The organism is Ruegeria sp. F11, assembly GCF_056533855.1.
Window position 1 is genome coordinate 111331 of sequence record NZ_JBQFOW010000006.1, and the last position, 110685, is coordinate 222015.

Below are 110685 nucleotides of genomic sequence, written 5' to 3' on the forward strand. Positions count from 1 at the left end.
GCACAGGCCCGAACGGCGAAACCGGCAGGATCACCTTCTCGCCCGAAGAACTGGAGACCACGATCGGAGACGTCGTGCTGTCCCGCCGGGGCATGGGCACCTCCTACCACCTGTCCGTGGTGATCGACGACGCCGCGCAAGGCATCACCCACGTTGTGCGCGGGCAAGATCTGTTTGAGGCCACGCGCATTCACGTGCTGCTGCAGGCCCTACTCGGCCTTCAGACGCCCGAGTATGTCCACCATCGACTGATCCGAGATGATGCTGGCAAACGCCTGGCAAAGCGGGACGATGCCCGCGCCATTTCGAAATACCGCGCCGGAGGGGCAACGCCGCAGGACATCCGTGCGATGGTCGGCCTCTGACCCGCTTTCATCTTTTTTAGAATACTCTCGCCGAAGGCATGGCGCTTGGGCCATTCAGCCCATCGGTTTCATCAACTCTACCTCAACCCCGTCCCGCACCGCCGTGTAAAAACAGGTCCGGCGGTTCGTATGACAGGCCGGGCCGGTCTGGCGCACCAGAACCAGCAGGCAATCCCGGTCGCAATCGACGCGGAAATCGACCAATTCCTGTACATGGCCCGAGGTCTCGCCCTTGATCCAGAACGCCTGCCGCGAACGCGACCAATAGGTCACGCGCCCGGTCTCCAGCGTTCGCTCGACCGCTTGCGCGTTCATCCAGGCCATCATCAGCACCTCGCCGGTCGCCTCGTCCTGCGCGATGGCGGGGATCAACCCGGCCTCATTGTATTTCAGCGTCGCTGGGTCAAACGTGACGGTGTCAGACATGACAAAAACCTTTTGCATCCCGTGGGCTGGTCACTATGTATGGGGAACACGCAACGAGGGAAAGCCATGAGCGGCGAGAACGACCTGATCAAGCTGTATTCCGGACGGATTCTGGCGCTGGCCGCGGATATTCCGCATCTGGATCGGCTGGAAAACCCTGACGCGACGGTCAAGAAACGCTCCCCCCTGTGCGGATCGACCGTGACGGTTGACGTGAAGGTGCAGGACGGACGTGTCAGCGCCTTCGGGCAGGATGTAAAGGCCTGCGCGCTGGGTCAGGCCTCGGCCTCGGTTGTGGGCGACGCCGTGATTGGCGCGACGCGGGCGCAGGTTGAAACCGCGCGTGACCAGTTGGCCGCGATGTTGAAACAGGACGGCCCTGCCCCGGATGCGCCGTTCGATGGGCTGGAAGTGCTGAAGCCCGCGCGCGAGTACAAGAACCGGCACGCCTCGATCATGCTGGCGCTGGACGCGACGGCCGAGGCGATGGAGCAGGCCGAACAGGCCAACTGCGCCTGAGCGTGGCGTTTTAGGGCAAACCCGTCTAACCTCCGTCAGATATTGGGGGAAGTTCGGGTTTGAACGACTTACTTGAACATTTTGTAACGCTCTGGGTCGTGATCGACCCCATCGGCACCATCCCCGTTTTCATTGCCGTCACCGCCGGGATTGAGGCCACAGCCCGCCGCCGCACCGCTTTGTTGGCTGCCCTTGTCAGTGCCGGCATTTTGCTGTTCTTCCTGATCTTCGGCCAATTGCTGATCGAGGCGCTGGATATCGGCCTGAACTCCTTTCAGGTTGCCGGTGGGATCATCCTGTTCCTATTCGCGCTGACGATGATTTTTGGCGAAAGCAAACAGGTGGTCGAGCAGCGTCAGGCCGAAGAAGACGCGGATGACAAGATGCACAAGCAGAACCCGGCGATTTTTCCGTTGGCGGTTCCGTCATTGGCCTCGCCCGGCGCGATGCTGGCGGTTGTGATTCTGACGGACAACAACCGGTATAGCGTTGTGGATCAGGGTGTTACCGCCCTGGTGATGCTCTCAGTTCTGGCCGTTGCATTTGTTCTGATGCTACTGGCCGAGCCGATCATTCGTCTGATCGGCCACTCCGGCGCGGCCATCATCAGCCGCGTGATGGGCATGATTTTGGCCTCGGTCGCGGCGAATTCGGTTCTGTCGGCGATGCTTGAGATTATCAAAACCGGACAGCTTTAAGAAAAAACCGCCGCACCTTCCGGGCGGAAAGGGCGGCGGCAGGTAATGCGTTTCTCGTGTGGGGTCCGGAAGACCGCGCGGGGCCGAGGCAAGGCCCCTCAAGGGGTTTGGGACAGGCAGGTCACCCTTGACTGAAATGGGAAGACACGCGCGGTTTGATCGGCACGAGAGCGCAGGCAGAAAGGATTAGAACCCGACAGGCATGTGAAGCGCGACCATCAGGATCACGACCAGCGACATCACACCGGCTGCATCCTGCAGGATCGTGGATTGCGAGCGGTTGAACGCGGTCTTGATCTGGGTCAGCATGTGTCACCTCCGGTCAGGCAATTAATCCTTTGTTGACCTTTTGTTCTCATATTTTGCCGAGTCGGTAAAGAACTTTTTAAGAACATTTGTGAACTAAATGGTGATTTCGAGTCTAACCCACTGAAATCAAACGGATCGCCTGATCCTGCTTCATCAGCCAAAGCAGAACACGAGCCGCCCGCCCCCGTTGAGTTTCAAGCTTGGGATCGGCATTCAACAATGCGCGCGCATCTGTCTGGGCGACAGCCATCAGGCCGGCTTGCCGTTCAAGATCGGCGATGCGGAATTTCGGTAGCCCCGATTGCGCGGTTCCGATCAGGTCGCCCGCACCCCGCATCTGCAGGTCGGTCTCGGAAATGCGGAACCCGTCTTCGGTTTCGCGCAGCACTTCCAGCCGTTTGCGCCCGCCCTCGCTGAGCGGGGGCTGATACATCAGCAAACAGGTGGATTCCGCGTCGCCCCGCCCCACGCGGCCGCGCAATTGGTGCAACTGGGCAAGACCGAAGATTTCAGCCCGCTCAATCACCATGATCGAGGCATTGGGCACGTTGACCCCAACCTCGATCACCGTGGTGGCCACCAGAACCTTGGTGTGCCCGTTCTGAAAAGCCTCCATCGCCGCGTCTTTATCGGCGGGCGGCATCTGGCCGTGCACCAGCCCAACATTGCCGTCGCCCAGAATGGCGCGCAGCCGCTTGAACCGCTCCTCGGCAGCAGTCAGGTCGGATACCTCTGATTCGTCGACCAGAGGGCACACCCAATAGCATTGCCGCCCCTCATCAATCGCGCGCTGCAGATTGGTCACGACCTCATCCATACGCTGTGTGCTGATGATGGCCGTTTTGATGGGCTTCCGACCGGGCGGCTTTTCATCCAGAACCGAGACGTCCATGTCGCCATATTGCGCCAGCGCCAGACTGCGGGGGATCGGCGTGGCGGTCATCACCAGCACATCCGCACCCTGCCCTTTGTCCGACAGCTCCATCCGCTGGCGCACGCCAAAGCGGTGTTGTTCGTCAACGATGGCCAGCCGTAGCGCGTGGAATTCTACATCACTTTGGAACACCGCATGGGTGCCGACCAAAATCTGGATGTCGCCGCTTCGCAATGCGGCCAGTTTCGCTTTTCGCTCCGCGCCTTTATCGCGCCCGGTCAGGATTTCCAGAACCACACCGGCCTCTTCGGCAAGGGGCCGCAACCCTTCCAGATGCTGCCGGGCCAATATTTCGGTCGGGGCCATCATGACGCCCTGTCCCCCGGCCTCGACCGCCACCAGCAAAGCCATGAACGCCACAAGCGTTTTGCCCGCACCCACATCGCCCTGAAGCAAGCGGTTCATACGCGCGTCCGAGGCCATATCTGTTGAGATTTCCTCGATCGCAAGGCTTTGCGCGCCCGTTGGTCGGTATGGCAGGCTGGCCAGAACTTTGGACTGCAGCGCGCCGGTTCCAACGCTGACAACCCCGCGCGCCTTTCGTTCCCTTTGGCGCGCCAGGGCCAGCGTCAGTTGATGCGCCAGCAGTTCATCATAGGCCAGACGCTCCCGAGCTGGTGCAAAAGGTGCAACATCATCCGCGCCCTGCGGGTTGTGCGCGGCCCTAATTGCTCCGGCCCAATCCGGCCAGTTCTTTTGCGAAAGCTGAGCCGGGTCGATCCATTCCGCCAATTCCGGTGCGCGGGCCAGCGCACTGCGCGCCGCTTTGAAGGCGGTCTTTTGGGTCAGGCCCTGCGTCAGATGATAAACCGGCTCGAACTCTGGAATTTCCGTCGCCTGTTCCACCGGCAGCATATGGTCGGGATGCACCATCTGCGCCATGCCGTCAAAAAGCTCTAACTTGCCCGAGATCACCCGGCGCGCTCCTTGCGGCAGCACCTTTTTCAGGTAATCCCCCCGCGCGTGGAAAAAGACCAGTTGGAAATCGGCCTGAGTATCTTCGACATGAACCCGATAGGCACCGCCCTTGTTGCGCGGCGGTCGGTGCGCGCCAACAGTCACTTCGACTGTAAGCGTGGTCGGCAGATCGGCCCCCTGGATCGTCTCGCGCCTGCGCCGGTCGACAACCGCATAAGGCAGGCCGAAAAGCACATCGCGGGGGCTTTCGGTCCCCGCTTGCGCCATCACCTGAGCCGTTTTCGGGCCGACGCCCTCTAACGTTTCAAGCCCCGCGAACAGCGGGAAAAGCTGTTCCGGTCGTCCGCTCATGCGCCGTCGATCAGCTGCAGCCAGCTATCCTCATCCAGCGTTTCAATGCCAAGCTCGGCGGCTTTCTTGGCTTTGGAGCCCGCACCCGGACCGGCAACCAACAGGTCGGTTTTTTTGCTGACCGAGCCTGAAACCTTTGCGCCCAACGCTTCGGCCCGCGCTTTGGCTTCGGCGCGGGTCATCTTTTCCAGCGTGCCGGTGAAGACAACAGTCTTGCCTGCCACCGGACTGCCGGAGGTATCCGGCCGTTTCGCCTCCTGCACCTGCAGTTGCGCGACCAGGGCGTTGATGCTGGTGCGTTCCGCAGGCTGTGCAAAGGCCGAGACCAGCGAACGGGCCATGATTTCCCCGATCCCGTCGATGCCGATCAGGTCGTCCCATTCCGGCCCCTCAAACCCCGAGGCGGCGGTGACGGCGCGCTCAAACTCCGACCAGCTTCCGTAATGGTTCGCGATCAGGTTTGATGCGGCTTCACCCATGTGCCGAATACCCAGCGCAAACAGCAAGCGCCCAAAGGGAATGTTGCGCTTTTCGTCGATCGCAGCCCACAGGTTGCCCGCGCTTTGCGCGCCCCAACCTTTGCGGTTGGCCAGCTTGTTCAGATTGCCCCCATCCCTGTTGTGCAACGTGAAAATATCGACCGGTGTTCGGATCGGCAGATCGGGATCATCATAGAACATCTCAATCTGTTTCGCGCCCAGCCCTTCGATATCGAACGCCTTGCGCGAGACGAAATGTTTCAATTTTTCAACGGCCTGCGCGGGGCAAATGACGCCACCTGTGCAGCGTCTGACCGCATCGCCCTCTTCTCGAATGGCGTCGCTTTGGCATTGCGGGCAGGTTGTCGGGAATTTGTATGGCTCGGCCCCTTCGGGCCGTTTTGACAGATCGACATCGGCGATTTTCGGGATCACGTCGCCCGCGCGATAGACCTGCACCCAGTCGCCTTCGCGAATGTCCTTGCCATCGCGGATCGTTCCGCCTTTGGCGTCCTGCCCGGCGACATAATCCTCGTTATGCAACGTGGCGTTCGAGACCACGACGCCGCCAACAGTCACCGGATGCAGCCGCGCGACCGGGCTGAGCGCACCGGTGCGGCCGACCTGAATGTCGATCGCCTCGAGTCGGGTCCAAGCCAATTCAGCGGGAAACTTGTGCGCAATTGCCCATCTGGGGGTCGTCGAGCGGAACCCGAGCCTGGCCTGCAGCGCCAAATTGTTCACCTTGTATACAACGCCGTCGATGTCATAGCCGAGGGTCGCGCGCTGTTCTTCGATGCTGCGGTAATGGTTCAACATGTCTGCGGTCGTTGGGCAAACTTTTGTGAGTGTGTTCGTGGAAAACCCGAAGCTCTTGAGCCGTTGAATCGCCGCCATCTGCGTGTCAGCCAAAGGTTCGGACAGTTCCCCCCAAGCATATGCAAAGAAACGCAAAGGGCGCGATTGGGTGATCGAGGCATCCAACTGGCGCAGAGAACCCGCCGCTGCATTCCTCGGGTTGGCAAAGAGTTTGCCTCCGGTCTCGGACTGGCGCGCGTTCAGGTTTTCGAAATCCTGATGGGACATGTAAACCTCGCCCCGGACCTCCATGATATCCGGTGCGCCGTCGATCTTCTGGGGAATGTCCGCGACCGTGCGTGCATTGGCCGTTACGTTTTCGCCAACTTCCCCATCACCGCGCGTTGCGGCCTGCACCAGTTCCCCTTTTTCGTAGCGCAGCGAAAGCGACAGCCCGTCAATCTTGGGCTCCGCCGTGAACGCCAGTGGGGCCTCGGTATCCAGCCCAAGGTATTTTCGGATGGAGCGGTCGAAATCCGCTACATCCTCATCATCGAAGGCATTGCCCAGCGACATCATGCGAACCGCATGCGTGACCTTCGAGAACCCGTCGGCCGCCCGCGCACCCACCTGGTCCGAGGGGCTGTCCTCACGTTTGAGATGCGGAAAACGCGCTTCAATCTCGGCATTGCGGCGCTTGAGCGCGTCGTATTCCGCATCCGAAATCTCGGGCGCGTCCTCGGCGTGATACAGCGTGTTTGCCCGCGAAAGCTGTTCGGCCAGACGCGCAAGCTCTTCTCGCGCTTGCTGCTCTGTCAAATCCTGCGCTGAAACTGAATCGCTCATGCCCTCGCCCCGTCACTTAATCTTGGACCTCAGTGATAGGGCGAGGCCATGGCCAGGTCCAGACGTGCTGAGACGTGAGTGGAGGTGCCGCCCTGGACCGACGGCGGCACAGGTTTGGTCAATTCAGGCGCTGACGGCCATCCGGGTCTCGTCCATGCTGTTGGACTGAGGATCACGCAGCACATATCCCCTGCCCCAAACGGTTTCGATATAATTCTCACCGCCTGTCGCATTGCTGAGTTTCTTGCGCAGCTTGCAGATGAAAACGTCGATGATTTTCAACTCGGGTTCATCCATGCCGCCATACAAGTGATTCAGGAACATTTCTTTGGTCAGCGTCGTGCCTTTACGCAAACTCAGCAGTTCCAGCATCTGGTATTCCTTGCCTGTCAGATGAACCGTCTTGCCGTCCACTTCGACTGTTTTAGCGTCGAGGTTAACGGCAACCCGGCCTGTATGAATAACGGATTGCGAATGCCCCTTGGAGCGGCGGATGATCGCGTGAATGCGGGCAACCAGTTCTTCGCGATGGAAAGGCTTGGTTAGGTAGTCATCGGCCCCAAAGCCGAAGCCTTTGATCTTGCTTTCGGTGTCGTCGGCACCCGACAGGATCAGAATCGGCGTTTCAACCCGCGCGATCCGCAACTGGCGCAACACTTCATGGCCGTTCATGTCCGGCAGGTTGAGATCCAGCAAAATCAGGTCGTAGTCATAGAGCTTTGCCAGATCGATGCCCTCTTCCCCCAAATCCGTTGCATACACATTCAGGTTCGCATGCGTCAGCATCAACTCGATGCTTTTGGATGTTGTCGGGTCATCCTCGACAAGAAGTATTCTCATTTACTGCTCCAATTCGGGTCAACTATTCCTATTGAAATTAACCCTGACTAATATTGGTTAATCTGACGTTACCGTTGAATCATTTATTCGGTATCACCTTTAGGTTGTCTATATTTTTTTAAGGCCGTCACCTTCAAAGCGTCCACACCGTGTTCTGCGACCGCCGAAACCCATGTGTTGAATTCTTCATCGCTGATGCCATAGCGTTTTTTGGCATCTGACAAGGTGATCAGCCCGTACAGAACGCCGCGCACGACAATCGCCTTGCGCGAGGCGACCCAGCGGCGCGTGTCTTCGGGCGGCAGATCGGCGCGTGTCAAAACCGTTCCATCCGGCAGGGTTACGGACCTTGGCCCTTCAACTTTGTGCAAATACATCTCTCTGCCCTTTCCTGGTGCGACAAAGCTGCATCCAGGCTACTTAATGGCGCGTGAAACCGCCCCTTGAGAGTGTCTAGAATTTTCCTATATTCTGCCGGTCTTTCTTAACCCGGACTGGAATCGCCATGGCCCTCGCTGCCGAAACCCAACTCAATTCGCTTGGCTTCGCCAAACCGCCCTCGGAAACGCGGGTGGTGGTTGCAATGTCCGGTGGTGTGGACAGTTCCGTGGTGGCCGCGCATCTGGCGGATCAGGGGTATGACGTGGTTGGCGTAACGCTGCAGCTTTATGACCACGGCGCGGCGCTGGCCAAAAAGGGAGCCTGTTGTGCTGGGATCGACATCCACGATGCGCGGCGCGTGGCCGAAGAACGTGGCTTTCCGCATTACGTCTTGGACTATGAGAACATCTTCAAGGACGCGGTAATTGACGAGTTCGCCGACAGCTATCTGGCAGGCGCGACGCCAGTGCCGTGTATTCGCTGCAATGAGCGGGTGAAGTTCAAAGACTTGCTGGAAACTGCCAAGGACCTTGAGGCCGACTGCATGGCCACGGGTCATTATATCCAACGCAAGATGGGCCCGAAAGGCCCGGAATTGCACAGCGCTGAGGATGCGAACCGCGATCAGTCCTATTTCCTGTTCTCAACCACGCCCGAGCAGCTAGACTTCCTGCGCTTCCCGCTGGGTCACCTGCCCTCGAAAGACGCCACGCGCGAGATGGCGGCGCAATACGGGCTGGCCGTGGCCGACAAGCCCGACAGTCAGGACATCTGCTTTGTGCCCAACGGCAACTATGCCAGCGTGATCGAAAAGCTGCGCCCCGGTGCGGCGGAACCGGGCGAGATCGTGCATGCCGATGGCCGCGTTCTGGCGCAGCATAACGGGGTCATTCACTACACCATCGGTCAGCGGCGCGGCCTGGGCATCGGCGGGCTCAGCGAGCCGCTTTACGTGGTCAAGCTGGACGTGGACAAGAAACAGGTCGTCGTCGGCCCGAAAGAGATGCTGGCGACCCGCACCGTTCCCGTGCGCGAGATCAACTGGCTGGGGGATGAGCCTTTCACGTCGCGCGACGAATGGCACCTGTCGGTCAAAGTTCGTTCGACCCGCCCGCCGCGTGAGGCGATTGTGCGCCCCTTGTCCGACACGACGGCCGAGGTGGAACTATTGACGCCCGAGGAAGGCATCTCTCCGGGTCAGGCCTGTGTATTCTATGAAAGCACCGGCAGCCGTATCTTCGGCGGTGGGTGGATCTGGCGCGGTTACTAGATCGCGTCGGTCCACGAGTTGCTGAGGATGTAAAGCCCGGCGAAGATCATGACGAAGGGCACCAGTTTCTCCAACCGGTGCGCGAGATTCCCGGTCATGAACGGCGCTTTGGATCCCAGCAATGCGACCGAGGCCAGACCCAGCGCCGCGCTGCCCGCGCCGATGAGTCCTGCAATTCGGAAGCCGGGCGCGGAGTCGGCCAAAAGCGGTGCCAGCACGGCGAACGTATCCATCGACAGGCTGACAAACAGCATCGAAATCACGATGGTCGAGGCTCCGGTTTCGATCTTGGGGTCCTGCGTTGGCAACGCGCCGCGAACCTGACGCAGAACGCCCAGCACCCCTAAGGTCAGAGGGATAAGGCCCAGATAACCGGCCCAATGGGGGATGACGTCATCGACGCCGACCGCCACCAGATAAGCAGCGGCAATCACCAGTATCTGCGCGGCAAGAAATCCCAGAACGGAGCGCTTCGGCCCCGACACCATCATCAATGCCAGCAAGGCCGCGACATTGTCGAGGTTCGTCAAAACCTGCGCCGTAAAGGCCGACAGCGCAAAGACCGCATAATCCAGCATCAGGCGTTCATCCGGTCCAAAACGGCTTGCGCGGCGCGCAGGCCCGGGGCCTCGCCGCCGCGACCAAGCCGGTCCATCGTCAGGTCCATCGCCTGACGCTGCGTATCGGGGGCGTTTGTGACCTGTCTTAGCGCCTGGGAAATCTTGTCGGGCTGGCAATCGTCCAGCAGGCATTCAGGAACGGCGCGGGTCTCAGACACCAGATTGACCAGCGTCACCGTATCCAGACTGACCATTCGTTTGGCGATCAGAGTGGTGAGCCAGTTAAGGTTATAGGCAATCACCATCGGCGTCGCCTGCGCGGCCAGTTCCAATGAGACCGTGCCCGACGCCGCCAGAGCAAGATCGGCTGCGGCAAATGCGGCCCTTTTCTGCGCCTGCGCTTGATCCGATGGTAAATCTCTCGGGTCGACGACCAGAGGCTTTCCTGGCCAATCCTGCACGTGATCAGAGACCGCTTCTACCATATGCGCGACCGCCGGAACCACAACACGTGACTGGGAGCGATCTTGCAGAAACTGCTGCAAAGCGTCGCCGAAGATGGGGGCCAGCCGTTCGACCTCTCCCTTGCGAGAGCCGGGCAGCGCGAGGACAATGGGTGCATCTCCTAGACCATGATCCGCGCGAAACTGTGCAATATTCTGTTCCGAGGCGACGGGTTCGTTCACTACCGGATGGCCGACGAAATCACATTCCATCCCGGCGCGCTCCATATAGGGCGGCTCAAAGGGCAACAGCGCCAGAACATGGTCAATGACCTTCGCCATCTTGTCCGCCCGTCCCGGTCTCCACGCCCAGACACTTGGGGCCACATAATGGACGGTGCGAGTATCACCGGCCGCTTTGACGATCTTCGCCACGCGCAAGCTGAAATCCGGACTGTCGATGGTGATCAGCACATCCGGTTTCGTGTCCAGAACGGCCTGCGCCGTCTCGCCAATCCGGCGTTTCAGGTGGAAGAACTTGGGCAGAACCTCGATCAGCCCCATCACGCTGAGCTCGGACATGGGAAAGCGGCTGTTCAGCCCCTGTGCCTGCATCAGCGGCCCCCCAACGCCGTCAAATTCAACATCGGGGATCAGCGTCTTCAACCCCTGCATCAGCGCGCCGCCCAGCCGGTCGCCCGAGGGTTCACCGGCGACCAGAAACACGCGCATCAGACGAGCCGCTCGCGAACGTAAAGAAACAGGCCCAGACGGTTGCACTCGGCGATCACGCGATCCCGCTGCAGGACGATCACACCGCCTTTTTCGATGACAACGCCGGACAGCCCTGCGGCCACGGCACCAGTCACGGTGTCCGGCCCAATCGCCGGCAGATCGGCGCGGCGGTCCTGATCTGGTTTGGGACCCTTGAACAAGATACCACCGCCTGCATCCGGGCGTTGGGTCAGCGATTGCAGCATCCAGGCTGTGCCGTAAACACCCTCAACCGCCAATGCCTGCCCTTTGGCCACGGCGCAGGCTTGCCCGATATCCGCCGCTCCCATGGCACGCAAAATCCCGGCGGCCCGGTCGGCATCCGCCAGATCAGTCTCGGACGGTTGCGTTTCGGTCAGGCACCCCAGAGATGGCAGAAGGCCCGGCGCGATCTCATGCGCCGCGCGCACGTGCAGGCCCGCGTCCTCAAAAATCCCGATCGCGGCGCGCAACGCGCCGTCATCCCCCGACATGATCGCCTGCTGCAAGATCGGGACCAGAGGCATCGTGGCCGCGTCAATACGCGAGGGATCAATGGTCGGGCGCTGGACGGCACCGGCCATGCAAATCTCAGTCACGCCTCTGGTGCGAAGGTCCGCGATGAAACTGCCCAGATGCTCTAGCGGGAACACGACTTCTGCGGTCAGGCTGTCGGGCAGAAACCCCTCCATCGCGCAGATCACGGGGCGCTCGGCCAGTTCGGCAACCACTTCGTTCGGCAAAGCGCCGGTTCCCGCAATCAGCGCAAGCATCGCATTATTTCCCCGGTGTCAGGAAAGACCGGTCGCTATGCCCGGTCACGAAGTCGACGATCCGCCGTACATATTCGCTTTCGGTCTGATCCCCGACCCTGTGGGCGCGGTCCATGAAAGTGCCCTCGCCCTTGGACAACTCGCGGAACGCGGCGCGCAGGGCCGAGATATCCTCGCGCGAGACGCCTTTACGCTTGAGCCCAACCAGATTGAGCCCGTCCAGCTCACCGCGCGGAGCCTGCACAAGGCCGTAGGGAATAACATCGTTAGGCACCATGGTCAGCGCACCGATGATGGCGCCGCGCCCGACGCGTACCCATTGATGCAGGCCGGATATACCACCGATGATCACGTCATCCTCGATAATGCAATGCCCTGCGGCCCCGGCATGATTCACCATGATCACCCGGTTCCCGATCTGCACGTCATGCGCCACATGAACCCCGGCCATCAGCAGGCAGTCATCGCCGATCCGGGTCACGCCGCCGCCGCCATCGGTACCGGTGTTGACCGTTACGTGTTCCCGTATCCGGTTGCGCTTGCCGATCTCAAGCCTTGTATCTTCGCCGCCGAACTTCAGGTCCTGCGGGATTTCTCCGATCACCGAAAAGTTGAAAATGACCGTCTCATCGCCGACCGAGGTTTCACCGGTCACGACAACATGCGATTTCAGCTCAACCCGGTCGCCCAATGTGACCTGAGCGCCCACGTAGCAGAAAGGGCCAATCACGCAGTCTTGGCCGATCTGCGCCCCGTCTTCGATGATTGCGCTTGGGTGAATGCCGCTCATGCCGTCTTTTCCATCTCCCAGTCGACATAGGCCGAGAATTCGGCTTCGGCGGCGACATCCCCGTCGACGGTGGCACGACCGCTAAACTTGAACAGCTTGCCGCCCTTCTTGCCGCGCAGGGTCTCCACGTGCATCTCCAGCACGTCACCGGGCACGACTTTGCGGCGGAACTTACACTTGTCGATGCTCATGAAATAGATCAGCAACTCGGTATCGATCACATCCATGCCAACGCCCAACATCACGCCAGCGGTCTGGGCCATCGCCTCGACAATCGTGACGCCCGGCATGATCGGCGTTCCGGGGAAGTGGCCCTGAAAGTGCGGCTCGTTCATTGTGACGTTTTTGATGCCCCGGGCCGAGTGGTAATCGGTGATGTCCACAACCTTATCGACCAGCAGAAACGGATAGCGATGCGGCAATATCCGCTGGATCAGCTGAATGTCGGCGCTTTTGGGTTCCGTGGTCATAATAAAGTTGTCCCGTTTTGGATGTCTCAGTTCCCGCGTGGTTAGCAATACCGGAACGTAAGGGCAAGCAAACCTATTCGCTGTTGCCGTCCGGCAATTCGCTTCCGTCACCGATGGTGGCGTTGATCCGGGCAATCGCCGCGTCGGTCATGTCAGAGGTGTCCGAGCTGAGGAAGACATTGGATCGTTCCAGAATCATCGACGCACCAGTTTCCCGCAACAGGTCGATCAGAATCGGGCGCGCAAGGGCGAAAAAGGTCTGGCGATCCTCTTCGCTGCGCCGGGTCAGCGCGTCCAGTTTCGCGCGCTGACTTTCTCTATGGGTCTGGACCTTCTGGTCAAAGGCCTCGGCCAAGGGCCGGAATTCTTCGGGCTGCAGTTCGGCGCGCTTTTCGGTCAGGTCTTTTTCTTCCCGGCTGAGTTCGGCGACGATGCGTTCATTCTCTTCCGCGAGCAGCGCGCCTTCCAGTTCAAAGTCCCGAAGCACCCGCTGCCCAAAGGCAGAGTCGGTAAACAGCCGGTCGCTGGAAATCGTCAGAACACCGTGCGAGGCCGCGCCCAGTTGTTGCGCGACGACCGGGGCCGCAAACCACAGGGCCAGAAATGCGCACAGGGCCCAAAGCGGGCCCTGTTTTTGTGTCAAAAACTTCGTCAGCATCGCGGATCAGAACCGGGCCTGAACAGTCAGGTCAAAGTTCTGTTCCTTGTCAAAGCTCTCTTTCTTCAACGGCTGCGAGAAGTTGAACCGCAGCGGGCCAAAAGGCGTTTCCCACAAGACCGAAATTCCGATCACGTGGCGAATAGAGCCATCGGCACCGACGATTGTGGCCCCCGTCGTATCAACATCGTCAATGTTGTAAAGGTTGCCAACGTCATAGAACAGACCGCCGCGCAGGCCCAGTTCTTCCGGCAGCCCCAACGGGAAATCCGTTTCAAACCGGGCGACCCAGTAGTAGTTGCCACCGATGGCATCGTCCTGCCCGTTTGACAGGTCGCGCGGGCCAATACCGGCCGGTTCGAAACCGCGGAAAGTGTTTGGACCCAGAACAAATCGATCAAGGGTACGGCTGAAGTCGTTTCCACGCCAATGCAGGGCACCCAGTTCCAGCGTTGCCCGAAGCACAACCTCTTCGTTCCATACACGTGTCTGTGCTATACCCCGCGCGGTGGATTTGATGAACTCGTTGTCGCCGCCCAGACCTGCAGCGTCGACGCCGATTTCGAACAAAACGCCCGCATTCGGGTTCAGGCCGCCGAGACGGCTGTCATAAACATAAGAAACACCCAGCGAACTGCTGACCCGTTCGCCCTGCGCAATTTCTGACGCAATAACGGCACCGTTGATCTCGTCGTCCTGCTGAGTCATCTCGCTGCGCTCCCACCCGTAGCGCAGGCGGAGTGTCGACAATTCGCCGATGGCATAGCTCAGTTGAGGACGGAAAAACAGGCTCTCGGTGTCGTAGCTTGCAAAGCTCGAGTTGGTGGTGGCCAGACCCAGGCCAAGATCAAACTGCAGCCTGCGCCCCAGCAAGAAGGGTTCTGTGAAATTCAGCGTGTATTGCTCGGAATCCTGCGCTGTCGACAGGTTTACGCCGATGGTCTGCCCACGGCCCAGGAAGTTCCGTTCCTGTAGGCCAATGGCGATACCGAAACCATCCGTGGCCGAAAAGCTACCGCCAAGGCTCAGCGATCCGGTCGGTTGCTCTTCTACGTCCACGTCCACGATTACCTGGCTTGGCGATGATCCTTCGCGGGGTTCGACATCCGCGGTCGCAAAAAAGCCAAGGGCATTGATACGCTCGGCCGCGTTGCGGATTTCACGTGGGTTGAACGGGTCACCTTCAACCGTATCAAACTGTCGACGGATAACCCGGTCGAGCGTCGTCGTATTCCCTTCAATATCGATGCGCTCGACGAAAATGCGCGGACCGCGCGACAGGACAAACTGCACATCCAGGGTCAGGTCGCGCGCGTTGCGGGTAACACGTGGCTCGACACGCAGGAAGTCAACGCCTTCTTTCAGGCCCAGACGTTCCATCCGCGCGATGGAGTTTTCCACCAAGGAAGGCGTATAAGTCACGCCCGGTTTGATCTTCAGTGCCGCTTGATAAGGGGCCGGATCGACACCGGGGATTTCACTGACGGTGGTGATCTGGCCGAACGAGAATTTCTGGCCCTCGGTAATGTTCATCACCAGGAAGAACGCATCGCGTTCGCGGGTGAATTCGACATTGGCGCTGTTCACGCGGAAATCGACATAGCCACGCGACAGGTAGAAATCGCGGATCACCTGTTTGTCGAACTCAATGCGATCGCCGATGAACGTGTCGCTTCTGAAAAACGTCCGCAGGAAGGTCGCCTGCTTCGTCTCCAAAACGCGGCGCAGACGACGATCGGAAAAGGCGCGGTTGCCGACGAAGCTGACCCGTTCGACCTCGATGGTCGTGCCCTCGGCAACCTCGAACACCAGATCGACCCGGTTATCGCTGCGGCGAATGATGCGAGGGATGACCGTGGCGGATACGCGGCCCTGTGCCGAATAAACTTGGGCGATCAGGTCAGCGTCGGCTTCTGCGATTCGCGGCGTGAACACGCGGCGCGGTTCGGATGAGATCACATCCAGAAGCACATCATCCTTGATACGCGCGTTCCCTTCGATGCTGATCTGGTTGATTGTCGGGTATTCCTGCACCTCGATGACCAGCGTAGTGCCACGCGGAGTCAACTCGACTGTTTCAAAAACACCACTGTCAAGCAAACGCTGATAAGCGTCGTTCAATTGACCGGAAGTGACAGTCTGACCCGGTTCGATTCCCGTACGTGCGATGATCGTGCCGGTTTCGATGCGCCGGTTACCATCGACATCAAAGGAATTGATCGTGAAGCTCTGCGCCTGCGCCGCATGAGGCAAAGCCAGTAAACTCACTGCTACAAAAAGGAAAAGGAAGGTTAGTGGCTGCCACAAAATCTTGTTTGCCGGCTTTTGCCCCCCGCAGGATGTGCCTGCGCCTTGCCTGTAAGTCATTTTATGCTCTACCCAGAATTTTAGGACTTTAAAGCTGAGTAGCGGGAATAAATCCACTTGTCAAAAGGCCAAAAAACGCACCCTTATACAGGGTGCGCCGTCTGCTTTCACCGGAAGAGTGTTAGAATCACAGACCCGCGAGGTAAGCGCCGCCAGCCAAGGCCAGAGCAGTCGCGCCGAAATACAAAAGCGAGTCCCAGTTCAGGATGAACAGGAAGCTGACACTCTGATAAGATTTCCGCAGTGCTTTTGACATGACCGCCTCATTGGTAGCAAAAAAGACCGTACCCCAAGATTGCGGCGACATTGCGGCGTCAATAAGTGATGGGCGTCACAATCAGCAGAACAAATCGTTACTGACCGAGAACAGCATCAGCGCCAGGATTAGGCTCAGACCGACGCCCATAAAGACCCGCAGCGCCTTTTCGCTGGGCGGTCTGCCGGTGATCGCCTCATAGGCGTAAAACACCAGATGCCCGCCGTCCAACACCGGGATCGGGAACAAATTCAGCAATCCCACTGCGGTCGACAGAACGGCGATGAAAAAGATGAAGTTCTGCGCCCCTTGGCTGGCCATCGCGCCCGAGGTCTCGGCGATGCCAATCGGACCCGAGATGTTGCAGGTGCTGATCGCGCCGGTCACCATATGCCACATGCCAGAAAGAGACCCATCGATGATGCGCATGGTCTGACGCACGCCGCCGGATAGAGAATCCAGCAGACCTGCCGGGACGGTCGCGGGTTCAAGCATCATGCCTCCGACGATACCGATCCGCCAATGAGTGACAAAGCCACCATCCGGTTGCGGCTCATCCGTGCGACGCGGGGCCAGCGCAAACTCAAGATCGGCCCCGTCCCGCCAGACGTTCAGCAACAGAACTCGGCCGTCAGAGCTTTCGACAAACTCCTTGAGTTGTTCGAAGGCAAAGATGGGTTCGCCATTAACGGCGGTAATAACATCCCCCTGCTCAAGCTGAATGTCCATCGCGGCACTGCGCGGCGCGACCTGCCGGATCAACGGCGGGAACAGCCAAGGGGCCTGCACATCCATTGTCTCTCCGTCGCGGATGACCGTGTAGTCCAGAACCGGTTCTACAGGCAGCGCCTCGGTGAACTCGCTCCAGGTGCTTTCTTCATCAAACTCCGGCGTCGGGATGCCCGCAATCGCGATGATCTCATCCCCCACCTGCAGGCCCTGAACCGTGCCGGGCAAAGGCTGCAGCGCCCCGATTGTCAGCGGTTCCCGAGACACGCCCTGCGACCAGAAAATCAGGCCGAAGACTATAATCGACATGATAAAATTGAATATTGGCCCGGCGGCAACGGTTGCCGTGCGCGCCCACAACGGCGCGCCGTGCATTGTGCGGCGCAGCTCTTCCGGGCTTTGTTCGGCAATGTCTTCCATCGCCTCGGAATCCTTGCCCGACGCTGCGTTCGCATCGCCAAGAAACTTCACATATCCGCCAAAGGGCAACAACGCCACTTGCCATCTGGTGCCACGTTTGTCGATTCGGCTCCACAACACAGGGCCGAACCCGATCGAAAACACCTCGGCATGGATGCCGGACCAGCGTCCGACGATGTAATGGCCATATTCATGCACCGCCACGATGGCGGACAGCGCGACCACAAAGGCCACAATCGTGTACAGCAAATTGCCGAACTGGGGGATCAGTGAGAGTGCGTCCAAAATTCTATCCTGCTCTTACGATCACGGCTTCATCGGCCCATTGACGTGCCAGATGGTCCGTTTGCTGCACGTTATCAAGTGTCAAAGGGGCATCAATAAGGCCATCTTTGGCATCAAACCGGTCCAGCACCTCGGCCACCGTGTCGGCCATGCTCAGAAAACCGATCCGGCGCGCGATGAAATGATCAAGTGCCCGCTCCTTGGCGGCGTTGAACACCGCCCCGGCCAACCCGCCGCGTGCCATGACCTCGCGCGCCAGTTTCAATGCGGGATACCGCGCCTCGTCCGGAGTGTGAAAGCGCAGCTGCCCCAGCTTCGCCAGATCCAGCCGTTCCACCGGAAGATCACGCCGTTCGGGCCAGTGCAGCGCATAGCCGATGGCATGGCGCATATCAGGCGCGCCCATATGAGACATCACCGCACCATCGCGGAACCCGACCATCGCATGCACGATGGATTCCGGGTGAACCAGAACCTCGATCTGATCGGGTTCGATTCCGAAATACTCTCGGGTCTCAATCACTTCCAGCGCTTTGTTAAACATCGAGGCGCTGTCAATGGTGATGCGCTGCCCCATGTTCCAGTTGGGGTGGCTTGAGGCTTGCTCGACCGTTGCCTTGGCCAAGTCGGCCAGAGGCCAATCGCGGAACGCGCCGCCGCTGGCGGTGATGATCACGCGTTCGACCGCCTGCATATCCTCGCCAACCAGCGCCTGAAACACGGCGGAATGCTCGCTGTCGACCGGCAGCAGACGCGCGCCATGCTCTCGTGCAGTTTCCAGAACCAGCGCCCCGGCACAGACCAGCGTTTCCTTGTTCGCCAGCGCCAGCGTTGCACCCTGTTTCAGCGCCTCAATCCCCGGCGCAAGGCCCGCCGCGCCAACAATAGCCGACATGACCCAATCCGCAGGCCGCGCCGCAGCCTCGACAATAGCGTTCTGTCCGACGGCCACTTCGATTCCACTGCCTTGCAGGGCATCCTGCAGGTCCTGCAGGCGATGTTCGTGCGCCGTCACGGCCAAATCCGCCCCCAAACGCCGGGCATCGGCTGCGAGTTGTTCGATATTCGCCCCGCCGGTAAGGGCCACAACATCATAAGCCGCGGGGTCGCGGGCAATCAGATCGATTGTGTTCTGACCAATCGACCCGGTCGCCCCAAAAATCGAAACTTTGCGCATTACATAGCCTCGGGCGTGTAGATCAGACCTGCAATCAGAACGAACAGCGCTGCCCCCATCATTCCGTCGAACCGATCCAGGAACCCGCCATGTCCGGGAATCAGGTTCGAACTGTCCTTGACCCCAAATTTCCGTTTCACGGCGCTTTCGACGATGTCTCCGGCCTGACTGGCCATGGATGCAAGCACCGACACAAGCACGAAGGCAACGCCAAACCCGCTGTAAACAGCAAACCCTGCCCCAACAACTGCAGCCGCAGCCCAACCGCCGGCAGTTCCGGACCAGGTCTTTTTCGGGCTCACTTTGGGCCAGAATTTAGGGCCACCGAAGGTTTTGCCCACAAAATACCCGGCCACATCCGTTGCCACCACAACGGCAATCAGCCAGATCATAAGGTCAAATCCCATAGTCTCGCGGATCGAGATGAACCCAAGCCCCGCCGCCGCGATCCACAACGCAAACAATGCGTAAAGCACCCGAGATCGACCAACTTGCCCTGCCCCACCCAAAGCCGGAACCAGAAGAATGAGCAGATTAAAAACGGGCGGCAAATGATAGCTCAGGATCACCGCAATGGCCGTGAGAACGCCCAATTGTAACGCAACGCCCGACCGCTGCGGGTCGATCATCCGGACCAGTTCCCACGTCATCAGACCGCAGGCTGCCGCAATGAAGGTTTCGAACCAGAGACCTCCTAGCCAGACCTCGACCGCGCCAATGACCACCAGAACCGCTGCAGAAAGAACCCGCGCTGTCAGATCAGACCATCGGCCGTCACTCATGCCAGGACCGCTCCGAACCGCCTCTCGCGCGAGCCGAAATTGCGGCAAAGTTTCTCTAACTCGGAGGCCGTGAAGTCTGGCCACAGCGTGTCGATGAATTCGTATTCCGAATAGGCCGACTGCCAAAGAAGGAAATTCGAAATACGCGCCTCACCACTGGTGCGAATGACCAGATCGGGATCAGGTAAAACACGTGTATCGAGATACTTAGGCAGAGTTTCCTCATCCACCTCATCAGGCCGCAAGCGCCCCTCGGCCACATCGCGGGCCAGCCGCTTGGTCGCACGGGCGACCTCGTCCCTGCCACCATAGTTCAGAGCCACCGTCAGATGAACAAGGTCGTTATCCTTGGTTTCCTCTTCCAGCGTGTCCATCAACTCGGTCAGCTTCGAATCCAACCGGACGCGATCCCCGATAAACCGAACGCGAATGCCGTTGTCGGCCAGCGTCCGGGTTTCCTTGATGATGTAGCGGCGGAACAGGTTCATCAGCCCGGCAACTTCGACTTGCGTGCGTTTCCAGTTCTCGGTCGAGAAAGCAAAGATCGTCAGGTATTTGATCCCCAGTCCCGGACAGGCCTCGACAACTTCGCGCACGCGGCGGGCACCTGCGTGGTGACCGAACAGCCGAGGGCGACCCCGGGCCTGGGCCCAGCGGCCATTGCCGTCCATGATGATGGCCACGTGGCGCGGGCCAACGGGTAACTCAATGTGGGGATCTTTGGGCATTCTACCTGCTCAGACCTGCATAATCTCGGCCTGCTTGGTCTCAAGCGCGGCGTCGACGGCCTTGATCAACTCGTCGGTCAAATCCTGAACTTCGCTTTCCCAGAACTTCTGATCGTCCTCGGACATGCCATCGGCCTTGGCCTTCTTGATCTGATCCATCCCGTCCCGACGGACATTGCGGATCGAAACCCGGGCGCTTTCGGCATATTGCCCGGCAACCTTGCCAAGCTCGCGGCGGCGTTCTTCGTTCAACTCGGGGATCGGCAGCATAATGATGGTGCCGTTGAGCTGAGGGTTAATCCCCAGCCCGCTTTCGCGGATCGCCTTTTCCACCTTACCGACCAATGACTTATCCCAGACATTCACCGTAACCATCCGCGGTTCGGGAACGTTGACCGTCCCAACCTGATTGATAGGGGTCATCGACCCGTACGCATCAACCATCACCGGCTCAAGCATCGAAGCCGAGGCGCGCCCTGTGCGCAGCGAAGCAAATTCGGTCCTGAGGTTTGCCATTGCGCCTTCCATGCGGCGTTTAAGGTCATCGGTATCCAATTCGAAGTCATCAGACATGCTGCTCACTCCCCGTATTCAAATCTGTTTGGATGGGTCTTAAGCCATCGTAAAAGGGATGTATAGCAATCATGCTGAGGAATTGTGGCAATGACCAGAGTTGTTTCGGGCATTTTTTGCGCCACGTGTTAAAAGAGAAAGCCGACCGGTTTGCGAACCCGGCCGGCTTTTTGAATTTTTAGGCGTCAGGCGTTGACGTCAACGACCACGCGGCCCTTAACCTGACCTTTCAGAATGTCCGCGCCCAACTGCGGTAGATCAGACAGGTTCGCGGGGTGAACCATCGCCTCAAGCTTGTCCATCGGCAGATCGGTCGCCACACGCTGCCAGGCACGAACCCGATATTCATATGGCTGCATCACACTGTCGATGCCCAAAAGGTTCACGCCGCGCAACAGGAACGGAATAACTGTCGCCGGCAATCCGGCACCCCCAGCAAGACCGACGGCAGAAACCGAACCGCCATACTTCATCTGACCCAAAACCCGCGCCAGCATCGCACCGCCAACGGCATCTACGCACCCGGCCCAGGTTTCGCTTTCCAGAGGACGCTTGGTGGTCTCGTTCAACTCATCCCGTGGGACAATCGTCGTCGCGCCCAGTGATTTCAGGTAGTCTTCGGTTTCCGGTCGGCCCGTGACTGCAGCCACCTCATAGCCAAGATGGCCCAGAATAGCGGTAGCGACAGAGCCAACGCCGCCAGCGGCCCCTGTAACAAGAACTGGCCCGCGATCCGGCGTCAGCCCGTGATCTTCCAACGCCATGACGGCCAGCATCGCAGTAAATCCGGCGGTCCCGACGGCCATTGCCTGACGCGCATCCAGCCCTTCGGGCAAGGGCACCAGCCAATCCGCCTTCGCGTTTGCCTTCTGCGAATAGCCGCCCCAATGCGCTTCACCCACGCGCCAGCCCGTCAAAACAACCTTGTCGCCGGGCTTATAGCGATCGTCCGAGGATGCCTCGACCGTTCCCGCATAGTCGATGCCTGGAACATGAGGATAAGACCGAACCAGCCCGCCGCCCTTGGGCGACATGCACAGCCCGTCCTTGTAGTTCACGGTTGAATATTCGACCGCCACAGTGACATCACCTTGCGGAAGATCATCTGTTGAAAGCTGTTTAACCGATGGGCTCGCCAATCCGCTTTCTTCGTCTTTATCCATTACCAAAGCATTGAACATAAAAAAACTTCCTTTCCTCGCTTTGCGACCAGATCCGTACTTCATCTGGCCAAAAATATCCCAGGGGAGTTGCGCAGCAACGGGAGCAGAGCTCCCATCCGCCCTCACACCCAGAAACTCGCTTGCACTTTTGCCCAGCGCATCCCGTCGGGCGTTTCAACCTCGATACTCGTACCCGGGTCCCAATGGCTAAGCCGCAGCATTCCAATCGAGACGTTGGTTTCGAAATCCGGCGACCAGGCAGCTGACGTCACCTGCCCTACACGCTTTCCATCGGCGTAAACCTGCCAGGGCCTGTCGCAGGGCGGCACGGCATCGCCATCAATCGCAATCGGTCGAATCTGCTGAACCGGGCCTTCTTTCGCGACCCGCAGCAACGCATCTCTGCCGATGCAGCCAATCGCGGTATGGGTGTTGCAGAACTTGCCCAGACCACATTCATGCGGTGTGTTGTCATCGGTCATGTCGTTGCCATAGGACAGCAAGCCACCTTCGATCCGTTCGATCAGGTTTGGACATCCCGCCCGCACTTCAAGGTCTTCACCCGCCGCAAACAGGGCGTTCCAAAGGGGCATTCCGATATCGCCACCTTCAACGTAGATCTCAAACCCGCCCTGCTTCGAATAGCCCGAGCGTGCCACTGCCAGGTCCCGGCCTTCGAACTGGAACATGTCAAATTTGAAGAAACGGATATCGCGCACGAGGTCGCCGAAAACGCGCGACATCAATTCGTCGGCCTTGGGACCCTGTACTGCCAAGGGCGATACGTCAGGTTCATCAACCAGAACATCCAGGCGATACCCGTTGGCCAAGCCTTTGACCCAAAGTAACAAATCGCTGTCGGCAATTGAAACCCACCAACGATCTTCGGATAGCTTAACCGCCACGGGATCATTCAGCATTCCGCCGGTTTCATCAACAATCGGCACATAGAAACACTGTCCCGGCAGCATCCCGCGCAGATCGCGCGGCGTCAGCATTTGCATCAGACGTGTCGCATCGGGTCCGCGCAATTCAACCTGCCGTTCGCAGGCGACGTCCCAAACCTGAACGTGGCTCTTGAGGTGGCGGTAGTCCGCCTCGGCGCTTTCAAATAACGTGGGCAGCAACATCCGGTTATAAACCGTGAAAGCTTTGACGCCTGCGGCCTCAACCCCATCTGTGAACGGAGTACGGCGCAGTCGGCGGGACAGGGAAATCTGCGGCATTCAATCCTCCTGCGGCATGAAGACCAGATCGCTGACGGGCGCGGCTGAGCCGGTTTCGGTCAGCATCTTGTGCAATTGGCCCCGGTGGTGCGTCTGGTGGTTGAACACATGGATCACGCATTGCGCGTAAGGCAAGGTCACATCTGCCTCTTTCGCTGCCGAGTACCATGTGAACGGACCCGACAGGATATCGTCACCCAGACCGTTTGCCCAATCCTCGATACGGGCGTCTTCGGTTTCCCGAAGCGGCAGCCACTCATCAAGATCGGCACACAGAGAGACACTTTCGTGAATACCTCCTCCGGCCTTGTGTATGTCGACGACCGGACCGGGGCCTTTGTCAAACCGGGACATCCAGATCCAGTCACCCCACAGCAAGTGGTTTGCCGTTCCCAGGATCGATCTGAAAAACGCACCGCGGTCGCGGGTCAGTTCCTCAGAAGTCAGTTCCTTCAGGAAATCGGCCAACTGAGCATTCTGCCAGCGGTTATAGCGCGCCATTTCGCGTGCATAGGCTCCGGTAATCATTACTTTGGCCCGTGCCACTCGATTGGACAAATCTCGGCCGACTTGCCGCCAAAGTCCCAAACACGACCGTAGTCACGCACTTTCGATTTGGTGCCTCGTGCAACGATAATGTCTGGCCCCATCCAGTATTTCGAGTTTGAGACCATCACGGGATGCTCGGTGTCTTTTCCCGCCACCATCTCGATCTCACCCTGAATCTTGCGGCCAATCGAGATGCGGCGTTTGTTGCCGTCGCGCTCGATCATGACAGGTGCGCGTTCGGCGCCGATGATCTCACTGACAAGCATGGTAAACAGCCCGGTGGTGCCGCCTGCCTGCCCGCTGAAAATCTGGAGCAATCCGTTATAGGCCTTACCGCTGGCGCGTTCGTCCACATAGGCGGCAACCTTCCATTGTCCCTCGCCCATACGGCCAGGAATATCGACCAGCAGGCCCACGTTCAGCCCCGACAGGTCTTCGCCTTCGAAATGACCTTCGTCGATGATGACGCCCATCCAGGCGTGGCAGTGGCCCTCGGTCGGGGGGTGTGCGCCCAGAGAAACAACGCAGGGGCAGAACACGTCGCACGAGCAATTCAGGATCAACTCGCCCTTGATGGACCATTCGGTCGGGCTCATCTCGCGCCGCTTGGGATTGGGCATACGGCTGTCGATACGTTGACTGATCGGCAACCTGTCGGCTTCCGGTTTTCTATTCTTAGCCATAGACTTATCCTCCGTATGCAAAGTGATAGACGAACAGCGCCAGTCCGCCTGCAATCAACAGAAACCCCATTGGCCGGGTTATGACATGGCCAATCTGGGGAAGCTTTTCCAAAACCATGAACAGGGTCGCCAGACCCATCCACAACAGGCTCATGACACCGCCGACAAAACCAAGCGCCATGAATCCCCAACAGCAGCCAACGCAAAACGCGCCGAGACCAAGGCCCATGCGCAATCCACCGGTGAAGCCGGTTTTCCAGCGACCCAGGAAATAGGTCATCGGGGCGTGACACACGCCATGGCAGACTTCTTTCGCGCGGGTGAATTGGAACGCGCCCACCGCAATCAGCAGCGCGCCTGCAAACAGAGGGGACTTGGCGATCCCCAACATGTCCACCACGCCACCAAACAAAAGCACGAGCTGGGTACCTGTGATCAAAGCAGCGAAGCCGACCCAAACCATAAAGTACCCTGCCAGAACGCCCAGCCATCCTGCCCGGGTTCCGTTGGCGCTGCGGATGAGATCGTCGTAACTGCGCAAAGTGGGCACCAGCGTCGGCAGCATCATCGCCGCCATCATGATCGCCCACATCCAGAAAAGCGGCCCGAATTCTGCCATGGGCATATACATGTCCATGCGCGGGTCCATGACCCGCATCGCCTCGCCCATGGGCCCGGGCCGACCGATCCAGTCAAGGTCCATGTCCCGGCTCATCGAGAACATGACCCACCAGGCCCACAGGATCAGGGCATAGAAACCCAGCCATAAACCGCTGCGTAGCATTGCGCGACTCATGTGATCCTCCCGACTCACCCCTTGCTTTTTCAAATGTCAGACTTTTAAATGTCAGACAAATAAAATCGTACTGGTGGTTCCAATAAGATGAAAATCGACCCGCAGAAGCCGTCTGACTTATCCGCCCAGATTGCGCAGGCCATCAGAAGCGCCATCGTGTCCGGTGAGTTGATCGTTGACGAGCGTCTGCCGTCCGAGGCCGAACTATCTGATCAGTTCCAGGTGTCGCGCCCCACGGTCCGAGAAGCCCTGAAACGGCTCGCGGCACAGTCGCTGATCCGCACCCAGCGCGGGGCCACGGGCGGCGCTTTTGTGAACCGCCTCAGTTTCGAGGACGCTTATTCCCAGCAGATTACAACCTCGACCCTGTTGGTGTCCATGAACGCGGTCAGCTTCGACACCGCGTGCGAGGCGCGATACGCGCTTGAACGTGCCTGCGCGCCATTGTCGGCGCAGCGACGGACCGCGGACCAACTGGCCACCATGCGGGCCGAGATTTTCCGGCAAGCGCAACCCGGCCTGACGGATGAAGCCTTTTGCGCGTCAGACGTCACATTTCACCGTGCCTTGGTCAACGGCGCGGGCAATCCGGTTCTGTCCTACCAGTTGGCGGGCGCTGTCGAGGCGATGCAGCCCCTGATGAACATGATCACATTCACCGCCCGCTCACGCGAGGAAATCATCGCATTTCACACAAGGATTGCCGATGCCCTTGAAGCGCAAGACGCCGAGGCGGTCGATTCAGCCCTGATCGAATTGGAAGTTTACACACGAAAACTGGCGCTGGACGTGGCGGAACAAAAACGCAGACCAGCCTGATCCCAGATCAAGATTCCACTGATGAAAGGACAACAGAACCGAGGAAGTACGAGCGGACAGAATGACATCCGGCGTTAAGACCGGAACTCTCAAAACAGATTGAATTTCAATTACTAACGGGAGGATGTTATGAACCAAAGACCGGACCCAACCTTTTACCCATCAGCCAAGCTGGCGATGGAGGGCCCGACTGAGACGCTGGCTTTCACGCTGATGCTCAGCCCTGACTTCTCGCAGCCCGACGGGCTGGCAGTGGTGAATGTCGATCCAACTTCGGATGACTTCGGCAAGATCGTGCATCAGGTTATCATGCCCAACAAAGGAGACGAGTTTCACCATTTCGGCTGGAATGCCTGTTCGTCGGCTCTTTCTCCGTTAACCGGCCACGCATTTCTTGAGCGTCGGTATCTGATCATTCCGGGCATCCGGTCCAGCCGCATTTACGTCATCGATGTGAAAAACCCCCTGGAAGCGAAGATTCACAAGATCATAGAACCCGAGGAAGTCTTTGCGAAAACAGGATATTCCCGCCCTCACACCATCCATTGCGGGCCTGAAGGAATCTATGTCAGCACCCTTGGTGGTGGCGGAAAGGACGGAACCGACGGTCCTCCGGGCATCTTCATCATGGATTGCGAAACATTCGACATCATTGGTCGCTACGAAATCGAACGCGGTGTGCAGGACAAGCATTACGATTTCTGGTGGAACCTGCCGCGCGATTACATGGTCAGTTCCGAATGGGGGCTACCGCCTCAGTTCGAAAACGGGATCGTGGCCGAGGATCTGCTGTCGAACAAATACGGCCATTCGATCCATTTCTGGAACCTGCGCAACCGGACCAACATCCAGACCATCGATCTGGGCGAGAACCACCAGATGGCGCTTGAAATCCGCCCAGCCCATGATCCGGTCAAGCAGTACGGGTTCTGTGGCGTTGTCGTGGATACAACGAATCTGCAAGGTGCGATCTTTACGTGGTGGCGCAATGATGACGGCACATTTGAGGCCAAGAAAACCATCACCATTGATCCGCAACCGGCTGACCCGGACGACCTGCCCGATCTGTTGAAGGGTTTCTCTGCCGTTCCGCCTCTGGTCACGGATATCGACCTGAGCCTCGACGACAAATACCTGTATGTCGCGTGCTGGGGTACTGGCGAGATGCATCAATACGATGTGTCCGATCCGATGAACCCAACGCTGGCCGGTAAGGTCGAGATCGGCGGGATTGTCAAAAAGACCAAACATCCCAACGGGAAGGACTTTGGCTATGGGCCGCAGATGGTGGAGATCAGCCGGGACGGCAAGCGCGTGTACTGGACTAACTCGCTCTACTCCACATGGGACGATCAATTCTATCCCGGCGAAGGCGGTGCCGCCATGGTCAAGGCGGATGTCGGAGAGAATGGTGGCCTGACGCTGGATCCTAAATTCTGGGTCGATTTCCCTGACGGTTACCGCAGCCACCAGATCCGGCTAGAGGGCGGCGACTGTTCCACCGACAGTTTCTGCTACCCGTCGGTCTGATTTGGAATTCTTGATGACATCGACGGCCGGCCTTTGGCTGGCCGTTATTCTCAGCGGTGCCTATCACGGGCTAAACCCCGGTATGGGCTGGCCGCTGGCGGTGTCTTCCGCACTTATGGAACAGCGCCCATCGGCGCTCTGGCGTGCCTTGGCCGCACTGGCCGGTGGGCATTTCGTCGCCATGCTCGGCGTTCTGCTGCCCTTCGCGCTGATGGCCGTTCTGGTCGACTACCAAAATGAAATCCGCATCGGAGCCGCGATAATTGTCATCGCGATGGGCCTTTACATCGCCGTAACGCGCCGCCACCCGCGTATTTTGTCCCGCATTCCCCCAAGCAAACTGGCCCTCTGGTCGTTTCTGGTTGCACTGGCGCACGGTGCAGCACTGATGCTGGTTCCGATCTATCTGGGCCTGTGTAGCCTTGATGAACTCGACACCGGGCACCGCGCCGTTTCCCAGATCATGACAACTAATGCCCTGCTTGTACTTGCTGTCGCCGCGATACACACAGCCGCGATGATCCTGGGCGGAGGTATCCTCGCCTACGCCGTCTATCATTGGCTCGGATTGCAGTTTTTGTCGCGCAGTTGGTTCAACCTGGAACTTGTTTGGGCGATCAGCTTGATTTTCGTCGGTGTTTTGGGTTTGTGGTCAGCGATTTAAGCACTTTTCTTCCCCTGCCATTGCATTAGGTTCAACCAAACCGCCCGAGATCTGAGGACAGGATGACAACGACCCTGAATGTGATTGCCGCAGTGCTGACCATAGGTTTTGGCCTGTTCGGCTTCCTCGCCCCGGCCTGGACTGCGGCATCGCTGGACCTTGCGCCTACCAACAGCAATATGGGCTTAAGTGAAATGCGCGCCTCGGTCGGTGGTTTGTTCGTCGTAACAGGAATCGCGGTGTTGTGGCTGAACAACCCGATGGCCTACACAATGCTGGGTGTCATTTATGCAGGTGCAGCGCTGGGCCGCTTTGTATCGGTGGTTTTGGATAACCCGCCGATGCTCAAGGCCCTGACATTCGGTGGAATCGAGTTGGCTCTGGCCGTCTGGCTGATCGCGGCGAACTTAAATAAATCATCATAACGCGTTGTTATTGCTGATGCAGGATCGGATTATTCCGAGTTTGCATCCACTCTTATCCTCACCTATATAGGATGTGTCCTTCGGGACTATGGACATAAACGCGCTCGTAATAAGCGGATCGGACCCGGGGGCGGTACCCGGCGGCTCCACCAACATCCTTCGTTTGAGGATCATGGGGCCGAAATAGGATCGACGAACGTCTAAAGGGGTTAGCTTTGTCTCGGCTGTCTGCCACCGTTACCGGCGAAAACAGTACAATTGCAAACGACAATCGTGCTCCGGTTGCAGTTGCTGCGTAAGCAGTAACAAGACCGAAATCTAAGCCCTTGCGCCTAGCCGCGTAAGGCGGGGTTCGCAGGTACCTGGCAACAGAAACCTGCATTTTCCACATTATGTCTGACGAATTACCGCAAAACTCAGTTCGCGTTCAGAGTTTATTCACCTGTTTCACTCATCGTCACTCGGGACAGACAGGAGGCCGGGATGACGAATTCAGAGATACTCAGAGAGTGGTATTCCGAGATTTGGGAAAAAGGAAACACCGACGCGATCGAGGATTACTTTGCACCGGAAACCATGGCCGAGGGGTTGATCCCCGAGATGCAGGTCGGGGCTGATGATTTTCGCGATCTAGTCACGGCGTTTCGGCACGTTCTGGGCGACATTACCGTGGACATGCCCAAGATTATCGAAAATGGGGATTGGGTGTCGGCGATTCTGAATGTCAAAACCTTCCGGGCCGATAATGGTGCCCCGATTGAGGTGACGGGACAGGTCATGGCCCGCTTCAAGAACAACAAGATGGTCGAGGCGTATAACCACTTCGACTTCATCTCTTTTTTCGAAGAATTGGGCCAGTTTCCGTCTGACACTCTGCCAGTCTGCATGACCGGGCAAAGGCTGGATTGGGTTTGACGCCATGAAATCTTGACCCTTGGGGCCTTCGCGCGCTAGCTAGGATCATGGGGTAAAATTGCGAACGCCCCGTGAGGCGACAGCCCAAGTTTCGCGTGTATCCGTTTTGACAGGAGACATGCCATGGCATCGCCTAACTCTATTTCCCCAAAGCAGTTGATGCGTTTGATCGGAACGCCCCAGTCGCCAACGCTTGTGGATGTGTGTTTGGACCCGGACCTTGACGCCGACCCGTTCCTGATCCCCGGATCGGTTCGGCATCCTGCTGCAGACATTCCGGGGCTTGTCCAACGTGTGGCCGGTGGCCCCTCGGTGATTGTTTGCCAGAAGGGCAAGAAGCTGAGTCAGGGTTTGGTGTCCTGGTTACGCAGCGAAGGGCATAAGGCGGAATATCTTGAGGGCGGCATGTTCGCATGGCGGGACCATCCCGGCGCTTTGCGTGTCCCGGCCTCTGCCCTGCCCGACCCTGTTGATGGCCAAACACTCTGGGTTACGCGCCAACGGCCCAAGATCGACCGAATCGCCTGCCCCTGGCTGATCCGGCGCTTTGTTGACCCCAGCGCCCGGTTCCTCTTCGTCGCCCCCGCCGAGGTCGAAAACGTCGCGGACAAATTCGGCGCGACGCCTTTTGACGTCGAAAACGCCTTCTGGAGCCACCGGGGAGAGGCCTGCACCTTTGACACCATGCTGGATGAGTTCCATCTACGGTCCGAGCCTTTGGACCGATTGGCCAAGGTGATCCGAGCGGCGGATACGAACCGCCATGACCTTGCGCCCGAAGCGGCGGGGCTACTGGCCGTTTCCGTCGGGCTGTCGCGCCAGTATCGTGACGATCACGAAAACCTCGAGGCCGGGATGCACCTTTACGATGCCCTGTATCGCTGGGCGCGTGACGGGTTCGACGAAAGCCACGACTGGCCGACGGGCCACCGGTCATGACACCAACATTTTCCGAGATGCTCCGCGTTTTTGGCCGCATTGGGCTGCTGTCCTTTGGCGGGCCCGCCGCTCAAATCTCGCTAATGCATCAGGAACTGGTCGACCGCCGCCCCTGGCTGGACGAGCAGACATACCTGCGCGCCCTATCGTTGTGCATGTTGCTGCCGGGACCCGAGGCGATGCAACTGGCCACCTATGCCGGGTGGCGTCTGCGTGGGGTGCCCGGTGGTTTGATCGCAGGCAGCCTGTTTGTCCTGCCCGGCGCCGTTATCATCGCCGCGCTCGTCGCCCTGTATGCCTCGTTCGGAGAACTGCCGCTGGTGCAGGCGGCCTTTCTGGGGGTCAAGGCAACGGTGATTGTCATCGTGCTGCAAGCCTTGCGAAATCTGTCACGCAAGGCGCTGACCGGCCCCGAACATCGCATAGTCGCCGGGCTGGCTTTTCTTGCAATTTTCCTGCTGAACCTGCCCTTCCCCCTGATCATTCTGGCCGCCGCCCTCTGGGGGTACGCAACCTTCAGGGGCTCTGTTCCGCCGGTCGAGATCCCGCCTACCCCAAGCCTGAACCGCCCGCAGCGAACCATTGCGATCTGGCTGCCACTTTGGTTAGGGCCGCTGTTTGTCCTCAACATGACCGGGCAGCAACTGCTCTCTGATCTGGGTTGGTTCTTCGCCCGTCTCGCCGTCGTCACCTTTGGCGGGGCCTATGCGGTGCTGGCCTATATGACGCAGACGGTTGTGGACCAGTACAACTGGATTAGCACCGATCAGATGATCGACGCGCTTGGACTGGCGGAAACAACGCCCGGCCCACTTATTCTGGTCACGCAATTTGTTGCCATGCTGACTGGGCAGCTGAGCGGAGGGCCCCTGCTGGCGCTGGCTGCCGGAGCAGTCGCACTTTGGGCGACATTCGTGCCCTGTTTCCTCTGGATTTTTCTCGCGGCTCCGTTTCTGGACCATTTGGCAGCCCGCCCGCGCCTGTCAGCAGCTTTGCAAGGGATCACCGCCGCGGTTGTCGGCGTGATTCTCAACCTGTCCGTGTGGTTCGCGCTGAATGTTCTTTTCGACTCGGTGTCCCAAAAAGCATGGGGGCCGATCGCTGTGCCCGTGCCGGATTTCGGGTCGCTCGACTACATCGCCATGATCCTGACAATTGTCGCCGGGGTCTTGATATTTCGACTAAAATTCGGAATGGCAGTCACGTTGTTGCTGATGGCCTGCGCGGGAATGGGCGTGCACTTTTTCTGATCAATCCGATCACAGGTGCTCTTTCGTTTCCCAACAAAAGCCCTATGCTAAACCCACCACTTTTGAGGATGACACATGTCGCAGGACATCGATTATGGAAATCTGATGCACACCGCGATGCGCGGTTTGATCAAGACTGTTCTGAGGGGCGTTTCCGAAACCGGCCTGCCCGGCGCACATCATTTTTTCATCACCTTTGATACACGCGAACATGGGGTCGAAATCGCCGATTGGTTGCGCGAACGTTATCCGGAAGAGATGACGATCGTCATGCAGCACTGGTTCGAAAACCTCGAGGTCGGAGAGAACGGGTTCGCAATCACGCTGAATTTCGGCGACGCGCCCGAGCCGCTTTATATCCCCTACGTGGCCATAAAGACGTTCGTTGACCCGTCGGTCGAGTTTGGTTTGCGCTTCGAAAGTCCAGAAGACGAGATGGACGAAGAACCCATCGTCGAAGAACCGATTGAGGTCGTGGAAGAAGAAGAACACCACGATGCGGACGTGGTGTCGCTGGACAGTTTCCGAAAGTAGGACCCGGAAAACCCGCACTTTGCGTGTTTATTCCTTTTTGAGGAAAGTTTTAACGGATCGGGACTTTTCTCCGTCTATGAACCTTGAGAAGGACAGATTCAGCCCTCCTTCCGCAATGGTCCGGTCGAATTGCTGCAATTCGTAACCGCCGTATTCGTCAATGAACAGGGAAAACACTGTCAGGGTTTGGCCGTCGATGCGCCCCCAGACAAAGGGTTCGCCTTTCATGGGGTCTAAAGGAACCTCATGCCCGAAGACATTCCGCTTCATGGCCGCTGAAAACACATCCGGACGATCCGAAGGCAGAAAATCGACCGAGAACGCCTGTTCTTTAACCCGTCCGTCCAGTTTATAGGTCGTCGTTTTCCAACTGACATTGAAACCGCGGTTGGTCTCGTGGATCGAAACGCTCATGTCCCTTGGGGTCGCGGTTCCGTCGGCATCAACAACCTCGGCTGAGCCGACATAGTCGCCAACAAATGGCGTGATTTCTGCGGCCCGAACCGCCGCGCTCTGCATCGTTAGCCAGAGCACGACTCCGGCGGAAATTACGAAAACTTTCCAAAGGGCTATCCGTTCAGATACTGGCATTTCGTCCTCCGCGCCGGCTGCAGTTCCATTGTAGCCAAGCGCGTTCAGGGCACAATGGCGCAATCCCGCTCGGTAACAACAAAATTGACACGCCCGTGCGCCTATACCTTTGCCAACAGTGAGTTTAAGGTGCGCGCAACTGGCCGATTGCGCCACAGCCTTGCTGCGGGTAAACGGCATACAACTGCATACCAGACGGAGTACTCGATGTCTCAGACCCGCACCGAAACCGACAGCTTTGGCCCGCTGGACGTTCCCGCCGACAAGTATTGGGGCGCGCAAACGCAGCGTTCGATCATGAATTTCCCCATCGGCTGGGAAAAACAGCCTGTCGCCATCGTGCGTGCGCTGGGCGTGATCAAAAAGGCTTGCGCGATGGAAAACAAGTCCATCGGCAAGCTAGACGCACGGATCGCGGACGCCATCATTCAGGCCGCTGGTGAGGTGATCGAAGGCAAATTCGACGACAATTTCCCTCTGGTCGTCTGGCAAACCGGATCGGGTACGCAGTCGAACATGAACTCGAACGAGGTCATCGCCAACCGCGCGATCGAGATTCTGGGCGGCGTGATCGGCTCAAAAGACCCGGTGCATCCGAACGATCACTGCAATATGGGGCAGTCGTCGAATGACACCTTCCCCACCGCGATGCATATCGCCACGGCGACAAGTGTGCGGGACGTTCTGCTGCCCGGCCTGATCAAACTGGCCGAGGGACTGGAGCAGAAGGCGGCTGAGTTTGCCGGGATCATCAAGATCGGGCGGACTCATACGCAGGACGCGACGCCCCTGACGCTGGAGCAGGAATTTGGCGCCTATGCGCATCAGATCCGCCAGGGGATTGCCCGCGTCGAAGCTGCGATGCCGGGAATTTACGAACTGGCGCAGGGTGGTACCGCTGTTGGTACGGGGCTGAACACGCATCACGGTTGGGACGAGGCGGTTGCGGCGAACATGGCCGAAATCACCGGCCTGCCCTTCGTCACCGCCCCCAATAAGTTCGAAGCTCTGGCCGCTCATGACGCGATGGTCTTCCTGTCGGGCGCTTTGGCGACCATCGCTGGCTCCTGCTACAAGATCGCCAACGATATTCGCCTGCTAGGCTCGGGCCCGCGTTCGGGTCTGGGTGAACTGATCCTGCCCGAGAATGAACCCGGCTCGTCGATCATGCCCGGCAAGGTTAACCCGACCCAGGCCGAGGCGCTGACGCAGGTTGCCGCCCATGTCATGGGCAACGACGCGGCGATCAAGTTTGCGGGCTCGCAGGGGCACTTCCAGTTGAACGTCTACAACCCGATGATGTCCTATAACCTGTTGCAATCCATCCAACTTCTGGGCGATGCAACCGACAGCTTCACCGAGCGGATGCTGCTAGGCATTCAGGCCAACGAGCCGCGCATCGACAAGCTGATGAAGGAGTCGCTGATGCTGGTCACGGCGCTGGCCCCGACCATCGGTTACGACAACGCGACCACCGTTGCCAAAACCGCGCATAAGAACGGCACGACCCTCAAGGAAGAAGCCATCGCTCTGGGTTTTGTCGACGAAGAGACCTTTGACGCCGTTGTGCGCCCCGAGCAGATGATCGGGCCGAAGGACAAATGAGCAAGCCGGTCAATCTGAACCGGTATAGAAAAGAAAGAGCGCGGGCCGAGAAAAAGGCCCGTGCGGACCAGAATGCGGTCAAGTTCGGGCAAAGCAAGGCTGAAAAGCAGGTCGTAAAGCTTCGGCAGGACAAACAGCGCCACGATCTGGACGGGCATGAGATTGACGAATGAGCGGTCGCCCCATCAAACGTTCTCTGACTCTCAAAGGTCATCGCACCTCGGTCTCGCTTGAGGATGAGTTCTGGCACGCTTTTCGCGAGATTGCGCGGGAAAAAGAAATTCCAATCAATGTCCTTGCCGCCGAAATTGATGTTGAACGTGATCCAGAAACCGGTCTTGCCTCAGCCATTCGCGTGTTTATTCTGGACTGGTATCGCGAAAGGCGCGACGCCTGACAGAGGTCTGATCCATGCACATCATCCTGCTTCGCTTTTCGACTAACAAAGACAAGGTCTCGGACCATGTCGAGGCACATCGAAAATGGCTACAGGCGGGGTTTGACAAAGGTTTCTTCCTGCTTGCAGGCACCTTGAAAGACGGTGTGGGCGGCGGAATTCTGGCCTCGTCTGACGACCCCGAGGCGTTGATTGAATTCGTCAATCAGGATCCGTTTGTTGTGGCCGACGTAGTGACGGCAGAAATCCTGGAAATGGAACCTGCCCGCGCCGATGATCGTCTGAATTTCCTTTTGCAATGAGGTTTAAGTGAGCAAGACCATTCCCGGCCCCGATGGCAAACCTCGCTGCGCCTGGTGCCAGTCGGCGCCGGAGTTCTTTGAATATCACGACACCGAATGGGGCTATCCGGTGGCCGACGACCAGCGGCTGTTCGAAAAACTATGCCTCGAAAGTTTTCAGTCCGGTTTGAGCTGGCGCACGATTCTTGCCAAGCGCGAGAACTTTCGTAAGGCGTTTTCTGGGTTTGATTTTAATGTGATGGCTGGTTTTTCTGAGGCGGATGTTGAACGTCTGCTGCAGGACAAAGGCATCATCCGTCATCGCGGCAAGATCGAAGCTGTGACCAACAACGCCCGCCGCGCGCAGGAACTGGTCGCGCAAGAAGGCTCTTTGGCGGCCTTTGTCTGGCGGTATGAGGCCGACAGTCCGCCCGAGCCGCAAACCGCATCAACCTCGCCCGAGTCGATTGCGATGTCCAAGGATCTGAAAAAGCGGGGCTGGAAGTTCGTTGGTCCCACCACGGTTTTTGCGTTCATGCAGGCGATGGGTCTGGTCAATGACCATGCAGAGGGTTGTGTGATGCGCGAAAAAGCGGCGCAACTGCGCCGCGATTTCGTAAAGCCACAGTAAATCGGTGCCCCGAAGGGCACCCAGAATTAAACCGACGCGCGGAAAATCTTGTCGATATTGCCGCCGAGGGCTGCGTTGAATTCCGCCTCGGACTGCTGCTTGGCCAGCCCTTCAGTCAAAGCGCGCGAGAAAGAGGCGATCATTTTGCCGTTCTGCCCCAGCAGATCACAGGCCTCATCAGTCGAATAGCCGCCCGACAGCGCAACAACACGCACCACGCGCGGGTGGTCGGCGACCTCATCATACAGGTTCGCTTGCGTGGGCAAGGTCAGTTTCAGCATGACATCTTGCCCCTCACCCATCTGATCGAGGTTTTTTAGCAGCTCGGCCTTCAGAATGTTCTCGGCCTCGACCTTGGTGTCCGAATGAATGTTCACTTCCGGTTCGACAATCGGGATCATGCCCGCCGCCACAACCTCGCGCGCGACATCGAACTGCTGGGCGACCACAGCGGCGATGCCTTCGGCGTTGGCCTCATGAATCACCGAGCGTTCCTTGGTGCCGAACACGCCATCCGCCTTGGCCAAGGTCTCGGCCAGCCCTGGGATCGGCTTCATCATCTGAACGCCATTGGTCTGCTCTTCCAGGCCTTTGTCGATTTTCAGGAACGGCACGATACCTTTGACTGACCACAGGTAGTCGGCGACCTTGCGGCCTTCGATCTCTTCACCCAGCGTGCGATCGAACAGGATTGCGCCGATAACTTTGTCCTTGGTGAAATCGTCTGCCAGAATGATCCGCGCGCGCATCTTCTGGATTTCGTCGAACATCTCGGCGTCCGAGCCGTAATCCGAGGCTTCAACACCATAAAGCGCCAGCGCCTTGGGGGTCGATCCGCCGCTTTGATCCAGTGCTGCAATGAACCCTGCACCATCGGACATCTGCGCGCGCTGTTCTGCTTTGGACATAATTTATTCCCATTCAATAATGATTCCGGTTTCCTTCCCCGCATACCGCACGTCGTTCGGCGATGGTAGTTTGTTAGCGCTCAACCAGCCGTAACCATATGCCATCTTTTGAACGCACCGTCAGATGTGCGACCGGAACCGGGGTTTTGCCCTCGATTGTTTCGAACCTGTAGTGGCGTAGTAGCATCGACAGGATCAGGGGCCCTTCGACCATGGCGAAGCCTGCGCCCGTGCAGACTCGGGGACCTGTTGAGAAAGGAACGTATGCGTCCCGCTGGCAGGTCTTGCCGTTTTCCGTCGACCACCTGGATGGGTCGAACGCGTCGGGGTTGTTCCAAAGCCGTTCGTGCCGGTGCAGATGCCATGGGCTGATCACGATCTGAGACCCCATTGGCACGTCGCGGTTGCGGAAGTGCTCCGGGCACGACGCCTCGCGCACCATCATCGGCACGGGGGGGTACAGCCGCAGTGCCTCGCGGAATACATCGCGGCTGATGCGGAGTTTTGACATCACCGCGAAGGACGGATCGTTCAGCGCCTGCGCCTCTTCCGCGACCCGTTCCTGCCAATCGGGGTACAGCGCCATCAGATACAGGGTCCAGGCCAGAGCCGACGCGCTGGTCTCATGACCGGCGAGGAAGAAGATCGCGACCTGATCGACCATCTCGGGCGTATCAAAACACTGGCCCGAGGCCGGATCGGGCGTGGTCATGATTTTGGTTGCCAGATCGTCCGGGGCTGTACCTGTGTTGATGGCGGCCGCGCGGTCTTTGGTCAGGTGTCCAATCAGGTCCCGAATATCGCGGGCATTGCGGCGCGTGGCGCGAGAATGAAACCGGGGTAGCCAACGCGGCAAAGGGACAAAAGCCGCGAGGTTCAACAGGGGTTGTTCTCGTTGATAGGCGCGGAATTTCTGAAACACCTGCGCGGCAATTTCGTGTTCAATGGGCACGGAAAACAGCGTCCGAAAAATGACATCGGCGGCGGCGTGAGAGGTCACTTCCTCACACTCAATCTCACTTCCTGCCTGCGGCCTCAACCGGTCCACGCAGGCCTGCGAGGCCGCCAGCATCGCCGGGAAGGTATCTTTCAGCCGCCCACCCTCGAACGCCGGGTCGATAATGCGCCGCTGGCGCTTCCACGTCTCGCCATTGGTCAGAAACACCGACTCGCCCAGCAGGGGGCGCAGGCCTTCGCTGATCCGGGCCGATTTCGGGAATTCATCCGGGCGTTTTTTTAACACCGAGTCGACTAGATCGGGTTGATTGATCAAAAAAGAGCGGAAGAACGGAGTCCGAAACTCGGCCATCCACGCGCGGTACAGGCGTTGGGGCTGCGCAGAGAGCAAATCTTGCCGGAACAGTTTCAGGTAACGCCAGAGCGAGACCTTATCGGGGCGCGGTTCGGGTTTGGGCGGCCTCATGCGCGGACCGAGGTGTATTTGGAGACGGATTTTTCGATGCGTGACCGGGATGGAGTGCTGTCCGCAAAGCGTTCGCGCAAGGTTCGGGGTCCGGCGGTGATGCGGAAATAGTCATATTGGCCCGGCTGGTCGAAGGCGCACAGGTATTGAAAATGCAGCCGAAAAAACCGCCATCGCAAGGCCTGCCACCGTGAGGGCGACAAGGTTTGGGTAAAGGCCGCCGACAGGACCAACGGCCACTGCTTCTCCGGCCCCGCCATGCCGCTGACGGCCACCGGATCGCACAGCGCAAAAGCACAGCCATCCCCCGGTGCAGATACGTCGACCCATGTCAAATCCGATTGCGTGGACAGAAAGCGCAGATCTTCGCGCAGGCGGTCGGCTTTGGGCAGAAATGACACCATGGGCACTACTTGCCCCAGAGTCAAAAACGACAGTGACGGGCCACTGCTCCTGAGCCCGCCAGCCCGCATGACATCGGCCAGCACCGAAACCCCAAGATGCGCGCCAGAGCTGTGGCCGACGATCAGAATCTCATCTGCATCTTCACTCATCGACTCTACGATCAGGTCCCGGAAACTGTTCAGACGGGCCTGCAGTTCACCGGAAATATCGCCCTGAAATCGCGCGGAATAGGCGTAGTCGTGCATTAGGTAATAGGCGAACAACCGGTTGTCGATCTTCCGAAACCAATGCAGCAACCCATAGGCCGCCGCCAGCGCCGGAACCAGGCCTACCCATTCCGCAAACGGCCACAGAACAGCGACCATTCCGATCGTGACCGCAAAAGCGACCAGAAGCTGCAGCACAAGCATCCCAACCGGGTACAGCGCTGCGATCACCGGGCCCTTGCGCAATTGCATCAACCGCCACAGCGTACCGGTTGATAGGTAAATCCAAGCGGTGCGCGCCAGTTGTAGATACGTCGCAGGGATCGACCCGGACATGCTGTCGCGCACGATGTCCGACCAGACAAGGACCTCGACATCCGTCTGCACTTCAACCCCGTCCTGGCAAGACACCACATGCCAGCCATAGGGTCCTTCGCCCTGCTTGGCAGAGACGGTTATTTGGTAGCCGGAAATTGCGGCCTGAGCCTGCGATTCAGTGCGGTACAACTCACGATATCGGCGGGGATGAATCGGATCGTACCCAGGTATGTAAAACACCCGGCGTCTGCGCACCTGAGGCTGATTTGTCTGACTGCTCATTGCCTTACCTTCTGCTGCGCAGGTTAACGCAGCATTGAGGTCAAGGTAAGATGGATCAGCCCAGAACGGCCAGCGCGGGGAATGTTTCCAGCAGCCACCAGCTGAATTCGGTGAACAGACCGGTTATCAGCATGATGCCGACAAACAGCAGCAGACCGCCCATCACTTTCTCGATGGTACCCATGTACGGCTTGATCTTGTTCATCACAGCCATCGAGCGGTTCAGGAACATCGCGGCCAGAAGGAACGGAATCCCCAGACCAGCGGCATAAATCCCCAGCAGGAAAGTTCCGCGCGCCACCGACGCCTCGGACGCGGCCAGAGACAGGATCGCACCCAGCTGAGGACCGATGCAAGGCGTCCAGCCAAAGGCGAAGGCAAGGCCAAGGATATAGGCACCAAAAACCGAGCCACCGGAGTCACCGGTTTCAACCCGCGCTTCGCGGTCCAGCAGCGAAATGCGGAAGACGCCCAGAAAATGCAGGCCGAAAACGATAACCACCGCACCTGAAATCTTGGCAAAAAGCACCTGATTTTTCAGCACAAATGCCCCAAAGGCCGAGGCCGTGAAGCCTAACAGCAGGAACACGGTCGACAGACCCAGAACGAAGAACAGCGCCGAAAGGGTGGCCTTGCGCCGCGCTTGCGCCTCGTCCTGCATCTCATTGATCGTCACGCCACTCATGTAAGCCAGATACGGCGGTACGATTGGCAGGACGCAGGGCGACAGGAAGCTGATCAACCCGCCGATCATGGCGATGAACATGGCGGGCAAGAGGCCCGCGTCGATGATATCAATTCCGAACATAAATCAGCACATATGGTATCACAGGCCCGGCGTCACGGGGCCATTCGGTCACATCCTCGTGGTTGCACGCTGGACACCACGACAAAGTGGAAATATCTGAGCCCTATGTCAAATCCCACTGAAACACTTGATGCACTGGGGCTGCTATGCCCTCTGCCCGTTCTGAAAGCGCGAAAACGCCTGAAATCCATGCCCACAGGCGCAGTGCTGCGGGTGCTGGCCGATGATCCCGCCGCGATCATCGACGTTCCGCATTTCTGTACTGAGAGTGGCCATCGCCTTCTGTCGCAGGAAGAAACGGACGGCCATCAAATCTATCTGATCCAGAAATCAGGCTGACCCGGACAGCAAAGAAAAAGGCGAGCACCTGGCTCGCCTCTCTTTTTCTTACTTACCAAGTGACCACCACCCGCGCCGCTTCGGCTTGGGCGGTTCGCTGGGTTGTTCAGGTTCCGGCGCTACGGTCTCCAGAACCGGTTCCGCAGGTTCTTCCTGAGCGGTCTCTTCGGGTGCAACCTCTACTTCGTCCTTGGCGACAATCGTTTCCGCCAGAACTTCAGGTTCCGGGGCGTCCTCTGCCTGCGCATCCAACGCCACTGTTTCTTCTGCGGCTTCGGAGTCTTCGGTCGCGGGCGCTGCTTCCACCGCTTCGGTGGACTGTTCACCTTCAGGGGCGTCTTCGCCTTCGCCCGTTGCCTCAGCCTGTTCAGGTTGGGCTTCTTGGGCAACAGGCTCTGCGTCTTTCTTCCTGCGGCGAGGCGCGCGCTTCTTCTTCGGTTTAGCGGGCTTTTCTTCCGCCGTCTCAGCCTCGTCAGTCGTATCGGTCGAAGCGTCTGGCGCAGTTTCAGCCGCCGCAGCTTTTTCCTCATCCGCAGAGGCCTCGGCCTCGTCGGTTGTCGCTTCGTTGGCTTCACCAGACCCGCCACCTTTCTTCCGGCGACGGCGGCGACGCTTGCGCTTGGGTTTGACCTCTTCTTCGGCCTGAACGGCTTCTTCTTCGACCTCTTCCCCGTCCGAGGCATCGACCAGATCCATCAAGGACGCATCCACGGATACAACCGGAGCCGTCGCTTCGGGCACGATCCGGCTTGCCGTCTTGAACTTCTCCATCGAGAAATCGGGGCTCACCAGATGAATATCGCCTTCGACACGCACCGACAGGCCATATCGCGCTTCGATCTGAGCGATATGTTCGCGCTTCTGGTTCATCAGGAAGTTCGCGATGCTCACAGGGCAACGTACCAGCACCTCGCGCGAGCGACGGCGGGTGCCTTCTTCTTCGATCTGACGCAGGATCGACAGCGCCATGTTGTCATCCGAGCGGATCAGCCCGGTGCCATGGCACGCCGGACACGGTTGTGTCGTCGCCTCCAGCATACCGGGGCGCAGACGCTGACGGCTCATCTCGAGCAGACCAAAACCGGAAATCCGGCCGACCTGAATGCGCGCACGGTCGGTTTTCAGCTTTTCTTTCAGACGCTTCTCGACAGCCGCGTTGTTCTTGCGCTCGTCCATATCGATGAAGTCGATGACAATCAGACCGGCCAGGTCACGCAGGCGCAACTGGCGCGCAACCTCCTCGGCCGCCTCAAGGTTCGTTTTGAGCGCGGTTTCTTCGATCGAGCCTTCCTTGGTCGCCCGGCCCGAGTTCACGTCAATCGCCACCAGTGCCTCGGTCACGCCGATCACGATGTAACCGCCGGATTTCAATTGAACGGTCGGGTTGAACATGCCGCCCAGATAGCTTTCCACCTGATAGCGCGCGAACAGGGGCAGCGCGTCCTCATACCGTTTCACGTTCTTGGCGTGAGACGGCATGATCATCTTCATGAAGTCCTTGGCGATGCGATAGCCGCCCTCGCCTTCGACCAGAACCTCGTCGATATCGCGGTTATACAGATCGCGGATCGAGCGTTTGATCAGATCGCCTTCTTCATAGATTTTCGCAGGCGCAATGGATTGCAGCGTCAGTTCGCGGATCTGCTCCCACAGGCGCTGCAGATATTCATAGTCGCGCTTGATTTCGGACTTCGTGCGCTTGGCCCCCGCCGTGCGGATGATCAGGCCAGCGCCGGTTGGCACGTCAATCTCCGAGGCGATCTCTTTCAGCTTCTTGCGGTCGGGCGCGTTGGTGATCTTGCGGCTGATCCCGCCGCCGCGTGCGGTGTTTGGCATCAACACGCAGTACCGGCCTGCCAGCGACAGGTATGTCGTCAGTGCCGCGCCCTTGTTGCCGCGTTCTTCCTTGACCACCTGTACCAGAAGGACCTGACGGACCTTGATCACTTCCTGAATCTTGTACCGACGCGCGCGTGGTTTGCGCGGCGGGCGAATGTCCTCGCTGTCATCCTCATCCGCAACCGATTCAATCGTGTCATCCTTCGCGGTGGCGTCCGAACGCGCTTCACCTTCGTCCGCGTCCTCTGCCTCCGCTTTTTCAGCTTCAACCTCGGTTTCTGCCGCATCTGCGTCAGTTGCTTCTGCCTGCGCATCATCCGCAGCCGCTTCCGCCTCGGTAGCTTCCTGCGCTACGGTTTCATCCACGTCCTGAGGTTCCGCGATGCCCAGATCCTCAGCGTCAGCAGCATCCGCCGGATCTTGCGCCGCGACCTCATCCGTCGGGTCTGCGTCGGCTACCTCATCAGGCTCCACGACGGCGGTCTCTTCGGTCGCTTCTTCCGCTGGCTCTTCGACCGGCGTATCTGCAACCAACTCTACCGGAGAGGTCCCTTCGGGCACGTCCAGATCGCTGGTTTCTTCGCCATCCTCCAGGTCGATGGTCTCCATCCCCGACGGTTCCGAGGATACCTCAATCGACTCGACGGCATCATCCGATTTCACGTCCGCCGCTTTGGACCGTGACCGCGACCGACGCTTCTTGGGCTTGGATTCCTCGGCCTCATCCCGCGCCTTCATGGCTTCGGCATAGGCACGTTCTTCTTCCATCAGCGCTTCGCGGTCGGCGACGGGGATCTGGTAGTAATCAGGATGAATCTCGGAAAACGCCAGGAAACCATGCCGGTTCCCGCCGTAATCGACAAAGGCCGCCTGCAGCGACGGCTCGACCCGGGTTACTTTTGCAAGATAGATGTTGCCGGCAAGCTGGCGTTTGTTTTCGGATTCAAAATCGAACTCCTCGACCTTGTTTCCGTCGACCACCACGACGCGGGTTTCCTCCGCGTGGGTGGCATCGATAAGCATTTTCTTAGCCATGTGTCCTTGGTGCACCGCGCCAAACGCGTTGTCCTGACCCGTCCGGGCGGACAGGCACATTTGGGGAGGTGTCTTGTACGGGCGATTTCAGACGGCGCGCGGCAGGGTCTGGCGCTGAGGCCCCCTGCCCGTATGTTCAATCGTTGCGCGCGCGTCATCGCGGTTCTTCTCCGACAGGCGCGGTGTGCCGCTGCCTGCCCATTTATTCCTTTCGCCCGATTTACGGGCTCAGGCATTCAATTGCCTCTTTCGAGGCACAATCGGCCTGTTTTGCCGCGTGGGATGTGTCACCATCATCAGCAAAACAGCGAAACTCAAAATCGGGACTTGTGGGCGCAAAAAGCCCGGCCCGTTCGCATACAATAAAAGCAGTCCTGTGGAAAAGACAATGGGCAAACTGCACAGCGGTTCATTCAAACCCGCTGCCGCGCCTTCTTCTGTTCAAAAATACCTCGGGGGAGTCGCTCGGCACGGGCGGCGGGGGCAGAGCCCCCTGACCCGCTACAGATAATCCGACCGCTGCAGACCGTATTTGGCCATCTTCTCGTTCAGCGTCCGGCGCGGCAGGCACAACTCATCCATCACCGACGCAATCGAGCCCTTGTGGCGGCGCATCGTGTTGTCGATCAGCATCCTCTCAAACGCCTCGACATATTCTTTCAGCGGCTTGCCCTCGGTCGTCATCACCGGCTGCATTTCTTCGTGATCCGACATTAACAGCGACGCAATCGTGCCCGACCCGCGCCGCGACTGCAGCACCGCACGCTCGGCAATGTTGATCAGTTGACGCACATTGCCCGGCCATGGGGCCTGCAGCAGTTGCGCCGCTTCCTGCGCGCTGACCTGGGGTGCGTCACAGCCGTATTCCTCGGCGAATTGCTCGCTCAGGCGGGTGAACAGGCTAAGTATGTCTTCGCCGCGCTGACGCAGCGGCGGCATAGTGATGCGCAAAGCGGCCAGACGGTAGAACAGGTCGGGGCGCAGAACGTCCTCGCTCGTCTTGCCAGCCTCTTGCAGATTGGAAATCGCGACGATCCGGGTTTCAGCGGGCGTACCCTGTTCGTTCATCACGCTCAGCAGACGGGCCTGCAGCGTATCGCTCAACGCCTCGACATCTTCCAGAACCAAGGTGCCGCCGCGCGCCTCCTCGACGGCGGGCAGTTGCGTGTCCTCGGGCATCATCGGGCCGAACAGGCGTTTCGACAGAGCCTCTTCTTCCAGCGCCGCGCAGGAGACCAGAACAAATTTCTTGCCCGCCCGGCTGCCAACAGCGTGCAGCGCGTGGGCAACCAATGTCTTGCCGGTACCCGTCTCGCCGTCGATCAGCACATGGCCATCGGCTTGCCCGAGGTCCAGGATATCTTCGCGCAGGCGTTCCATCACCGGGCTGGCCCCGATCAGCTTGTTCATGATCTGCGTGCCGCCCGACAACTCACGCCGCAGCGCCCGGTTGTCCAGGGTCAGCCGCCGCGCGTTGCTGGCACGTTTAGCCAGTTCCGACATTCGATCCGGATTGAAAGGCTTTTCAAGGAAATCGAACGCGCCGACCCGCATCGCCTCAACCGCCATGGGCACGTCACCATGGCCGGTGATCATGATAACCGGCAGAGTGCTGTCCGCCCCCATCAGCTTTTTCAGCAGTTGGATACCATCCATCCCCGGCATCTTGATGTCCGAGATCACGATGCCCGGATAGTCCGGCCCCAAAACTTTCAGCGCATCCTCGGCGCTGGAAAAGGTTTCGGTGTCGTACCCGGACAATGCCAGCCATTGGCTGATCGACTGGCGCATGTCCTGTTCGTCATCCACAATGGCGATCTTCATGGCCTGTGCCATAATCATTCCTCGTTATTCCGCAGCCTGAAGGCCGTCGCTTCCCAGTATCGGCAGTTGCATCTCGAACACCGCGCCGCCGTGTTGGCCGTTGCGCGCGGTCAGCCGTCCGCCATGGTCGTTCACGATCCCGGACGAGATGGCAAGCCCCAGTCCAACGCCATCGCCGGGCTGTTTGGTGGTGTAGAACGGCTCGAACAGGTTTTCGATGTCTTCAATACCATACCCGTTGTCACGCACGGTCAGCACCGCCATGTCGCCTGCGGCCAGAATAATCTCAACATCTGGCTCTGCCACTGATTTGGTGGCATCCAGCGCATTTCGCAAGAGGTTGACCATCACCTGCTCGATCCGCATCCGGTCGCCCATCACCATCACTGGTTCCTCGGGCAGGATCTGAGTGATCTTCACATGCCGTTGCCGCAATTGCGGTTCCATCATCGACAGGGATGAGGCCAGCGCTTCCCCAAGGTTTACAGGTGAAAACGCATCCGCACCCTTGCGCGCGTAGGACTTTAGCTGCCGCGTGATCGCCCCCATTCGCTCGATCAACCCGTCGATGCGGCCAAAGCTGGCCAACGCCTCTTCAGGGCGGTTTCGGCGCAGCAATAGCCGGGCCCCAGCCAGATAGGTTTTCATTGCAGCCAGCGGTTGATTCAGCTCGTGACTGACGGCGGCAGACATCTCGCCCAAAGCGGCCAGTTTCGAGCTTTGGGCAAGGGTCTGTTCGGCCAAATCCAGCGTCTTTTCAACCCGTTCCCGCTCAGCGATTTCCCGCTGCAGCCTTGTGTTCAATGCGCGAAGCTCTGCCGATTCGCGCTGGAACAGGGCCATCCGCAGCGTCGCCCGGCGGCTGAGCGCATAGAAGGCCAACGCCAGAAGAATCGCAAAGCCCATAATCTCGAGCGCGATAACGCTGTTCACCTTCTCACGGATCGAAGCGTAGGTGGTGAACGAGGTCATCTGCCAGCCCCGGAACGGGATGCGCGTTTCCATCCGCATCACGGCTTCGCCCTGCAGGTAGGCGTCGGGGGGCAGCGCCGTCCAGTCCGTCGTGGCCCGGATTGCTCGTTGAATAGCTCCTTCCGGCGGTTGACGCAGCAACGCGGCCGTTTCCTCAAGCCCGCGCCACTGCGGTTCGGTCGACAGGATGATGGTGCCGGTGCTGTCGGTTACAAAGACCGCGTCCGAAATCCCCGCCCAGGTGCGTTCGAATTTCTGCAGATCGACCTCGACAACAATGACGCCCAAGGTATCTGGCCCGGATTCGATCCGACGGGAATACGCAAAGCTGTACCCGCCTGCTTCCCTCGGAATAACGGAAAAAATCGTGGCGTTCGACCGAATTGCATCCACGAAATAGGGCGTGTTGCGGTGCGTTTCCTGAATTCTGTTTCGGTCTGTGGCGGCCCGCGTTGTCCCATCAATGTCCAACAACATCAGCGAGGCCGCGCCAATTTCTTCCACAAAGGAAATCAACCGCTGGGACGACAGCGTGTAATCGCTGGATTGCAAGGCGGAAATCAGCGTAGGGTCACGCGCCAGCAATTGCGGGACGATCGCGTTTCGGCGCAGTTCGCTCAGCAGGTTACCGGAATACAGGGCAAGCCGGACCTCGGCCCGGTTTCGGGTGGATTCGGTGAACCGATCTGTCAGCAGGCTATTTGTGACCCAGACCGTCGCAACCGCCGCAAGCAAAAGCACAAGAACGGCCACGCGCAAGCGCCACCCAAGGGGCGCACCGCGAAAAGGTCTGAGCAATTTGGACCTGCCTGAACGAACTTCGGAATTCATCCCCGGAAGTTACGCGGGCGCGGAGATGACCTCAAGTCACGCCGGCGCCAGTACGCCTGACAATGCGCGGAACAATGCCGCCCCGTCGGTGCCGCCATGACCCTGATCCGCCGCCCGCTCGGGGTGCGGCATCATCCCAAGAACACGCCGGTTTTCGGACAGAATGCCAGCGATATCACCCACCGAGCCATTGGGATTCTCGCTATAGGTGAACGCGATCCGGTCCTGATCTTTCAGCGCGGACAATGTTGCGTCATCGGCGAAATAGTTTCCGTCGTGATGCGCAATCGGAATGCCGATCACATCTCCGGCATTGTAGCCCTCGGTGAAGGCACTGTCGCTTGTTTCGACCTTCAGCCCCACGGTCTTGCAGATATATTTCAGCCCCGCATTGCGCAGCAGCGCGCCGGGCAGAATTCCGGTTTCGGTCAGAATCTGAAAGCCGTTGCAGATGCCGACCGCATAGCCGCCGCGCTCGGTATGGTCGACAACCGCCTTGCAGATCGGCGACTGCGCCGCAATAGCGCCGCAGCGCAGATAATCCCCATACGAGAAGCCCCCAGGTACGCCGACAATATCGACCCCCTCGGGCAGCGCGGCAACCTTGTGCCACACCATATCAACCTGAAAACCTGCTTGTTCGAACGCAACCGCAAGATCGCGGTCGCAGTTGGAGCCGGGGAATACGATGACGGCAGCGCGCATTGCGGACCCTCCTTGGTGGGTGAAACTCAGATCAGTTCGATCTCAAAGCGCTCGATAACCGTGTTGGCCAGCAGCTTTTCGCACATTTCGGTCACGTCCGCCTCGGTCGCGCCATCGGCCAGTTCCAGGTCGATGACCTTGCCCTGCCGCACGCCCTCGACCTGATCGAAGCCCATCGCGCCCAGTGCGTGCCGAACTGCCTCACCCTGCGGGTCAAGCACCCCGTTCTTGAGCATCACATGCACCCGTGCCTTCATATTCGCAACTCCACCTGCGGGCCGCGCCCCGGACCCATTTCGTTGCGCGGGGGATAGCGCGGTTGCGGGGATTGGACAACCCTGTTTACGAACCGGCGAACCGGGTAGAGAGTGCGCGGCAAAGAAAAAGCGCCACCTGCTGCGGGCGGCGCTTTTCCTTTTATCTCGACGTGAAGCGGATCAGTTGATCAGTGTCGGCTTGGTCACGTTGCTTTTCGGCAGAACGCCCAGACGACGCGCAACTTCGGAATAAGCGTCAGTCAGGTTTCCCAGATCGCGGCGGAACACGTCCTTGTCCAGCTTCTGCCCGGTCTCGATGTCCCACAGACGGCAACTGTCGGGGCTGATCTCATCCGCCACAAGCAGGCGCTGGAAATCGCCTTCAAACACGCGGCCGATTTCGATTTTGAAGTCGATCAGGCGGATGCCCACGGCCAGCATCACGCCGCTCATGAAATCATTCACACGCAGGGCGAGGCTCAGGATATCGTCCATGTCTTGTTGGCTGGCCCAGCCAAAGGCGGCGATGTGTTCTTCCGACACCAGCGGATCACCCAATGCATCGTCCTTGTAGCAATATTCGATGATCGGACGCGGCAGTTGGGTTCCCTCAGCAATGCCCAGACGCTTGCACAAAGACCCGGCGGCATAGTTGCGCACGATTACTTCTAGCGGCACGATTTCGCAGTTGCGGACCAGTTGTTCGCGCATGTTCAGTCGGCGGATGAAATGGGTCGGAACACCGATCTGGTTCAGGCCGTCCATGAAGAACTCGCTCAGGCGGTTGTTCAGAACACCCTTGCCGTCGATCACGTCTTTTTTCTCGGCGTTGAAGGCGGTGGCATCGTCCTTGAAATACTGAACGATGGTACCCGGTTCGGGGCCTTCGTACAGGATCTTGGCCTTGCCTTCGTAGATTTTCTTGCGACGCGCCATAAGCGACCCTTCCGATCTGGTGCGAGGGAATGAGTCCCTCGGCGTTGGCGCCCTCATAGTCCAAGCCCCCCTTTCCCGCAAGTTCAGCAGGCAGAGAAGCTTTGACGCAGCGCAAATACCTTGCGCACGCGACCGGCTATAGTCATATCATCAGATAATAAGATGTAACCCAAGGGGTCCCCAACCAATGACCACATTTGACGAACGTGAAGCGGCGTTTGAAAACAAGTTTGCCCATGATGAAAAGATGCAGTTCATTGCTCGGATGCGCCGGAACCGGTTCCTGGCTGTCTGGGCCTCGACCCTGAAAGGCGAACCCGTTGAAAAAGCGCGCGCCTATGGTCGGAAACTGGTCAAAACCGATCTGCAAAGCGTCAGCGAGGACGACGTGGTCGAGGCCGTAATGGGCTATCTCGGGGATCTGGCTGATGAAGCCAAGATCCGCGAAAAGATGGCGGAGTTGCTGGTCGAAGCCAAAGAACAGGTGATGGCCGAAGACGAAATCTGACACCCGGAATGTAAAACTCATGATCTTCATGAGTTTTATGAATTTGATTTGATGCCCCGGTCATGAGACACGGGGCGTCTCTTTTTCTAATGGCGTATTGCGCCTATTTTTTGGACTGCTCCAATGACAAACGCACTGAGCAAACTGCTGGAAACCAAAGACGCCATTCTGGCCGACGGGGCAACCGGAACCAATCTGTTCAACATGGGTCTACAGTCAGGAGACGCGCCCGAACTGTGGAACGTGGATGCGCCGGATAAGATCCGCGCGCTGTACAAAGGATCTGTCGATGCGGGCAGTGATTTGTTCCTGACCAACACCTTTGGCGGCACGGCAGCACGGCTGAAACTGCACGATGCGCAGAATCGGGTTGGTGAATTGAACCGTATTGGTGCCGAGCTTGGCCGCGAGATTGCCGATGCCGCCGGACGCCCCGTGATCGTGGCTGGGTCGGTCGGCCCAACTGGCGAGATCATGGAGCCCATCGGAAGCCTGTCTCACACGGAAGCGGTCGAGATGTTCCATGAACAGGCCGAGGCGCTGAAAGACGGCGGTGCCGATGTCCTGTGGCTCGAAACCATCAGCGCCCCAGAAGAGTTCCGCGCCGCGGCCGAGGCCTTTGCCCTGGCCGACATGCCCTGGTGCGGCACGATGAGCTTCGACACCGCCGGACGCACGATGATGGGTGTAACCTCGGCTGATCTGGCGCTGCTGGTTGAAACCCTGCCCAATCCGCCGGTTGCATTCGGGGCGAACTGCGGTACCGGCGCGTCGGACATTCTGCGCACGGTTCTTGGCTTTGTGGCGCAAGGGACCGAGCGGCCTTTGATCTCGAAAGGCAATGCGGGCATTCCGAAATATGTGGAAGGGCACATTCACTATGACGGAACACCTGACCTGATGGCGGACTACGCGGTTATGGCGCGGGATTCCGGTGCCACGATCATCGGCGGCTGCTGCGGCACCATGCCCGCCCATATCCGGAAAATGCGCGATGCGCTGGATGCCACGCCACGTTCGGATCGCCCCACGTTGGATCAGATCACAAATGCGCTTGGCCCGTTCTCATCCGCCTCGGACGGCACCGAGGAAGACGCGATGCCGGAACGGCGCACACGCCGCCGCCGCCGCGCCTGAGCGATTTAGCGCCCCTCGAACTTCGGGGGGCGTTTTTCCATAAAGGCCACGACGCCCTCGGCAAAGTCGCGCGAACGCCCGCATTCGCCCTGCAAATGCGCCTCGGTCGCCAGTTGCTGGTGCAAGGTGCTTTCATACGTCCCACGCAACGCCTGCTTGATCGCGCCGAATGCTGCGGTCGGGCCGTTTGCCAGATACTCGGCCCGCTTGCGCCAATGGGTTGCAAAATCCTCATCCGCAACCGCTTCCCAGATCAGGCCCCATTCATCTGCTTGTTTTGCGGTGATCTTGTCAGCGAAAAGCGCGGCACCCATCGCCTTGGCCAACCCCATCTGACGCGGCATAAACCATGTACCGCCCGCATCCGGCAGCAGGCCAATCCGGACAAAGGCCTGCAAAAAATAGGCGCTTTCGGTTGCGATCACCACATCCGCGCACAGCGCAAGATTGGCCCCTGCCCCCGCCGCCGGTCCGTTGACGGCGGCGATGGTCGGCACCGCGCTGTCATGGATGGTTTCCAGCATCGGCTCATATTCGTCGCGCAAAGACCGCTCAAGGTCTATCTTCCCGGTCGAGGACGCATCACCCAGATCCTGACCCGAACAAAACGCAGTTCCCGCCCCGGTCAGTACGATGCACCGCGCATGGCGTGCGGCGTGTTTCATGCCGTGCGTAATCTCGGCCCGCATCTGCGTGGTAAGCGCGTTCATCTTGTCGGGGCGATTGAGCGTCAGAACGGCCAACCCGTCCGTGATCTCCAGCAGGATCGTCTCATAGTCCATTCCGGGCGTCCCTTGCGGTCAGTTTTGACAAATCCTGACCGATAAACCCTCAAAGGGAAAGGCGAACCCGGCGTCAGTCTTCGAGAATTTGGCGAAGGCGCTCTTTCTCTTCGTCGTTCAGCTTGTCCGCGTCACCGGCTTCATGAACCTTCGCGCGCCCGCGCAGAAAGTTCCAGCCCAGCCCCGCCGCGATCAGCAACATGATCGGACCGGCCAGCCAGAGAAGCAGGTTCGATCCAGTGGTCTTGGGCTTCAGCAGCACATACTCGCCGTAGCGGTCGACGATGAAGGCAATCGCCTCTTGATCCGTATCGCCCGCCACCAAACGTTCCCGCAGCAACAGGCGAAGATCGCGCGCCAAACCGGCGTTGCTTTCGTCAATACTTTCGTTCCTGCAGACGAGACAACGTAACCCAGTGGACAGGTCCCGCGCCCGTTGTTCAAGGACCGGATCGTCCAGCACTTCGTCAGGCTGCACCGCCAAAACAGGTGTGGCGAGCAGCATCAGCAACAGGATCAAGCGCTTCATTCCGCAGGCACTCCGCCAGACGGGGCCTTGCGCGCGCCAGCCGCAACGCGGAAACGTCGGTCGCACAAGCTTAGAATACCGCCAAGTGCCATCATCAGACAGCCTGCCCAGATCCAGTTCGCAAAGGGTTTGATATACGTTCGCATCACCCAGCCGCCATCAGCCTGCTGATCTCCAATGACCACGTAGAGATCGCGCATGAACCGATAGTCGATTGCGGCTTCGGTCGTGGGCATGCGCGCTACAGGGTAATCCCGTTTCTCAGGATGCAGAGTACCGATAGGACGCCCCGATTTCTCGAAAAGAACATCAGCGGTTGTCGAGAAATAGTTCGGCCCCTGAACCCGTCGCACATCCTGCAGGGTCAGCGTGAACTGCCCAACCTCAAAAGGCTGGCCGGGTTGCGCGACGCGGATATCCTCGACCTCCCAAGCCGTTAGGCCAGCGATGGCGAAGATAGTCACGCCGAGCCCCGTATGAGCAACCGCCTTGCCCCAATCCGCACCGGGCAGCCGGAACAGTCGTTTCAGACTGCCTTTGCGGCCCGTACGGCTCCACAGATCGATAAGCGCGCCAAACGTGATCCACGCGCCAAGAAACAGGCCCACCGGCCCCAAGGCACTTCGCCCGGACTGCATGGCCCAGACCAGCAACGCCAGTGCCAGTGCCAACCCAAAAGCATACCGCAGCGACCACGCGGTTTTTCCCAGCCTGCCCCGTTTCCACGGCAGCATGGCACCGATCGGCAAGACGATGCCCAACAAAACCATGAAAGGCGTAAAGGCTGCGTTAAAGAACGGAGCCCCAACCGAAAGTTTCCGGTCGAACATCATCTCGGCCACCATCGGCCACATCGTTCCGACAAATACGACAAAGCAACTGACGGCCAGCAAAACGTTGTTCACCACCAGCGCGCTTTCCCGGCTAACCATGCCAAAGACGCCCTTTGCCTCCATCGCCTGCGCTCGGGCTGCAAACAGACTCAGTGCGCCACCAATGAAGAAAACAAGGATAAACAGGATAAACACCCCACGCTCAGGATCATTCGCGAAGGCGTGGACCGAGGTCAGAAGGCCCGAGCGCACAATGAATGTACCAATCAAGGAGAACCCGAATGCGATAATGGCCAGCAGAATGGTCCAGCTTTTCAGCGCCTCGCGCTTTTCGACCACAATGGCCGAATGCAACAGCGCCGCCGCCAGCAGCCACGGCATGAACGAGGCGTTCTCGACCGGGTCCCAGAACCAGAAGCCACCCCAGCCCAGCTCGTAATAGGCCCACCAGGACCCAAGTGCGATGCCGATGGTCAGAAACACCCAGGCAGCCAAAGTCCAAGGCCTGACCCACCGGCCCCAGGCCGCATCAATGCGCCCTTCGATCAACGCAGCCACGGCAAAGCTGAACGCCATGCTCAGACCGACATAGCCCAGATACAGGAACGGCGGATGGAACGCCAAACCCGGGTCCTGCAGCAACGGGTTCAGGTCGCGCCCGTCAAACGGCGCAACAGCCAGCCGGTCAAACGGGTTCGAGGTGAACAAAATGAATGCAAAGAACGCCACAGCAACCGCCGATTGCACCGCCAGAACCCGCGCCTTTAGCGTGGGCGGCAATCCACCACCGAAAAACGCAGCCATGCCGCCAAACAGGGTCACAATCAGTACCCAAAGCAGCATCGACCCTTCATGGTTCCCCCATGTGCCGCTGATCTTGTACAGCATCGGCTTGGCGGAGTGGCTGTTCTCGACCACGATCCGCAGCGAGAAATCCGAGGACATGAACGCCCAGACCAGCGCCCCAAAGGAAAAGGCCGTCAGCAGAAACTGCAAAATCGCCGCCGGCTCGGCAAAGGCCATCCATCCCGCCCAGCGTTTCGCCGCCCCGATCAGAGGCACCACGCTTTGCGCAATCGCTACAAAAAACGCGAGGATAAGGGCGAAGTGACCGAGCTCTGTAATCATGCCCAAGGATATACTCCGGGGGCGGCAGAAACGCCATTAACTTTCACCCGATTCAGAGACACATAGTGTCGCGGATTATGCCCTGTGCAGGCGACGCCAGTCTTCCAATGCCGGGTTCGCGTCAGGCCCCGTTACATCCATCGCAAGCTGCGCATCAGTGCCTGCGGACGCCGCACCGAGGCTATCGCTGCGCATCCGTTCCAATGCTTCCAGATTAGCGACAACCTGCGGCGTCCTCTGCAGCGTCGTCGTGATTTCCTTTTGAAAATCCTGCGATTTTGCCTGATGTCGTGCGCCGAAATAGAACGAGACAATCACGCCCAACAACCACCAAAGCGGTTCGGGCACCAGCGCAATGCCCTGCATTCTGGCGGAAAACCAGATGGGGTCGATCATTGCTGCGGCGAACAATCCCAGCGTTCCCAGCGCCAGCGCGGGCCGGGGCAGCCGGTTGACCCCGTCCATGAAACGATCAAAACCACCTTTGTTGGCAATCCGAAACTCTGCTCCGAATTGGTTCATTGCACGGCTTTGCAAAACCGCGCCCCGTTCTGCATCCGCCTCGGAATTTTCACGAAAGATTTCAGCGGTTTCCCGCACGACATTGCGCCCGCCACCGAACAACAACGCCAACACGCCCGAGATCAGTCCCATCCCGCAACCCTTCTTTGAAACTGTGTGTCATCAAGATGGTAACGAGGCGACAGAAACTCCTCGGCCCGCTTGATCCAGCCCCCTTTGCCACCCGCACGAGATCGCGCAAATTTGCGCGCAGCGGGCCGGTTGTCGGCCAGCCGGAAGTAATAATTCCGTCGCGCCACGCCATAAGCGTCCCGCAAGGCTACAGCGTCCGGGTGTGCAGCCCTGTCGCATGCCGCAGCGGTCTGCGGCCCGATGACGCCATCGACTGACACATCGAACCGCATGTCGCGCAACAACCGCTGCAGAATCTTAACGGCCTGCCCTCCTGCATTCACATACATGTCGAAAACCGAAGGCTGCAGCGCGTCGGGCAACGAGGCAATACGCGGCCGTTCGAAATAATGCCGGACAAATATGTCGACTGCCTGCCGCTGGCTCAGCGCCCGAACGTCGGCATGGTCCACAACTCCGTCCTTGGTCACATCCAGCCCAAGCCTGCGCATCGTATGAATGGTGACGCCAAACTTCGTCGCCCCGCCCGGATCGTCGGGATCATCCACAAACCCGCCTTCACGGGCCACAATCTCTCTCGCAATCTGCCGAACCGTCTGCATGTCACCCCCGATGTTGGTGCTGCAAAATGTTCCGCAAAATCCTTAACGACCGGAAACGAAACAGGGCGCTGCCTGCACACCGCACGCAACGCCCCTCTTCTTCTGTTTAAAATACCTCCGCCGGAGGCACGCAGCGCAGCTGCGTTCAGCCCTCGCCGGGTTCCTGATAGATGCCCTGTTCCTTCAGCGCGTCCACGACCTCTTTCGGCATGTATGTTTCATCATGTTTCGCAAGAATTTCAGTGGCTTCAAACACGCCGTTCACGTAGCTGCCAGTGCCAACCATACCCTGATTTTCAGAAAACAGATCAGGCAACACACCGGTGAAGGCCACGGGTACGCTTTCTCCGCCATCCGTCACCACAAAATGCACGGTTTCACCCTGACCGCGCACAATCGAGCCCTCTTCGACCAGCCCGCCAATGCGGAACACCTCGGTCGGTTTGGGCGGCTCGGCGATGACCTCGCTGGGTGAGCGGAAGAAGTTGATTCCGTCCTGCAAAGCCCAGCCAATCAACGCCGTCGAGGCCACCAGGGCAACGACAGCCACCAGAATGACCTGCACACGACGACGTTTCTTGAGCGTTTTCATCTCATCCTCACGGGAACAGCGGGGCCATCATCAGGCCCAGAGTTTCATCTTCACCTAACATCAGGTTGGCGTTCTGCAAGGCTTGCCCGCTGCTACCTTTTGTCAGGTTATCCAATGCCGCAATTACGATAGCGCGGCGTTCAATCCGGTCCGCCACCACTCCGATATTACAGAAATTCGATCCGCGCACGTGGTGGGTCGAGGGCGCTTCGCCCATCGGCAGCATCTCAATGAACGGCTCGGCCTCATAGGCCCGGCACAGTGTTTCATAGATGCTTTGCGGATCACCCTTCACATAAGTCGTTGCCAGAATCCCCCGGTTCGCGGGGATCAGATGCGGTGTGAACTGAACGTGAACAGTCCGCCCCGCCAGGGCCGAAAACTCCTGATCGAACTCGCCCAGATGACGGTGGGTGCCGCCAATCGCGTAGGCGTTGGAACCCTCGCTCAGTTCGGCATGCAGCAGGTTTTCCTTGAGCGACCGCCCCGCCCCGGACACGGCGCATTTCAGGTCCAGCACGATATCGTCCAGATCAATGACGCCTGCGGTGATCAACGGGCGCAACACATATTGGCCGGTCGCGGCATTACAGCCGGTTCCTGCCACCAGCCGGGCGTTGCGGATGTCTTCCCGGTAGAACTCGGTCAGGCCGTACACAGCCTCGTCCTGCTGGTCCAAAGCGGTGTGCGGGTTGCCGTACCACTTTTCGTATTCTTCGGCGTCGCGCAGCCGGAAATCCGCTGACAGGTCAATGATCTTCAGGTCCTTCGGCAGGTCCCGGATCACTTCCTGGCTGGTCTTGTGCGGCAGGGCGCAGAAACACAGGTCGATTGTCGAGAAGTCGATCTCAGAGATTTTGCACAGATCGGGCAAGTTCATGTGCCGCAGATGCGGGAAGACCTGCGCCATCGACTGGCCCGCTTTCCGCTCGGCAGCCAACGCCACGATGTCCATGTTCGGGTGCTCGGCGATCAGCCGCACCAATTCGGCGCCGGTATAACCGGAAGCGCCCAGAATTGCGATTTTATGGGTCATGTCAGACCTCTTTATTCCATGTGTCACATATCACGACCGCCGATGCGACGGTCTACGAAGTAAGGAAAGAGTATTGGGCCGTCCTTGATCGAAGTCAGGCAGCCGCGAACGTGATTTGTCGTCGGAGGAACTGAGTCGCCCGGTCGCTGACAAAGCCCGGCTTACCGGTTGTCAGGAAACCGCCCTGGCCCTCACCCATCATGTCCGGGTGCCGCCCTAGGTAATCGGCCAGGCTTTCCGCCACCAGATCGCCCTGACTGAACACCTGAACGTCCGGTCCCAATGCGGCCTGAAACGTTTCCGCCATCAATGGGTAGTGCGTGCAGCCCAGTATCGCAGCCTGGGGTTCGGGCATTTTCCGCTTCAACGCATCCACATGGCTGCGTACCATCGCCTCGGCCAGGATCATATCGCCGTCCTCGATAGCATCCACCACGCCGCCGCAGGATTGCGCCTCGACATCGACGCCAATGGCCCGGAACGCCAGTTCCCGCTGAAAGGCCCGGCTGGACACCGTCGCAGGCGTCGCAAACAGTGCAACGTGCTTCACTGCCACTTCCCGCGGCGGAGAGTTATCGCCCCATTCCCGTTCGGTCAGCGCCTCAATCAGGGGAACAAACACACCCAGCACTCGCTTGCCCTTGGGCACGCCCTCTTCCTGCATACGGCGCAGGGCGGCGGCGCTTGCGGTGTTGCAGGCCAGAATCACCAGATTGCAGCCCCGGTTCCAAAGTTCCTGTACGGCTTTGCGGGTCAGTTGATAGATATCCTCGGCATCGCGCACGCCGTACGGCGCATGCGCGCTGTCTGCGAAATACAGAAAATCAACGTCCGGCAGACGGTTCTGCGCGGCGTTCAAGACGGTCAACCCGCCCAAACCGGAATCAAAAATACCTACTGCCATTTGCCCCTTCAGGCGCGATGCCGTTCCTCAAATTCATAGCCATAGTCATAGGACTTCAAAGTCTTCGGAGACAGCTCATACGTGGCTTTGCGCAGGAAATCCATCATCTTGCGCGTATCCTTGCTTAGTGGGTCCAGAACGTCACGCCCGATGGGTTCGCCGATGACCACTTTCACCGGCGTATCGACCCGCTTTTTGAACTCTTTGATCAGCAGGCCCATGCGCAGCGTGTTGTGCAGATGGCTGGCAATCTGAAACAGGCGCGAGGTGTGGCCGTCGAAGAATACCGGCACCACGGTCGCGTTGGATTTCGCAACCATCCGCGCGGTAAAGCCGCGCCAGCCCGGGTCCATCGGATGCGCAAACGGTTTGACCGCCGTACTGACGGTGCCGCCGGGGAAGATACCGATTGCGCCGCCCTCACCCAGATAGTTCAGCGCGGTTTTTCTTGTTTCCAAATTCAACTTCATCGCCTCGCGCGTCTCATCGAACGAGATCGGCAGGATGATCTTGTTGATGTCCTCGGCCTTGCGGAACACGTGATTTGCGAGAATGCGGAAATCGCCGCGGGTCTGGGACAGCATGTGCCCCATCATCAACCCGTCCAGAATGCCGTAAGGATGGTTCGCGATCAGGATCAGAGGGCCATCCTTCGGGATAATCGACAGCGCACCCCCCGCCACATCCAGCGTCAGGCCATAGCGTTCCACCATGACTGACCAGAAGTCGCGCCCGTTGGCTACGTCCTTCTCGTACCCGTCCGCGCGTTTGATCAAGCGCATGCGGCCCGTCGTGTTCTCCATCAGCTTGATTATCATCCGCCCGCCCTTGGTTTCGGCGGAATAGGCATAGGAAATGTCACGGACGGCATGACGGCGCGAGGGCATTTTGGTCTCCGGTTGGCTGCCTGCAATATAGTTTTAGGTGACAATTTTGCCTAGATACCGTGACAGACTTGTGACGATTTTACTCTGCCGCCGCGCGTAATTCGGGCCCTCCGCTGTGGATGATCGCCAGCAATTCCTCGCGCCGTTTAGCAGCTTTTGCCTCGTTTTCCCGCAGAACCGGGCCGAAGCCGCGAATGTCCAGCGGCAAGCGGGCCAAAGCCGCAATCGCGTCGCGTGTGGTGTCGGACAACAAAGGCAGAACCTGCTGCATGTCCTTTTCATATTGCCGGATCAATGCGCGTTCCATCTTGCGTTCCGCCGAATAGCTGAAGATGTCCAGCGGAGTGCCGCGCAAGGTTTTCAGTTTTGCCAGCACTTTCAACGGGCTGAGCATCCATTCGCCAAACGCCCGTTTGCGCGGCCTGCCGTTACCGCCGGTTCCGCCCAGAAACGGCGGTGCCAGATGGAAGGTCATTTTGAAGTCGCCGTCAAACTCGGCTGCTGCCTTCTCGCGGCTGCTCAGCAACAGGCGCGCGACCTCGTATTCGTCCTTGTAGGACAGCAACTTGTGATAGCCCTTGGCCAAGGCCTCACGCACCTCGGTATCCTGAACCGACTCCACCAGCTTGCGATAGCGTTTGGCCAGCCGGGCGCTTTGATACCCGGTCAGGTGCTGCGCGCGGAAGTCGATCACTTTCTCCAGTGTCTTCGGTATTTCCGTCACTGACGGTGCCAGAATGGCCTGCGCCTGATCCGGGTGCAGCACGGCCCAGCGACCGATGTCAAAGGCGCGTTTGTTGCGCTCGACCGCCGTGCCGTTCAGTTCAAGCGCCTGCATGATGGCGTCATGTCTGACCGGCAGAAAGCCCCGCTGCCACGCCGCGCCAAAGACCATCATGTTCGAATAGATCGAATCGCCCATCACAGCGCGCGCCAGATCGGTGGCGTCAAACAGGGACAGCCCGTCTTTCAGCCGCGCCTGCAGCGCCAGTTCCAACTGATCCTTGGGAATGCGGAATTCGGTATCACGGGTGAAATCACCGGTGACAGTCTCGTGGCTGTTGACCACGGCACCGGTCTGCCCAGTCCGGGTCAGGCCCAGAGTTTTCGCGCCCGCAGATACAACGAGATCACCACCGATCAGAGCATGGGCTTCGCCGGTCGCAACCCGGATGGCGCTGATATCGTCAGGGTGGTTGGCCAACCGGCAATGGATATGCACCGCGCCACCCTTCTGGGCCAGCCCGGCCATCTCCATCATACCTGCGCCTTTGCCGTCGATCTGCGCCGCCTGCGCCAGAACCGCACCCAGCGTCACAACGCCAGTGCCTCCGACCCCGGTGATTACCACGTTATGCGTGCCCTTGATTTCAGGTAGCACGGGCATCGGCAGGTCCGGCAGGTCAATCTCGGTCGTCGCTTCCTTGCGGATTTTCGCGCCTTCCAGCGTCACGAAAGACGGGCAAAAGCCATTGAGGCACGAGAAATCCTTGTTGCAGCTCGACTGATCAATCGCCCGTTTACGGCCCAACTCGGTCTGTTTCGGCACAATCGACACGCAGTTCGATTGCACACCGCAATCGCCGCAGCCCTCGCAGACGTCGGTATTGATGAACACCCGCTTGTCCGGATCAGGAAACTCTCCCCGTTTGCGACGGCGGCGTTTCTCGGCGGCGCAAGTCTGAATATAAACTATGACCGAGACGCCCTCGATCTCGCGGAATTTCTCCTGAACCTGCATCAATTCGGCACGTTCGAAGGTTTCGACACTGGCAGGCAGAGCCTTGAAGTTCACGTCTTCCTTCTCGTCGTAAACCACAGCAACATGTTGCACGCCCATCGCCTTGACCTCGGCCACGATGCGTTCTGCGGTCAGATCGCCCTCGTTGTCCTGCCCGCCAGTCATGGCGACCGCATCGTTGAACAGGATTTTGAACGTGATGTTTGTACCCGCCGACAACGCCGCCCGGATCGCCTGCACGCCCGAGTGGTTATACGTACCATCGCCCAGGTTCTGGAACACATGCTTGGTGGTCGAGAATGGAGCCTCACCAACCCAGTTAACCCCTTCGCCGCCCATCTGGGTGAAACCGGTGGTCTCGCGGTCCATCCACTGCACCATGTAGTGACAGCCAATCCCGGCATAGGCGCGGCTGCCATCCGGCACTTTGGTCGAGCTGTTATGCGGACAGCCCGAGCAGAAGAACGGCAGGCGCGTCGCGATTTCCTGAGCATTATCGGCCCGGCGTGCCTCGGACAGTTTCGCCAGACCGGCGCGTACGCCGTCAGTGTCGCGGCCTTCTTCGATCAGAATCTCGCCCAGCTTTTCGGCAATCATGATCGGGTCCAAAGCGCCGCGTGTGGGGAACAATTCCTCGCGATGCAGCGCGCCTGCCCCGCCCTTGTACCAGCCGTATACGCGGCGGCCCCGACGGTCGTCAAAGATCGCCTCTTTGACCTGCACCTCGATCAGCTTGCGCTTTTCTTCGACGATGACGATCAGGTCCAGCCCCTCGGCCCAATCGTGGAAACCGGCCATATCCAGCGGGAAGGTCTGGCCGATCTTGTATGTTGTGATCCCCAGCCGCTCGGCCTCATCCCCGTCGATGTTCAGCAATGACATGGCGTGGGTCAGGTCCAGCCAGTTCTTGCCCGCCGCGACGAACCCGATCTTGGCACCGGGCTTGCCCCAGACCCGCTTGTCCAGCTTGTTGGCATGAGAAAACGTTTCAGCCGCGAAGCGTTTGTAATCGATGATCCGCCCTTCCTGCAGATGCGGCGTATCGCCCAGACGTATGTTCAGCCCGCCCTCGGGCATTTCGAACTTGGGCGTCACCAGCTTCATCCGGTCCGGGCTGCCATCCACGACCGAGGTGACCTCGATCGTGTCCTTCATCGTCTTCAGGCCGACCCAAAGCCCCGCGAACCGGCTGAGCGCAAAGCCATAAATGCCGAAATCCAGAATCTCCTGCACGCCGGCCGGGCTGACCACGGGCATATACATATCGACCAGTGACCATTCGGACTGATGCAACACGGTCGAGCTTTCGCCCGTGTGGTCATCTCCCATCGCCATCAGCACACCGCCGTGTTGCGCTGTACCCGCCATATTGGCGTGCCGCATCACGTCGCCAGACCGGTCCACGCCGGGGCCCTTGCCGTACCACAGGCCAAAAACCCCGTCGAACTTGCCGTCATTCCTTAGCCCGGCCTGCTGGCTGCCCCACAACGCGGTGGCGGCCAGATCCTCGTTCAGCCCGTACTGAAAGATCACATCGCTTTCGGTCAGTTGCTTTTGCGCGCGTGTCATCTGCTGGTCCACCGCGCCAAGGGGCGAACCGCGATAGCCGGTCACAAGACCGGCGGTGTTCAACCCGGCCTTCACATCCCGTGCCTTCTGCATCAGCATCAAGCGGACCAGCGCCTGCGTTCCGTTCAGAAGAATGGGGTTTTTCGACAAATCGAACCGGTCGTTCAACGTTATCTTTGGCTGGCTCATCAGACGCCTCCCCTCGTCAGATCAGTGTGCTACATTTCTGCTCATTTTAGGTCATAAAAGCTGACCTGTATAGCCATTGCCCTCTGAATCGTAACGATTTCATCCTTTGAATGTAGAACTTGTTACCTATTTCATATAGGCGTTCCCGGGGATAACGAAAGTTGCGGCGATGGATTGGGACAAGCTTAGAATATTTCACGCGGTTGCCGATGCGGGCAGCCTGACCCACGCGGGCGACAAGCTCAATTTGTCTCAATCCGCCGTGAGCCGTCAGATCCGCGCGCTGGAAGAATCACTCGACGCGACCCTGTTTCACCGTCATGCGCGCGGGTTGATTCTGACCGAACAGGGCGAGTTACTGTTCGATGCGACCTCGGCCATGTCCAAACGACTGGACGCCGCCGCCGCCCGCATCCGTGACAGCGAAGAAAAGGTATTCGGCGTTCTGCGGGTCACAACCACGTTTGGCTTTGGCACCCTGTGGTTGGCCCCGCGCCTACCCAAGCTCTACGAGCAGTACCCCGACCTCAACATCGACCTGATGCTCGAAGAACGCGTTCTGGACCTGCCGATGCGCGAGGCCGACGTGGCGATCCGTATGAAAGAGCCGAGCCAGGCGGATCTGGTCCGCAAACGCCTGATGACAGTCCAGATGCAGTTATACGCAACGCAGGAATACCTCGAAACACGCGGCGGACCGCTGAAAACGCCGGAAGAGATCAAGGATCACAGGCTGATCTGCCAGACGCCTGCAGCGCCGCAGGTCGGGGCCAGCGCGGCGATGGTCCGGCATCTGATGACGTTCAACCCCGTCTCGCTGCTGACGGTAAACAACTATTTCGGCGTTCTGCAGGGCGTACTGCACAATCTGGGCATCGGTGTTCTGCCAAATTATGTCACGCAGGACTTCCCGCATCTTGTCCCGATCCTGCCAGAGGCGGAACGATCGGACGTGCCCGTTTACCTGGCTTATCCCGAAGAACTGCGCCATTCGCAGCGCGTTGCAGCCTTCCGCGACTTCGTTCAGGCGGAAATTATTGAACAACGCAAGCAGAATAAACAGATGGGAAAACTATAGCTATGCACAGAAAGCATAGCGGACATGCCTGAAGTTCAGTCTAATTAATCTTGAACGTTCACAAACTGCACCCTAAATGAGCACTCGAAGACGATGATGCTGAAACGCTTATCTTCTTCATACCTCCCTGTTGGACTACGGCCGAGCTTAGTGCTCGGCCTTTTTTTTGGCATTTGCCTGCCTGCCGTGCGTTGAAAACTCTGGGAAAGCCTCGCGCTTCCCTCTATGATCCCGAAAAACAATCAAATTTTTCGTGATCGAGGGCAAATTCAATGTTCCATCCATTTCGCCTGTTGATGGCTGTGCTGTCTTTGGTGGTTTTCACGGGAACTCTGCACGCGCAAGTCGGTGCAACTTCGGGTTCCGGCGCACCAGCGACCATTAGCATCCCCGAAGATCTGACGCCCGAGCAGGTTGACGACCTGGTCGCCAGAATGTCCGACGACCAAGTCCGATCCATCCTGCTGGAACGTCTGGACGCCGTTGCCGAGAAAAATGCGGCAGAGGCTGAGGAACGCGAGGACCCAATCACCGAGATCAACGAGATTTGGGCTGAAATGGTGGCATCATGGACCCAGGTCATTGTTACCATCCCCAATATCTTCAGCGCGCAAGCCCGTGCGGTCGAGAATTTCACCGGAGCCTTTGGCACCAACCAAGTGTTTGCCCTGATGGGTCTGGTTCTAAGTGTTCTGGTTGTCGGCTTCGTCGCGGAAAAGCTGTTTGAATTGCTGACACGCCGCTGGCACGTCCAGACCGAAGTCGATGACGAGAACGACCTTTGGGGCGCAGTCCGCTATCTGTTTGGTCGCTTCTGCCGTGAAATTGCCGGGCTGATCGTGTTTTACGTGGTCATCCGGGCGGTCGGGCGCGGCCTTTTGACAACGGAACAGATCACCTATGCTGCGCCGTTCGTCTTCTATCTGATCTGGGTTCCGCGACTTGGGGCCGCCGCCTCGCGTTTTGTTCTGGCCCCCAGCAAACCGCATTACCGGCTGGTCAATATTGATGATCACTGGGCGAAATACCTGCACCGGAACCTGATTGGCCTGCTGATCCTGATCGGTTTCACCCTGTTCCTGCTTCACTTCAACAGGCTGAATGGCATCACGTCCGGCGAGACTCGGATCGGGTTCTGGCTGAACGCTGCGATCCACATCTATATCGGCGTGATCGCGTGGAAGGCGCGCGAAGGCTTGTCACAGATGATGCTGGGCACCGACCCCGATCACACCAAGTTCGACGAGGAGGTCGCGCACTACTACCCTTACTTTGCCATTGGCGTGTCAGCGGTGATCTGGCTGTTGGTCGAGTTTATTGTGGCGCAGCGCAACCCCTGGTCCCTGGCGTTGCTGGTCAAGGGGGCACATTTCACCACCATGTTCTGGCTGCTGATCGCCCCGGCCCTGGATACGCTGATCCGCGGTCTGGTCCGCCATCTTCAGCCGCCCATGTTGGGCGAAGGTTCGGTGGCGGAGCGCGCCTATAAATCCACCAAACGCAGCTATATCCGCATTGGCCGGGTTCTGGCGGGCATTCTGGTAATTCTGATGATCGCCAAGGCCTGGAACCTGGACCTGCAGGAAATTGCAGGCGGTAGGGAAGAAGACGGCAGCCGACTGATCCAGTTCTTCATCATCATTGCAGTCGGCTACATCCTGAACGAGATCGTTTCGCTCTGGATCAACCGTCGTCTGGCCAAAGAGCATACGGCGGCCCAAAGCCCTGATGAAGAAGCTGGCGAAGGCGGCGGGTCCGGTGGATCGCGTCTGGCGACGGTGCTGCCGTTGCTGCGGGTGACCGCTCAGGTGGCCATTGCGGTGATCTTCGTACTGCTGGCGCTTGGGGCCCTGGGTCTGGACATCACGCCGCTTCTGGCCGGTGCCGGTATCCTTGGCCTTGCTATCGGTTTCGGTGCGCAAAAGCTGGTGTCAGATATCGTCGGGGGGATTTTCTTCCTGATCGACGACGCGTTCCGTGTGGGTGAATATGTCGATGTTGGGGGCACCACCGGGACGGTCGAGAAAATCTCGATCCGTTCGATGCAGCTGCGCCACCACCGTGGGCCGGTGCACACCATTCCCTACGGTGAGATTCAGAAGCTGACGAACTACAGCCGCGACTGGGTTATCATGAAGCTGAAATTCACCGTGCCTTTCGATACTGATCCCAACAAGGTCAAGAAGATCTTCAAGAAGATCGGTGCCGAGATGATGGAAGACGAGACCCACAAGGAAGGCTTCCTGCAGCCCTTCAAGTCGCAAGGCGTGTTCGACTTCGACGATGTGGGTATGATCATCCGGGGCAAGTTCATGGCCAAACCGGGCAAGCAGTTCACGCTGCGCAAGGAAATCTTCAACCGGGTCAAGGCCGCGTTCAAGGAAAACGGCATCGACTTCGCCCGCCGCGAGGTGCGCGTGGCCATTCCGGGGCTGGAGGACGTCGATCACCTGACCGACGAACAGAAAGCCGCAGCTGGTGCGGCGGCAGCCGACGCCGTCAACAAAGGTCAGGCACCAGCCTGATCCCCTTTGTTGCTCTCACTCAACGGGCCCTGACTTTGCGCCGGGGCCCGTTTTTCTTTGCCCAAGTCACTCTGCGGTCACTTGCCCCTTTCCACAGACGGCCCCTTCCCCTAAAAGGCGCCAACCATTGCCATCTCGGGGATTGAAACAGGATGCAAGAGCCAGCCATCACACCGGATCTGATCGCCGCCCACGGGTTGAAACCCGAAGAGTACGACATGATCTTAGGGATCATCGGGCGCGAGCCGACATTCACCGAGCTTGGCATATTTTCGGCCATGTGGAACGAGCATTGTTCCTACAAATCCTCGAAGAAATGGCTGCGCACCCTGCCCACTTCGGGTCCTCAGGTGATCTGCGGCCCCGGTGAGAATGCGGGCGTTGTAGATATCGGCGATGGTCAGGCGGTGGTCTTCAAGATGGAAAGCCACAACCACCCCTCCTACATCGAACCCTATCAGGGCGCGGCAACCGGCGTGGGCGGCATCCTGCGCGACGTCTTTACCATGGGTGCGCGCCCCATCGCCTCGATGAACGCGCTGTCCTTCGGCGAGCCCGGTCACCACAAGACCCGTCAGCTGGTGAACGGGGTGGTCGAAGGCATCGGCGGCTACGGCAACTGCTTCGGCGTGCCTTGTGTGGGCGGTGAAGTGCGCTTTCACCCCGCCTATAACGGCAACTGCCTTGTGAACGCCTTTGCCGCCGGTCTGGCCGACAGCGACAAGATTTTCTACTCGGCTGCCTCGGGCGTTGGTATGCCTGTCGTCTATCTGGGCGCTAAGACGGGCCGCGACGGCGTTGGCGGCGCAACAATGGCCTCGGCGGAATTCGACGACACCATCGAAGAAAAACGCCCCACCGTTCAGGTCGGCGACCCCTTCACCGAAAAACGCCTGATGGAGGCGACGCTGGAGTTGATGCAAACCGGCGCGGTGATCTCGATCCAGGACATGGGCGCGGCGGGCCTGACCTGTTCCGCTGTGGAAATGGGCGACAAAGGCGGTTTGGGCGTGCGTCTGGACTTGGAAACCGTTCCCCAACGCGAAGAGAACATGACGGCCTACGAGATGATGCTGTCCGAGTCACAAGAACGCATGCTGATGGTCCTCAAACCCGAGCTTGAGGCAGAAGCCCGCGCCGTGTTCGAGAAATGGGACCTTGATTTCGCTATCGTCGGCGAAACCATCGCCGAAGACCGCTTCCTGATCATGCATAACGGCGAGATCAAAGCCGACCTGCCCCTGTCGAAACTGTCCTCGACCGCGCCCGAATACGACCGCCCATGGGAGCCCACCCCGCAGGCCGAAGACCTGTCCGACGTGCCGCAGATCGACCCGATCGACGGGCTGCGCGCCCTGCTCGCCTCGCCCAATTATGCAGGCAAACAATGGGTTTATGAGCAATACGACACCATGGTGATGGCCGACAGCGCCCGCACGCCGGGTCTGGGCGCGGGCATGGTGCGCGTCCACGGCACCGACAAAGTTCTGGCCTTCACCAGTGATGTGACGCCCCGCTACGTGCGCGCCAACCCGGAAGAAGGCGGCAAGCAGGCGGTGGCCGAAGCCTATCGCAACCTGACGGCTGTTGGTGCAAAACCGCTTGCCACGACCGACAATCTGAACTTCGGCAACCCCGAAAAGCCCGAGATCATGGGCCAGTTCGTCGGCGCTATAAAAGGCATCGGCGCGGCCGTTGCCGCGCTGGATATGCCAATCGTGTCGGGGAACGTCTCGCTGTACAACGAGACTGACGGTCAGGCGATCCTGCCCACCCCCACCATCGGCGCGGTCGGCCTGCTGGCCCGCACCGACGAAATCATCGGCAACGAGGTGCGCGAGGGCCACGTCGCGCTGGTCATCGGCGAAACAACCGGCCATCTGGGACAATCCGCCCTGTTGGCCGAGGTGTTCAACCGCGAAGACGGCGACGCCCCCCATGTCGATCTGGATGCGGAAAAGCGTAACGGCGACTTCATCCGCGCCAACCGCGAGATGATCAAGGCCTGCACCGATTTGGGCGATGGAGGCCTCGCGCTCGCCGCTTTCGAACTGGCCGAGGCTACTGGCGTGGGCGTCTGCCTCGACGACGCCTCGACCGGCTTCCTGTTTGGCGAGGATCAGGCCCGTTATCTGGTCGCCTGCAACTTCGATCAGGCCGAGGCGCTGATGATCGCCGCCGGACAGGCGGGCGTTCCACTGGTCTCGGTGGGCCGGTTCACCGGCGAAAACGTCAAGATCGGCGCCTCCGAAGCCGCGCTGGCTGACCTGACCGAGACCTTCCGGAACAGTTTCGCCGCAGCGGTTGCCTGATCCCACGGGCTTCTTCTCGTTCCAAATACGGAAATCCTGCGCGCGTCACCGGGCGCGGGAATTCCCGGTTCAGCGCCCCAGAGCCATCTTGCACGCCTCGATGCATCGCTCTACATCTTGGGAAAGACTTTCAGGAGTAACCTACATGCCGATGAGCGCCCACGAAATCGAAACCCTGCTGCGCGAAGCCTTCCCTGATGCCGAAATTCAGGTGGGCGGGCAGGATGGCGTGCATATGTCCGCCATGGTCGTGGACGAAAGCTTTCGCGGCAAAAACCGGGTTCAGCAGCAGCGCGCGGTCTACGCGGCCTTGAAAGGCAAGATGGACGGCCCAAATGGCGAGTTGCACGCCTTGGCGCTGACCACCAAAGCCCCGGAGTAATATGGAACATGTGATCATAGTTCTAATTGCAGTTTCCGTCTTTGTACTACTGATTGCGCTAATAGCATGGAACCATTCAAAGACTGGACGCAAATCTAAACGAGGGTCCCAGCCCGGACGTGGAAAACATCTTCTCCATTCTTTCTACAATTCACATGACGGCGCTATCAGCTCGGCGCAGACCCATATTCCAAGAGACCCACAAGACTACGCCAAAGCAATGATGCCGAAGAGCAAAGGAAACGCGAAATGACCGACGTGAAAACCCAGATCGACGAAACCGTCAAAGCCAACGATGTGGTGCTCTATATGAAAGGCACCAAGGATATGCCGCAATGCGGGTTCTCGTCGCGTGTGGCTGGTGTTCTGAACTATATGGGCGTGGATTACGCAGACGTGAACGTTTTGGCGGATGAGGACGTGCGCCAAGGCATCAAGGATTATTCGGACTGGCCGACCGTTCCTCAGCTTTACGTCAAAGGCGAATTTGTCGGCGGCTGCGACATCATCACCGAGATGACCCTGTCGGGCGAGTTGGACACTTTGTTCGACGAGAACGGCGTCGGCTACAACAAGGAAGCGGCGGACAAAATCCGCGAAGCCAACGCGTGATCCGGCCTTATTGGCTGGAACACTCCTTAAAGATGAACTGTTCGGTGGCGGCGCTGTCCGCCCCGACGAAGCTGATCGACGCGTCCCAACCTTTCGAGCGCAGGATATACGTACCCTGGCCGCCAACGGATTCATACCGGATGCCGGACCCGCTACGCACTTGACGCATGGCGACAAGATTGTTGTCGACCATAGTCGCCGCAGCACTAGAGCCATCCGCCGCATTAAAGTAGGTGACCGGCAACGGAACCCCGTTCTCACACGTGAACGTCACCGACAGGATGTCGATCTCAGCCAGCGCTGCCGTGGCAGACGCCACCGCCAACACACCGCTGGCTGATGCAAGCGCCCGTCTCATTGCGCAGACTTTTCTTCAATAACCGACGCCAGCGCCTCGGCCCGCGCAGCCAGTTCCGCCAGCGTATCCGTCACGGACGGCGGGACCACGGCCACTTCGACCCGCTCGGGTTCAGGTGCCGGTGCGCTGCGCAGCGTTTGCAATTCCGCTTCAACCTCGGCCAGTTTCGCCTCAAGCGCCACGACCTTGTCGTCGGTCGCTGCGGTCTTGTCGGCCAGCATAAGGCCCGCCATGAGCAGCATTCGCGATTCCGGCATGCGTCCGATCTGGTCTGACAGCACCTGCGCCTCGTCATCCAGCATTTTGGCTGCGGCCTGCAGAAAGGTTTCTTCCCCGTCCTGGCAGGACACGTCAAAGCCGCGCCCGCCGATGTGAATGGTTACTTCGGGCATTACTCTACCTCACCTTCCGCCAGTTTCGCATGCAACAGCAGCGGTTCCAGCCGGGCCAGCACCGCCTGCGCCTCGGCCGCATCAGTGGCCTGAGCCGCACGTGTCGCTTCCAGTTCGGCCACAGTGGCCCGGTTCAGCAACTCGGCATCCGCCATGCCGTCCTCTGCCGCCGCGCGCAGTTCTTCGACCGAGTCGCGCAGTTGATCATTGGCTTTGCGCATGCGCTGCAGATCATCATCCAGCCGCGACATTGCTGCCCCATGGCTCGCCCGCTCGGCGCGTAGCATGTCAAGTTCGGCGGTCAGATCGCCAACCCGTTCAGTATCGGCCAGTTCCAGCTTAAGCCGCTTGTTCTCGGCCTCAATCTGTTGTGCCTGCTCCAGCAACCCTTTGACTTCCAGCAACTCGGCTCGCAATGGGGCTGCATCTTCCCTGCCCTCAAGATCGCCGCGCAGCTTCTCATTCTCAGCCCGCAACGCATCCAGTTCTTCCGAGTTATCCAGCGCCGCCTTCGCTTCGGCCAGTTCCGCCCGTGCAGCCTCGACCGAGGCCAGCTTTGCCGTCGCCTCAGACAACTGCTCGCGTAGCGCGTCCGCTTCCGCGCCGGGGCCTGAGGCCGCCCGCAATTGCTCCATATCGACGCGCATGGCGTCAACTTCCTGCTGATGCCGTTCCTTCAGAGATTTCAGGCGCTCTTCCAACTGGGCATTGGCAAGCCGCTCGTCCTCTAGTGCCACCTGCAGGCCCGTATCCTGACCGCCGTCACCCGGTGCCGCCTTGCGCAACGCTTCGACACCCGTTCCGATCCGATCCATCGCGGCCATGATGCGGTGTTGTAAGTCTTCTATCTGGCTCATGCCCCTGTCACCTCTTTACCAAGGTTCGTTCTGTCGCACGGCCGTCCGAATCAAGCGCGGCCACGTTCGACCCCAATTCTAACGGAATGTTCCGGAAAATACCCACTCTTTGCTTTCAATCACTTGGGCAACAGAGTTGAAGCGCCAAACGCCCATAACACTCGGTTCCGCTTGCACTTTGAGGGCTGGATGGTATTGAGCCCGCATTCTGCCTGTAATCCAAAGGAATAACGCCCGTGGACTTGACTGCGCTGCGCAATGCAAACCCCGAACACTGGGACAAAGCGGCGGCCATCCGCACGCTGACCCTCGACGCCGTCGCCGCCGCCAATTCCGGCCATTCCGGTATGCCGATGGGCATGGCCGACGTTGCGACCGTACTGTTCGAAAAGCACCTGAAATTCGACGCATCTGCCCCCAACTGGCCCGACCGCGACCGGTTTATCCTGTCGGCAGGACATGGTTCGATGCTGATCTACTCGCTGCTCTATCTGACAGGCCACGCGGATGTCACTCTGGATGAGGTTAAGAATTTCCGCCAACTGGGCGCGAAAACCGCAGGCCACCCGGAAAACTTCCTGATCGAAGGGGTTGAGACCACGACCGGCCCGCTGGGTCAGGGCATCTCGAACGCTGTGGGCTTTGCCATGGCCGAAGAAATCCAGCGCGCGCATTACGGCAAGAAGGTCGTCGATCACTACACCTACGTCATCGCGGGCGATGGCTGCCTGATGGAAGGCGTCAGCCAGGAGGCGATTACGCTGGCCGGTCGCCACGAACTGGGCAAGCTGATCGTGTTCTGGGACAATAACAACATCACCATCGACGGCACTGTCGATATGGCCGACCGCACGGATCAGGTGCGCCGTTTTGCGGCCTCGGGCTGGCAGGTGATCGAGATTGACGGGCACGACCCGGTCGCCATCGACACGGCCATCACCCGCGCCAAGTCGTCCAACAAACCGACGATGATTGCCTGCGAAAGTCATATTGCTTTGGGCCACGCGGCGCAGGACACCTCGAAAGGTCATGGCGCGCTGACGGATCAGGATCAGTTGAAAGCCGCCAAGGAAGGCTACGGCTGGCCGCATGACGCGTTCGAAATCCCGACAGATGTGAAATTCGCGTGGGAGGCCATCGGTACTCGCGGTGCCGCCGAACGCGCCGCGTGGGAAGGGCGTTTCGCGCAACTGTCCGAGCGCAAGCAGGCAGAATTCAACCGCGCCTATGCGTTTGAAGCGCCCAAGAAGCTGGCCGGTGCCATCCGTTCGTTCAAGAAACAAATGGCCGAGGATCAGCCCAAGCTGGCAACTCGCGCCTCGTCCGAGAAGGTTCTGAACGTCGTCAACCCGATCATGCCCGAGACGATTGGTGGTTCTGCCGACCTGACCGGTTCGAACAACACCAAATCGGCTGATATGGGTGTGTTCCTGCCGGAAAACCGCAAGGGTCGGTATATTCACTACGGCATCCGCGAACACGGCATGGCCGCTGCGATGAACGGCATGGCGCTGCATGGTGGTATCCGCCCCTATGGCGGCACGTTCATGGCCTTTACCGACTATGCCCGCCCGTCCATGCGTCTGGCAGCGCTGATGAAAATCCCGTCGGTCTTTGTGATGACCCACGACTCGATCGGTCTGGGCGAAGACGGCCCGACCCACCAGCCGGTCGAGCATCTTGCGATTTCGCGCGCGACGCCGAACACCTATGTGTTCCGCCCCGCCGACACCATTGAGACCGCCGAGGCGTGGGAACTGGCGCTGACCTTCAAGGACAGCCCCTCGGTCCTGTCGCTGACCCGTCAGGGCGTGCCGACCGTGCGGACACAGCACAAAGCCAAGAACCTGACCGCCCAAGGCGCTTATGTTCTGGCCGACGCCGAGGCGAAACGTCAGGCCATCCTGATCGCCACCGGGTCCGAAGTCTCGCTGGCGATGGAAGCGAAGGCGATGCTTGAGGCCGAGGGCATCGGCACCCGCGTCGTCTCGATGCCTTGCATGGAACTGTTCGCCGAGCAGGACGAAGCCTACCGCAAGCGCGTCCTGCCCGCCGGTGCAGTCCGCGTTGGCATCGAGGCCGCCGTGCGCGCTGGAGGCTGGGACCGCTGGCTGCTGGGTGAGCGTGGCCGCGAAGCAAAAGCCGGGTTCATCGGCATGTCGAGCTTTGGTGCATCCGCCCCGGCGGGTGAACTGTACAAGCATTTCGGCATCACCGCCGAAGCCACCGTCGCCAAGGTCAAGGAATTGCTGGGTTAACAACCTGAGAGTTTTGGTGAAAAGGCGGCCTAATCGGTCGCCTTTTTTGCTGTTTGGTGCGGGGTTCACAGACAGGTGAGTAGCTGTGAGAAAACAGACCCTATTCCGCGCCTCATATCGCCTTACCTGCTGTCGAATTACACAGACACAGGGAAAAGAAATATGAATCTCCGCGCCGCACTTACACTCTTGGCAATCGGTTTCGCCACGACCGCTACGGCTGGTGGTTTCGCCAGTAAAGAAGAAATCAAGACGGCCATGTCCGATCACACCTATCAGGGCGGGATGCTCTCGGGGGCTTTCACCGAGTATTACGCCGCAGATGGTACGATCAAGGGCGATGGCTACACCGGAAACTGGAAAGCCACAGACAACGGGATGTGCTTTCAGTATGGCACCGACCCAGAAATCTGCTGGAACCTGAAAATCGAAGGGGCTGCCGTGACGCTGTTCAAGGACGGCGCAGTTGATGGGGCGGGCGTGGTCGTCAAAGGCAACCCCAACAATTTCTGAGCCGTGCCTTCTGCCGGGCTAAGAATGCGGTTCAAGCTGATCCCTTAGTGCGGCCGCGGCCCGTTTTGCGTAATCCAGACGCAGTTCGTACTCGCCAGCCGGTTCAATGCCTTCCGGTATCTCGCCAAGTACAGCCTGCAAGGACTGTCGCAGATGCGTGCCGTACAGCGGCACATATTGCCCCGATTGGCCGGTCAGGGCGTTATACAAACGTCCTCCGATCCAATGAGCACGTGTCGCCGCTGCTTCGGCGGTGTGGATGCGAAACTGCAAAGAATTGAATAGATCGCGCGGGGCGTAGGGAATCGCATCCGCACCGAGGTTTAGGGCTGACATTGCGCTGGCCTTGCGCGCATTTGCTCGTCCTCTCGGTTCAATCCTGAAACGTTTTGAAACCGGGCGGTAAACCGGCAAATCCGGGTAAATCACACTCTGCCCCTTCAATGCGCCGGTGTCTTACCTGTGAGTTGCGCCAACAAAGGCCCGATCACCTTGGTCGCTACAGGAATCAGCACCAGCCCCCAGGCCAGACCAAACACACCGTCCATGGTTGCCTTCGCGATCCACTCGATGGCCCCCTCCCACTGCGCCGATACCGCATGTCCCGCGGCATAGGCCCAGTCGTGGATGTGATGGCCCAGCCAACCGAAGCCCAAAACCTCCATTCCGTGAATCATGATCGAACCACCAACCCACAGCATCGCTGCGGTTCCAACAATAGAGAGTACCTTCATGACCATCGGCATCGCCTTGACCAACCCTCGGCCCAGACCGCGCCCGACCGGCGTTGGCGCATTGCCCGCGAGGAACAGCCCGACATCGTCCATTTTGACGATCAGAGCGACGGCCCCATAGACCGCCACGGTCACGCCGATACCCACAACGGCCAGCGTTGCGGCCTGCATCCAGACATTCGGGGCCTCGATGGCTGCAAGCGCGATCGTCATGATCTCAGCGGACAGGATGAAATCGGTCTTGATCGCGCCTTTGACCTTCTGCTCTTCCAGATGTCCCGGATCGCGGTTCTTCATGTCTTCGTCGATGGCATGGCTTCCATGCGGAAAGAGGACATGAAAGATCTTCTCGGCCCCCTCGAAACATAAGTACGAGCCCCCGATCATCAGCAACGGCGTGATCAGCCAGGGCGCGAAATTGGCCAGCAGTAGTGCCACAGGCAGCAGCAAAACGATCTTGTTGAAAATCGACCCGCGCGCGATGCGCCAGATGATCGGCAGTTCCCGCGCAGGCGCAAAACCCTGAACGTATTTCGGCGTTACAGCGGCGTCGTCGATGATAACGCCTGCGGTTTTGGCCCCCGCCTTGCCTGCCGCCGCGACCACATCATCCACCGAGGCCGCCGCGACCTTGGCAATGCCCGCCACATCGTCCAACAAGGCCAACAGACCACTCATCTCGTTTCCTTTCCTGCCACCTGCCGCATTCGGACCCTACCCGATCCAACGGCTAGCGCAAGCGTTAGCGCAACCGCACAAGGTTTGCGCTAACACCTTAAAAATATGCCACTTTTGCCCTTTTGAGATTCCCTATTCACCGCTATATGGCCCTCAACGCAAGCGCATTCGGAGGCATCACATGACCATCAAGGTCGGCATTAATGGTTTTGGCCGCATTGGCCGTTGTACCCTGTCGCACATCGCGGCCTCGGGCCGTAACGACATCGAAGTGATCAAAGTCAACGCCACCGGCCCGTTGGAAACCTCGGCGCATCTGTTGAAGTACGATAGCATCCATGGCCGTTTCCCACGCGATATCGCGATCAATGGCAACACCATGGATCTGGGCCGCGGGCCGATGGAGATGTTCTCGACCTACGACATGAGCGAGTTGGACTGGGACGGTTGCGATGTCGTTCTGGAATGCACCGGCAAGTTCAATGACGGGCTGAAAGCCAAGACGCATCTGGATCGAGGTGCGCGCAAGGTACTTCTGTCCGCTCCGGGCAAGAATGTCGACAAGACGATTGTGTTCGGCGTGAACCACAACACGCTGACTGCGAACGATAATATGGTTTCGAACGGATCGTGCACAACCAACTGCCTTGCCCCGCTTGCCAAGGTTTTGGACGAAGGTGTCGGCATCGAACACGGCATCATGACAACGATCCACGCCTATACCGGCGACCAGCCGACACTGGACCGCCGCCACTCCGATCTGTACCGCGCCCGCGCTGCCGCCATGTCGATGATCCCGACCTCGACCGGTGCCGCAGCGGCGCTGGGTGAGGTTCTGCCCAACTTGAAAGGCCGTCTGGACGGCTCGGCCATCCGCGTGCCGACCCCGAATGTCTCGGCCGTCGACCTGTCGTTCCGCGCCTCGCGCGATGTGACCGTCGAAGAGGTCAACGCCATCGTCGAAGAAGCGGCCAAAGGCCCGATGCAGCGCGTTCTGGGTTACGAGCCCGCGCCTCTGGTCTCAACCGATTTCAACCATACCGAGGAAAGCTCGATCTTCGCGCCGGACCAGACCCGCGTGGTTGATGGCCGCATGGTTCGCGTACTGGCTTGGTACGACAACGAATGGGGTTTCTCGGTGCGTATGGCTGACGTGGCCGTCGCGATGGGCCGTCTTAACTGACCCTTCGCACATCGCTTGTACACTGGTGCCCGCTCAGGTTATCTGGGCGGGCATTTTCGTTCGGGGACAGGATGACAAATCAACTCGCCATCTGGCTCGGCATCCTCATTCTGGGCGGGTTCATGCTTGACTATGCGATCTTCGGCACCGAGCATTTGTTGTTCCTCGGCAAGAAACTCTACGACTTTCTGGACTGGCTCGCCTTCTGGCGTTGACCGAGGTTTTGCTTGACTTTCGCCGCAATCTGGCTTTGTTAGCGCTAACCATATTAATCATATGCAGGCGATATTCGGACGGAGCGTAAAATGACACTCAAACTGGCAATCAACGGATTTGGACGGATCGGGCGCGGCGTTTTGCGCGCCGTTGTGGAATCGGGCCGGACAGATGTGGAAATCGTTGCGATCAACGACCTTGGCAAGCCCGAGATGAACGCGCATTTGTTTGAGTTCGACAGTGTGCATGGGCGTTATCCCCATCCGGTGACGCTTACCGACGCCGGTCTGGATATCGGCACAGGCCCCATCCGGCTGAGCAGTGAGCGCGAGCCTGAAGCGCTGAATTGGTCCGATGTGGACGTTGTTCTGGAATGCACTGGTGTCTTCCGCACCCGCGAGGCTGCCGAGCGTCACCTGAAGAACGGCTCGCGGAAAGTCCTGATCTCGGCCCCGGCCCGAGGTGGTGGCGCTGTGAAGACGGTTGTGTTCGGCGTGAACGATCATGAACTGACGGCGGAAGATACGGTTGTCTCGAACGCATCCTGCACCACCAACTGCCTGTCTCCGGTCGCCGCTGCGCTTGATGCCGGGCTGGGCATCGTTCATGGCAACATGACAACGGTGCACGCGTATACGGCCAGCCAACCGGTGCACGACACGGCGGGCAAAGACCCCTATCTGTCGCGCGCAGCGGCACTTTCGATGATCCCAACCACAACCGGTGCCGCAGCTGCTGTTGGTCTGGTCCTGCCGCAACTGGCGGGCAAACTGACCGGTCAGGCCATCCGGGTTCCGACTCCGAACGTATCGGTCGTCGATCTTGTGGCCGAGGTGTCGCGTCCCACGACCGAGGAAGAGGTCAACGCGCTGTTCGTCGAAGCCGCGGCCAAAATCCCCGGTGTGCTTGCAGCTGAAAACCGCCCTCTGGTTTCGATTGATTTTAACCACGACCCGCACAGTTCGACCGTTTCGCTGGCTGAAACCAAGGTCACGGACGGTACTCTGGTCCGGGTGCTGGCCTGGTATGATAACGAATGGGGCTTCTCGAACCGTATGCTAGACACAGCCGCCGCGATGGGTGCCCTAGCCTAACCTCTCGCGTAGCGCGGTATTGACGGCGGGTGTGACGAATTTGGACACATCCCCGTTCAGCCGCGCGATCTCTTTCACCAGTTTCGAGGCGATGGCCTGATGCCGCGCCTCGGCCATCAGGAAGACGGTTTCAATCGAGTCGTTCAGTGCCCGGTTCATGCCGACCATTTGGAATTCGTACTCGAAATCAGCAACAGCACGCAGCCCGCGCACGATGATCTGCGCGCCGACGTCGCGGGCGCAATCGATCAGCAGATTTTCAAAGGGATGCGCAACGATCTCAGTGCCGGTCTGTTCGGACAGATGGGTGCATTCTGCTTCAATCATCGCCACGCGCTCTTCCAGGGAAAACAGTGGTCCCTTGTCTCGGTTGATCGCAACGCCAATGACGAGCTTGTCCACCAAAGCCGCAGCACGGCGAATGATGTCGATGTGACCCAGGGTGATCGGATCAAAGGTTCCGGGATATAATCCAACCCGCATCATGGCCTCCTGCGCAATAAAATTTCTGCGCCAGCAATCACATCTTTGCTGCAGGTGCAAGATATTTCGTCAGTGAGGTCTGACGTCAGTGGCCCATGATCATGCCTTGAAGCGCGTCTTTTTCCATCGCCAGTTCGGAAAGCTGGGCCTTCACCACGTCACCCAAGGTGACAATGCCGACCAGTTTTCCATCTTCCAGCACCGGCATGTGCCGAAAGCGGCCTTCGGTCATGCGCGACATGATGTCCTGAACGGTATCCTGCCGGGTGGCCGTCACCAGATCACGCGTCATGTAGGCATCAACGGGTTTTCCCAAGCAGCCACTGCCCGAGGCGGCAAGCTCGCGTACAATGTCACGCTCGGACAGGATGCCCATCGCGGTGCTACCGCCATCCTCAGAAACGATGACCGTTCCGATCCGTTTTTCCGCAAGTATCTTTGCCGCGTCGGAAACCGTTGACGTCGGCTCGACCGTGACAACCCCATCCGTTGCCTTGGAGTTCAAAATGGCCTGAACGAGCATATGCGAAAACCTCCGGAATAATAACGTACTGTTTTCCAAAGCGTTGCCGGAATGTCTGTACCTGTCAAGGTAGCGCTTCGGCTTCCAGCCGCGCTATTTCGCCCCGTATTTCCTGTGTCAGCGTATTAGCGAAGCGATTCAACCGTTCGTTGCGCTGATCGCCCCGGTGCCGGACCAAAAAGAAACTACGGCTCAGACTCACTTGATCCGTCAGTATTTTCCGCAAGTCAGGATGGAAAGGCAGCGTGAAATCGTGGGCCACCCCCACGCCAGTGCTAAATGAGACCTGGCGCAATTGGACCGAGACCGAGTTCGATGCAAGCGCGACACGGTCAACGCCGATATCGTTCAGATAATCCAGTTCCCGGTCAAAGATCATATCCGGGATGTACCCAATCAGACGATGCCCAGCCAGGTCTGTGACAGAACTGATGGGGCCGCGATGCTGCAGATAGCTTTGCGTTGCGACCATATGCAACTTGTAGTCGCTTATCTTTTTAACCAACAGCTTATCAGCCGTAGGGGCGCTAACCGTGATCGCCATGTCCGCCTCGCGCCGGGACAGGTTGATAATGCGCGGCAGCGCGAGGATCTGAATATCGAGATCCGGATTGGCATCGCTTATTTTGGCACAGATCTGTGGCAGCAGGTAATTTGCACAGCCATCCGGTGCACCGATCCTGATCTGCCCGCTCAGCGATTTGGTTGACCCGGCTACTGCACCTGCCGCAGCCCGCATTGCCTCTTCGGCCTGTAGCCCATGATCCAGCAAACGCTCGCCCGCAGTCGTCAGTGTGTAGCCTTGCTGCGATTTCGTGAACAGCAACGAATCCAACGCCGCCTCTAACCGGGCAACACGACGCCCGACTGTGGCCGGATCGATCTTTAAGATTCGCCCCGCAGAAGACAGGCTTTCCTCGCGTGCGACCGCCAAAAAAACCCTCATATCGTCCCAATTCGGATTCATCCCCGCCCTTTGCATTTTTGCAAAACTCTTTTGAGAGATTGCCTCTGTTCGAGGAATTTCTGCAAGCCTATTCTAAGCGCAAATGTTCGGAGGAGAATTTCATGCAAGACCTGACCCACTTTCTGAATGGTGAGCAAGTTGCCGGTACATCCGGCCGGTTTGACGACGTCTTCAATCCCGCAACCGGCGAAGTGCAGTACAAATGCCCGATGGCCAGCGCGGCAGAGACAACCGCCGCAATTGAACAGGCCGCCATCGCGCAACCCGTCTGGGGTGCGACCAACCCGCAGAAGCGCGCGCGGGTCATGATGGCCATGGTGGGCCTGATGAACCGCGACATGGACAAGCTGGCCGAGGCGCTGAGCCGCGAGCATGGCAAGACCATACCTGACGCCAAGGGCGATCTGCAGCGTGGTTTGGAAGTGATCGAGTATTGCATCGGTGCCCCGCAGATGCTGAAGGGCGAATACACCGACAGCGCAGGCCCCGGCATCGACATGTACTCAATGCGCCAGCCGCTCGGTGTTGTGGCTTCGATCATGCCGTTCAACTTCCCGGCCATGATGCCCCTGTGGCACGTTGGCCCGGCGCTGGCGTGCGGTAATGCGGTTGTACTGAAACCGTCAGAACGCGACCCTTCGGTGCCGCTGATGCTGGCTGAACTGTTCGTCGAGGCTGGTCTGCCCAAGGGCGTATTCCAGGTCGTGAATGGCGACAAAGAGGCCGTCGATACCCTGCTGGACAGCGACATCATTCAAGGCGTCAGCTTTGTGGGCTCGACCCCAATCGCGCAATACATCTATTCCCGGGCAACAGCGAACGGCAAACGCGCGCAATGCTTTGGCGGTGCAAAGAACCACATGATCGTCATGCCGGATGCCGACCTGGATCAGGCCGCCGACGCGCTGGTCGGGGCCGGGTTTGGCGCGGCGGGCGAGCGCTGCATGGCTGTTTCCGTGGCGGTTCCGGTCGGCGAGGAAACTGCCGACGCGCTGATCGAGAAACTGATCCCGCGCGTCGAAAAGCTGAAAGTCGGCCCGTACACCGCAGGCGACGATGTGGATATGGGTCCGGTTGTGACCGGTGCCGCAAAGCAGCGCATTCTGGGCCTGATCAACTCGGGCGTGGAACAAGGCGCGACGCTGGTCGTGGATAATCGCGATTTCAGTCTGCAAGGTTATGAGGACGGCTTCTTTGTCGGCCCGCACCTGTTCGACCACGTGACCCCGGACATGGATATCTATAAGCAGGAAATCTTTGGCCCGGTTCTGTCGACTGTACGCGCGGGATCGTACGAAGAAGCACTGAAGCTGGCGATGGACCACGAATACGGCAACGGCACCGCGATCTTCACCCGCGACGGCGACACTGCACGCGACTTTGCCAGCCGCGTGAACATCGGCATGGTCGGTGTGAACGTTCCGATCCCGGTCCCGCTGGCCTATCACACTTTCGGCGGCTGGAAGAAATCCATGTTCGGCGACCTGAATCAGCACGGGCCGGACAGCTTCAAGTTCTACACCCGCACCAAGACCGTCACGGCGCGCTGGCCCTCGGGCATCAAGGAAGGCGGCGAGTTCAACTTCAAAGCGATGGACTGATCCGACGCCTCAAACAATCCGTCCGGCCCGTTTTGGGCCGGGCTTTTCCGGCAAATACCCGCCACGAACGCGCAGCCTCACGATAAATTCACAGCCGCGCTACTGGAAATTCGGCCTGTTCGGCAATATTTTGGCGTCAAAATGTTGACCGAGCAGTTCAATCCCGGAGGCCGCATTGTCCAACTCTCGCATGACACGCCGCTCTGCCCTTTTGGGGGCAGCGTCCGTTCTGGCTACGCCCGCTCTGGTGCGGGCCCAAAGCACTGACGCGTTCCCGCAAACCGAAGAGGCGATCAGCACGCAATTGCCAGTACGGCGCAACGTGTCGTCCTTCTCGCAGCAGAACTGGCAGGATCACTTTGATGAACTAGGTGTCGGTGCCCTTTTGGCCGACATCACCAGCCGCGCGGTACACTATTGGGGTGCGGATGGCACCTATAAGCTGTACCCGAGCTCGGTTCCGATGAGCGAGGAATTGACCAAGCGCGGCTATACCGAAGTCGTCCGCAAGGCGGAAAACCCAAGCTGGACCCCAACCGCATCTATGCGAGAGCGGGACCCGACCCTGCCCGTAAGGATGGAGGGTGGTGACCCCGGCAACCCGCTGGGCACCCGTGCGATGTATCTGGGCTGGCCCGCCTATCTGGTCCACGGCACCCACGATACCCGCAAGATCGGTCGCCAAAGCTCGTCCGGCTGCATTGGCCTGTATAATCAACATGTCGAAGAGTTGTACCCACTGGTCCAGGTCGGAACTCAGGTTCGACTGGTTTAAATTGAAAAGCCCCGGTCAAATCGACCGGGGCTTTCTGATTTGAGGGTGGTGGGAAGTTACTCAGGCAGAATGACCGTATCGACCACGTGAATCACGCCATTGCTGGCCTCGATGTCAGCCTGAACGACCTTGGCTTTATTCACCTTAACGCCGTTGCGGGCATTGACGCTCAGCCGATCGCCCTGCACGGTCAGAACTTTGGCGCGCTTGCCTGCAATGTCACCGGACATCACCTTGGCCGGAACCACGTGGTAGGTCAGGATCGACACCAGTTGGTCCTTGTTCTCGGGCAACAGCAGGGTCTCAACCGTACCCTCGGGCAGCGCGGCAAATGCCTCGTCAGTCGGTGCAAAAACCGTGAACGGGCCATCCCCTTTCAGCGTGTCCACCAGACCGGCGGCCTGAACCGCGGCGACCAGTGTGTTGAACGACCCGGCGGATACCGCGGTGTCCACAATGTCAGCGGCCTGAGCCTTCAACGGCAGGGCAAATGCGAGTGCGGCGGCAGCGCCCATAAACGTGCGGCGAAACATGGCTGTCATCTCCTCTCCAGCTTGTTATGGAAAGGGGTACGCGGGCTTTCCCGCACCGGATCACTTTGGGATCAAACTTCCTTGATCTGCACCCAGATACTTTGGGCGCGACCATCTTTCAGAAACGGCAAAGCCTCAACCGCGTCGGGGCGGTCCTGCTGCAGGTAGTATCCCGGCCAAAGCATTGAAAACGCGCCAGATTGCAGAAGAGTGTGCAGTACATACTGCTCGCCCCAACCGGGACAATTATAGAAGAAACGCTTGGGGTATTCGTAGGGCAGAAAAACATCATGGACGTGGATCACGACACCCGGTTTTAGCTCGGGGATGATCCGGCAAAACAGATGTGCGACGTCATTGCTCATGCGCACCACGTGGCTGGAGTCGATGAACAGAACATCCCCCGCTTCAAGCTGGTCGAACAGCGCCGGATCGACCTCTTCCAGTCGTTTTTGTTCAAATGCGTCCACAACATGGGCAATATCCGCGCGTGGGTAAGGGTCAATCGCCGTGATCTGTGTCTCGAGCCCGCCATCGATGATGGCCTGCCGGGTCACGCGGGTCGAGTTGCCGCATCCGACCTCGATCACGCGTTTTGGCTGAAACCTGCGGATCATCAGATACAGGGCATCGGCGTCGGGGCTGTCATAGTATCCATTGCCAGCGCGATATCCGGTCTGATTGCGGCTGGGGTCTTTCAGGGCGGCCAGAGCCTGAGCATGCTGCCGGTATTCCTCTACCAGCGGGCCGATATCGAATCCCTCCATACCCGGAGACAAAGCGTAGGCGGGTCTGGTCAGTCCCCCTGCCCGTTCAAACGCCTCGAGCCTTGCCCGCTCATCGCGCTCGGGCGCTTTGTCGGTCAATTTCACGCCGAACCGATCCAAAGTAGCGTTGATCCGGGGGAATTTTCTGGGTTTCACGCGAAAGGCTCCGATCAGGCATAGGGCTTGCAGCGCTGCATACCTTTGGTTGCAAGGTCTCTGCAAGCCGCAGAACCGCAAACCCTTGGCAAAACGCCGAATTCCGTATTCACTGGTCCGATAAAGGATTGGGAGGCTCGCCAATGCAGAAGGAATTCACGCTTGGCATCGAAGAAGAATACCTGCTGGTCGACCGCGACAGCCTGCATCTGACGCAAGCTCCGGACTCTCTGATGGAGGCCTGTCAGGCCGATTTCGAAGGACAGGTCAGCCCCGAATTCCTGCAGTGCCAGATCGAGGTCGGCACCCGCCCCCACACCACAATCAAAAGCGCGCGCGAGGATCTGAAGCGCCTGCGTTCATGCGTTTCCAAGCGCGCGGCGGAACACAACCTGAGCCCCATCGCGGCCTCCTGCCACCCGTTTGCCAACTGGAAGGATCAGCACCACACCCGAAAAGAACGCTACGACGCGCTGCAACATGCGCTTGGGGGCGTCGCACGGCGGATGCTGATTTGCGGGATGCATGTGCATGTGGGTGTCGAAGATCAGGCGCTGCGGGCGGACCTGATGCCGCAGCTGTGCTACTTCCTTCCGCATCTTCTGGCGCTGTCCACATCCTCGCCCTTTTGGAACGGTGAAGATACCGGGTTGTCGTCGTACCGCCTGACCGTGTTTGACAATTTGCCGCGCACCGGCTTGCCCCCAAATTTCAGCAGTTGGATGGAATACGAGCGCACCACCGGCATTCTGGTCGAACTTGGGGCCATCGAGGATACGTCGAAAATCTGGTGGGACCTGAGGCCCTCTCACCGATTCCCGACGCTTGAGACGCGGATCATGGATGTACAACCCCGTCTGGAACACACCCTGTCGCTGGCCGCTTTGGTGCAGGCGCTGACCCGGATGCTGTGCCGCCTGAAGGACCGCAACCTGCGCTGGCGTCAATACGATCGCTTCCTTATCGGCGAAAACCGGTGGCGGGCGCAGCGCTATGGCGTGGGCGAAGGGTTGATCGACTTTGGCGACCGGTCCATCAAGCCCATGCCCGAACTGATGGGCGAATTGATGGGCATGCTCGCCGAAGACACCGAGGCCCTGGGAACCATGACCGAAATCGCCCGCTTGCGTCAGGTCGCCGAGACCGGAACCTCGACCACGCGCCAGCGCCGTGTCCATGCCGAAGCCGTCGCCAAGGGTGAAGACCCGGGTCAGGCCGTCGTGCGACATCTGATCGAGGAATTCCACGCAGACCTGTGACCCCTCGCGCCTGACAAAGCCACACTGCAACCGTATTCCTACGATTGCAGCGCCTGCAAAATTTCTGTAACGATTGGGAATTAAACGACCGTTCAATTCGATCTCAGCGGGAGGGAACGCCATGGATTTCGCACTGAGCGAGGAACAGACAGCCATCTTCGACATGGCCTATGCGTTTGGGCAGGAAAACATCGCCCCATTCGCCCGCCAGTGGGAGGCCGAGGGCACAATCCCCAAAGACCTATGGCCCCGCGTCGGAGAACTGGGATTCGGTGGCCTCTATGTCTCGGAAGACGGCGGCGGCTCGGGTCTGGGCCGTCTGGACGCCACTCTGGTGTTCGAGGCGTTGTCGATGGCCTGCCCCTCGGTCGCGGCGTTTCTGTCGATCCACAATATGTGCGCCAAGATGCTGGACAGCTTTGGCAGCGACGACCTGAAATCCCGCATCATGCCGGATATTCTGTCACTGAACACAGTGCTGAGCTATTGCCTGACCGAACCCGGCTCGGGCTCGGACGCGGCGGCATTGAAAACCCGCGCAGAACGTACCAACGAAGGATATACGCTGAACGGAACCAAGGCCTTTATCTCGGGCGGCGGGTATTCCGATGCCTATGTCTGCATGGTGCGCACCGGTCAGGACGGTCCAAAGGGCATCTCCACGGTTTATGTCGAAGATGGCGCGCCGGGCCTGAGTTTCGGCGCGTTGGAAAAGAAGATGGGGTGGCAAAGCCAGCCGACCGCGCAGGTACAGTTCGACGATTGCAAAATCCCCGCGGGCAATCTGGTCGGGACCGAGGGCGACGGGTTCAAATACGCCATGATGGGGTTGGACGGCGGGCGGCTGAACATCGCCTCGTGCTCGTTGGGCGCGGCGCAGGCGGGACTGGATATGACGTTGCAATACATGTCCGAACGCAAAGCCTTTGGGCAATCCATCGACCAGTTTCAGGCGCTGCAGTTCCGGCTGGCGGACATGGAGATCGAACTGCAGGCCGCCCGCACGTTCTTACGTCAGGCCGCGTGGAAGTTGGACCAAGGCGCGCCGGACGCCACCAAGTTCTGCGCCATGGCCAAGAAATTCGTGACCGAGACCGGGTCGAAAGTCGTCGACCAATGCCTGCAACTGCATGGCGGTTACGGCTATCTGGCGGATTATGGGATCGAAAAGCTTGTGAGGGATCTGCGTGTGCATCAGATATTGGAAGGCACGAACGAAATCATGCGCGTGATCGTCGCCCGCCAGATGGTCGCCCGGAACTGAGGATACCATGCCCGACATCGACATCCGCACCACCGGCCGCGCCGGGCGCATCACCCTGACCCGCCCCAAGGCGCTGAACGCGCTGACCCATGATATGTGTCTTGCCATAGAGACCGCGCTGCGGAACTGGCGCGATGACGATGAGGTGGACCTGATCATCCTCGATGCCGAGGGCGAAAAGGCATTTTGCGCCGGTGGGGATATCGCCGAACTGTACGACACCGGCACAAAGGGCGATTTCACCTATGGCCGGACCTTCTGGCGCGATGAGTATCGCCTGAACGCGCTGATCTTTGAGTACCCCAAACCGGTGGTCAGTTTCCTGCAGGGCTTCACCATGGGCGGCGGCGTGGGCATCGGGTGCCACGGGTCGCACCGCATCGTGGGCGAGACCTCAAAAATCGCGATGCCGGAATGCGGGATCGGGCTGGTGCCGGATGTTGGCGGTACGCTGATACTGGCTCAGGCCCCAGGACGTCTGGGCGAGTTTCTGGGCACAACCGGGCACCGGATGGGACCGGCGGATGCGATTTACGCGGGCTTTGCCGATCACTTCATCCCACAAGCACAATGGCCAGACTTGATTGCGATGCTTGAAGCCTCCGGTGATGCGAACTTAGTACCGACCCATTCAAAGACCCCGCCGGACGGTGAGTTGCAGGCTATGCAGCCGGACATCGACATGTTCTTCGATGGCGAGACGCTGGACGATGTTCTGACCCGGCTGCGCACTGCCTCTGAACCATTTTCCGAAAGAACACTCGGGACGTTGGGAAAAAACTCGCGCCTGTCGATGGCCTGCACAATCGAAATGCTGCACCGCTTACGCGGCCCGTCCCTGACAATGCATAAGGCGCTTGGGATGGAATACAGATACACCTTTCGCGCGATGGAACATGGCGACATTCTGGAAGGCATCCGGGCGCAGATCATCGATAAGGATCGCAACCCGAACTGGCAGTTCCCCGATATGACCGTGCCGGCGGAAGCTGTCACCAAAATGCTTGAACCGCTGGGCGCGGACGCACTGACATTCGAGGAGGATTAACGCATGCAAATCGGTTTCATCGGACTGGGAAACATGGGCGCGCCGATGGCGGCCAACCTTGCGAAGGCGGGCCATCAGGTGACTGGGTTCGATACAGCCGACGTGGCGGTTGAGGGGGTATCGAATGCTGCAACCGCGACCGAGGCGGTTTCGGGTGCAGACATCGTTATCACCATGCTGCCCAACGGTGCCATCCTGCGCGCAGTCGCTGACCAAATCATCCCGCACATGCAACAGGGCGCGACACTCGTCGACTGCTCGACCGTGGATGTCGACAGCGCTCGCGCCGTAGCCGAACAGGCCGGGGCTGCCGGTTTGCTGTCCGTGGACGCTCCGGTCTCGGGCGGCATTGGCGGCGCGTCTGCAGGCACGCTGACCTTCATGGCAGGCGGGTCACAGGACGCCTTTGCCAAGGCTGCGCCCCTGTTCGACATCATGGGCCAAAAGGCTGTACACTGTGGCGAGGCTGGCGCGGGTCAAGCTGCGAAGATTTGCAACAACATGATCCTCGGCGTCACCATGATCGCTACGTGCGAGGCTTTTGCCCTAGCCGACAAGCTGGGTCTGGACCGGCAAAAGATGTTCGATGTGGTCAGCACCTCCTCGGGCTATAGCTGGACCATGAACGCTTATTGCCCCGCCCCCGGTGTGGGACCCAGCAGCCCGGCGGACAATGACTATCAGCCCGGCTTTGCGGCCGAGCTGATGCTGAAAGACCTGCGGCTTAGCCAGCAGGCCGCCGACAGCGCGGATGCCGATACTCCCTTGGGACAGGCCGCGACCGATCTTTATGAACAATTCGTTGAGGCCGAAGGTGGCATGGGCAAAGATTTCTCGGCCATGCTGCCGCGCTTTGAACAACGCGGGCGCGGGTAGCCAAAGGCGGTAACCCGCGCAAGCGTAACCTTGAAGTCGTTGCCCCCTTTCTTAGGTAAGGGGGGCATGGCACATGTCTTACGACGCAGATGGGGGCCCCTATGAAACACCTGATCCATTGCAGCCTGATCGCGCTGCTGGCGCTGAGCCCGCTTGCGGCCAACGCTGGAAACGGGAATGGCAAAGGCAAGAACAAGAACGGGTTCAAGGTCGAACGCGTCTCGCCCAACAATTCCGCTGCGGTTGGTCACTGCCCGCCCGGACTTGCAAAAAAGGCCGTCCCCTGCGTGCCGCCGGGACAGGTCAAGAATCTGTATCGCGTCGGTGACCGGATCAGTCGGGACTACTACTGGATCAACGACCCCTATCGCTATGGCCTGAACCGGGGCGGAAATTACGTGCGCGCCGGGGACTATGTGTATCGAATTGACCCCGAGACACGAAAAGTCCTTAACCTGATCGGTGCAGTTACCGATATCCTGTACTAAGGCAGACTCGGGCCGCTATTCCGCAGCGACCCGTTCGGGATTCAGCATAGGCTTCAGGTAATGCCCTGTATGGCTGCCGACACTCTCGGCTACCTTTTCCGGAGTACCCTCGGCCACGATCTGGCCACCGCCATCGCCGCCCTCGGGTCCGATATCAATGATCCAGTCGGCGGTTTTGACCACGTCCAGATTGTGTTCGATCACAACGACCGTGTTGCCCTGCTCGACCAGTTCATGCAGCACTTCCAACAGCTTACGGACGTCTTCGAAATGCAAGCCGGTGGTCGGTTCATCCAGAATGTAAAGCGTCCGCCCGGTTGAGCGTTTGCTCAGCTCCTTCGACAGCTTCACCCGCTGCGCCTCACCCCCAGAAAGGGTCGTCGCCTGCTGACCCACCTTGATATAGCCCAGACCCACCCGCGCCAGCGCATCCATCTTGTCACGGATCGAGGGCACGGCTTTGAAGAACTCCTGCGCGTCTTCCACTGTCATATCAAGAACATCCGCGATGGACTTACCCTTGAACTTGATCTCAAGCGTCTCGCGGTTATATCGCGCGCCCTTGCAGGTCTCGCAGGTCACGTAGACATCGGGCAGGAAGTGCATCTCGATCTTGATGACACCGTCGCCCTGACAAGCCTCGCACCGACCTCCCTTGACGTTAAAGCTGAAGCGGCCGGGTTTGTAGCCGCGCGCCTTGGCCTCGGGCAGACCGGCGAACCAGTCTCGGATCGGGGTGAAGGCCCCGGTGTAAGTTGCTGGATTCGAACGCGGAGTCCGCCCGATAGGCCGCTGGTCAATGTCGATGACCTTGTCCAGATGCTCCAGTCCTTTGATGGTCTCGCACGGCGCAGGCGTCTGGCGGGCACCGTTCAGCCGCATCGAGGCGGTCTTGAACAGCGTCTCAATCGTCAGGGTCGACTTCCCGCCGCCGGAGACGCCGGTCACACACACGAATTTCCCAAGCGGGAAATCGACGGTGACGTTCTTCAGGTTGTTGCCGGTCGCCTTGACCACCGTCACCTTCTTCTTGTTCCCCTTGCGCCGATCCGATGGCACCGCAATCTCTCGCGTCCCGGACAGGTATTGCCCAGTGATCGAGGCCGCATCCGCCGCGATATCCGCAGGCGTGCCCTTGCTGACAACCTGCCCGCCATGCACGCCCGCACCGGGGCCGATATCGAAGACATAATCCGCCTCGCGGATCGCTTCTTCGTCATGCTCTACGAGGATTACGGTATTGCCCTGATCCCGCAGGTTCTTGAGCGTGCCCAGCAACCGGTCATTATCCCGCTGGTGCAAACCGATTGAGGGTTCGTCGAGCACATACAAAACGCCAGTCAGACCCGAGCCGATCTGGCTGGCCAAACGGATGCGCTGGCTCTCACCACCTGACAAGGTCCCACTTGAACGTGAAAGCGTAAGGTATTCCAAACCCACATTATTCAGGAACCCTAGTCGCTCGCGGATTTCCTTGAGGATGGCCCGGGCGATCTCGTTTTTCTGAGCGCTCAGGTGGTTCGGCGCGTCCTCAATCCAGGCCAGCGCCTCGCGTATCGACATCTCGACCACCTGCCCGACATGTAGACCTGCGATCTTGACGGCCAGAGCCTCAGGCCGCAGACGGTACCCCTCACAGATACCGCAAGGGCGATTGTTCTGATAGCGCTCGAATTCCTCGCGAATCCAGGCGCTGTCCGTCTCGCGATAGCGGCGCTCCATGTTCGGGATGACGCCCTCGAAACTGCGGGTCACCTGATAGACCCGCCCGCCTTCGTCATATCGGAACTGGATTTCCTCATCGCCCGAGCCCCGCAGGAACACCTGTTGCACCTTTGCTGGCAGGTCTTTCCACGGCGTGTTCTTGTCGAACTCATAGTGCCGCGCGATCGCTTCGATGGTCTGCAAGAAATACGGAGATTTACCTTTTCGCCAAGGTGCCAGAGCACCATCGTAGAGTTTTAACGTCTGATCCGGCACCACAAGACGTTCGTCAAAAAACAGCTCGACCCCCAGACCATCACAATCCGGGCAGGCCCCAAACGGCGCGTTGAACGAGAACAGGCGCGGCTCGATCTCGGGGATGGTGAAGCCGCTGACCGGGCAGGCAAAATTTTCGCTGAATGTAATACGCTCCGGATCGCCTTCTTTTGGAGCGGTCTCAAGAATCGCGATGCCGTCAGCCAGGTCCAACGCGGTGCGCAGGCTGTCAGCCAGCCGCGTCTCCATCCCTTCGCGCACGACGAGGCGATCCACGACTACGTCAATGTCATGGCGGAACTTCTTGTCCAGCGTCGGCGGTTCATCCAACTCGTAGAATGCGCCATCGACCTTCACACGCTGGAACCCCTGTTTGCGCAGTTCCAGAAACTCTTTCTTGTACTCGCCCTTCCGGTCCCGCACGATGGGGGCCAGCAGATAACCGCGCGTGCCCTCCTCCATCGCCATGATCCGGTCGACCATGTCTTGCACCTGTTGCGCCTCAATCGGCAGGCCGGTCGCCGGACTATAGGGCGTACCAGCGCGCGCAAATAGCAAACGCAGGTAGTCGTAAATCTCCGTCACGGTGCCGACCGTCGAGCGTGGATTTTTTGAGGTCGTCTTCTGCTCAATCGAAATCGCCGGGCTCAGACCGCTGATGTGGTCCACATCCGGTTTTTCCATCATGTCCAGAAACTGCCGCGCATAGGCCGACAGGCTTTCGACATAGCGCCGCTGCCCCTCCGCATAGATCGTGTCGAAGGCCAGCGAGGACTTGCCCGAACCGGACAACCCGGTGATCACCACCAGCTGATCGCGCGGAATATCCACGTCGATGCTTTTGAGGTTATGCTCGCGCGCGCCGCGCACCTCGATATTCTTCAGCTCAGCCATTCTGGCCCCCAACCAACACGTCTCTCAGAAATAGGCGAGCGGCGCTGAGACTCCAACAGAAAAGTTAGAACAAAGTGTGAACTAACGGATTATTGCCGACATCTCCTGACACAACGGCGCACCGCCCGGCCTAAGACCCAAAACACTGACAATTTAAGGAAGAAAGTGGCGCGGTTGACGGGGCTCGAACCCGCGACCCCCGGCGTGACAGGCCGGTACTCTAACCAACTGAGCTACAACCGCGCATCTATATCGTGGCCTATGTCCTGGACCAAGGAATGCAGCGATGGCGCGGTTGACGGGGCTCGAACCCGCGACCCCCGGCGTGACAGGCCGGTACTCTAACCAACTGAGCTACAACCGCCCGCTGCACGTTCATTGCTGAACGTTTGGGTGTATTATGGCTACGCCCTGACATCGTCAAGCGGCGTTTTGAAGTTTTTTCGACGAACCTGATTTTTTCCTGATGCCGTCGGACCCAAGCCACGGTCAACCCGAAAAACTGCGGGTAGAGAAACCTTCCGGAACTTTGCAGGCTTGCGCACCAAACTCAGACGCTGTAAGACGCCGCCTCACGGGTGATTAGCTCAGTGGTAGAGCGCTTCGTTCACATCGAAGATGTCAGCGGTTCAAATCCGTTATCACCCACCATTCCCATTCTTTCGTTCGACGGACAGAGTTGACGCTAAGCGCTTGTCAGAAAACGATTAGCCTGCGTATCCTTTTCTGACTGCCGTGTGATCAATCGGCGATGGCAGACGGGGTGACGGCGTGGCCGGTTTGAAGCGGGATATTGGCCTTGTCGGACTGACCTTTATCTCGGTCGGTGGAATCATCGGGTCCGGCTGGCTTTTTGGGCCGCTTCTGGCGGTGCAACACGCAGGTCCTGCCGCAATTCTGTCCTGGATCATGGGTGCTTCAGCCATGTTCATCCTGGCCATCACTTTTGCCGAGATTTCGGCCATGTTGCCGATTCCCGGCGGCATCGCGCGGGTTCCGCAGTTTTCGCACGGCAACATCGTCTCTTTGGCGATGGGTTGGACGGCTTGGATCGGGTACAACACCACCGCCCCGATCGAGGTTGAGGCGATGCTGAAATACCTCGCGCCCTATGCCCCATGGTTACACACTGCAGACACAGGCGATTTGACCGGTGCGGGCATTGCGGTCGCCTTGTTCTTCATGTTGCTGTTCGTCGCGGTCAATGCGCTGGGGGTCAAGTTCTTCACCCATGTGAATGCGGCTCTGACATGGGCGAAGATCGCGATTCCGGTCGTTTTGTCAGTCTTGCTGATTGCCAACCGGTTCGAGGTTCAGAACTTCACACAACCCGACGGTTTCGCGCCCCACGGGCTGCAAGGCATCATGGCTGCCGTCTCGACCGGAGGAGTAATCTTCTCGTTCATAGGCTTCCGCCATGTGGTCGATATGGCCGGAGAGGTGCGGAACCCGAAATTCGCCATCCCCGCTGCGCTGGTTTTGTCCATCGTGCTTTGCGCAGCCATCTACCTTGGCCTTCAAATCGCGTTCATCGGCGCGCTTGAACCGGGCATGCTGAAAGACGGCTGGGCCAACCTCAGCTTCGGCGGGCAAGGCCCGCTGGACGGCGTGATCATGTCCGTTGGCTTTGTCTGGTTCCTGAGCGTTCTGAACATCGGCTCGGTGGTCGGGCCCTTCGGGAACGGGCTGGTTGCCACCGGCTCGAACGCCCGGATCGCCATGGCGCTGTCGAAAAACGGTTTCCTGCCGAAACGTCTGATGATGCTGTCCTCGTTTGGCGTTCCCCTTTGGGCTTTGGCGCTCAATTTCCTGATCGGCATCCTGTTCCTATTGACGGTTCCGTTCACAACCGTCATCGCTCTGAACGGCGCGGCGATTGTGTTGTCCTTTGCGGTTGGTCCTATCGCCGTCGTGTGCCTGCGCCGGTTGATGCCGGACCACCCCCGCTCCATTCGCATTCCTGCTGTCAGGTTAGTCGCCGTGTCCGCCTTCGCCATCGCAACGCTGGTCGTTTACTGGAGCGGCTGGGACACGGTCTGGCGCCTTGGCATCGCGCTGATCGTCGGTTTGGTTCTGCTGCTGGCCCGCTTCCACAACCGGCTGGACGAGATGGACGTGACCGAGGCGCTCTGGCTGGTCCCGTATCTGGCAGGGATCGGCTTGATATCCTACCTGGGGCAATTCGGGGACGGTTCTTTAAAACAAATCCCGTTCGGTTGGGATATCCTTCTGTGCGTCTTGTTTTCGGTGGTGATTTTCAGTTTGGCCGTGCGGTCCGCGCTGCGGGACGAGAAATTTCAGGAATACATCGCCGAGGAAGAAATTTTGGACGCCAAGAAACCAGTCATCGGCTTCTGAATACAAAAAAGGCGGGGATGTCCCCGCCTTTTCCGTTCTTAACCACAAGTTCAGTGGGCTGTCGCCGAAGGGCCTGAGCTTTCGGTCGCCTTGGCCGCAGCCGCCGCAGCCTCTTCCGCGGCTTCGTCCCATTCGACAGGTTCAGGCTCGCGGACCAAGGCTTGTTTCAGAACTTCCGAGACGTGGGTGACTGGAATGATCTCCAGCCCTTCCTTCACGTTGTCCGGAATCTCGGCCAGATCCTTTTCGTTCTCTTCTGGGATCAGAACCGTCTTGATGCCACCGCGCAGCGCCGCCAGCAGTTTCTCTTTCAAACCACCGATTGGCATCGCATTGCCGCGCAACGAAACCTCGCCCGTCATGGCAATGTCCTTGCGCACCGGAATACCGGTCAGGACCGAGACAATCGACGTCACCATCGCCAAACCCGCCGAGGGACCATCCTTGGGCGTTGCGCCATCGGGCACGTGCACGTGGATATCCAGCGAATCGAACTTCGGCGGCTTCACCCCGATCTGGGGCGAGATCGACCGCACATAAGACGAGGCCGCATCGATGGATTCCTTCATCACATCGCCCAGCTTACCAGTGGTCTTCATCCGCCCCTTGCCGGGCAGTTTCAGCGCCTCGATATGCAGCAGATCACCACCGACTGACGTCCATGCCAGACCGGTCACGACACCGATCTGATCGTCCTGTTCAGCCAGACCATAGCGGAATTTCGGCACCCCGAGGAAATCATCCAGATTGTCGGGCGTCACCGTGACGGCTTCGGCCTCTTTCTTGATGATCTTGGTCAGCGATTTCCGCGCCACCTTCGCGATCTCACGTTCGAGGTTTCGCACACCCGCCTCACGCGTATAAGTGCGTATGATCTTCTGCAGCGCTTCATCGGTCAGTTCGAACTCCTTGGCTTTCAGACCGTGGTTCTTGACCTGCTTGCTGATCAGGTGCTGCTTGGCGATCTCGCTCTTTTCCTCTTCGGTGTAACCGGCCAGCGGGATGATTTCCATCCGGTCCAGCAGAGGGCCAGGCATGTTGTAGCTGTTCGACGTGGTCAGGAACATCACGTTGGACAGGTCATATTCGACCTCCAAGTAGTGATCCATGAACGTGTTGTTCTGTTCCGGGTCGAGCACTTCCAACATCGCCGACGCCGGGTCGCCCCGGAAATCCTGCCCCATCTTGTCGATTTCATCGAGCAGGATGAGCGGGTTCGTGGTCTTCGCCTTCTTCAGCGCTTGGATGATCTTACCGGGCATCGAGCCAATGTAAGTCCGACGGTGGCCGCGAATTTCGGATTCGTCGCGCACGCCACCAAGCGAGATACGAATGAACTCGCGTCCCGTCGCCTTGGCAACGGATTTACCCAAGCTGGTCTTACCCACACCCGGAGGGCCGACAAGGCACAAGATCGGGCCTTTCAGTTTTTTCGAACGCTGCTGAACCGCCAGATACTCAACGATCCGCTCTTTGACTTTCTCGAGCCCATGATGATCGGCGTCCAGAATGTCTTGCGCACGACCCAGATCCTTTTTGACCCGGGACTTGGTGCCCCACGGCAATGCCAGAATCCAGTCCAGATAGTTGCGAACCACCGTGGCCTCAGCCGACATCGGGCTCATATTGCGCAGCTTTTTCAGCTCGCCTTCGGCCTTTTCGCGCGCTTCTTTCGACAGCTTGGTCTCGTTGATCTTGGCTTCCAGTTCGGCGACTTCGTTCGAGCCGTCCTCACCATCGCCAAGCTCCTTCTGAATGGCCTTCATCTGCTCATTCAGATAATACTCGCGCTGCGTCTTCTCCATCTGGGATTTGACGCGGGTCTTGATCTTTTTCTCGACCTGCAGAACCGACATCTCGCCCTGCATCAGGCCATAGACCTTTTCAAGCCGCTCGCTAACCGAAAGCGTCTCAAGCAGTTCCTGCTTTTGCTCGACCTCGATGCCCAGATGACCCGAGACCAAATCGGCCAGCTTCGCAGGCTCGGTGGTTTCACCTACGGCGGTCAAGGCTTCTTCGGGGATGTTCTTGCGCACTTTGGCGTAGCGCTCGAACTCATCCGCGACGGTGCGCAGCAGTGCCTCGGTCGTGGTCACGTCGCCGGGGATCTCGGTCAGATACTCCGCCCGCGCTTCAAAGAAGTCTTCGTTTTCAAGGAATTCAGTGATCTGCACCCGCGCTTGACCTTCGACCAGCACCTTGACGGTGCCATCGGGCAGCTTCAGCAGTTGCAGAACGTTGGCCAGCACACCGGACCGGTAAATACCGTCCTCATCCGGGTCATCGACACCGGGGTCAATCTGGCTGGACAACAGAATTTGCTTGTCATCCTGCATCACCTCTTCCAGTGCGCGGACCGACTTGTCGCGGCCCACGAACAGCGGCACGATCATATGTGGGAACACCACGATGTCGCGCAGCGGAAGAACGGGGTATGAGGAATTCAGAGGCTCTTGCATGCTCAATCCTTATCGTTGGCAAGACGGCACCGGTCCCTGATTCAGGCAACCTTTGGCCATCTCCTGTCTTGGACGATAAAGGTGGGGCTCCTGTTTGCCCGTTTCAACCTTACCGCCATGTCCCGTGTATCAGCATGACCTGAGGTTTTCCGGACTGCAAGGCGTCCGCCAGACATATCCACCGAAATTAGTCGAGGCGGCCGGGAAAGCGCTCAGAATACCCGCTGAACGGCACGTGACAGAAAGAATCCGTGACCATCCTGGTTCCGGCATTCCAGCCCATTGGTCGAAGAATGGCAGGTGAACCCGCCGAACTGCCCTGTGACGCCATATTCGGCGCGATCGAACCCGCCTCGATTGCGGTTCAGGGGTTGGCAGAGCATCTGAACCCCGCCGGTGTTAAACATCAGGAAATCATGCCCCCAATCCGACTGACAATTTGCCGGGCGCGGCAAAGCCGGAGGGCCGTATCGTTCGATAATGGTACACTGGATATCCGAGTTAACGGGGCCTTCCCCGACCGAGCATTGAATGTTCTCGGACGGCGTTTCGAAGGTCCAGATGTCTGAAATTGCGGGCGTTGCGCAGAAAATGATGGCGCACAGGATGAAACGGAACATAAAACCCCCAAAGGCTAATGAAACAAACGGTACGTTCTGAAACTGGCTAAAGTGTACCTTCAACCGGCCCGATTGTCACTGCGTCGGGGTTTAGTACGGCTCTATATCACCCTGCGCCCGTTGCGCGTGGAACTGCGCCTGCCAGTCCTCGAACGTGCCCGCCGCAATCGCGTCGCGCATGCCCTGCATGATCTCTTGAAAGTAATGCAGGTTGTGCCAGGTCAGTAGCATGCCCGAGATCATCTCATTGGCGCGGAACACGTGGTGCAGATAGGCCCGGGAGTAGTTTGAGCACGCCGGACACGAGCACGCCTCGTCCAGCGGACGCGGATCATCGGCGTGGCGGGCGTTCTTGATGTTGACCACTCCGAACCGCGTAAAGACCTGTCCAGTGCGCCCCGAACGCGAGGGCAGCACGCAGTCCATCATGTCCACACCGCGCGCAACTGCGCCCACGATGTCGTCGGGCTTACCAACCCCCATCAGGTAGCGCGGTCTGTCGGTCGGCAGGAAATCGGGCGCGTAGTCGAGGCAATCGAACATGGCCTCCTGCCCCTCGCCCACGGCCAGACCGCCGATTGCGTAGCCTTCGAAACCTATGGTTTTCAGCGCCTCGGCGCTTTCTTCGCGCAGGTCGCGCTCCAGCCCGCCCTGCATGATGCCAAACAAGGCATGACCGGGTCGATCCCCAAACGCCTCACGCGAGCGATGCGCCCACCGCATCGAGAGGCGCATCGACTCGGCGATGCGGTCGCGATCTGCTGGGAGCGCAGGGCATTCATCGAAGCACATAACGATGTCCGATCCCAACAGGCGTTGGATTTCCATCGACCGTTCTGGCGTCAATTCGTGCTTGGACCCGTCGATATGGGATTTGAAGGTCACGCCCTTTTCGGTGAGTTTGCGCAGCCCTGCCAGCGACATGACCTGAAAACCGCCTGAATCGGTCAGGATGGGCCGGTCCCAGTTCATGAACTTGTGCAAACCGCCCAGACGATCAATCCGCTCGGCGGTGGGCCGCAGCATCAGGTGATAGGTGTTTCCCAGCAGGATATCCGCCCCAGTTGCGCGCACGCTTTCCGGCATCATCGCCTTGACCGTCGCCGCCGTTCCAACCGGCATGAAGGCAGGTGTGCGCACCTCACCCCTTGGCGTCTGGATCACGCCGGTACGGGCTTTGCCATCTGTGGCTTTCAGGTCAAAGGAAAACTGCTGGGTCATATCATCGTCTCAGGTCGCTGAACCGGCCAGCATTTGCCCGATCCGACCCGTCTTTGCAACCCGTCAGGGCAGCGAGGCGACACGTTCGGTAAACAGATGCACCACCCCTGCCCCGTCCACGTCCCGGCAAACGGTCACCGGCGGGCGCGAGGTGTCCGCGCGGGTCGCGCCGGTTTCATCGCCGCTGGCGACGACCCTCAGACCTGTGCGAACCGTGTCGAACATGTGTGCATGCGTACAGGCGATCACGGCCGTCGAGTCATGCAGACCACAGCCCTCCAGCCCGCCTATGTCCTTGTAGAACTTCAGGTAAAATCGAGAGATATCGCGCAGGAACGCCCCCATATCGGAAGAGCGTTCGGCAAGCGCCTCAAAATCCGCCGTCTCGTAGAGGGTTTTTAGCGTGACATCCAACCCGACCAGAACCGTTTCGGGCGGGGTCGCAAAGACCTCGTCCGCGGCCTGTACGTCATGATAGATATTCGCCTCGGCGTGGTCGGTGATGTTGCCCCGGCTGAAAACCGCCCCGCCCATAATGACCAGCCGTTTCAGGTTGTGCCTGAACTCCGAATCCAGCCGCATGGCATCCGCGATATTCGTCAGCGGCCCGATGGCGCACACCACCAGTTCACCTTCGTGCCTGCGCGCCATCTCGACCAGAAAGGCGGCAGCGGGCAGAGCGTGGTTCTCACCAATCTCGGGAATATCGGTGAAATCCCCAAACCCCTCTGGCCCGTGAACATGATCCGAGGGCGAGTGACACTCCGCATCCCGCGCGGCTGAAACGCCTTCCGCCACCGGCACGTTCAGGCCCAGTTTGTGCAACAAAAACCGGGCGTTGCGGCTGGATTGGTGGACATGGGTATTGCCAAAAACGGTGGTCAGCCCGATCAGGTCGATTTCAGGCGCTGCGGCGGCATAGGCAATAGCCATCGCATCGTCTATGCCAGGATCCGTGTCGATAATCAGTTTCATCCCGCCCCGATACCGCAATCACCCCGGGATGCAAAGCGGTCACAGCGCCGGATTACCGCCCCGCTCAACCCCCTTTTCACACTTGAATCGCGCCTGTTTCCATCCATACCAGAGTTGAAATCCGGCGACTCAACCCACATATGTATACTATAGTACACAATAAAAGAGGGCAGATATGAACGAAGAGATGATTATCGGACTACTTTCGTCAAACATCATTTACCTGCTGGCCGCCGTGCTGGTGGTCATCGTTATTTTCAAAGGGATCAAGATCGTCCCGCAATCCGAGAAATACGTGGTCGAGCGGTTCGGTCGCTTGCACTCGGTCCTTGGGCCTGGAATCAATTTTATCGTGCCATTTCTGGATGTTGCGCGTCACAAGATATCCATTCTTGAACGCCAGCTGCCGAATGCGACGCAGGATGCGATCACCAAGGACAACGTTCTGGTGCAAATCGACACCTCGGTCTTTTACCGCATTCTGGAACCGGAAAAGACGGTCTATCGTATCCGCGACGTGGACGGCGCGATTGCCACAACCGTTGCCGGGATCGTCCGGGCCGAGATCGGTAAAATGGACCTGGATGAGGTGCAATCGAACCGCGCCCAACTGATCGAACGCATTCAGGAAAGCGTCGAAACCGCCGTGGATGACTGGGGCATCGAAGTGACCCGGGCCGAGATTCTGGACGTGAACCTTGATCAGGCCACCCGCGATGCGATGCTGCAGCAGTTGAACGCCGAACGCGCCCGCCGCGCGCAGGTGACCGAGGCCGAGGGCCAGAAACGTTCGGTCGAACTGCAGGCCGATGCTGAACTGTACGCCGCCGAGCAAACCGCCAAAGCCCGCCGTATTCAGGCCGAGGCCGAAGCTTATGCCACCGGCGTTGTCGCCAAGGCAATTCAGGACAACGGCATCGAAGCCGCGCAGTATCAAGTTGCGCTGAAACAGGTCGAAGCGCTGAACGCGTTGGGCAACGGAACCGGCAGCCAAACCATTGTTGTGCCTGCAAACGCGCTTGAAGCCTTCGGCGATGCGTTCAAAATGCTGAAAAGGAGGTAAATGATGGCAGACCCCTTCTGGCTCACTTGGTGGATCTGGCTGGCCGCCGCGCTGGCGCTGGGGATACTCGAGGTCGTGCTGCCGGGCTTTATCTTTCTTGGCTTCGCCATCGGCGCGGCGATCACCGGCGTGATACTAGTCGTCCCGGGTGTTGCGCCCTCACTGCCGATCCTGCTGCTGATTTTCGCAGTATTGTCGCTGGCCGCGTGGCTAATATTGCGCCGGATGTTCGCCCTGCCGCGTGGTCAGGTGAAAACCTTCGAGCATGATATCAACGATTGATCTAGTCGGTGCCCTGTTTGGGCACCACCGCACCTCTGGACGCTGTCGCGGGTATTCCCTATATAATCACTCAGGCAACTGACCCGAGGCACCAATGACTCATCCGAGTGAACAGTTTGAAGGCACACCGCTGATCGCGCCCTCAACGATTGAACATCCCCTGTACGAACCGGTGGTCGAGGCGTGCCGAACGGTCTATGACCCTGAAATTCCTGTCAATATCTATGATCTTGGTCTGATCTACACAATCGACATCACCAAGGATAATTCGGTCAAGGTGATCATGACTCTGACGGCACCCGGTTGCCCCGTTGCAGGCGAAATGCCCGGTTGGATCATGGAGGCCATCGAACCCGTTGCGGGCGTCAAAGAGGTGGACGTCGAACTGACGTGGGAGCCGCCCTGGGGTATGGAGATGATGTCTGACGAAGCCCGGCTTGAGCTTGGCTTCATGTAAACGCGCCTTACGACTTAATTCATTGTCATAAAACGGTAATCAGCCTGTTACCGTCCTGTGCACTCTCTGTCACGGTTCTGCCCGACACATATGGCGCACCAACGGACCAGAATCGATTTGGACCCTGGTTGCGCCGGGCCGATAACTAAGTAGCCGCCCCCAAATACCGATGGCCCCGAACACGGACCGTTCTTGCCCGAGAACGGTCCTTTTCTTTTGCCGATGGGCTATTCGACGCCACAGGTGGCTTTGATCTCGGTCGCACGTTCATCGAGCTTTTTCACGTAATCTCCTGACAACATTTGCAATCTTTTGTTTTCAGTGCCCGTGATCAAGCCCAGCAGCGCGCCCGCTGGCGTGATTGCGGCGACGCTTTCGACCTGTTGGTCCTGCGCATGTTTCTTCTCTGCCGCAATGGCGCGCAGGTCACCCTCGGCCGTTGCACAGTTGACCGGGTGCGTTTTGTCCTCGGTCGCCGCTGAAACCGCACCTGTTAGCAGCATCGTGGCTGCAAAAGCCGCCACGCCGATACCTTGAGACACTTTAGGTTTTACACGCATCGCACTCATTTCATTTAACCTTTCTTAGAAACCTGTTGACTGATTACGGATCGGAACACCCGCTTTGCAGTCAGGCTAAGTCGATCTGCGCCTGAAAGGCAAGGAATGGTTCCTCGGACCCATTTGCGCCCTACCGGGCCTAAAATTCGCATCCCATTCACGCGCGGACTTGAGCCTGCCGCTCGGCACCCTTAAATTAGGGATAGCGCGCGACAACGGAGACCACGATGTTCGGAATTCCCGGCAAACAAGCCGTGACCATGACGCCCAAAGCTGCTGAGCAGATTACCCGCCTGATGGACTCTGGCGGCCATGCCGGGTTGCGCATTGGCGTCAAGAAGGGCGGCTGCGCGGGCATGGAATACACCATGGAATACGTTGATGAGGCCGATCCGCATGACGAGGTGGTCGAACAAGACGGCGCGCGCGTGATGATTGCTCCGATGGCCCAGATGTTCTTGTTCGGGACCGAGATCGACTATGAGGTGTCGCTGCTCGAATCCGGGTTCAAATTCAAAAACCCAAACGTGGTCGATGCCTGCGGCTGCGGCGAATCCATCAAGTTCGACGAAAACCTGGCCCAGCAAGGCTGAACCTCCCGAAGAACACCTCCCGTAATTGTAACCAGTGACCGGGGGTGTTATCCGAGTCCCTAAACGACCGAACAGTCAGGGAGAAGCGGATATGCGGCGCAAGCTGGCGGCTGGAAACTGGAAGATGAACGGAACCGGCGCTGCGCTGAGCGAGCTTCAGGCGCTGGCGCAAAAGCACCCCTCGCCTTCAGTCGATATCCTGATCTGCCCCCCTGCTACTCTGCTGCATCGCGCGGCCTCGGCCACGGATGGCACCGGGATAGGTGTCGGCGGGCAGGATTGCCACGCCGAGGCTTCGGGTGCCCATACCGGGGATGTCAGCGCCGCGATGCTTTTGGATGCGGGGGCCAGTGCCGTCATCCTTGGGCACTCTGAACGGCGTGTGGATCATGGCGAACAGAACGAAGACGTCCGCACCAAGGCCCGCGCGGCCATGGATGCGGGGCTAAAGGCCATCATCTGCGTCGGTGAAAGTTTGGAACAGCGCGAAGCAGCAAACACTCTGGACATCATCGGCGGTCAGATGTCCGGCTCGATCCCGGATCAGTCGACCGGAGAGAACCTGATCGTGGCTTATGAGCCGATCTGGGCCATCGGCACCGGCAAAGTTCCGACACTGGAAGAGATCGGAGAGGTTCACGATTTTATTCGCGCCCGTCTGGAACGCCGCTTTGGCGAAGGCGTGGGCCGGTCAGTTCGCCTGCTGTATGGCGGATCGGTCAAACCCAGCAATGCCAGCGATATTTTCCGGGTGTCAAACGTGGACGGTGCTCTGGTGGGCGGTGCCAGCCTGAAAGCCGAGGATTTCTCGGGCATCATTGGGGCGCTGGAAAGCGTCTGAGCCTATTCCGCGATGTCTTCAGCCCACAGCTCGGGCTTTTCTTCGATAAAACGCTTCATCAGGGCAATACAATCGGGGTCTTCCGCAAGGATGACTTCGACCCCGCGTTCGCGCAGAAAATCTTCGTTGCCGCCAAAGTTCTGCGTATCACCGATGACCACGCGCGGGATGCCGAACTGCACAATCGTGCCAGTGCACATCATGCAGGGCGACAACGAGGTATAGAGCACGGTGTCGCGATAGGTCTTTTGCCGCCCTGCCTTGCGCAAAGCGTCCATTTCCCCATGTGCAATCGGGTCGCCGCGCTGAACGCGCTGATTGCGACCCTGCGCAACCACCTTACCGCCACGCGACAGAACCGAGCCGATGGGGCAGCCGCCCTCATCAAACCCGGCTTTGGCTTCTTCATAGGCAATGCGCAGCAGGCGGGTATCAGTTTCGCTCATCATGATCGGGGCCTCGGGTGCTGTTTTCGGCGCAAGCCTGCCCAAACGCCAAGGCCCCGTCAATTACCCGCTCAGGCCAGTTTCATGGCGATCATCCCGGAAATGATAAGGGTCGCAGCCACCATGCGCATCGGCGTCAGCGCCTCACCCAGCAGCATCACGCCCACGAGAAACGCACCAACCGCGCCAATGCCGGTCCAGATCACATATGCCGTGCCCAGCGGCAGCGTCCGCATCGCCAGCGCCAGCAAGCCGAACGAGCCCACCATGGACACGCCCATGATCGCAGTTGGCCAGAGCCGCGTGAACCCGGCCGATTGCTTCATCGCAACCGCCCAGACGATTTCAAGCAAGCCAGCAAAAAGAAGAAAAATCCAAGCCATGACAGACCCTCCGACAGTTCGGGTCGTCCCGAAATCGCTTTCCATGACGGAGAGGTCGTCCTCGGCCCTCTACCTAAGAACGCCAACCGACGTTTCAAGGGCCCTAGAAAAAACCGGGCGGAGTTCTCCGCCCGGTTTCAAACGTATCTAGTTCGTTATGATTTCCGGCCCCATGAAAGTGTTGGGCAGGAAGGTCGATATCCATGGGATATACGTAACCATGATCAGGAAGACGAACAGCACCGCCAAGAAGGGCAAAGCCGCTTTCACGACACTCATCATCGGCATCCCGGCCACGCCCGAAGTCACGAACAGGTTCAGACCGACCGGAGGGGTGATCATCCCAATCTCCATGTTCACCACCATAATGATGCCCAGATGGATCGGATCGATGCCCAGCTCGATGGCAATCGGGAACACCAGAGGCGCGACGATCACCAGCAAGCCCGAGGGTTCCATGAACTGACCGCCAATCAGCAGGATCACGTTGACCACGATCAGGAAGGTCACAGGACCCAGACCTGCAGACAGCATCGCCTCGGCAATGTGCTGAGGCACCTGCTCGTCGGTCAGCACGTGCTTCAAAATCAGCGCGTTGGCGATGACGAACAGCAGGGTCACGGTCAACTTGCCAGCCTCAAACAGGGTGTGCTTGGTGTCCGGGTGGAAGAACGCCGTGACCAGAGCGTAAGGCTTCTTGATCAGCGGCAGGTTCTGCTGCCCGTCTTCCGTGCTGAGCGGCCCCATGTCTTTGTAGACAAAGCTGGCAATGAGGAAGGCGTAGACGGCGGCCACCGCAGCGGCCTCGGTCGGGGTGAAGATACCGCCGTAGATACCGCCCAGAATGATCACGATCAGGAACAGCCCCCACGCGGCTTCGCGCGCCGAGGTGAAGACCTCACCCCACCCCAGCCAGTCGCCCTTGGGCAGGTTCTTGACCTTGGCCATGACATAGATGGTGATCATCAGCATCAGACCCGCCATCAGGCCCGGAATGACGCCCGCAAGGAACATCCGCCCGACCGACACCTCGACTGCTGCCGCGTAGACCACCATCACGATCGACGGCGGGATCAGGATGCCCAGCGTGCCCGCGTTACAGATCACACCGGCCGCGAATTCCTTGGAATAGCCCACCTGCCGCATCCCGGCGATGACGATTGAACCAATCGCAACCACAGTGGCCGGAGACGATCCGGAAAGCGCAGCAAACAGCATACAGGCAAACACACCCGCAATCGCCAGACCGCCCGGCAGATGCCCTACACAGGCAATCGAAAACCGGATGATCCGCCGCGCCACGCCGCCCGTCGTCATGAAGGATGAGGCCAGAATGAAGAACGGGATCGCCAGCAGGGTAAAGTGCCCCTCGAACGCCTCGAACAACGTACCAGCAACCGATGCCAGCGAACTGTCGGAATAGATCAGCAGGAACAGGGTCGAGCTGAGGCCAAGCGCCACCGCAATCGGAACACCGATCAGCAGCAGGCCAATGACCATCGAGAAAAGAAGAACAACATCCATCACTTATGCTCCCCTTGCAGAGCGCGCACTTCTTCGATCTCGTCCTCAACCTCATGGCTGGCGACGATACGGTCGGTCTGGCCCCGCCAGATCTGCACCGCAGCCTGCGCGAAACGGATGACCAGAAGCAGCATCGACACCGGGAGGACCAGATACGGCACCACCTTGGGCAGTTTTTCATAACCCTCGCCGTAGTTGATCATCTCTTCTAGGAACCTCAGCGGCGCGACCATGGGGATGTCATCGACCTCGTAAAAACTCTGACTGCGCGCATCGAAATTGAACCCGGTCGGGAACCAGCGGCCCGAGGTCGGCGGCAGATCGGCAAAAACGGCCCAGTAGTCATACGCGCCCTTCAGCATCAGCAGGGAGAAAACCAAACAACAGGCAACCGCAATCAGCGCCAGAACCCTGCGCGGTGCCGGTGCAAGCATGTTCAGGATCGCGTCCACCCCGAGATGGGCGTGCTTCTTGACCGCATAAGACGCGCCCAGCAACACCAGCCAACCAAAGGTGAAAACTGTCAGCTCCAGCGCCCACAGGATATTGGAATTAAAGACAAACCGCGCGATCACGTTGGCAAAGGTGACGACCGTCATCAGGCCTAGAAGTAACGCGATAAGGGTCTCTTCGACATGGTCGATCAGCCCGCTATGGCCGGGATTCGTACCAGACATCTTTCTGTCCCCGCATTTTTGGTGATGAGAGTAAGTTGTGGCGGGCCTTTAAACGGCCCGCCCGGCCTGCGCGTCCATAACTCCCCAGTCCCCGGACGCGCGGCCTCTGCTCGAGTTAGAACCCGGCGTTGATGGCCTGCGCGGCGTCGATCTTGTCTTGACCCACGTCACCGGCGAACTTGTCCCAAACCGGTTTCATCGCATCGACCCAGGCCTGACGCTGTTCAGGGTTCAGCTCACGAATGATGCCGCCCGCGTCGGTGATCGAGGCTTTGGCCGCTTCGTTCACAGCAAAGGCTTCCTTGTTCCGGGTCTCGCTCACTTCGGACAGAATGGTCATGAACTGATCGCGTACGTCAGGCTCGAGACTGTCCAGCCAGTCGACCGATGTCACGACCAGATAGTCGATGATGCCGTGGTTGGTCTCGGTGATGCCGTCCTGCACCTCAAAGAACTTCTTGCCGTAGATGTTCGACCAGGTGTTCTCCTGCCCGTCCACAACGCCCTGCTGCAGCGCGCCATAGACTTCCGAGAACGCCATCTTCTGCGGGCTGCCACCGATAGCTTCCATCTGCGCCACCAGCACGTCCGACGACTGCACGCGGAACTTCAGGCCATCTGCATCTGTGGGCTCAACCAAAGGCTGGTTCGCCGACATCTGCTTCATGCCATTGTGCCAGAAGGCCAGCCCCTGCAGGCCACGGCGCTGCATGCTGTCCATCATCGCCTGACCGTCGGCCGAGGCCTGGAAGGCATCAACCGCTTCGATGTTCTTGAACATGAACGGCAGGTCGAACAGGCGGAATTGCTTGGTGAACTTCTCAAACTTCGACAGCGAAGGCGCGGCCAATTGCACGTCGCCCTGCAGCATGGCCTCAAGTACCTTGTCGTCGTTGTAGAGCGTGGAGTTCGGATAGACCTCCATGCACATGACGCCCTGCATCTCATCATTGACGCGTTGCTCCAGAAGCGACGCTGCGATGCCTTTGGGGTGTTTGTCGGTGTTCGTCACGTGTGCGAACTTGACGACGATCTCACCTTCTTCGCAGGCGGCAAAACCTGCGGTTGCGGTGACGGTCAGCGCCAGAGCGGTCGCTGCTGTTGTCAGGATTTTCATCTGTTCTCCTCCCAGACTTCCTAAGCTCATCCCATCGGCGCGTGTTTCACGCCGGATGCGCGCAGTGAAGCGAATCGAATCCTTTCACACAACATTTTGCAGGCTCTGGGAGGATGATCCTTTTTTTCCGTTTATTGTCAGCCCCTTAAGACACACAACCGATTCGCTGAATTCCACTGCAGCTCAAACTGTGCGAAATCCCGCACAGCCCAAAAATCATTTGTGCGGATTTCCGCACTGATTTCGATTCGGCCCGACCAACACGCGCTTCAACCGCCCCGCGCCAACCGCAGCCCGCGTCAGCGGGCTGCCGGGCCCAACGCCGTTAACCGCATGATAATGCGGCTTAAGGCGGCGGGAGGGCACCTATCGCCGGTAATCCTCTGGCCTGATCTGATAGCGCGCCAGCTTGTCGTAGAATGTCTTTCGCGGCAGCTTCAGCGCCTTTGCCGCGTCCGAGGCCTTGCCGTTATGCCGCCCCAGCGCAGCAATCAGCAAAGACCGCTCCACCCGCGCCATCTGTTCGCTCAACCCCAGATCTGCGGCTTCAGCCACCTCTTCCGGCATGCCAAGAACGAACCGCATGGCCGCCGACATCAGGGACCGGGCATTGCCCGGCCAATCGCTGGCCATGAGCGCCGCCAGATAGTCTGATGAGATTTCGGGCTCGGCGATACCAGCCTGTTCGGCGGCCTGAGCCACATAGTGACGGAAGATCACAGGGATATCCTCGGGCCGCTCGGCTAACGACGGAATGCGCACGCGCATCACATCCAAACGGTAAAAGAGATCAGCGTTGAACTGCCCTTGCGCGGACAAATCAGACAGGTCTGCCGTAGTCCCCGCGATGATCCGCGCCTCAGTCCCTTGCTCGATCAGTTCCAAAGCCGCGTATTGCGTGGCCTGCGGCATGGCCGAAACCTCATCGAGAAACAGCGAGCCTCCGCCCGCGTCCTCGCACCCCTGCGCAAGACCCTCGGCGCTTAGACTGGATGCGGGACGCTTGACAAACGGCCCCTGCCCGACCGGGGACATCAGGTGCACAACCTCAGCCACTTTCGAGATGCCACTGCCCGCTGGACCGGTAACCAGCACCTCGGCGCCGGTTGGGGCCACGGTGCGAACACGTTCGCGCAACGCCTCGGCCTGATCGGACAGGCCGAACAGCAGACGCGCCGCTGGATCGCCGCGCTCAAGCTCGGATTTATGCGCGCGCTGCTCCATAACCTGAGACCGCGCGGCGAAGGCGCGCTCCAGCACGTCCAGCAGATCGGACGCCGCACAGGGTTTCTCCAGAAAATCAAACGCGCCTTGCCCCATGGCCTGCACGGCCATCGGGATATCACCCTCACCGGTCAGCAGGATCACCGGCAGTTCCGGGTCGACATCACGCGCGTAGGACAGCAGATGGAACCCGTCACGGCCCGGCATGCGGATATCCGACACGATCACACCCGGAAAATCCGCCCGGATGTGATCCTTGGCGGCGACAAAGGACCCAGCGGTGACAGGAAGATAGTCGGCCAGTTCGAGCGTCTGCGCCAAAGCCTCGCGCACTGCGGCGTCGTCATCAACCAGAAGAACCTTGCGCATCATGCGGCGGCCTCCTTCTCGGATGGCTCAAGTTCGACCGTGAACTCGGCCCCTTCCGGCGTGTTGCTGCCGCGAATATCACCTCCGAAGCTTTGCACCAGACCGTAAGAGATCGACAGGCCCAGCCCCATCCCCTCGGACGTGCCAACGCTTTTGGTCGTGTAGAACGGCTCGAACACCCGATCAGGGTCTTCAATCCCCGGACCGGTGTCGCGGACCGAGACACGAGGCCGAGGGGCTTTGGTCAATTCAATCGAGACCTCACGGCGCGGCAAGCCCACCATCGCATCGGTTGCGTTGTTGATCAGGTTCACGAAGACCTGCACCAGCCGCACTTCACCACCCCAGACGAAAACCGGAGCGTTCGGAGGGACCCAGTTCAATGCGACGCCTTCATCCCGCAGTCGCGTTTCAGTCAATTCCACAGCCGAGTTCAGCACCTGAACCAGATCGACCTTGCCCATCGGTTCGCTTTCGTTGCGCGCAAAGGCTCGCAGGTTGCGGATGATCCGCGCCATGCGGGCCGCCATGTCCGAGATGCGGCCTAAGTTCTCACCCGCTTTGGCCTCATTTCCCCGGCTCAAAAACGCCGTTCCGTTATCGGCAAACTGACGGATCGCCATCAACGGCTGGTTCAGTTCGTGGCTGATACCGGCAGACATCTGGCCCAAAGCGCTCAGCTTGCCCGCCTGCACAAGATCCGCCTGCGCCCGCTTTAGCGCGGCTTCGGCTTCCTGCCGCTCGGCCACTTCCCTGCGCAGGGCAGTGTTGGCGACCGTCAGGTCCTGCGTGCGCTTGGCCACCCGGCTTTCCAGAACCGCGTTTGCCTGCGCCAGCGTCCGCCTGCGCTCGGTCGCCAGAAACAGAAGCGCACCAAAGGCCAGACATATCGCAGCCACCGTTGCCGCCTGCAGCCCCGCCAGACGCCGGGCCGGGGCCACATCCACCAGAACCTCGGCGGTCATGTCGATGACCGGCAGATCAAGCGTCAGGTGCAGCGCGTGACGGGGCAGATACCGGCCCCAGTTCAGGGTCCACAACTCATGCCCGCCGACCCAATCCGAGGCGAATTCGACCGGCTCGCCCTCGGGCGGCGTCAACCCGCGCTGCCCCTCGGCGCGATGCCAGAACAGCAGATCAGACCGGTTCGAGATAAAGACGATCCCGTCTGCATCGATAAAGAACACCGCCTCGGTACTGCCGCGCCAGGTCTGTTCCACATCCTGCACATCGGCCACAACCATCAAAGCGCCCTCGACCTGCCCCGAGGGGCCAAAGGCAGGGGCCGCGTAGGAATAGGTACGGTCGCCGCTGCCCGGCTCGACCCCATGCGCGCTGCCCATTGCGCCCTGCAAGGCGCGCTGAAACGCGGGATGCTCGGCCATGCTGCGATGCGTCACCGGCTGTGCAGCGACCAGAACCTGACCGTTCCGACCCAAATACATCATGTTCGCCGCCGCCGTCTTGTCAGCCACGTCTAGCAGCATCGCCCGCGCCGCTTGTTGCTGGGCCGGAGTTTCCAGATCGCGCAGCGCCGGATGATTGGCCATCAACACCGCCAGTTCCTGATAGACCTGCATCTGCGTGCTCAGCCGGTCCGCAGCCAATTCCAGATCGGCTTCCGCCTTTTCGCTGAGTTGGAACAGCGCTTGCCGATACCCGTAAGACCAGACCGAGGCCGACAACAGCCCGACGGCAAACAGAAAACCGGCTATGATCCAAATCCTGTGCATATCCTAGGGTCTTGCATTCAGCGCGCCATATGGCAAGTCTGCGCCGCATGAAGACACTGTCGCAATCCCCGACCGAGCCGGGTTTCGTGCAAAACCCCTACCCGTTTTACGACACGGCACGGGGCTTTGGCGATCTGGTGTATTGGAGCGACTACGACCTGATCGCCGCCGTTTCCCACCGGGCGGTCAGCGCGTTTTTTCGCGACCGACGTTTTGGCCGAGAAGTTCCGCCCGAGCTTGCCCGCCCCGGCCCAGACCATCTGGCCCCATGGCTTGCGGTCGAAAACCTGTCGCTGCTCGAGATCGAACCACCCCGCCATACCCGCCTGCGCGCGTTGGTCATGCGGGCCTTCACCTCGCGCGCCATCGCGGACCTTGCGCCTTCGATCGAAGGGCTTTGTCACGACCTGATCAACCGATTCCCGGCTGAACCCTTCGACCTGCTGGATGCCTATTGCACGCAGGTGCCCGTCATCAGCATCTGCCGTCTTTTGGGAGTGCCCGAGGACATGGCCCCGCAACTTCTGCGCTGGTCCCACGACATGGTCGCGATGTATCAGGCGCGGCGAACGCGGGACATTGAAGACCGCGCCGCGCAATCCTCGCAAGAATTCACGGATTTCCTTGGCGACTATATCGACCAGCGCCGAACCGAACCCCGAAACGACTTGATCACCCGCCTGATCGCCGCCGAGGAAGAAGGCGAAAAGCTGTCCTATGACGAGTTGATCGCCACCTGCATATTGCTTCTGAATGCGGGGCACGAGGCGACGGTGCATTCTCTGGGGAATGGCGTGAAAGCCCTGCTGGACTCTGGCGAGGGTGCGCAGGCTCTGACCACTGAGACCATCGACAACACTGTCGAGGAGATCTTGCGACAAGACCCTCCGCTTCACATGTTC

At 59.1% G+C, this 110685-nt stretch carries 112 protein-coding genes, 3 tRNA genes and 1 other RNA gene (2 of these 116 cut by a window edge); 46 read left to right on the forward strand and 70 right to left on the reverse strand.

The window, feature by feature from the left end:
- Positions 1–365: the final stretch of a tRNA glutamyl-Q(34) synthetase GluQRS gene (gene gluQRS, locus ACR0NJ_RS09620; protein ID WP_480816909.1), read on the forward strand. The gene continues 508 nt to the left of window position 1, outside the view; 365 of the gene's 873 nt are visible here — the last part of the coding sequence; the start codon falls outside the window, past its left edge; its stop codon occupies positions 363–365.
- A gap of 54 nt (positions 366–419) precedes the next feature.
- Here gluQRS and hisI read toward each other — a convergent pair whose 3' ends face one another.
- The gene (gene hisI, locus ACR0NJ_RS09625; protein WP_480816910.1) at positions 420–809 is read right to left on the reverse strand and encodes a phosphoribosyl-AMP cyclohydrolase; all 390 of its coding nucleotides are present in this window, start codon (positions 807–809) and stop codon (positions 420–422) included.
- Positions 810–857: 48 nt separating this feature from the next.
- On the opposite strand from hisI, the gene ACR0NJ_RS09630 reads away from it, so the two are divergent.
- The gene (locus ACR0NJ_RS09630) at positions 858–1310 is read left to right on the forward strand and encodes an iron-sulfur cluster assembly scaffold protein (RefSeq protein WP_480816911.1); all 453 of its coding nucleotides are present in this window, start codon (positions 858–860) and stop codon (positions 1308–1310) included.
- Between the two features lie 59 nt (positions 1311–1369).
- Positions 1370–2008, forward strand: coding sequence for a MarC family protein (locus ACR0NJ_RS09635; protein WP_480816912.1), 639 nt, complete (start codon positions 1370–1372; stop codon positions 2006–2008).
- 186 nt (positions 2009–2194) lie between these two features.
- Here ACR0NJ_RS09635 and ACR0NJ_RS09640 read toward each other — a convergent pair whose 3' ends face one another.
- The 5 genes from ACR0NJ_RS09640 to sciP all read right to left on the reverse strand — a co-directional run bounded on the left by ACR0NJ_RS09640 (position 2195) and on the right by sciP (position 7860).
- A complete protein-coding gene (locus ACR0NJ_RS09640) occupies positions 2195–2317 on the reverse strand; it encodes a hypothetical protein (protein WP_480816913.1) in 123 nt (40 codons plus the stop codon).
- A gap of 112 nt (positions 2318–2429) precedes the next feature.
- On the reverse strand, positions 2430–4520 hold the full coding sequence (gene recG / locus ACR0NJ_RS09645; protein ID WP_480816914.1) for an ATP-dependent DNA helicase RecG: 2091 nt from the start codon (positions 4518–4520) through the stop codon (positions 2430–2432).
- Positions 4517–6643, reverse strand: a complete 2127-nt coding sequence (gene ligA, locus ACR0NJ_RS09650) for an NAD-dependent DNA ligase LigA (RefSeq protein ID WP_480816915.1) — start codon at positions 6641–6643, stop codon at positions 4517–4519. Before ligA ends, recG begins: the two co-directional genes overlap by 4 nt.
- A gap of 123 nt (positions 6644–6766) precedes the next feature.
- Positions 6767–7483, reverse strand: a complete 717-nt coding sequence (ctrA, locus tag ACR0NJ_RS09655) for a response regulator transcription factor CtrA (RefSeq protein ID WP_480816916.1) — start codon at positions 7481–7483, stop codon at positions 6767–6769.
- An 83-nt stretch (positions 7484–7566) separates the two neighbouring features.
- The gene (gene sciP, locus ACR0NJ_RS09660) at positions 7567–7860 is read right to left on the reverse strand and encodes a CtrA inhibitor SciP (protein WP_480816917.1); all 294 of its coding nucleotides are present in this window, start codon (positions 7858–7860) and stop codon (positions 7567–7569) included.
- Positions 7861–7988: 128 nt separating this feature from the next.
- On the opposite strand from sciP, the gene mnmA reads away from it, so the two are divergent.
- On the forward strand, positions 7989–9134 hold the full coding sequence (mnmA, locus tag ACR0NJ_RS09665; protein WP_480816918.1) for a tRNA 2-thiouridine(34) synthase MnmA: 1146 nt from the start codon (positions 7989–7991) through the stop codon (positions 9132–9134).
- On the opposite strand, the gene ACR0NJ_RS09670 is transcribed toward mnmA, so the two are convergent.
- The 18 genes from ACR0NJ_RS09670 to ACR0NJ_RS09755 all read right to left on the reverse strand — a co-directional run bounded on the left by ACR0NJ_RS09670 (position 9131) and on the right by ACR0NJ_RS09755 (position 25315).
- A complete protein-coding gene (locus tag ACR0NJ_RS09670; protein WP_480816919.1) occupies positions 9131–9712 on the reverse strand; it encodes a hypothetical protein in 582 nt (193 codons plus the stop codon). The genes mnmA and ACR0NJ_RS09670 overlap by 4 nt on opposite strands.
- Positions 9712–10869, reverse strand: coding sequence for a lipid-A-disaccharide synthase (gene lpxB / locus ACR0NJ_RS09675; RefSeq protein ID WP_480816920.1), 1158 nt, complete (start codon positions 10867–10869; stop codon positions 9712–9714). The genes ACR0NJ_RS09670 and lpxB overlap by 1 nt, the downstream gene beginning before the upstream one ends.
- Positions 10869–11663, reverse strand: a complete 795-nt coding sequence (locus ACR0NJ_RS09680) for an LpxI family protein (RefSeq protein ID WP_480816921.1) — start codon at positions 11661–11663, stop codon at positions 10869–10871. The genes lpxB and ACR0NJ_RS09680 overlap by 1 nt, the downstream gene beginning before the upstream one ends.
- A gap of 4 nt (positions 11664–11667) precedes the next feature.
- Positions 11668–12453, reverse strand: a complete 786-nt coding sequence (gene lpxA / locus ACR0NJ_RS09685) for an acyl-ACP--UDP-N-acetylglucosamine O-acyltransferase (RefSeq protein ID WP_480816922.1) — start codon at positions 12451–12453, stop codon at positions 11668–11670.
- Positions 12450–12923, reverse strand: a complete 474-nt coding sequence (gene fabZ / locus ACR0NJ_RS09690; protein ID WP_480816923.1) for a 3-hydroxyacyl-ACP dehydratase FabZ — start codon at positions 12921–12923, stop codon at positions 12450–12452. Before fabZ ends, lpxA begins: the two co-directional genes overlap by 4 nt.
- A gap of 73 nt (positions 12924–12996) precedes the next feature.
- Positions 12997–13566, reverse strand: a complete 570-nt coding sequence (locus ACR0NJ_RS09695) for an OmpH/Skp family outer membrane protein (protein WP_480816924.1) — start codon at positions 13564–13566, stop codon at positions 12997–12999.
- A gap of 21 nt (positions 13567–13587) precedes the next feature.
- The gene (gene bamA, locus ACR0NJ_RS09700; RefSeq protein WP_480816925.1) at positions 13588–15948 is read right to left on the reverse strand and encodes an outer membrane protein assembly factor BamA; all 2361 of its coding nucleotides are present in this window, start codon (positions 15946–15948) and stop codon (positions 13588–13590) included.
- A gap of 127 nt (positions 15949–16075) precedes the next feature.
- Positions 16076–16204: a hypothetical protein gene (locus ACR0NJ_RS09705; RefSeq protein ID WP_480610787.1), complete on the reverse strand. Its 129-nt coding sequence runs from the start codon at positions 16202–16204 to the stop codon at positions 16076–16078.
- An 81-nt stretch (positions 16205–16285) separates the two neighbouring features.
- A complete protein-coding gene (rseP, locus tag ACR0NJ_RS09710) occupies positions 16286–17638 on the reverse strand; it encodes an RIP metalloprotease RseP (protein ID WP_480816926.1) in 1353 nt (450 codons plus the stop codon).
- A 4-nt stretch (positions 17639–17642) separates the two neighbouring features.
- Positions 17643–18815, reverse strand: coding sequence for a 1-deoxy-D-xylulose-5-phosphate reductoisomerase (gene dxr / locus ACR0NJ_RS09715; protein ID WP_480816927.1), 1173 nt, complete (start codon positions 18813–18815; stop codon positions 17643–17645).
- A complete protein-coding gene (locus ACR0NJ_RS09720) occupies positions 18815–19597 on the reverse strand; it encodes a phosphatidate cytidylyltransferase (protein ID WP_480816928.1) in 783 nt (260 codons plus the stop codon). Before ACR0NJ_RS09720 ends, dxr begins: the two co-directional genes overlap by 1 nt.
- Entirely contained in the window at positions 19594–20325 is a 732-nt protein-coding gene (locus ACR0NJ_RS09725; protein WP_480816929.1) for an isoprenyl transferase, read from the reverse strand. The genes ACR0NJ_RS09720 and ACR0NJ_RS09725 overlap by 4 nt, the downstream gene beginning before the upstream one ends.
- A gap of 9 nt (positions 20326–20334) precedes the next feature.
- Positions 20335–20898 carry a ribosome recycling factor gene (frr, locus tag ACR0NJ_RS09730; protein ID WP_480816930.1) on the reverse strand — a complete coding sequence of 188 codons (564 nt, stop codon included), beginning with the start codon at positions 20896–20898 and terminating at the stop codon, positions 20335–20337.
- A gap of 185 nt (positions 20899–21083) precedes the next feature.
- The gene (gene acuI, locus ACR0NJ_RS09735; RefSeq protein WP_480816931.1) at positions 21084–22079 is read right to left on the reverse strand and encodes an acryloyl-CoA reductase; all 996 of its coding nucleotides are present in this window, start codon (positions 22077–22079) and stop codon (positions 21084–21086) included.
- 104 nt (positions 22080–22183) lie between these two features.
- A complete protein-coding gene (locus tag ACR0NJ_RS09740; protein WP_480816932.1) occupies positions 22184–23287 on the reverse strand; it encodes a dimethylsulfoniopropionate demethylase in 1104 nt (367 codons plus the stop codon).
- Entirely contained in the window at positions 23288–23815 is a 528-nt protein-coding gene (locus ACR0NJ_RS09745) for a DinB family protein (RefSeq protein WP_480816933.1), read from the reverse strand.
- Entirely contained in the window at positions 23815–24519 is a 705-nt protein-coding gene (locus ACR0NJ_RS09750) for a DUF1326 domain-containing protein (protein ID WP_480816934.1), read from the reverse strand. Before ACR0NJ_RS09750 ends, ACR0NJ_RS09745 begins: the two co-directional genes overlap by 1 nt.
- A gap of 4 nt (positions 24520–24523) precedes the next feature.
- Positions 24524–25315: a DUF2182 domain-containing protein gene (locus ACR0NJ_RS09755; RefSeq protein WP_480816935.1), complete on the reverse strand. Its 792-nt coding sequence runs from the start codon at positions 25313–25315 to the stop codon at positions 24524–24526.
- 87 nt (positions 25316–25402) lie between these two features.
- Here ACR0NJ_RS09755 and ACR0NJ_RS09760 point away from each other — a divergent pair, with 87 nt between their 5' ends.
- The 9 genes from ACR0NJ_RS09760 to ACR0NJ_RS09800 all read left to right on the forward strand — a co-directional run bounded on the left by ACR0NJ_RS09760 (position 25403) and on the right by ACR0NJ_RS09800 (position 32391).
- Complete coding sequence (locus ACR0NJ_RS09760) at positions 25403–26134, forward strand: FadR/GntR family transcriptional regulator (RefSeq protein WP_480816936.1); 732 nt, start codon at positions 25403–25405, stop codon at positions 26132–26134.
- Positions 26135–26263: 129 nt separating this feature from the next.
- A complete protein-coding gene (locus ACR0NJ_RS09765) occupies positions 26264–27664 on the forward strand; it encodes a selenium-binding protein SBP56-related protein (protein WP_480816937.1) in 1401 nt (466 codons plus the stop codon).
- A gap of 13 nt (positions 27665–27677) precedes the next feature.
- Positions 27678–28328, forward strand: a complete 651-nt coding sequence (locus tag ACR0NJ_RS09770) for a hypothetical protein (protein WP_480816938.1) — start codon at positions 27678–27680, stop codon at positions 28326–28328.
- Between the two features lie 62 nt (positions 28329–28390).
- Positions 28391–28753, forward strand: coding sequence for a DUF4345 family protein (locus ACR0NJ_RS09775; RefSeq protein WP_480816939.1), 363 nt, complete (start codon positions 28391–28393; stop codon positions 28751–28753).
- A gap of 36 nt (positions 28754–28789) precedes the next feature.
- Positions 28790–29136: a transfer-messenger RNA gene (gene ssrA / locus ACR0NJ_RS09780) on the forward strand.
- 100 nt (positions 29137–29236) lie between these two features.
- On the forward strand, positions 29237–29668 hold the full coding sequence (locus ACR0NJ_RS09785; protein ID WP_480816940.1) for an ester cyclase: 432 nt from the start codon (positions 29237–29239) through the stop codon (positions 29666–29668).
- Positions 29669–29791: 123 nt separating this feature from the next.
- Entirely contained in the window at positions 29792–30607 is an 816-nt protein-coding gene (locus ACR0NJ_RS09790) for a chromate resistance protein ChrB domain-containing protein (protein WP_480816941.1), read from the forward strand.
- Positions 30604–31857, forward strand: coding sequence for a chromate efflux transporter (gene chrA, locus ACR0NJ_RS09795; RefSeq protein WP_480816942.1), 1254 nt, complete (start codon positions 30604–30606; stop codon positions 31855–31857). Before ACR0NJ_RS09790 ends, chrA begins: the two co-directional genes overlap by 4 nt.
- A 75-nt stretch (positions 31858–31932) precedes the next feature.
- The gene (locus ACR0NJ_RS09800) at positions 31933–32391 is read left to right on the forward strand and encodes an SspB family protein (protein ID WP_480816943.1); all 459 of its coding nucleotides are present in this window, start codon (positions 31933–31935) and stop codon (positions 32389–32391) included.
- 27 nt (positions 32392–32418) lie between these two features.
- Here ACR0NJ_RS09800 and ACR0NJ_RS09805 read toward each other — a convergent pair whose 3' ends face one another.
- The gene (locus ACR0NJ_RS09805) at positions 32419–32910 is read right to left on the reverse strand and encodes a hypothetical protein (RefSeq protein WP_480817079.1); all 492 of its coding nucleotides are present in this window, start codon (positions 32908–32910) and stop codon (positions 32419–32421) included.
- Between the two features lie 279 nt (positions 32911–33189).
- Between ACR0NJ_RS09805 and fumC the strand changes: the two genes are divergently transcribed.
- The 5 genes from fumC to ACR0NJ_RS09830 are packed head-to-tail and all read left to right on the forward strand — an operon-like array spanning position 33190 to position 35896.
- On the forward strand, positions 33190–34587 hold the full coding sequence (gene fumC, locus ACR0NJ_RS09810) for a class II fumarate hydratase (RefSeq protein ID WP_480816944.1): 1398 nt from the start codon (positions 33190–33192) through the stop codon (positions 34585–34587).
- The gene (locus tag ACR0NJ_RS09815) at positions 34584–34760 is read left to right on the forward strand and encodes a DUF4169 family protein (RefSeq protein ID WP_480816945.1); all 177 of its coding nucleotides are present in this window, start codon (positions 34584–34586) and stop codon (positions 34758–34760) included. The genes fumC and ACR0NJ_RS09815 overlap by 4 nt, the downstream gene beginning before the upstream one ends.
- Positions 34757–34984, forward strand: a complete 228-nt coding sequence (locus ACR0NJ_RS09820; protein WP_480816946.1) for a ribbon-helix-helix domain-containing protein — start codon at positions 34757–34759, stop codon at positions 34982–34984. The genes ACR0NJ_RS09815 and ACR0NJ_RS09820 overlap by 4 nt, the downstream gene beginning before the upstream one ends.
- Before the next feature lie 14 nt (positions 34985–34998).
- A complete protein-coding gene (locus ACR0NJ_RS09825) occupies positions 34999–35286 on the forward strand; it encodes a YciI family protein (RefSeq protein WP_480816947.1) in 288 nt (95 codons plus the stop codon).
- A 7-nt stretch (positions 35287–35293) separates the two neighbouring features.
- A complete protein-coding gene (locus ACR0NJ_RS09830) occupies positions 35294–35896 on the forward strand; it encodes a DNA-3-methyladenine glycosylase I (RefSeq protein WP_480816948.1) in 603 nt (200 codons plus the stop codon).
- 26 nt (positions 35897–35922) lie between these two features.
- On the opposite strand, the gene ACR0NJ_RS09835 is transcribed toward ACR0NJ_RS09830, so the two are convergent.
- The 4 genes from ACR0NJ_RS09835 to ACR0NJ_RS09850 form a co-directional block, all read right to left on the reverse strand.
- Positions 35923–36804: a fructose bisphosphate aldolase gene (locus ACR0NJ_RS09835; protein WP_480816949.1), complete on the reverse strand. Its 882-nt coding sequence runs from the start codon at positions 36802–36804 to the stop codon at positions 35923–35925.
- Positions 36805–36877: 73 nt separating this feature from the next.
- Positions 36878–38227 carry a cytochrome P450 gene (locus ACR0NJ_RS09840; RefSeq protein WP_480816950.1) on the reverse strand — a complete coding sequence of 450 codons (1350 nt, stop codon included), beginning with the start codon at positions 38225–38227 and terminating at the stop codon, positions 36878–36880.
- Positions 38224–39438: a hypothetical protein gene (locus ACR0NJ_RS09845; RefSeq protein WP_480816951.1), complete on the reverse strand. Its 1215-nt coding sequence runs from the start codon at positions 39436–39438 to the stop codon at positions 38224–38226. Before ACR0NJ_RS09845 ends, ACR0NJ_RS09840 begins: the two co-directional genes overlap by 4 nt.
- Before the next feature lie 55 nt (positions 39439–39493).
- Positions 39494–40246, reverse strand: coding sequence for a cytochrome c biogenesis CcdA family protein (locus ACR0NJ_RS09850; protein WP_480816952.1), 753 nt, complete (start codon positions 40244–40246; stop codon positions 39494–39496).
- A gap of 105 nt (positions 40247–40351) precedes the next feature.
- Between ACR0NJ_RS09850 and ACR0NJ_RS09855 the strand changes: the two genes are divergently transcribed.
- Positions 40352–40585, forward strand: coding sequence for a sulfurtransferase TusA family protein (locus ACR0NJ_RS09855; protein WP_480816953.1), 234 nt, complete (start codon positions 40352–40354; stop codon positions 40583–40585).
- A 48-nt stretch (positions 40586–40633) separates the two neighbouring features.
- Here the strand turns inward: ACR0NJ_RS09855 and ACR0NJ_RS09860 are convergent, their stop codons facing one another.
- The 6 genes from ACR0NJ_RS09860 to purC all read right to left on the reverse strand — a co-directional run bounded on the left by ACR0NJ_RS09860 (position 40634) and on the right by purC (position 48984).
- Entirely contained in the window at positions 40634–43459 is a 2826-nt protein-coding gene (locus tag ACR0NJ_RS09860; protein WP_480816954.1) for an Rne/Rng family ribonuclease, read from the reverse strand.
- Between the two features lie 501 nt (positions 43460–43960).
- The gene (locus tag ACR0NJ_RS09865) at positions 43961–45295 is read right to left on the reverse strand and encodes a sigma-54-dependent transcriptional regulator (RefSeq protein WP_480610699.1); all 1335 of its coding nucleotides are present in this window, start codon (positions 45293–45295) and stop codon (positions 43961–43963) included.
- A gap of 12 nt (positions 45296–45307) precedes the next feature.
- Entirely contained in the window at positions 45308–47086 is a 1779-nt protein-coding gene (locus ACR0NJ_RS09870; RefSeq protein ID WP_480816955.1) for a sensor histidine kinase, read from the reverse strand.
- 36 nt (positions 47087–47122) lie between these two features.
- The gene (gene purQ, locus ACR0NJ_RS09875) at positions 47123–47791 is read right to left on the reverse strand and encodes a phosphoribosylformylglycinamidine synthase subunit PurQ (protein ID WP_480816956.1); all 669 of its coding nucleotides are present in this window, start codon (positions 47789–47791) and stop codon (positions 47123–47125) included.
- A gap of 26 nt (positions 47792–47817) precedes the next feature.
- Positions 47818–48048 carry a phosphoribosylformylglycinamidine synthase subunit PurS gene (gene purS, locus ACR0NJ_RS09880; RefSeq protein ID WP_480610692.1) on the reverse strand — a complete coding sequence of 77 codons (231 nt, stop codon included), beginning with the start codon at positions 48046–48048 and terminating at the stop codon, positions 47818–47820.
- 180 nt (positions 48049–48228) lie between these two features.
- Positions 48229–48984, reverse strand: a complete 756-nt coding sequence (gene purC, locus ACR0NJ_RS09885) for a phosphoribosylaminoimidazolesuccinocarboxamide synthase (RefSeq protein WP_480816957.1) — start codon at positions 48982–48984, stop codon at positions 48229–48231.
- 187 nt (positions 48985–49171) lie between these two features.
- Between purC and ACR0NJ_RS09890 the strand changes: the two genes are divergently transcribed.
- Positions 49172–49492, forward strand: coding sequence for a DUF1476 domain-containing protein (locus tag ACR0NJ_RS09890; RefSeq protein ID WP_480816958.1), 321 nt, complete (start codon positions 49172–49174; stop codon positions 49490–49492).
- Between the two features lie 123 nt (positions 49493–49615).
- Positions 49616–50629 carry a betaine--homocysteine S-methyltransferase gene (gene bmt, locus ACR0NJ_RS09895; protein WP_480816959.1) on the forward strand — a complete coding sequence of 338 codons (1014 nt, stop codon included), beginning with the start codon at positions 49616–49618 and terminating at the stop codon, positions 50627–50629.
- 5 nt (positions 50630–50634) lie between these two features.
- On the opposite strand, the gene ACR0NJ_RS09900 is transcribed toward bmt, so the two are convergent.
- The 10 genes from ACR0NJ_RS09900 to ACR0NJ_RS09945 form a co-directional block, all read right to left on the reverse strand.
- On the reverse strand, positions 50635–51411 hold the full coding sequence (locus ACR0NJ_RS09900) for an enoyl-CoA hydratase-related protein (RefSeq protein WP_480816960.1): 777 nt from the start codon (positions 51409–51411) through the stop codon (positions 50635–50637).
- 73 nt (positions 51412–51484) lie between these two features.
- The gene (locus ACR0NJ_RS09905) at positions 51485–51940 is read right to left on the reverse strand and encodes a cytochrome c-type biogenesis protein (RefSeq protein ID WP_480816961.1); all 456 of its coding nucleotides are present in this window, start codon (positions 51938–51940) and stop codon (positions 51485–51487) included.
- A complete protein-coding gene (locus ACR0NJ_RS09910) occupies positions 51937–53901 on the reverse strand; it encodes a heme lyase CcmF/NrfE family subunit (protein WP_480816962.1) in 1965 nt (654 codons plus the stop codon). Before ACR0NJ_RS09910 ends, ACR0NJ_RS09905 begins: the two co-directional genes overlap by 4 nt.
- 75 nt (positions 53902–53976) lie before the next feature.
- Positions 53977–54555, reverse strand: a complete 579-nt coding sequence (locus tag ACR0NJ_RS09915) for a holin family protein (RefSeq protein WP_480816963.1) — start codon at positions 54553–54555, stop codon at positions 53977–53979.
- Positions 54546–55157, reverse strand: a complete 612-nt coding sequence (locus tag ACR0NJ_RS09920; RefSeq protein ID WP_480816964.1) for a holin-associated N-acetylmuramidase — start codon at positions 55155–55157, stop codon at positions 54546–54548. Before ACR0NJ_RS09920 ends, ACR0NJ_RS09915 begins: the two co-directional genes overlap by 10 nt.
- Before the next feature lie 145 nt (positions 55158–55302).
- Positions 55303–55749, reverse strand: a complete 447-nt coding sequence (ccmE, locus tag ACR0NJ_RS09925; protein ID WP_480816965.1) for a cytochrome c maturation protein CcmE — start codon at positions 55747–55749, stop codon at positions 55303–55305.
- 7 nt (positions 55750–55756) lie between these two features.
- A complete protein-coding gene (argC, locus tag ACR0NJ_RS09930) occupies positions 55757–56785 on the reverse strand; it encodes an N-acetyl-gamma-glutamyl-phosphate reductase (protein WP_480816966.1) in 1029 nt (342 codons plus the stop codon).
- Positions 56786–56879: 94 nt separating this feature from the next.
- Positions 56880–57689, reverse strand: coding sequence for a glutamate racemase (locus ACR0NJ_RS09935; RefSeq protein WP_480816967.1), 810 nt, complete (start codon positions 57687–57689; stop codon positions 56880–56882).
- Positions 57690–57697: 8 nt separating this feature from the next.
- On the reverse strand, positions 57698–58576 hold the full coding sequence (locus ACR0NJ_RS09940; protein WP_480816968.1) for a lysophospholipid acyltransferase family protein: 879 nt from the start codon (positions 58574–58576) through the stop codon (positions 57698–57700).
- 79 nt (positions 58577–58655) lie between these two features.
- Positions 58656–62075 carry an indolepyruvate ferredoxin oxidoreductase family protein gene (locus ACR0NJ_RS09945; protein WP_480816969.1) on the reverse strand — a complete coding sequence of 1140 codons (3420 nt, stop codon included), beginning with the start codon at positions 62073–62075 and terminating at the stop codon, positions 58656–58658.
- Between the two features lie 169 nt (positions 62076–62244).
- Between ACR0NJ_RS09945 and ACR0NJ_RS09950 the strand changes: the two genes are divergently transcribed.
- The 5 genes from ACR0NJ_RS09950 (at position 62245) to grxD (ending at position 68984) form a co-directional block, all read left to right on the forward strand.
- Positions 62245–63153: a LysR family transcriptional regulator gene (locus ACR0NJ_RS09950; protein ID WP_480816970.1), complete on the forward strand. Its 909-nt coding sequence runs from the start codon at positions 62245–62247 to the stop codon at positions 63151–63153.
- A 272-nt stretch (positions 63154–63425) separates the two neighbouring features.
- Positions 63426–65678, forward strand: coding sequence for a mechanosensitive ion channel family protein (locus ACR0NJ_RS09955; protein WP_480816971.1), 2253 nt, complete (start codon positions 63426–63428; stop codon positions 65676–65678).
- Positions 65679–65830: 152 nt separating this feature from the next.
- Positions 65831–67990 carry a phosphoribosylformylglycinamidine synthase subunit PurL gene (gene purL / locus ACR0NJ_RS09960; RefSeq protein ID WP_480816972.1) on the forward strand — a complete coding sequence of 720 codons (2160 nt, stop codon included), beginning with the start codon at positions 65831–65833 and terminating at the stop codon, positions 67988–67990.
- 145 nt (positions 67991–68135) lie between these two features.
- Complete coding sequence (locus tag ACR0NJ_RS09965; protein WP_480816973.1) at positions 68136–68372, forward strand: BolA/IbaG family iron-sulfur metabolism protein; 237 nt, start codon at positions 68136–68138, stop codon at positions 68370–68372.
- Positions 68373–68621: 249 nt separating this feature from the next.
- Positions 68622–68984 carry a Grx4 family monothiol glutaredoxin gene (gene grxD, locus ACR0NJ_RS09970; protein WP_480816974.1) on the forward strand — a complete coding sequence of 121 codons (363 nt, stop codon included), beginning with the start codon at positions 68622–68624 and terminating at the stop codon, positions 68982–68984.
- A gap of 7 nt (positions 68985–68991) precedes the next feature.
- Here the strand turns inward: grxD and ACR0NJ_RS09975 are convergent, their stop codons facing one another.
- The 3 genes from ACR0NJ_RS09975 to ACR0NJ_RS09985 are packed head-to-tail and all read right to left on the reverse strand — an operon-like array spanning position 68992 to position 70591.
- Entirely contained in the window at positions 68992–69342 is a 351-nt protein-coding gene (locus ACR0NJ_RS09975; RefSeq protein WP_480816975.1) for an MliC family protein, read from the reverse strand.
- Positions 69339–69734, reverse strand: a complete 396-nt coding sequence (locus tag ACR0NJ_RS09980) for a cell division protein ZapA (protein WP_480816976.1) — start codon at positions 69732–69734, stop codon at positions 69339–69341. The genes ACR0NJ_RS09975 and ACR0NJ_RS09980 overlap by 4 nt, the downstream gene beginning before the upstream one ends.
- Positions 69734–70591, reverse strand: coding sequence for a hypothetical protein (locus ACR0NJ_RS09985; RefSeq protein ID WP_480816977.1), 858 nt, complete (start codon positions 70589–70591; stop codon positions 69734–69736). The genes ACR0NJ_RS09980 and ACR0NJ_RS09985 overlap by 1 nt, the downstream gene beginning before the upstream one ends.
- 236 nt (positions 70592–70827) lie before the next feature.
- Here ACR0NJ_RS09985 and tkt point away from each other — a divergent pair, with 236 nt between their 5' ends.
- Both tkt and ACR0NJ_RS09995 read left to right on the forward strand, forming a co-directional pair.
- Positions 70828–72849 (forward strand): transketolase, encoded by a 2022-nt coding sequence (gene tkt, locus ACR0NJ_RS09990; protein WP_480816978.1) that lies wholly within the window; start codon positions 70828–70830, stop codon positions 72847–72849.
- A gap of 162 nt (positions 72850–73011) precedes the next feature.
- Positions 73012–73362 carry a hypothetical protein gene (locus ACR0NJ_RS09995; protein WP_480816979.1) on the forward strand — a complete coding sequence of 117 codons (351 nt, stop codon included), beginning with the start codon at positions 73012–73014 and terminating at the stop codon, positions 73360–73362.
- An 18-nt stretch (positions 73363–73380) separates the two neighbouring features.
- Here the strand turns inward: ACR0NJ_RS09995 and ACR0NJ_RS10000 are convergent, their stop codons facing one another.
- The gene (locus ACR0NJ_RS10000) at positions 73381–73698 is read right to left on the reverse strand and encodes a hypothetical protein (protein WP_480816980.1); all 318 of its coding nucleotides are present in this window, start codon (positions 73696–73698) and stop codon (positions 73381–73383) included.
- A gap of 104 nt (positions 73699–73802) precedes the next feature.
- Positions 73803–74774, reverse strand: a complete 972-nt coding sequence (locus ACR0NJ_RS10005; protein WP_480816981.1) for a DUF808 domain-containing protein — start codon at positions 74772–74774, stop codon at positions 73803–73805.
- A gap of 181 nt (positions 74775–74955) precedes the next feature.
- Between ACR0NJ_RS10005 and gap (ACR0NJ_RS10010) the strand changes: the two genes are divergently transcribed.
- The 3 genes from gap (ACR0NJ_RS10010) (at position 74956) to gap (ACR0NJ_RS10020) (ending at position 77267) form a co-directional block, all read left to right on the forward strand.
- A complete protein-coding gene (gap, locus tag ACR0NJ_RS10010) occupies positions 74956–75957 on the forward strand; it encodes a type I glyceraldehyde-3-phosphate dehydrogenase (RefSeq protein WP_480816982.1) in 1002 nt (333 codons plus the stop codon).
- 71 nt (positions 75958–76028) lie between these two features.
- A complete protein-coding gene (locus tag ACR0NJ_RS10015; RefSeq protein WP_480816983.1) occupies positions 76029–76172 on the forward strand; it encodes a hypothetical protein in 144 nt (47 codons plus the stop codon).
- 90 nt (positions 76173–76262) lie between these two features.
- Complete coding sequence (gene gap, locus ACR0NJ_RS10020; RefSeq protein ID WP_480816984.1) at positions 76263–77267, forward strand: type I glyceraldehyde-3-phosphate dehydrogenase; 1005 nt, start codon at positions 76263–76265, stop codon at positions 77265–77267.
- Here gap (ACR0NJ_RS10020) and coaD read toward each other — a convergent pair.
- The 3 genes from coaD to ACR0NJ_RS10035 form a co-directional block, all read right to left on the reverse strand.
- Positions 77259–77750 (reverse strand): pantetheine-phosphate adenylyltransferase, encoded by a 492-nt coding sequence (gene coaD, locus ACR0NJ_RS10025; protein WP_480816985.1) that lies wholly within the window; start codon positions 77748–77750, stop codon positions 77259–77261. The two genes, gap (ACR0NJ_RS10020) and coaD, sit on opposite strands and share 9 nt — an antisense overlap.
- An 85-nt stretch (positions 77751–77835) precedes the next feature.
- Positions 77836–78273, reverse strand: a complete 438-nt coding sequence (locus ACR0NJ_RS10030; protein ID WP_480816986.1) for a CBS domain-containing protein — start codon at positions 78271–78273, stop codon at positions 77836–77838.
- 64 nt (positions 78274–78337) lie between these two features.
- The gene (locus tag ACR0NJ_RS10035) at positions 78338–79240 is read right to left on the reverse strand and encodes a LysR family transcriptional regulator (RefSeq protein WP_480816987.1); all 903 of its coding nucleotides are present in this window, start codon (positions 79238–79240) and stop codon (positions 78338–78340) included.
- Between the two features lie 101 nt (positions 79241–79341).
- Between ACR0NJ_RS10035 and ACR0NJ_RS10040 the strand changes: the two genes are divergently transcribed.
- Positions 79342–80841 carry a CoA-acylating methylmalonate-semialdehyde dehydrogenase gene (locus ACR0NJ_RS10040; RefSeq protein WP_480816988.1) on the forward strand — a complete coding sequence of 500 codons (1500 nt, stop codon included), beginning with the start codon at positions 79342–79344 and terminating at the stop codon, positions 80839–80841.
- 190 nt (positions 80842–81031) lie between these two features.
- Positions 81032–81616 (forward strand): L,D-transpeptidase, encoded by a 585-nt coding sequence (locus ACR0NJ_RS10045; protein ID WP_480817080.1) that lies wholly within the window; start codon positions 81032–81034, stop codon positions 81614–81616.
- A 56-nt stretch (positions 81617–81672) separates the two neighbouring features.
- Here ACR0NJ_RS10045 and ACR0NJ_RS10050 read toward each other — a convergent pair whose 3' ends face one another.
- Both ACR0NJ_RS10050 and ACR0NJ_RS10055 read right to left on the reverse strand, forming a co-directional pair.
- Positions 81673–82149 (reverse strand): fasciclin domain-containing protein, encoded by a 477-nt coding sequence (locus tag ACR0NJ_RS10050; RefSeq protein WP_480817081.1) that lies wholly within the window; start codon positions 82147–82149, stop codon positions 81673–81675.
- Between the two features lie 71 nt (positions 82150–82220).
- A complete protein-coding gene (locus ACR0NJ_RS10055; protein WP_480816989.1) occupies positions 82221–83072 on the reverse strand; it encodes a class I SAM-dependent methyltransferase in 852 nt (283 codons plus the stop codon).
- 143 nt (positions 83073–83215) lie between these two features.
- Here ACR0NJ_RS10055 and ACR0NJ_RS10060 point away from each other — a divergent pair, with 143 nt between their 5' ends.
- The 5 genes from ACR0NJ_RS10060 to ACR0NJ_RS10080 all read left to right on the forward strand — a co-directional run bounded on the left by ACR0NJ_RS10060 (position 83216) and on the right by ACR0NJ_RS10080 (position 88007).
- Positions 83216–84331 (forward strand): carboxylate-amine ligase, encoded by a 1116-nt coding sequence (locus tag ACR0NJ_RS10060; protein ID WP_480816990.1) that lies wholly within the window; start codon positions 83216–83218, stop codon positions 84329–84331.
- 121 nt (positions 84332–84452) lie between these two features.
- Entirely contained in the window at positions 84453–85595 is a 1143-nt protein-coding gene (locus tag ACR0NJ_RS10065; RefSeq protein ID WP_480816991.1) for an acyl-CoA dehydrogenase family protein, read from the forward strand.
- Between the two features lie 7 nt (positions 85596–85602).
- Positions 85603–86643 carry an enoyl-CoA hydratase/isomerase family protein gene (locus ACR0NJ_RS10070; RefSeq protein ID WP_480816992.1) on the forward strand — a complete coding sequence of 347 codons (1041 nt, stop codon included), beginning with the start codon at positions 85603–85605 and terminating at the stop codon, positions 86641–86643.
- Positions 86644–86646: 3 nt separating this feature from the next.
- A complete protein-coding gene (mmsB, locus tag ACR0NJ_RS10075) occupies positions 86647–87519 on the forward strand; it encodes a 3-hydroxyisobutyrate dehydrogenase (RefSeq protein WP_480816993.1) in 873 nt (290 codons plus the stop codon).
- Positions 87520–87620: 101 nt separating this feature from the next.
- Positions 87621–88007 carry a hypothetical protein gene (locus ACR0NJ_RS10080; protein ID WP_480816994.1) on the forward strand — a complete coding sequence of 129 codons (387 nt, stop codon included), beginning with the start codon at positions 87621–87623 and terminating at the stop codon, positions 88005–88007.
- Positions 88008–88022: 15 nt separating this feature from the next.
- Here ACR0NJ_RS10080 and uvrA read toward each other — a convergent pair whose 3' ends face one another.
- From uvrA to ACR0NJ_RS10095, 3 genes are all read right to left on the reverse strand, one after another.
- Complete coding sequence (gene uvrA, locus ACR0NJ_RS10085) at positions 88023–90881, reverse strand: excinuclease ABC subunit UvrA (protein ID WP_480816995.1); 2859 nt, start codon at positions 90879–90881, stop codon at positions 88023–88025.
- Between the two features lie 166 nt (positions 90882–91047).
- Positions 91048–91124 (reverse strand) — tRNA-Asp (locus ACR0NJ_RS10090).
- A gap of 44 nt (positions 91125–91168) precedes the next feature.
- A tRNA-Asp gene (locus tag ACR0NJ_RS10095) sits at positions 91169–91245 on the reverse strand.
- A gap of 212 nt (positions 91246–91457) precedes the next feature.
- On the opposite strand from ACR0NJ_RS10095, the gene ACR0NJ_RS10100 reads away from it, so the two are divergent.
- Together ACR0NJ_RS10100 and ACR0NJ_RS10105 are read left to right on the forward strand one after the other, a co-directional pair.
- Positions 91458–91532 (forward strand) — tRNA-Val (locus tag ACR0NJ_RS10100).
- A 120-nt stretch (positions 91533–91652) separates the two neighbouring features.
- Entirely contained in the window at positions 91653–93239 is a 1587-nt protein-coding gene (locus ACR0NJ_RS10105; protein ID WP_480816996.1) for an APC family permease, read from the forward strand.
- A gap of 50 nt (positions 93240–93289) precedes the next feature.
- On the opposite strand, the gene lon is transcribed toward ACR0NJ_RS10105, so the two are convergent.
- The 4 genes from lon to ACR0NJ_RS10125 form a co-directional block, all read right to left on the reverse strand.
- Positions 93290–95698, reverse strand: coding sequence for an endopeptidase La (gene lon, locus ACR0NJ_RS10110; RefSeq protein WP_480816997.1), 2409 nt, complete (start codon positions 95696–95698; stop codon positions 93290–93292).
- Between the two features lie 212 nt (positions 95699–95910).
- Complete coding sequence (locus tag ACR0NJ_RS10115) at positions 95911–96318, reverse strand: DUF6636 domain-containing protein (RefSeq protein WP_480816998.1); 408 nt, start codon at positions 96316–96318, stop codon at positions 95911–95913.
- A gap of 90 nt (positions 96319–96408) precedes the next feature.
- Positions 96409–97539, reverse strand: a complete 1131-nt coding sequence (gene tgt / locus ACR0NJ_RS10120) for a tRNA guanosine(34) transglycosylase Tgt (protein ID WP_480816999.1) — start codon at positions 97537–97539, stop codon at positions 96409–96411.
- Between the two features lie 63 nt (positions 97540–97602).
- A complete protein-coding gene (locus tag ACR0NJ_RS10125; protein ID WP_480817000.1) occupies positions 97603–98514 on the reverse strand; it encodes a nucleoside hydrolase in 912 nt (303 codons plus the stop codon).
- A gap of 175 nt (positions 98515–98689) precedes the next feature.
- Between ACR0NJ_RS10125 and ACR0NJ_RS10130 the strand changes: the two genes are divergently transcribed.
- The 3 genes from ACR0NJ_RS10130 to ACR0NJ_RS10140 all read left to right on the forward strand — a co-directional run bounded on the left by ACR0NJ_RS10130 (position 98690) and on the right by ACR0NJ_RS10140 (position 100316).
- The gene (locus ACR0NJ_RS10130) at positions 98690–99577 is read left to right on the forward strand and encodes an SPFH domain-containing protein (RefSeq protein ID WP_480817001.1); all 888 of its coding nucleotides are present in this window, start codon (positions 98690–98692) and stop codon (positions 99575–99577) included.
- Positions 99578–99580: 3 nt separating this feature from the next.
- The gene (locus ACR0NJ_RS10135) at positions 99581–99859 is read left to right on the forward strand and encodes an NfeD family protein (protein WP_480817002.1); all 279 of its coding nucleotides are present in this window, start codon (positions 99581–99583) and stop codon (positions 99857–99859) included.
- A 94-nt stretch (positions 99860–99953) separates the two neighbouring features.
- A complete protein-coding gene (locus ACR0NJ_RS10140; protein ID WP_480817003.1) occupies positions 99954–100316 on the forward strand; it encodes an SUF system Fe-S cluster assembly protein in 363 nt (120 codons plus the stop codon).
- Between the two features lie 227 nt (positions 100317–100543).
- Here ACR0NJ_RS10140 and ACR0NJ_RS10145 read toward each other — a convergent pair whose 3' ends face one another.
- The gene (locus ACR0NJ_RS10145) at positions 100544–100885 is read right to left on the reverse strand and encodes a hypothetical protein (protein ID WP_480817004.1); all 342 of its coding nucleotides are present in this window, start codon (positions 100883–100885) and stop codon (positions 100544–100546) included.
- Positions 100886–101103: 218 nt separating this feature from the next.
- Between ACR0NJ_RS10145 and ACR0NJ_RS10150 the strand changes: the two genes are divergently transcribed.
- Together ACR0NJ_RS10150 and tpiA are read left to right on the forward strand one after the other, a co-directional pair.
- A complete protein-coding gene (locus ACR0NJ_RS10150) occupies positions 101104–101469 on the forward strand; it encodes a HesB/IscA family protein (protein WP_480817005.1) in 366 nt (121 codons plus the stop codon).
- Positions 101470–101560: 91 nt separating this feature from the next.
- Positions 101561–102310, forward strand: a complete 750-nt coding sequence (gene tpiA, locus ACR0NJ_RS10155) for a triose-phosphate isomerase (RefSeq protein WP_480817006.1) — start codon at positions 101561–101563, stop codon at positions 102308–102310.
- Positions 102311–102312: 2 nt separating this feature from the next.
- Here the strand turns inward: tpiA and ACR0NJ_RS10160 are convergent, their stop codons facing one another.
- The 7 genes from ACR0NJ_RS10160 to ACR0NJ_RS10190 all read right to left on the reverse strand — a co-directional run bounded on the left by ACR0NJ_RS10160 (position 102313) and on the right by ACR0NJ_RS10190 (position 109783).
- Entirely contained in the window at positions 102313–102759 is a 447-nt protein-coding gene (locus tag ACR0NJ_RS10160; protein WP_480817007.1) for a nucleoside deaminase, read from the reverse strand.
- 68 nt (positions 102760–102827) lie between these two features.
- Positions 102828–103139, reverse strand: a complete 312-nt coding sequence (locus ACR0NJ_RS10165) for a DMT family transporter (protein WP_480817008.1) — start codon at positions 103137–103139, stop codon at positions 102828–102830.
- Between the two features lie 147 nt (positions 103140–103286).
- Entirely contained in the window at positions 103287–104663 is a 1377-nt protein-coding gene (locus ACR0NJ_RS10170) for a TRAP transporter large permease (RefSeq protein WP_480817009.1), read from the reverse strand.
- Positions 104663–105340 (reverse strand): TRAP transporter small permease, encoded by a 678-nt coding sequence (locus tag ACR0NJ_RS10175; protein ID WP_480817010.1) that lies wholly within the window; start codon positions 105338–105340, stop codon positions 104663–104665. Before ACR0NJ_RS10175 ends, ACR0NJ_RS10170 begins: the two co-directional genes overlap by 1 nt.
- 115 nt (positions 105341–105455) lie before the next feature.
- Positions 105456–106457 carry a DctP family TRAP transporter solute-binding subunit gene (locus ACR0NJ_RS10180; RefSeq protein WP_480817011.1) on the reverse strand — a complete coding sequence of 334 codons (1002 nt, stop codon included), beginning with the start codon at positions 106455–106457 and terminating at the stop codon, positions 105456–105458.
- A 366-nt stretch (positions 106458–106823) separates the two neighbouring features.
- Positions 106824–108053 carry a sigma-54-dependent transcriptional regulator gene (locus ACR0NJ_RS10185; RefSeq protein ID WP_480817012.1) on the reverse strand — a complete coding sequence of 410 codons (1230 nt, stop codon included), beginning with the start codon at positions 108051–108053 and terminating at the stop codon, positions 106824–106826.
- Positions 108050–109783: a sensor histidine kinase gene (locus tag ACR0NJ_RS10190; RefSeq protein ID WP_480817013.1), complete on the reverse strand. Its 1734-nt coding sequence runs from the start codon at positions 109781–109783 to the stop codon at positions 108050–108052. Before ACR0NJ_RS10190 ends, ACR0NJ_RS10185 begins: the two co-directional genes overlap by 4 nt.
- Positions 109784–109830: 47 nt before the next feature.
- Between ACR0NJ_RS10190 and ACR0NJ_RS10195 the strand changes: the two genes are divergently transcribed.
- Positions 109831–110685 carry the 5' portion of a cytochrome P450 gene (locus ACR0NJ_RS10195; RefSeq protein ID WP_480817082.1) on the forward strand. It continues 327 nt past the right edge of the window, so only the first 855 of its 1182 coding nucleotides appear in the window; its start codon is at positions 109831–109833; the stop codon falls past the right edge of the window.

What these genes read in the sequence shown, in the direction of transcription:
- gap (WP_480816982.1), top strand. Translation starts at nt 74,956, where the DNA reads ATGACCATCAAGGTCGGCATTAATGGTTTTGGCCGCATTGGCCGTTGT.
- ACR0NJ_RS10170 (WP_480817009.1), bottom strand. Translation starts at nt 104,663, where the DNA reads ATGGATGTTGTTCTTCTTTTCTCGATGGTCATTGGCCTGCTGCTGATC.
- ACR0NJ_RS10160 (WP_480817007.1), bottom strand. Translation starts at nt 102,759, where the DNA reads ATGATGAGCGAAACTGATACCCGCCTGCTGCGCATTGCCTATGAAGAA.
- mmsB (WP_480816993.1), top strand. Translation starts at nt 86,647, where the DNA reads ATGCAAATCGGTTTCATCGGACTGGGAAACATGGGCGCGCCGATGGCG.
- ACR0NJ_RS09945 (WP_480816969.1), bottom strand. Translation starts at nt 62,075, where the DNA reads ATGAGCCAGCCAAAGATAACGTTGAACGACCGGTTCGATTTGTCGAAA.
- purL (WP_480816972.1), top strand. Translation starts at nt 65,831, where the DNA reads ATGCAAGAGCCAGCCATCACACCGGATCTGATCGCCGCCCACGGGTTG.
- ACR0NJ_RS10070 (WP_480816992.1), top strand. Translation starts at nt 85,603, where the DNA reads ATGCCCGACATCGACATCCGCACCACCGGCCGCGCCGGGCGCATCACC.
- ACR0NJ_RS09745 (WP_480816933.1), bottom strand. Translation starts at nt 23,815, where the DNA reads ATGATTACCGGAGCCTATGCACGCGAAATGGCGCGCTATAACCGCTGG.
- sciP (WP_480816917.1), bottom strand. Translation starts at nt 7,860, where the DNA reads ATGTATTTGCACAAAGTTGAAGGGCCAAGGTCCGTAACCCTGCCGGAT.
- ACR0NJ_RS09950 (WP_480816970.1), top strand. Translation starts at nt 62,245, where the DNA reads ATGGATTGGGACAAGCTTAGAATATTTCACGCGGTTGCCGATGCGGGC.
- ACR0NJ_RS09670 (WP_480816919.1), bottom strand. Translation starts at nt 9,712, where the DNA reads ATGCTGGATTATGCGGTCTTTGCGCTGTCGGCCTTTACGGCGCAGGTT.
- ACR0NJ_RS09905 (WP_480816961.1), bottom strand. Translation starts at nt 51,940, where the DNA reads ATGAAGCGCTTGATCCTGTTGCTGATGCTGCTCGCCACACCTGTTTTG.
- ACR0NJ_RS09845 (WP_480816951.1), bottom strand. Translation starts at nt 39,438, where the DNA reads ATGAGCAGTCAGACAAATCAGCCTCAGGTGCGCAGACGCCGGGTGTTT.
- lpxA (WP_480816922.1), bottom strand. Translation starts at nt 12,453, where the DNA reads ATGAGCGGCATTCACCCAAGCGCAATCATCGAAGACGGGGCGCAGATC.
- ACR0NJ_RS09965 (WP_480816973.1), top strand. Translation starts at nt 68,136, where the DNA reads ATGCCGATGAGCGCCCACGAAATCGAAACCCTGCTGCGCGAAGCCTTC.
- ACR0NJ_RS10180 (WP_480817011.1), bottom strand. Translation starts at nt 106,457, where the DNA reads ATGAAAATCCTGACAACAGCAGCGACCGCTCTGGCGCTGACCGTCACC.
- ACR0NJ_RS10135 (WP_480817002.1), top strand. Translation starts at nt 99,581, where the DNA reads ATGGCAGACCCCTTCTGGCTCACTTGGTGGATCTGGCTGGCCGCCGCG.
- ACR0NJ_RS09995 (WP_480816979.1), top strand. Translation starts at nt 73,012, where the DNA reads ATGAATCTCCGCGCCGCACTTACACTCTTGGCAATCGGTTTCGCCACG.
- ACR0NJ_RS09985 (WP_480816977.1), bottom strand. Translation starts at nt 70,591, where the DNA reads ATGAGCCAGATAGAAGACTTACAACACCGCATCATGGCCGCGATGGAT.
- ACR0NJ_RS10065 (WP_480816991.1), top strand. Translation starts at nt 84,453, where the DNA reads ATGGATTTCGCACTGAGCGAGGAACAGACAGCCATCTTCGACATGGCC.
- ACR0NJ_RS09630 (WP_480816911.1), top strand. Translation starts at nt 858, where the DNA reads ATGAGCGGCGAGAACGACCTGATCAAGCTGTATTCCGGACGGATTCTG.
- ACR0NJ_RS09720 (WP_480816928.1), bottom strand. Translation starts at nt 19,597, where the DNA reads ATGAGTGACGGCCGATGGTCTGATCTGACAGCGCGGGTTCTTTCTGCA.
- ACR0NJ_RS10175 (WP_480817010.1), bottom strand. Translation starts at nt 105,340, where the DNA reads ATGTCTGGTACGAATCCCGGCCATAGCGGGCTGATCGACCATGTCGAA.
- ACR0NJ_RS09800 (WP_480816943.1), top strand. Translation starts at nt 31,933, where the DNA reads ATGTCGCAGGACATCGATTATGGAAATCTGATGCACACCGCGATGCGC.
- ACR0NJ_RS09940 (WP_480816968.1), bottom strand. Translation starts at nt 58,576, where the DNA reads ATGCCCTCGCGCCGTCATGCCGTCCGTGACATTTCCTATGCCTATTCC.
- ACR0NJ_RS10060 (WP_480816990.1), top strand. Translation starts at nt 83,216, where the DNA reads ATGCAGAAGGAATTCACGCTTGGCATCGAAGAAGAATACCTGCTGGTC.
- ACR0NJ_RS10015 (WP_480816983.1), top strand. Translation starts at nt 76,029, where the DNA reads ATGACAAATCAACTCGCCATCTGGCTCGGCATCCTCATTCTGGGCGGG.
- purS (WP_480610692.1), bottom strand. Translation starts at nt 48,048, where the DNA reads ATGAAGGCACGGGTGCATGTGATGCTCAAGAACGGGGTGCTTGACCCG.
- ACR0NJ_RS09725 (WP_480816929.1), bottom strand. Translation starts at nt 20,325, where the DNA reads ATGCCCAAAGATCCCCACATTGAGTTACCCGTTGGCCCGCGCCACGTG.
- lpxB (WP_480816920.1), bottom strand. Translation starts at nt 10,869, where the DNA reads ATGCGCGTGTTTCTGGTCGCCGGTGAACCCTCGGGCGACCGGCTGGGC.
- ACR0NJ_RS09900 (WP_480816960.1), bottom strand. Translation starts at nt 51,411, where the DNA reads ATGGACTATGAGACGATCCTGCTGGAGATCACGGACGGGTTGGCCGTT.
- ACR0NJ_RS09840 (WP_480816950.1), bottom strand. Translation starts at nt 38,227, where the DNA reads ATGAGGCCGCCCAAACCCGAACCGCGCCCCGATAAGGTCTCGCTCTGG.
- ACR0NJ_RS10190 (WP_480817013.1), bottom strand. Translation starts at nt 109,783, where the DNA reads ATGCACAGGATTTGGATCATAGCCGGTTTTCTGTTTGCCGTCGGGCTG.
- mnmA (WP_480816918.1), top strand. Translation starts at nt 7,989, where the DNA reads ATGGCCCTCGCTGCCGAAACCCAACTCAATTCGCTTGGCTTCGCCAAA.
- grxD (WP_480816974.1), top strand. Translation starts at nt 68,622, where the DNA reads ATGACCGACGTGAAAACCCAGATCGACGAAACCGTCAAAGCCAACGAT.
- ACR0NJ_RS09815 (WP_480816945.1), top strand. Translation starts at nt 34,584, where the DNA reads ATGAGCAAGCCGGTCAATCTGAACCGGTATAGAAAAGAAAGAGCGCGG.
- ACR0NJ_RS10000 (WP_480816980.1), bottom strand. Translation starts at nt 73,698, where the DNA reads ATGTCAGCCCTAAACCTCGGTGCGGATGCGATTCCCTACGCCCCGCGC.
- chrA (WP_480816942.1), top strand. Translation starts at nt 30,604, where the DNA reads ATGACACCAACATTTTCCGAGATGCTCCGCGTTTTTGGCCGCATTGGG.
- ACR0NJ_RS10165 (WP_480817008.1), bottom strand. Translation starts at nt 103,139, where the DNA reads ATGGCTTGGATTTTTCTTCTTTTTGCTGGCTTGCTTGAAATCGTCTGG.
- ACR0NJ_RS09760 (WP_480816936.1), top strand. Translation starts at nt 25,403, where the DNA reads ATGAAAATCGACCCGCAGAAGCCGTCTGACTTATCCGCCCAGATTGCG.
- purQ (WP_480816956.1), bottom strand. Translation starts at nt 47,791, where the DNA reads ATGCGCGCTGCCGTCATCGTATTCCCCGGCTCCAACTGCGACCGCGAT.
- ACR0NJ_RS09915 (WP_480816963.1), bottom strand. Translation starts at nt 54,555, where the DNA reads ATGGGACTGATCTCGGGCGTGTTGGCGTTGTTGTTCGGTGGCGGGCGC.
- acuI (WP_480816931.1), bottom strand. Translation starts at nt 22,079, where the DNA reads ATGTTCAATGCTTTGGTAATGGATAAAGACGAAGAAAGCGGATTGGCG.
- ACR0NJ_RS10035 (WP_480816987.1), bottom strand. Translation starts at nt 79,240, where the DNA reads ATGAATCCGAATTGGGACGATATGAGGGTTTTTTTGGCGGTCGCACGC.
- purC (WP_480816957.1), bottom strand. Translation starts at nt 48,984, where the DNA reads ATGGCGCGTCGCAAGAAAATCTACGAAGGCAAGGCCAAGATCCTGTAC.
- ACR0NJ_RS09935 (WP_480816967.1), bottom strand. Translation starts at nt 57,689, where the DNA reads ATGGCAGTAGGTATTTTTGATTCCGGTTTGGGCGGGTTGACCGTCTTG.
- ACR0NJ_RS09640 (WP_480816913.1), bottom strand. Translation starts at nt 2,317, where the DNA reads ATGCTGACCCAGATCAAGACCGCGTTCAACCGCTCGCAATCCACGATC.
- ctrA (WP_480816916.1), bottom strand. Translation starts at nt 7,483, where the DNA reads ATGAGAATACTTCTTGTCGAGGATGACCCGACAACATCCAAAAGCATC.
- ACR0NJ_RS09975 (WP_480816975.1), bottom strand. Translation starts at nt 69,342, where the DNA reads ATGAGACGGGCGCTTGCATCAGCCAGCGGTGTGTTGGCGGTGGCGTCT.
- fumC (WP_480816944.1), top strand. Translation starts at nt 33,190, where the DNA reads ATGTCTCAGACCCGCACCGAAACCGACAGCTTTGGCCCGCTGGACGTT.
- ACR0NJ_RS09740 (WP_480816932.1), bottom strand. Translation starts at nt 23,287, where the DNA reads ATGCCGCAGATTTCCCTGTCCCGCCGACTGCGCCGTACTCCGTTCACA.
- ACR0NJ_RS09980 (WP_480816976.1), bottom strand. Translation starts at nt 69,734, where the DNA reads ATGCCCGAAGTAACCATTCACATCGGCGGGCGCGGCTTTGACGTGTCC.
- ACR0NJ_RS09680 (WP_480816921.1), bottom strand. Translation starts at nt 11,663, where the DNA reads ATGCTTGCGCTGATTGCGGGAACCGGCGCTTTGCCGAACGAAGTGGTT.
- ACR0NJ_RS10140 (WP_480817003.1), top strand. Translation starts at nt 99,954, where the DNA reads ATGACTCATCCGAGTGAACAGTTTGAAGGCACACCGCTGATCGCGCCC.
- bamA (WP_480816925.1), bottom strand. Translation starts at nt 15,948, where the DNA reads ATGACTTACAGGCAAGGCGCAGGCACATCCTGCGGGGGGCAAAAGCCG.
- ACR0NJ_RS09775 (WP_480816939.1), top strand. Translation starts at nt 28,391, where the DNA reads ATGACAACGACCCTGAATGTGATTGCCGCAGTGCTGACCATAGGTTTT.
- ACR0NJ_RS09770 (WP_480816938.1), top strand. Translation starts at nt 27,678, where the DNA reads ATGACATCGACGGCCGGCCTTTGGCTGGCCGTTATTCTCAGCGGTGCC.
- uvrA (WP_480816995.1), bottom strand. Translation starts at nt 90,881, where the DNA reads ATGGCTGAGCTGAAGAATATCGAGGTGCGCGGCGCGCGCGAGCATAAC.
- ACR0NJ_RS09765 (WP_480816937.1), top strand. Translation starts at nt 26,264, where the DNA reads ATGAACCAAAGACCGGACCCAACCTTTTACCCATCAGCCAAGCTGGCG.
- ACR0NJ_RS09790 (WP_480816941.1), top strand. Translation starts at nt 29,792, where the DNA reads ATGGCATCGCCTAACTCTATTTCCCCAAAGCAGTTGATGCGTTTGATC.
- ACR0NJ_RS10050 (WP_480817081.1), bottom strand. Translation starts at nt 82,149, where the DNA reads ATGTTTCGCCGCACGTTTATGGGCGCTGCCGCCGCACTCGCATTTGCC.
- ACR0NJ_RS09870 (WP_480816955.1), bottom strand. Translation starts at nt 47,086, where the DNA reads ATGAATTCCGAAGTTCGTTCAGGCAGGTCCAAATTGCTCAGACCTTTT.
- ACR0NJ_RS09910 (WP_480816962.1), bottom strand. Translation starts at nt 53,901, where the DNA reads ATGATTACAGAGCTCGGTCACTTCGCCCTTATCCTCGCGTTTTTTGTA.
- ACR0NJ_RS10145 (WP_480817004.1), bottom strand. Translation starts at nt 100,885, where the DNA reads ATGAGTGCGATGCGTGTAAAACCTAAAGTGTCTCAAGGTATCGGCGTG.
- ACR0NJ_RS09750 (WP_480816934.1), bottom strand. Translation starts at nt 24,519, where the DNA reads ATGGCTAAGAATAGAAAACCGGAAGCCGACAGGTTGCCGATCAGTCAA.
- ACR0NJ_RS09835 (WP_480816949.1), bottom strand. Translation starts at nt 36,804, where the DNA reads ATGTCCAAAGCAGAACAGCGCGCGCAGATGTCCGATGGTGCAGGGTTC.
- gap (WP_480816984.1), top strand. Translation starts at nt 76,263, where the DNA reads ATGACACTCAAACTGGCAATCAACGGATTTGGACGGATCGGGCGCGGC.
- tgt (WP_480816999.1), bottom strand. Translation starts at nt 97,539, where the DNA reads ATGACCCAGCAGTTTTCCTTTGACCTGAAAGCCACAGATGGCAAAGCC.
- hisI (WP_480816910.1), bottom strand. Translation starts at nt 809, where the DNA reads ATGCAAAAGGTTTTTGTCATGTCTGACACCGTCACGTTTGACCCAGCG.
- ccmE (WP_480816965.1), bottom strand. Translation starts at nt 55,749, where the DNA reads ATGAAAACGCTCAAGAAACGTCGTCGTGTGCAGGTCATTCTGGTGGCT.
- ACR0NJ_RS09920 (WP_480816964.1), bottom strand. Translation starts at nt 55,157, where the DNA reads ATGCAGACGGTTCGGCAGATTGCGAGAGAGATTGTGGCCCGTGAAGGC.
- ACR0NJ_RS10005 (WP_480816981.1), bottom strand. Translation starts at nt 74,774, where the DNA reads ATGAGTGGTCTGTTGGCCTTGTTGGACGATGTGGCGGGCATTGCCAAG.
- ACR0NJ_RS09890 (WP_480816958.1), top strand. Translation starts at nt 49,172, where the DNA reads ATGACCACATTTGACGAACGTGAAGCGGCGTTTGAAAACAAGTTTGCC.
- ACR0NJ_RS10080 (WP_480816994.1), top strand. Translation starts at nt 87,621, where the DNA reads ATGAAACACCTGATCCATTGCAGCCTGATCGCGCTGCTGGCGCTGAGC.
- ACR0NJ_RS09955 (WP_480816971.1), top strand. Translation starts at nt 63,426, where the DNA reads ATGTTCCATCCATTTCGCCTGTTGATGGCTGTGCTGTCTTTGGTGGTT.
- ACR0NJ_RS09865 (WP_480610699.1), bottom strand. Translation starts at nt 45,295, where the DNA reads ATGGCACAGGCCATGAAGATCGCCATTGTGGATGACGAACAGGACATG.
- ACR0NJ_RS09855 (WP_480816953.1), top strand. Translation starts at nt 40,352, where the DNA reads ATGTCAAATCCCACTGAAACACTTGATGCACTGGGGCTGCTATGCCCT.
- ACR0NJ_RS10045 (WP_480817080.1), top strand. Translation starts at nt 81,032, where the DNA reads ATGACACGCCGCTCTGCCCTTTTGGGGGCAGCGTCCGTTCTGGCTACG.
- ligA (WP_480816915.1), bottom strand. Translation starts at nt 6,643, where the DNA reads ATGAGCGATTCAGTTTCAGCGCAGGATTTGACAGAGCAGCAAGCGCGA.
- ACR0NJ_RS10125 (WP_480817000.1), bottom strand. Translation starts at nt 98,514, where the DNA reads ATGAAACTGATTATCGACACGGATCCTGGCATAGACGATGCGATGGCT.
- ACR0NJ_RS10185 (WP_480817012.1), bottom strand. Translation starts at nt 108,053, where the DNA reads ATGATGCGCAAGGTTCTTCTGGTTGATGACGACGCCGCAGTGCGCGAG.
- ACR0NJ_RS10150 (WP_480817005.1), top strand. Translation starts at nt 101,104, where the DNA reads ATGTTCGGAATTCCCGGCAAACAAGCCGTGACCATGACGCCCAAAGCT.
- tpiA (WP_480817006.1), top strand. Translation starts at nt 101,561, where the DNA reads ATGCGGCGCAAGCTGGCGGCTGGAAACTGGAAGATGAACGGAACCGGC.
- fabZ (WP_480816923.1), bottom strand. Translation starts at nt 12,923, where the DNA reads ATGACCACGGAACCCAAAAGCGCCGACATTCAGCTGATCCAGCGGATA.
- ACR0NJ_RS09785 (WP_480816940.1), top strand. Translation starts at nt 29,237, where the DNA reads ATGACGAATTCAGAGATACTCAGAGAGTGGTATTCCGAGATTTGGGAA.
- ACR0NJ_RS09850 (WP_480816952.1), bottom strand. Translation starts at nt 40,246, where the DNA reads ATGTTCGGAATTGATATCATCGACGCGGGCCTCTTGCCCGCCATGTTC.
- frr (WP_480816930.1), bottom strand. Translation starts at nt 20,898, where the DNA reads ATGTCTGATGACTTCGAATTGGATACCGATGACCTTAAACGCCGCATG.
- bmt (WP_480816959.1), top strand. Translation starts at nt 49,616, where the DNA reads ATGACAAACGCACTGAGCAAACTGCTGGAAACCAAAGACGCCATTCTG.
- ACR0NJ_RS09755 (WP_480816935.1), bottom strand. Translation starts at nt 25,315, where the DNA reads ATGAGTCGCGCAATGCTACGCAGCGGTTTATGGCTGGGTTTCTATGCC.
- argC (WP_480816966.1), bottom strand. Translation starts at nt 56,785, where the DNA reads ATGACCCATAAAATCGCAATTCTGGGCGCTTCCGGTTATACCGGCGCC.
- recG (WP_480816914.1), bottom strand. Translation starts at nt 4,520, where the DNA reads ATGAGCGGACGACCGGAACAGCTTTTCCCGCTGTTCGCGGGGCTTGAA.
- ACR0NJ_RS10040 (WP_480816988.1), top strand. Translation starts at nt 79,342, where the DNA reads ATGCAAGACCTGACCCACTTTCTGAATGGTGAGCAAGTTGCCGGTACA.
- ACR0NJ_RS09705 (WP_480610787.1), bottom strand. Translation starts at nt 16,204, where the DNA reads ATGTCAAAAGCACTGCGGAAATCTTATCAGAGTGTCAGCTTCCTGTTC.
- dxr (WP_480816927.1), bottom strand. Translation starts at nt 18,815, where the DNA reads ATGCGCAAAGTTTCGATTTTTGGGGCGACCGGGTCGATTGGTCAGAAC.
- ACR0NJ_RS09805 (WP_480817079.1), bottom strand. Translation starts at nt 32,910, where the DNA reads ATGCAGAGCGCGGCGGTTCGGGCCGCAGAAATCACGCCATTTGTTGGC.
- coaD (WP_480816985.1), bottom strand. Translation starts at nt 77,750, where the DNA reads ATGCGGGTTGGATTATATCCCGGAACCTTTGATCCGATCACCCTGGGT.
- ACR0NJ_RS10115 (WP_480816998.1), bottom strand. Translation starts at nt 96,318, where the DNA reads ATGTTCCGTTTCATCCTGTGCGCCATCATTTTCTGCGCAACGCCCGCA.
- ACR0NJ_RS09860 (WP_480816954.1), bottom strand. Translation starts at nt 43,459, where the DNA reads ATGGCTAAGAAAATGCTTATCGATGCCACCCACGCGGAGGAAACCCGC.
- lon (WP_480816997.1), bottom strand. Translation starts at nt 95,698, where the DNA reads ATGCAAGAGCCTCTGAATTCCTCATACCCCGTTCTTCCGCTGCGCGAC.
- ACR0NJ_RS10030 (WP_480816986.1), bottom strand. Translation starts at nt 78,273, where the DNA reads ATGCTCGTTCAGGCCATTTTGAACTCCAAGGCAACGGATGGGGTTGTC.
- ACR0NJ_RS09820 (WP_480816946.1), top strand. Translation starts at nt 34,757, where the DNA reads ATGAGCGGTCGCCCCATCAAACGTTCTCTGACTCTCAAAGGTCATCGC.
- ACR0NJ_RS09825 (WP_480816947.1), top strand. Translation starts at nt 34,999, where the DNA reads ATGCACATCATCCTGCTTCGCTTTTCGACTAACAAAGACAAGGTCTCG.
- ACR0NJ_RS10130 (WP_480817001.1), top strand. Translation starts at nt 98,690, where the DNA reads ATGAACGAAGAGATGATTATCGGACTACTTTCGTCAAACATCATTTAC.